Genomic DNA, 115343 nt, shown 5'->3' on the forward strand with positions numbered 1-115343 from the left:
GTTCGACAGTTCGAGATCCAGACAGCCCTGCCAGGCGTCAGATACGCAGACGAGTCAGAACCCCGCGACACACCAAGGCAATCACCGATACGCCCTCTGCGAGGGCTACTCGATCAGCATGACTAGCACGCCGGTCGAGCAGCGGCCTTCATGCTGGTCGAGTAGCCGCGAAGCGGCGTATCGAGACCCACCCGCCAGAACCCGCACCCCCGAGAGGAGCCCCGATGATCCGCCTCCTCCTCCTCCGCCTCGGCGGCGCGCTCGTGGTGCTCTGGGCGGTCGCGACGGCCGTGTTCTTCCTCATCCGCCTCATCCCCGGCGACCCGGCGCAGGCGATCCTCGGCGGCCCCGGCTCGCAGGCGTCGCCGGAGGCGCTCGCCGCGGTCCGCGAGCAGTACGGCCTCGACCAGCCGCTGCTCGTGCAGTACCTCACCCAGCTCGGCCGCCTCGCCCGCGGCGACCTCGGCACCTCGTACTCCCTGCGCACCCCCGTCGCCGACCTGCTCGCCCAGCAGCTGCCCGGCACCCTCCTGCTCGCCGCACTCGCGCTCACCCTCGCCTGGATCCTCGCCCTCGCCACCGCGCTCTGGTCCACCCGCGGCGGCCGGGTCGCCGCCGCGATCGGCTCCGGCCTCGAGCTGACCGCCGCCGCCCTCCCGCACTTCTGGCTCGCGACCGTGCTGATCGCCGTCTTCGCGACCGCGCTGCGCTGGTTCCCGCCGGTCAGCACCGGCTCCGCGAACGGACTCGTGCTGCCCGCGCTGACCCTCGCGATCCCGCTCGCCGGCTTCCTCGGCCAGGTGATGCGCCGCTCCCTCCTCGACGCGCTGGAGTCGCCGTTCGTGCTCGCGGCCCGCGCCCGAGGCGAGGGCGAGCTCGGCATCCGGCTCCGGCACGCGCTCCGGCACGCGGTGCTGCCGGGCGTCTCGCTCTCGGGCTGGGCGTTCGGCTACCTGATCGGCGGTGCGGTGGTGGTCGAGACGATCTTCGCCCGGCCCGGCCTCGGCCGGACGCTGCTGGCCGCGGTGACCGTCCGCGACGTGCCCGTCGTCACCGGCGTGGTGCTCGTCACCGCCCTCGCCTACATCGTCGTCACCCTCGCCACGGACCTCGTCGCCCGCCTCGTCGACCCGCGCCTCGCCGCCGCCCGCCCGCAGGAGGCCCGCGCATGAGCGAGCTCGAGCTGCGCGCCGCACGCCCTGCGCGCCGGGCCGCCGGCCGCCTCCGCGTCGGCGAGCTGCTCGCCCTCGCCTTCGTCGTCCTCCTGCTGCTCGCGGCCGTCGCCCCCGGCGTCCTCGCCCCCTTCGACCCGCTCGCCATCGCCCCGCGCGACGCGTTCGACCCGCCCTCCGCCGTGCACCTCCTCGGCACCGACGAGTCCGGTCGCGACGTCCTGAGCCGCCTGATCTCCGGCGCCGGAGCCTCCCTCCTGATCGGCGTCAGCGCCACCGCCATCGGTCTCGTGCTCGGCGCCGTGCTGGGCGTCGCCGCGGCGTTCGGCGGCCGCTTCGTCGACGGAGTGATCGGCCGGGTCCTCGAGGTGCTCTTCGCCTTCCCGGCACTGCTGCTCGCGCTGCTGGTCATCGTGGTCACCGGCCCCGGAGTCGTCCCCGCGACGGTCGCGGTCGGCCTCTCGACCGCGCCCGGCTACGCGCGCATCCTGCGGACCCAGCTGCTCGGCATCCGCGACTCCGGCTACGTCGAGGCGGCGCGGGTGCTCGGCCACTCCGCGCCGCGGATCCTGCTCGCGCACGTCCTGCCGAACACCTTCGGCCCGCTCGCGGTGCTGGCGACGCTCGGCGTCGGCCAGGCGATCGTCTGGGCGTCGGCGCTGAGCTACCTGGGCCTTGGTGCCGAGCCGCCGGCGCCGGAGTGGGGCGCGATGCTCTCCGCGGGCCGCACCTACCTCTCGAGCGCCTGGTGGCTGACGGTGTTCCCGGGCCTCGCGATCGTGCTGACCACGCTCGCGACGACGGTGCTCGGCGGCCGACTGCGGGGTGCACGATGAGCGCCGGGCTCGCGGGCAGTGCCGCCGTGGTGGAGGACCTCCGCGTCGCCTTCGACGGCGTCGAGGCCGTGCACGGGGTGTCCTTCCGGATCGAGCCGGGGGAGTGCGTCGCGATCGTCGGCGAGTCCGGCTCGGGCAAGAGCGTCACCGCGCGGGCGCTCCTGGGTCTGAGCGGGGGAGCGGCGACCGGCAGCGTCCGGGTCGGCGACCAGGAGGTGATCGGCGCGGGCGCGCGGACGCTGCGCCGCCTCCGCGGTGCCGGCGTCGGCTTCGTGCCGCAGGACGCACTGCTCTCCCTCGATCCGCTGCGCCCGATCGGCCGCGAGATCGGCGACGTGCTGCGCCTGCACTCCCGGCTGTCCGCGGCGGAGGCGTCGGCGCGGGTGGCCGAGGTGCTCGCGAGCGTCGGCATGCCCGACCCGGAGGAGCGGATGCGCGACCGCTCCGGCGAGCTCTCCGGCGGACTCCGCCAGCGCGCACTGCTGGCCGCCGCGATCGCGCTCGACCCGCCGCTGCTGGTGGCCGACGAGCCGACCACCGCCCTCGACGTCACCGTGCAGGCGCGGGTGCTCGAGCTGTTCGCCGAGCAGAAGGCGCGCGGCCGGGCGCTGCTGCTGGTCTCCCACGACCTCGCCGTCGTCGCCGGGCTCGCCGACCGGATCCTGGTGCTCGCGGACGGCCGGGTGGTCGAGGACGGCCCGGCGAAGCGGGTGCTGCGCGCGCCGGAGTCGGTCCAGGCGCGGACGCTCGTCGCCGCGGTCCCGGCCGGGCGGCCGCGCGGCTCGCGGCTGACCGACCCCGAGGCACCCGTCGTCCCGCCCGCGCCGCCCGGCGAGCTGCTGCTGCGGGCGACAGACCTCGTCACCCGCTTCCCCCGTCCCGGCGGCGGCACCCGCACCGCCGTCGACGGCGTCGGCCTCGAGCTGCGCCGCGGCGAGACGCTCGGGCTCGTCGGCGAGTCCGGCTCGGGCAAGAGCACGGTCGCCCGGCTGCTGCTCGCGTTGCGCCGCCCGGATGTCGGTTCGGTCGAGTTCGACGGCGGCCCGTGGTCGGCGGCGACCGAGCGGGCGCGGCGACCGCTCCGCCCGCGGATCGGCGCGATCTACCAGGACAGCCTGTCGTCCTTCGACCCGCGCTGGAGCGTCGGCAGGCTGCTGCGCGACGCGGGCGCGGAGTCGGTGCCGGCCCTGCTCGAGAGCGTCGGCCTCGCCGCGTCGCTGGAACGGCGCTCCCCGCGCACCCTCTCCGGCGGCCAGCGCCAGCGCGTCTCGATCGCGCGCGCCCTGGCCACCCGCCCCGATGTCCTGATCTGCGACGAGCCGGTCTCGGCCCTCGACGTCTCGGTCCAGGCGCAGATCCTCGACCTGCTCGACGACCTCCAGCGCCGCCACGGCCTCGCCCTGCTGCTGATCTCGCACGACCTCGGCGTCATCGCGCACATGAGCGACCGCATCGCCGTCATGCGCGACGGCCGCCTCGTCGAGTCCGGCCCGGCCGCCGCCGTCCTCGGCGCCCCGCGCGAGGACTACACCCGCCGCCTCCTGGCCGCCGCCCCCCGCCTCGACCGCGGCTGACCCCTTCGCCCGCGCACGACGTCGGCCCGTGCATGCTGGTCGAGTAGCCCCGCAGGGGCGTATCGAGACCCGCGCACCCCAAGGACGTCGGCCTCTTCCCCGCCCTGCGATGGCGCCGGAGGCGCCCCCTCCGCTCGATAGGGCCCGCTCCGCGGGCTGCTCGATCAGCAGAGAGGCGGTCGAACGGTGGGGAGCGCTCGGGCGCTGCAGAACATCAGCTGAGAAGGGGTGGCCTCCGCTGTCAGGGGAGGGACCCTGCTCTCAGCTGATGTTGTGCGCACCGACTGCCGGTCGAGGAGCCCGCAGGGGCGCAGCGCGACCCGCCGTCACCAGCGGAGTGGGTCTGCGTGCTGGAGTTCTGCCGACGGTGGGTCTGCTTGGAAGAGACGCCCGCACACATGCTGGTCGAGTAGCCCCGCAGGGGCGTATCGAGACCCACGTCCTCCGGCAGTGGTGCTGCATGCGGGCGGATCTCGATACGCCCGCTGCGCGGGCTACTCGATCAGCATGGGTCGCCCGCCCGCCGCTCCCCAGGTCGCCTCCGCCGCCCCCGCCCGCCGCACCGGTGCCCCCGCAGGGCATCCCTCCCCAGGCCCCGGCGCCGTAGCGTGACTGGCATGACGAACGACCCCGAGGCGCGCGACTTCCTGACCTCCCGCCGGGCCCGGCTGACCCCCGAGCAGGTCGAGCTGCCCGCCGGCGGCAACCGCCGCGTGCCGGGCCTGCGCCGCAGCGAGGTGGCCCAGCTGGCCGGCGTGAGCATCGAGTACTACTCGAGGCTCGAGCGCGGCGACCTCCGCGGCGCGTCCGAGTCGGTGCTGACGGCGCTCGCCGACGCCCTGCGCCTCGACCGCGCCGAGCGCGAGCACCTCTTCGATCTCGCCCGCACCGCCGAGCGCTCGCCGCTGCGCTCCCGCCGGCGCGCGCCCGCCGCCGTCCGGCCGAGCATGCGGCTCGCGGTCGAGTCGATCACCTCGGCCCCCGCCTTCGTCCGCAACGGCCGGCTCGACGTCCTGGTCGAGAACGACCTGTTCCGCGCGCTCTACGCCGACCTCTACGCGCTCCCGGAGCGCCCGGTCAACCTCGCCCGCTTCGCTTTCCTGCAGCGCGAGCTGGCGGAGGCGTTCTACCCGGTCTGGAGCACCGCCGCCGACATCACCGTCGGCATCCTCCGCACCGAGGCCGGCCGCGCCCCGCACGACGCCGACCTCCAGGCCCTCGTCGGCGAGCTCTCCACGCGGAGCGACGAGTTCCGCACCCGCTGGGGCGCCCACGAGGTGCGCCACCACGCCAGCGGCAGCAAGTTCTTCCACCACCCGATCGTCGGCGACCTGCACCTCAGCTACGAGGCGTTCGAGCCGCTCGGCGACCCCGGCCTCGACTTCCTCATCTACAGCGCCGAGCCGGGCTCGCCGAGCGACGACGCCCTGAAGCTGCTCGCGAGCTGGTCCGCGACCCAGGCCGCAGACACCCCCGCCGCGCACCCCGCCCCCGCCGACAGGACCGCCCCCGCCGACAGGACCGCCCCCGCCGACAGGACCGCCGAGTGAACCGCCGCACCACCCTCCTCTTCGCGATCGCGGGCGGCGTCGCCGTCGGCAACCTCTACTGGGCCCAGCCGCTGCTCGACTTCCTCGCCACCGACCTCGGCACGAGCACCGGATCCGCGGGCTGGCTCGTCACCGCGACGCAGCTCGGCTACGCCCTCGGCGTGCTCCTCTTCGTCCCGCTCGGCGACGTGCTCGACCGCCGCGTCCTCGTCCCCGCCGCGATGCTCTGCGCCTCCCTCGCCCTGCTCGCCTGCGCACTCGCCCCGACCTTCGCCGTGCTCGTCGCCACCCTCGCGCTCGTCGGCCTGACCACCGTCGCCGGCCAGATCCTCGCCCCGCTCGCGGGCGACCTCGCCGACGACGCCACCCGCGGCAGGGTCGTCGGCACCGTCGTCTCGGGCATCCTGACCGGCATCCTCGTCTCACGCACGATCAGCGGCCTCATCGCCCAGGCCGCCGGCTGGCGCACCGTCTACGTGGTCGCGGCGGTCGCGGGCGTCGTGCTCGCGGTCCTGCTCGCCCGGGCGATCCCGTCGCTCCCGCCGCGCACCCGCCTGCGCTACCCGGCCCTGATCGCCTCTGTCTTCGCGATCGTCCGCCGCGAGCGCTCGGTGCGCTGGAGCCTCGCCCTCGGCGGCACGTCCTTCGCCGTCTTCACGATGTTCTGGACGTCCCTGACCTTCCTGCTCAGCGCCCCGCCGTTCTCCTTCGACGTCGGCACGATCGGCCTCTTCGGCCTGATCGGCCTCGCCGGCGCGATCGCCGCGCAGCGCGCCGGGCACCTGCACGACCGCGGCCTGGCGCTCCCGGCGATCGGCGTCGCCTGGGCGGCGGTGCTGCTGTCCTTCGTGATCGCGGGCGTCGGAGGCGGCTCGATCGTGGCCGTGATCGTCGCGATCCTGGTGCTCGACATCGCGATCCAGGGCCACAACATCCTGGTCCAGTCGCGGATGTTCCAGGTCGACCCGTCGGCGCGCAGCCGGCTGAACACCGCGTTCGTCACGACCAACTTCGTCTGCGGCGCGCTCGGCTCGGCCCTCGCGTCCTTCCTCTGGACCCACGGCGGCTGGGGCGCGGTCTGCATCGCCGGCGCCGTGCTGAGCGGCTTCGCGCTCACGGTCTGGCTGCTCGGCCGCCGCTCGGCCCTGGTGCTCCCCGCGGCGCAGCCGGCGGTCTGAGCGCGGCGGTCGGACCCTCGATCCCGTGGGCGTCTCAGCCCAGCCGGTACGCCTCGTCGTCTCCGCTCGTCGAGGTCGGACCGGCACCACCCGGCGAGCGGCCGGCGCGCGAGCGAGGCCCTGCCGGAACGTGTACCGCCAGGGCCTGTCCCGCGCGCCGACCCCGGCCTAGCGTGGCGACGGAGGCGGACGCCCGGCCCGCCGCCACCGCGGAAGAAGGACCCTCATGAACATCGAACCGACGACCCCCACCGTCAAGAACCCGCCCGAGCAGTTCGCCGGCGACGTCTGGCTCGACACCATCGTCGTGCCGCACGACGCCGACCAGCGCACCACGATGGCCCGGGTGCGCTTCGCCCCCGGCGCCCGCACCGCCTGGCACTCGCACGCCCGCGGCCAGTACCTGCACGTGACCTCGGGCGTCGCCCGCTTCGGCGGCCGCGACGGCACGATCCTCGAGGTGCACGCCGGCCAGACCCTCTACACCCCGCCCGGCGAGGAGCACTGGCACGCCTCCGCGCCCGGCGTCTTCATGGAGCACCTCGCCGTGCTCGAGGCCGCCGACGACCCGGCCACGACGACGGCCTGGGCCGAGCACATCACCGACGCTGACTACGACGGCAGCGCAGCCGAGGGGCGCTGACGCCCGCAGAACCTCAGCTGAGACGCCTCTTCATCGCCCATCGGCGATGAGCCGCACGCTCAGCCGATGCTCTGCAGCGGCAGGCCCCGGGGTGCTACTCGTAGCGCAGCGACTGCACCGGATCCGCCCGTGCCGCCCGCGCGGCCGGCAGCGTCCCCGCCACGAACGCGATCAGCATCACCACGAGCACCACCGTCAGGATCGACACCGGGTCGAACGCGATCAGGGTCAGCCCGGGCAGGTCCGAGAGCAGCGAGCCCGAGAGCACCCCGCTCAGCCCGGTCCCCGCCACCACCGCCAGCAGCGCGCCGATCGCGCTGCCGAGGAAGCCGATGAACGCCGCCTCGATGCTGAAGAGCGCGAACACCCGCCCGCTGCCCATCCCCATCGCCTTCATCAGACCGATCTCGCGGGTCCGCTCCTGCACGCTCATCAGCAGCGTGTTGACGATGCCGAAGCTCGCCGCCAGCAGCGCGATCACCGCGAAGGCGTTGAGCACCAGCACGATCCCGTCGACGACGGCCTTGATCGTGCCCAGCTGGTCCGCGACCGTGGTGCCGGTGTAGCCGGCGTCCGCGAGGCGGTCCTTGAGCGCGGTGACCTGCTCGTCGTCCGCCGCCGCGTCGAAGCGCACGCTCGCCTGGGCGAAGCGGTCGACCTGATCCGCCGGCACGCCGACGCTCTGCGTCGTGAACAGCGCGTCGGTGAGCGCGTCGTTCGTGACGAGGCCCCCGCCCGCTCCCGCGATGCTCTCCTCCGCGACGCCGACGATCGTCGCCTCGACCACGTGCGGCGTCCGCTGCGCGTCGGTGATGCCGATCGACAGCGTCGTCCCGACGGCCGCCGCGTCGTCCGCGAAGCCGAGCGGCTCGACGTACGACACCGGCAGCACCGCCTGGAGCTGCGTCGACGCGTCGTCGAGGGCGGCCCCCGCGGCGAGCTGGACGGTCTGCCCCTCCACGAGGCTGCCGATCCCGATCACGTACTTCGCGCCGTCGTCGCCGGCCGCCACGTAGTCGGCCGAGATCGACTTCACCGCCTGCACGTCGAGCACGCCCTCGACTCCGGCGAGCGTGTCGAGGTCGGCCGGGGTCAGCGCGACGACGGTCTGCCCGGGAGGCCCCGCCGCCCCGCTCGCGACCGCGTCCGGGTCGTACTCGACCGGCCCGGAGCCGAGGCCCGTCGCCGACTCGGAGGTCTTCGACACGGTCATCACGTCCGAGGCGCCGACCCCGTCGACCGTGTCGTCGATGTAGGCGTTGATGCCGGTGCCGAGCCCGTTGGTGAGGGTCAGGGTGAACGCGCCGACGAAGATCGCGAGGATCGTCAGGAGCGTGCGCGTCCGGGAGCGGAAGGTGTTGGCGATCGCGGTCCCGATCAGGTCGACGGCCTTCATGCGGCCACCGCCGCGGAGTCCTCGACCAGCAGGCCGTCGCGGATCATCAGGCGCCGGTCGCAGCGCGCGGCCAGCTCCTCGTCGTGGGTGACCACGATCAGGGTGATGCCGTTCTCGCGGTTGAGCGCGAAGAGGATGTCCTCGACCACCCCGCCGGTCGTCGTGTCCAGATTGCCGGTCGGCTCGTCCGCGAACAGGATGCGCGGGTTGTTGACGAGCGCGCGGGCGATGACCGTCCGCTGCTTCTGCCCGCCGGAGAGGTCGACGGCCCTGCTGCCGGCCTTGTCGTCGAGCTCGAGCTGGGCCAGCGCGGCGAGGCCGCGGCGCTTGCGCTCCGCCCGGCCGATCCCGGCGATCTTCATCGGCAGCACCACGTTGTCGAGCACCGACGCGTTCGGCGTGAGGAAGAACTGCTGGAACACGAAGCCGAAGGTGCGGTTGCGGGTGACGTCGAGCCGGCGCCCCTTGAGCGTGCTCGTGTCCACTCCCTCGAGCTCGACCACGCCGGTGCTGGGGGCGTCGAGCAGCGCGAGCAGGTGCATCAGGGTCGACTTGCCCGAGCCGCTCTTGCCGACGATGGCGACGCTCTCGCCCTCCTGGATGTCGAAGCTCACGCCCTTCAGCGCCTCGAAGCGGTTCTGGCCTCGGCCGTACGACCTGCGGACGTCTCTCACCGAGATGATGGGCGTGCTCATGGGACTCCCTCCGCCGCCCGGCGGGTTCCGGAGCGGCCCCTCCAGCCTGAGCGGCGCCGCCCGATCGCGCGTCCCTCGCAGGGTGTCCCCGCCGTACCGCGGTCGCAGTAGGCGGAGCACCGCAGCGGGGTGACGCCGCCGCGCGCGCACTCCGCCAGGATGTGGGGATGACGCCGCGGATGCAGGCCCACCCGCGGCTGCGGTCCCGGCTCGGCGACGCCCTCGCGGCCGCGATCATCGTCGCCGCGGCGTTCGCGCCGTTCCAGGGGTCCGCTCAGCGGCCCTCGGGCCTGCTCGAGTTCGCGATCGTGCTCGCGCCGGCGGTCCTGCTGCCGCTGCGGCGGCGCCGGCCGATCCCGGTGCTCGCGGCGATCGTCGTGCTGTCCGCCGCCGCGGCGGTCCTCGGCCTGCTCGCGCCGGGCGTCGTCCTCGCGACGGCGATCGCGATGTTCGCGGTGACGAACCGCAGCTCCCGCCGGGTCGGTCTCGTCGTGACCGGGGTCACGGTGGTCGCGGTGGTGCTCCTGAGCGTCGTCGGCGCGGCGGTGAGCCCGCTCGACGCCCGGGCGGTGCAGTACGCCGTCACGGTGCTCTTCGCGGCGGCCGCCGGCGACGCGACGCGCTCGCGCCGGGAGTACATCGTCGCGGTGACGGAGCGGGCGGAGCGGGCCGAGCAGACCCGGGAGTCGGAGGCGCGGCGCCGCGTCAGCGAGGAGCGGCTGCGCATCGCCCGCGACCTGCACGACGCCGTCGCGCATCAGATCTCGGTGATCAGCCTCAACGCCGGGGTCGCGAGCTCCGCCCTCGACTCCCGGCCCGAGAAGGCGCGCGAGGCGCTCAGCACCATCCGCAGCGCGGCCCGCTCGGTCCTCGGCGAGATCGGCGACCTCCTCGAGGTCCTCCGCACCGACGAGGCGGCCGGCACGGCGCCGCAGCCCGGCCTCGACCGGCTCGACGAGCTCGTCCGCCGCTTCGGCGAGGACGGTCTGCAGGTCACCGTCCGCACCGAGGGCGCGCTCGACCGAGTCCAGGGGGCGGTCGATCTCGTCGCCTACCGCGTGGTTCAGGAGGGACTCACCAACGCCCACAAGCACGGCGCCGAGCACCGCGCGCACGTCCTCGTCGCGGTGTCGGACGAGCGCGTCGAGATCGTCGTGGCGAACCCGGTCGCGGCCGTCGCGGGTCCGGACCCCGAGCGCGGCAGCGGGCACGGACTGCTCGGACTCCGGGAGCGCGTGGCCTCCGTCCGCGGCACGGTGGTGACGGGAGCGACACCGGGCGGCTACCGGGTGGCGGCGTCGCTGCCGCTGCCGCAGTCCGCGGTCGTTCCGTCGGCGTCGCTCCCGCAGTCACCTTCGACCCCGCCGACGCCGACCCCGCCGACGTCGACCCCAGGGGAGGCCCCGCGATGACCACCGTCCTCGTCGTCGACGACCAGCCCCTGATCCGCCAGGCCGTCACCGACATCCTGAGCAGCGAGAGCGGCATCGAGGTCGTCGGCGAGGCGCGCACCGGCCGCGAGGCGGTCGAGCTGGCGACCCGCCTGCGCCCGGACGTCGTCCTGATGGACATCCGCATGCCCGAGCTCGACGGCATCGGCGCCACCGCCCTGATCTGCGCCGACCCGGAGCTCGCGGCGACGAAGGTCCTGATCCTCACGACCTTCGAGGAGGACGAGTACCTGATCGCCGCCCTGCGCGCGGGTGCCGGCGGCTTCCTCGGCAAGGGCGCCGAGCCGGAGGAGATCGCCGCCGCCGTCCGCGCCGTGCACGCGGGCGACAGCCTCCTCTCGCCCGCTGCGACCCGCAGCCTGATCACCCGCTACGTCCTCGCGCCCCAGGCGTCGCCGCCGCTCGTCGAGCCGCCGGAGTTCGCCCAGCTGACCGACCGCGAGCGCGAGGTCCTGCTGCTCGTCGCGCGCGGCCGCTCCAACCAGGAGATCGCGGACGACCTCGTCATCTCCCCGCACACCGCCAAGACCCACGTCAACCGCATCATGACCAAGCTCTCGGCCCACGACCGCGCCCAGCTCGTGATCGCCGCCTACGAGAGCGGCCTGCTGACCCCCGGCGCCTGAGGCGCCCGCCGAGGCGTCCTCGAACCGTCGAGGCGTCCCGCAGCACCGGGACGCCTCGACGGGAGCGGGACGTCTCGCGCGCGCGTCACGCCGGAGGCGGCACGCTCACGATGCGGTCGTCCGCCTCGCCCGGCGACCCGCGGCCGTCCGTGTTGCTCGTCACGAACCACAGGTCGCCGTCCGGAGCCGCCACAGCGTCGCGCAGCCGGCCGTACTCGCCGACGGCGTAGTCGGTCGAGACCGACGGATCCGCGACCGGCACCGCGCGCAGCACCTCGCCGCGCAGGTTCGCCAGATAGAGCACGCCGTCCAGCTCGGTCATCCCGCTCGGGCTGGCCGCGCCCGGCTCCCACTGCTGCACCGGATCGACGAAGCCGTCCTCGCCGGCGATCCCCTCGACCTCGGGCCAGCCGTAGTTCGCGCCGGGCTCGATCACGTTCAGCTCGTCCCAGGTGTCCTGCCCGAACTCGCTCGCGAAGAGCGTGCCGTCCTCCGCCCAGGTGAGGCCCTGCGGATTGCGGTGGCCGCTGCTCCAGACCAGCGACCCTGGGTGCGGGTTGTCGTCGGGCACGGCGCCGTCGAGCGTCATCCGGAGGATCTTCCCGGAGAGCTGGCCGAGGTCCTGCGCCGCCTCGCGCCGCCCGGCGTCGCCGACGGTCGCGTAGAGCATCCCGTCGGGGCCGATCGCGATCCGCCCGCCGTCGTGGGTGCGCGCGGCCGGGATCCCGTCGAGGATCGTCTCCGGCTCGCCGAGCGCGTACGACCCGGCCTCGCCCTCGAGCGCGAACCGCTGGATCCGGTTGCCGTCGGCCGCGGTCGAGTAGGCGAACAGCGTCCGTCCGTCGACGGCCAGCCCGAGCAGCCCGCTCTCGCCCTCGGCGACCACGCCGTCGACGACGCCCACCTCGCGCGCCTCGCCGTCGTCCGCCAGCTCGAGCACCCGTCCGCTGTCCCGCTCGCTGACGAGCGCCGTGCCGTCGTCGACGAAGGCGACCGACCACGGCGCCTCGAGCCCCTCCGCGACACTGCTCGCGCCGACGAGCTCGCGCGCCTCGGGGCCGGGAGCGGCCGGAGTCGTGCTGCAGGAGGCGAGCCCCACGCCGAGCGCGAGCGTCGCGCCGACGAGGGCCGAGCGGAGGACGGTACCGGTCATCCCCCCAGGCTGCCCGCCCAACCTTCGAGAGTTCTCACTTTCCTGCTGGTCGATCAGCCCCGAAGGGGCGTATCGAGACCCGCGCTCCGCCGGACGGTGGCCGCATGATCGCCCCGATCCACCGCCACCGCTAGCACCCCGACGGATCCCGCGCACCCCCACCGCATGTCGGACCCGCGGCGTAGCGTTGCAGAGGTGATGCGCCCCCAGATCAGCACCCTCGGCCAGCTGCGCGCCTCCGGGCACGCGCAGAAGACCCTCCGCACCGAGATCCGCGACAACCTCCTCGACGCCCTCCGCGAGGGCCGCGACCCCTGGCCCGGCCTGCACGGCTTCCAGGACACCGTCATCCCCCAGGTCGAGCGGGCGGTGATCGCCGGGCACGACATCGTGCTCCTCGGCGAGCGCGGCCAGGGCAAGACCCGCCTCCTCCGCACGCTCAACGGCCTGCTCGACGAGTGGACCCCCGTCATCGACGGCTCCGAGCTCGGCGAGCACCCGTACGAGCCGATCACCTCGATCAGCAGGCGTCGGGCGGAGGAGCTCGGCGACGAGCTGCCCGTCGCCTGGCGCAGCCGCGAGGAGCGCTACGTCGAGAAGCTGGCCACGCCGGACACGAGCGTCGCCGACCTCATCGGCGACGTCGACCCGATGAAGGTGGCCGAGGGCCGCAGCCTCGGCGACCCGGAGACCATCCACTTCGGCCTCATCCCGCGCAGCCACCGCGGCATCGTCGCGATCAACGAGCTGCCCGACCTCGCCGAGCGCATCCAGGTCGCGATGCTCAACGTGATGGAGGAGCGCGACATCCAGATCCGCGGCTACGTCCTGCGGCTCCCGCTCGACGTCCTCGTCGTCGCCAGCGCCAACCCCGAGGACTACACGAACCGCGGCCGGATCATCACCCCGCTGAAGGACCGCTTCGGCGCCGAGATCCGCACCCACTACCCGACCGCGCTCGTCGACGAGATCGCCGTGATCCGCCAGGAGGCCGACCTCGTCGCCACCGTCCCGGACGCGCTGATCGAGATCCTCGCCCGCTTCACCCGGGCGCTGCGCGAGTCGTCCTCGGTCGACCAGCGCAGCGGAGTGAGCGCCCGCTTCGCCATCGCCGGCGCCGAGACCATCGCCGCCGCCGCACTGCACCGGGCCACGCGCCGCGGTGAGGAGGAGGCTGTCGCGCGCCCGATCGACCTCGAGACCGCGGTCGACGTCCTCGGCGGCAAGATCGAGTTCGAGTCGGGCGAGGAGGGCCGCGAGGACGAGATCCTCGACCACCTCCTCCGCCAGGCCACCGCCGAGACGGTCCGCGCGCACCTCCGCGGACTCGACCTCACCCCGCTCGTCACCGCAGTGGAGAACGGTGCGATGATCACCACCGGCGAGCAGGTGACGGCCGAGGAGTTCCTCGCGGCCCTGCCCGTCCTCGGCGAGTCGACCCTCTACGACGACATCGCCGACCGCCTCGAGGCCGTCGGCGCGGGCCGCCGTGCGGGCGCCGTCGAGCTCGCCCTCGAGGGCCTCTACCTCTCCCGCAAGCTCAGCAAGGAGACGGGCGGGGGCGAGGCCGTCTATGGCTGAGCCGCTGGTCATCGGCCTCCCGCAGCCCGCCGGACGCCCGCTGACCGGAGGGCCCGCAGGTGCCTAGGGGCAACCGCCGGCTGGGGCGCGACGCCCGCTACTCCCGCTACGACGGCGGTCCCGACCCGCTCGCCCCGCCCGTCGACCTGGCCGAGGCGCTCGACGCCATCGGCGAGGACGTCATGGCGGGCACCTCGCCCGAGCGCGCGATGCGCGAGTTCCTCCGCCGCGGCGGTCGCGACGGCCAGGGTCTCGACGACCTCGCCGCCCGCGTCGCCGAGCGCCGGCGCGAGCTGACGCAGAAGCACGGACTCGACGGCACCCTCCGCGAGGTCCGCGAGCTGCTCGACCGCGCCGTCCTCGCCGAGCGCAAGCAGCTCGCCCGCGACACGCAGATGGACGACGGCGACCGCGCCCTCGCCGAGATCCAGCTCGACAGCCTGCCGCCCTCGCCCGCCGCCGCGGTGTCCGAGCTCTCGGACTACCGCTGGCAGAGCCCGGAGGCGCGCGCCGACTTCGAGAAGATCAAGGAGCTGCTCGGCGCCGAGATGCTCGAGCAGCGCTTCGAGGGCATGAAGCAGGCCCTGCAGAACGCGAGCGACGAGGATCGCGCGGCGATCGACGCGATGCTCCGCGACCTCAACCAGCTCCTCGAGGCGCACGCCCGCGGCGAGGACACCCCCGAGCAGTTCGACGCCTTCATGGCGCAGCACGGCGAGTACTTCCCCGAGCGGCCCGAGACCGTCGACGAGCTGATCGACGCCCTGGCGGCCCGCGCCGCTGCAGCCCAGCGGATGCGCAACTCGATGACGCAGCAGCAGCGCGACGAGCTCGACGCCCTCGCCCAGCAGGCCTTCGGCACCCCCGAGCTGATGCAGTCGCTCGGGCAGCTGGACGAGACCCTGCGGGGCCTGCGCCCCGGCGAGGACTGGGGCGGCTCCGAGCGGATGGACGGCGAGCAGGGCCTCGGCCTCGGCGACGGCACCGGAGTCTTCCAGGAGCTCGCCGACCTCGACGCGCTCGCCGACCAGCTCGCGCAGCCGCACGAGCGCTCGAACCTCGACGACCTCGACCTCGATCTGCTGGCCCGCCGCCTCGGCGACGACGCGGCGGTCGACGCGCAGACCCTCAAGCGCCTCGAGAAGGCGCTGCGCGACTCCGGCACCCTGCGCCGCGGCTCGGACGGCGCCCTCACCCTCACTCCGAAGGCCATGCGCCAGCTCGGCAAGGCCCTGCTGCGCGACATCGCCGACACGATCTCCGGCCGGCAGGGCGCGCGCGACGTGCGCCGTGCGGGCGCCGCGGGCGAGCGCTCCGGCGCGACCCGGCAGTGGGAGTTCGGCGACACCGAGGCCTGGGACGTCACCCGCACCCTCACCAACGCGCTCACCCGCACCGCGGGCGACGGCCGGGAGACCGGCTCCGGCGTCCGGATCGAGATCGGCGACGTCGAGGTGCAGGAGACGGAGGCGCGGACCCAGGCCTGCGTCGCCCTCCTCGTCGACACCTCGTTCTCGATGGCGATGGACGGCCGCTGGGTGCCGATGAAGCGCACCGCGCTCGCCCTGCACACCCTGATCTCGAGCCGGTTCCGCGGCGACGAGCTGCAGCTGATCGCGTTCGGCCGCCAGGCCGAGGTGATGGAGGTCGAGCAGCTCGTCGGCCTCGACGCGGAGTGGGAGAAGGGCACCAACCTGCACCACGCCCTGCTGCTGGCCAACCGGCACTTCCGCAAGCACCCGAGTGCGCAGCCGGTCCTGCTGATCGTCACCGACGGCGAGCCGACCGCGCACCTCGAGCCGGACGGGCAGATCTACTTCGACTACCCGCCGGACCCGGTGACCGTCGCCGTCTCCGTCCGCGAGCTCGACGCCTCCACCCGCCTCGGCGCGCACACCACGTTCTTCCGGCTCGGCGACGACCCGGGGCTCGCCCGCTTCATCGACTCGCTGGCCCGCCGCGTCGGCGGCTCGGTCGTGAACCCCGAGGCGGACGACCTCGGTGCGGCCGTCGTGTCGTCGTACCTCGGTGCGCGCGGGGCGGCTCCCGGCGGGCGACCGCCCGGCGACGAGCTGTTCGGCCGCGGCTGGGGCTTCTAGAGCGTCGGGTGTCCGGTCGCCCGGTGCTCCCGAGCGCCCGGATCGCCGTCCGCGGCTAGAACAGCGGCCACGGCACGGCGGGCATGCTGCCGCGCGGTGCCGGGAAGCGGCCGGAGGAGCGGAGCCGGTCGCAGCGCTTGGCGAACGTCGCGATCTCCTCGTCCAGCAGCAGCTCGGACAGCGCCGCGCCGAGCGGCCCGTCGATCGCCGAGCGCAGCCGCTTCAGCGCCGAGAGCTCGTCGCCGGTCAGCGGCTCGCCGACCCAGCCCCAGAGCACCGTCCGCAGCTTGTGCTCCACGTGGAAGGTCAGCCCGTGGTCGACGCCGTAGCGGTGGCCGCCCGGCATCTCGAGCACGTGACCGCCCTTGCGGTCCGCGTTGTTGACCACGACGTCGAAGACGGCCATCCGCCGCAGCGCCGCCGAGTCCTCGTGCACGAGCGAGATGTCGCGGTCCTCGGCGTCGCTGCCGTCGAGGACGTGCCGCCAGCCCTCGGGCACCGCGTCCGCCGGCACCAGGTCGACGGCGTCCTGCTCCGGATCGATGTCCTGCCAGAGCTGCACCATGCCGACGCCCAGCGGACCCTCGCGGAGCCAGGTGCGCGGCACGACGTTCCAGCCCAGCGCCTCCGAGGCGAGGTAGGCCGAGACCTCGCGGCCCGCGAGCTGCCCGTCCGGGAAGTCCCAGAGCGGCTTCTCGCCGGCGACCGGCTTGTAGACGACGGAGGTGCCGCCGATGCTGCCGAGGAACGTCGCGTTCGAGGCGACCGTGATCCGGCCGGTGAGCTCCAGCTCGCCGCTCTGCAGCTCGGAGTCGGCGGGCAGCTCGATGCCGGGCTGCTCCGCGCCGGGCAGCTCGTGCTCGGCGGCCGGCTCGGACGCGTCGGTCATGTGAGCGGGCAGTCGTGCCCGTCGGGGTCCATCGGCTCGCCGCAGCGCGGGCAGAGCGGACGGCCGGCGCCGACGATCTCGAGCGTGCGCTTGGCGAAGGCGCGGGCGGTGCCGACCGGGATGCGCACCTGCAGCATCTCGTCGGGCAGCGTGGGGGAGTCGTCGATGCTGAGGTCGTCCTCGTCGTCGCCCTCGACCACCGGGTACGCCTCGATGACGACCTGCGCCGTCGACGGGTCCCAGCCGAGGCTGAGGCTGCCGACGCGGAACTCGGCCGCGACCGGCTGGTCGAGCGGCTCGTTGTCGACGAGCTCGGGAGGCGTGCCGGGCGGCACGCTCGCCGGGTTGCCCTCGGCGGACATCAGCTGGTCGAGGATCTCGTCGATCTTCTCCGCGAGCAGCGCCGACTGCTGCTTCTCCAGCCCGACGCTGACGACGCGCGGCCCGGTCCGGGCCTGCAGGTAGAAGGAGCGGGAGCCGGGGGAGCCGATCGTCCCCACGACGACGCGGTCCGGCCAGTCGAATCCGTGCACGATGGGCATGCCCCCAGTCTACGAGCGCCCGCCTGACCCACCCCTGCACGCCGCCGCAGCCGCCCTTGCGGGCGCCGCCCCTTCCACTGACCGAGCATCGGCCGCGTCTGCAGGTGGTCGGTCTCGATACGGCGCTCCGCGCCTACTCGACCCCCATGTGCCCGCAGCGGGCGCCTTTCATGCTGATCGAGTAGCCCGCGCAGCGGGCGTATCGAGATCCACCCCGCACAACATCAGCTGAGAGCGGTGTCCCTCCCCCCACAGCCGAGGCCCACCCCTCTCAGCTGATGTTCTGCGCCGCTACTCGTGCCCCGCCCCGCCCCCGACCGGCGCCTCGGCCTCGGCCGGCGCCGGCGCCCGCAGCCAGCCCAGGTCGCCGGCCTCCGTGTTCATCGCGATCACGTCCGGCCGCCCCGCGCCGTAGCGGATGATCGACACCGACGCCGGCCCGACCGACAGCCGCTGGAAGAGATCGAGGTGCATGCCGAGCGCGTCGGCCAGCACCGCCTTGATGATGTCGCCGTGGCTGACCGCCGCCCACACCGCGTTCGCCCCGTGCTCCGCCGCGACCGCCGCGTCGTGCCGTCGGATCGCCGCGACCGAGCGCGCCTGCATCCCTGCGAGCCCCTCACCCCCCGGGAACACCGCCGCCGACGGCTGGTTCTGCACGACCGCCCACATCGGCTCCTTGGCGAGGTCCCGGAGCGAGCGCCCCTGCCACTCGCCGTAGTCGCACTCGGTGATCCCCTTCTCGATCGGCGTCGCGGGCGAGCCGTCCTGCCGTTCGAGCAGGTACCGCGCCGTCTGCCGGCAGCGCTCGAGCGGACTCGACACGACCGCGGCGAGCGGGACCGCGGCCAGCCGTTCCCCGGTGCGCGCGGCCTGCGTGCGCCCGACGTCGTCGAGCCGGACCCCGGCGGTGCGTCCGGCGAGGATCCCGGCGGTGTTGGCCGTGGTGCGCCCGTGACGGACGAGAAGGAGCGTGGGCATGCGGCTCAGCCTAGACACGCCCCCTCTGCGCCTCCTCAGGAGCCCGACCCACCTCCGGCTCGCTGTCCCACCTCCGGCTCGCCGACTCCGCCGATTCCCGCGAGCCGAGCGCGTTCCGACGAGCCGAAGGCCCCCGCGAACCACCTCCGGCTCGTGATCCGTCTCCGGCTCGCAGATTCGGCTCATCCCCGCGAGCCGGAGTCGTACCGACGAGCCGGAGGTGCCGAGCCCTGACCTACGGCTCGCGGTTCCACCCCCGGCTCGCGGAACCCGCCGGTTCGAGCGAGCCGAGCGCGGTTCGACGAGCCCGACACACCCGGAGTCACCTCCGGCTCGCGATCACCGCTTCGGCTCGCCGTATCCGCCGATTCCAGCGAGCCCGGCGGGTACCTACGAGCCGAAGGTCCTCCGCCCGGCTGCCGGCCACTCCTCCCCGCGATTGATGCCGCGCAATCGGACCCTCGCTACCGTTGAGGAGCGGCCGCCCACCGCGGCCCCGTGAACACAGGCACCGAAGGGACTCCCATGGACGGGACGAACGGCACGACGCCCATTGGCACCCCGCAGCACGCGACCGGCACCCCGCAGCACGCGACCGACTCCCCGCAGGACGGCGTCGATCGGCACGACGCGACCGCGGCCGTCGCGAGCCCGAGCACCGCGACCCCGAGCACCGCGACCCCCGCCCCCGCCTGGGCGGCCCCCGATGCCACCGGCCGCCAGGACGAGATCGCCCTCCGCATCCGCGGCCTCCGCAAGCGCTTCGGCGACAAGGAGGCCGTCGCCGGCATCGACCTCGACGTGCCGGCCGGCTCCTTCTTCGGCCTCGTCGGCCCCAACGGCGCAGGCAAGACGACCACCCTCTCGATGGCGACCGCCCTGCTCCGCCCCGACGCGGGCACCGTCACCATCCACGACGTCGACGTCTGGCAGGACACCCTCGAGGCCAAGCGGCTGATCGGCGTGCTCGCCGACGGCGTCAAGCTCTTCGACCGCCTCACCGGCCTGCAGCTGATCACCTACTACGGCCTGCTCTGCGGCATCGACCGCCCGACCGTCCTCGAGCGCGCCGACGACCTGCTCGCCCTGCTCGGCCTCGACCCCGCCGACCGCACCCTCGTCGTCGACTACTCCGCCGGAATGACCAAGAAGATCGCGCTCGCCTGCGCCCTCGTCCGCGCCCCGCGGCTGCTGGTGCTCGACGAGCCCTTCGAGTCCGTCGACCCGGTCTCCGCCGCGAACATCCGCGACATCCTCACCGGCTACGTCGCCTCCGGCGGCACCGTCATCGTCTCCAGCCACTCGATGGACCTCGTCGAGCGGATGTGCGACCGCGTCGCGGTCATCGCCGACGGCCGGGTCCTCGCCGCCGGAACGCTGGAGGAGGTCCGCGCCGGCTCCAGCCTCGAGGAGCGCTTCGTCGACCTCGTCGGCGGCCGCACCCACCAGGAGGGCCCGGCATGGTTGCGCATCTCCTGAGGCTGCGCCTGCTGCTGCTGCGCAATACGCTCACCCGCAACGTCTGGCAGCTGATCGGTGTGATCTTCGGCGGGCTCTACGCGGTCGGCGTGCTCGGCGTCGTGGTCGTCGGGCTGATCGCGCTCGGCGCCTCCGACCCGGCGTTCGCGAACGTCGCCCTGATCCTCGGCGGCTCCGCGCTGCTGCTGGGCTGGGTCCTCGGTCCGATCTTCGTCTCCGGCTCGGACCAGAGCCTGGATCTGCCGACCCTGGCGACCTTCCCGATCCCGCTCCGGACGCTGATGCTCGGCCTCGCCGCCGCGGGCCTCGCGGGCTTCCCCGGGATCGTCACCTCGCTGGCCGCGCTCGCCTCCGCGGCGGCCTGGTGGAGCAACCCCGTCGGCATCCTCCCCGGCCTCGTCTCGGCGGTCGTCGGCGTCGCCACCTGCGTCGTCGCCTCGCGCCTCATCGGCGCGCTGACCACCGGCCTCGGCTCGAGCCGCCGCTACCGCGAGGTGATCGGCGGCGTCGTCCTGGTCGTCGTGATCCTGCTCGGACCGCTGTTCATCGGACTGACGAACGTGATCAGCGACGGCCTCGACACGCTCCCCGTCGTCGCCTCGGCCCTCGGCTGGTCGCCGCTCGGGGCGATCTGGGGCGTCCCCGGCGCGATCGTCGCGGGGGAGTGGGCGGTCGCCGTCGGCCGCTTCGCGATCGGAGTCGCCACCCTCGCCGCCGTGGTCTGGCTCTGGGCCCGGGCACTGCGGCACGCACTGGCCGAGCCGGCCGCGTCCTCCTCCCAGGCCGCCTCGGGCGCGCAGGGCATCGGTCTCCTCGGCCGCTTCCCCGGCACCCCGACCGGCGCGATCGCCGCGCGGGCCCTCGGCTACTGGTGGCGCGACCCGCGCTACAGCCGCGGCCTGCTGGTGATCCCCGCGGTCGTCGTGCTGGCCGTCTTCTACAGCGCGCTGCAGGGCGGCGGCTCGATGCTGGTCGTCCTCTCCTCCCTCTTCATCGCGCTGATCTTCGGCGTGACCCTCTGCGCCGACGTCTCCTACGACGGCACCGCCTGGGCCGCGCACGTCAGCTCCGGAGTCGCCGGCTCGGCCGACCGCGCCGGCCGCGTCATCGCCGCCGGCCTCATCGGCGTGCCGGCCGTGCTGATCGTCACCGTCGGCACCTGCCTCTACGCCGGGCGGGCGGAGTCGATCCCCGCGGTCCTCGGGATGTCGCTCGCGCTGGTGCTCAGCGGCTTCGGCGTCTCGAGCGTCGCGTCCGCGCTGGTCGTCTACCCCGTGCCGGCCCCCGGCGACAGCCCGCTGAAGACGCCGCCCGGCTCCGGGATGATCTCGAGCGTCGTGATGCTCGGCAGCATGGGTGCGACCGCCCTGCTCTCGCTGCCCTCGCTGATCCTCGGCACGATCTCGCTGGTCGGCGGCAGCCTCGGCTTCGGTCTCGGCGCGCTCGCCGCCGCCGTGGTCCTCGGCGCCGTGCTCGCCCTGGTCGGCGTCCGCGTCGGCGGCCGCATCCTCGACCGTCGCGCCCCGGAACTGCTGTCCGCCCTGGTGACCATCGGCTGACCCGGGCGCCCCGCCCCCGCCCCGTCCCCACCCCTCTCCACAAGTTGCGGTAGTCGCGCCCCACTACCGCAACTTCTGGGGAGTCGCGCGGCCTCCGCGCTCCGGCCCGGGCGGGGACGTGTCGACTACGCGAAAGTTGCGGTAGCCGCCGTCGACTACTGCAACTTCTGGAGGGTCGCGCAGCCGCGCGGGCACGGACCACCCCTCTCACCTCTCCCGCCCTCCAGAAGTTGTCGTACTCGCGCGCCCAGTACGACGACTTCCGAGCACCCGCCGACCTTCCGTGGCCCGCGCGCTGTGTATTCGGTCGAGTACGCGAAAGTTGCGGTACTCGGCGTCGACTACCTCAACTTCCGGAGGGTCGCGCGTCCGCGGGCACGGACGGACGGCCGCGGCCCTCCCGCCCTCCAGAAGTTGTCGTACTCGCGCGCCCAGTACGACGACTTCTGCGCACTCGCCGACCTCCCGAGGCCCGCGCGCTGCGAGTCGGTCGAGTACGCGAAAGTTGCGGTACTCGCCGTCGACTACCGCAACTTGTGGAGGGGCGCGAAGCCGGGCGGGCGCCCGGGACCATGGAGACGCGTCGAGTACGCAGTAGTTGCGGTAGTCGCCGTCGACCACCGCAACTTCTGGAGGGTCGCGCGGTCGCGCGGGCGCGGACCGGGCGAGCGGCCGAGAGCGGCCCGGCCGGCGCGGCAGGATGGGGGCATGCGCAGCCTCGAAGTCCTCCTCGACCCGGAGTCGGAGGCCCGGATCCGCGGCCAGTGGGAGGCGCTCGAGGCGGCCGGCATCCCGAGCCTCGCGCTGCACACGTCCGCCAGCAACCGCCCGCACCTCACCCTCCTCGCCGGCCCCGAGCTGGCACCGCCGCCGCCCGGCGCGCTCGGCGAGCTCCCGGCGACCGTCGAGCTCGGCGCCGTGCTGCTGTTCCCGCACGCCGACCGCTTCGTGCTGGCCTGGGGAGCCGTCCGCTCGCCCGCCTTCGACGCCCTGCACGCCCGCGCGACCGAGCTGATGCCCGGCGCCGTGCCCACCTCGCTGCCCGAGTCCTGGACCCCGCACATCAGCGTGTCCCGCCGCCTCCGCGCCGAGCAGCTCGGCCGGGCCGTCCCCCTCCTCGGCGAGCCCTTCCCCGTCGGCCTCGCGAGCATCCGCTTCTGGGACGGCGACACCAAGACCATCACCGACCTCTGACCCCGCCGGTCTCCCGCCGACCCCTAGCCCCGCCCGCCCGCTTCCCGTCGATCTCCGGCTCGCGATTCGACCTCCGGCTCGTGGGATCGACCGGTTCCTGCGTGCCGAAGGTGCTTCCGCGTGCCGAAGCCGCGTACCGCCCATCTCCGGCTCGTGATTCCACCTCCGGCTCGTGGAATCGACCGGTTCCTGCGTGCCGAAGGTGCTTCCGCGTGCCGAAGCCGCGTACCGCCGACCTCCGGCTCGTGATTCCACCTCCGGCTCGTGGAATCGACCGGTTCCTGCGTGCCGAAGGTGCTTCCGCGTGCCGAAGCCGAGTACCGCCCATCTCCGGCTCGTGATTCCACCTCCGGCTCGTGGAATCGACCGATTCCCGCGTGCCCGAGGCCGTTCCGCGAGCCGAAGGCACCCCGGCGCCCGCCATTCCGCTCGCCCGTCCCTCCTCCCCAGCCCCGCACCTGCCGCGACCCTCCCCAGAACGCCGCTCGCCCGGGGCCGCGTCGGAGGCGGCGGGTAGAGTTCCACGGGTGACTGAGCCGACCGCGACCGCCCTCTCGACCGCCGAGCGCCCCACCGCGGACGCCCCGGAAGGCTCCTCCGCCGCGGCCCAGGAGATCCTCGAGCGGGTCTTCGGCTACGGCTCGTTCCGCGGCGAGCAGCAGGCCATCGTCGAGCAGGTCATCGGCGGCGGCGACGCGGTCGTGCTGATGCCCACGGGCGGCGGCAAGTCGCTCTGTTACCAGATCCCCTCGATCGTCCGGCCCGGCACCGGCGTCGTCGTCTCGCCGCTGATCGCCCTGATGCAGGATCAGGTCGACGCCCTGCGCGCGAACGGCGTCCGCGCCGAGTTCCTCAACTCCACCCAGGACATGGGCGAGCGCCAGCGCGTCGAGCGCGCCTACCTCGACGGCGAGCTCGACCTCCTCTACGTCGCCCCCGAGCGCCTCGGCAACGAGGGCACCAAGCAGTTCCTCGCCCGCGGCCGCATCGCCCTGTTCGCGATCGACGAGGCGCACTGCGTGAGCCAGTGGGGCCACGACTTCCGCCCCGACTACCTCGCCCTCGGCGAGCTGGCCGAGCGCTGGCCCGACGTCCCGCGCATCGCCCTCACCGCGACCGCCACCGAGGCGACCCACCGCGAGATCACCACCCGCCTGCACCTCGGCGCGGCCCGCCACTTCATCTCCAGCTTCGACCGCCCCAACATCCAGTACCGGATCGTCAACAAGGTCGAGCCGCGCAAGCAGCTGATCGACTTCCTCAAGCGCGAGCACGCCGACGACGCGGGCATCGTCTACGCGCTCTCCCGCAAGAGCGTGGAGGCGACGGCCGAGGCCCTGCGCGCGGCCGGCTTCGACGCGGTCGCGTACCACGCGGGTCTCGACGCCCGGGTCCGGGCCGCCGCGCAGTCGCGCTTCCTCCGCGAGGAGGGCGTCATCGTCTGCGCCACCATCGCCTTCGGCATGGGCATCGACAAGCCCGACGTCCGCTTCGTGGCGCACATCGACCTGCCGAAGTCGGTCGAGGGCTACTACCAGGAGACGGGTCGCGCCGGTCGCGACGGCCTGCCCTCCACCGCCTGGCTCGCCTACGGCCTGCAGGACGTCGTCCAGCAGCGCCGGATGATCGACGAGTCCCCGGGCGACCTCGCGCACCGTCGGCGGATGTCCGCGCACCTCGACGCGATGCTCGCCCTCTCCGAGACGGTGCAGTGCCGCCGGGTGAACCTCCTCGCCTACTTCGGCCAGGAGAGCACCCCCTGCGGCAACTGCGACACCTGCCTCGAGCCGCCGGCCTCGTGGGACGGCACTGTCGCCGCGCAGAAGTTCCTCTCGACGGTGGTGCGGCTCAAGCGCGAGCGCAACCAGCAGTTCGGCGCCGGCCACATCATCGACATCCTCCGCGGCAAGACCACTCCGCGGACGACCCAGCACAAGCACGACTCCATCGCCACCTGGGGGATCGGCACCGATCTCAGCGACACCCAGTGGCGCGGAGTCGCCCGCCAGCTCCTCGCGCAGAGCCTGCTCGGCGTGAACGACGACGGCTTCGGGACGCTCGTGCTGACCCCCGAGTCGGCGTCGGTGCTGAGCGGCGAGCGCAAGGTCGAGCTGCGGCAGGAGCCGGAGCGCCCCGCGCGCTCGAGCGGCTCGTCGCGCTCCGGCCGCTCCACCGTGTCCGACCTCTCTGCCGAGGCGCAGCCCCTGTTCGAGCGGCTCCGGGAGTGGCGCGTCGCCCAGGCCCGCGCGCAGTCGGTCCCGGCCTACGTCGTCTTCAACGATGCGACCCTCCGCGAGATCGCGACGGTCGAGCCGACCACGATCGACGCCCTCAGCGTCATCGGCGGCGTCGGCCAGAAGAAGCTGATCACCTACGGTGCGGCGGTGCTCGCCGTCGTCGCCGGCGAGACTCCGGAGATCGCGGAGCCCGACGCGAACCAGGAGGCTGCCCCGGCGAGGCGCCAGCCCGCAGCGCGGTCGACGGCCGGCCGGTCGTCCGGCGCCCGCCCGTCCTTCGGCGGCGAGCGGTCCGGCCCGCCCGTGTCCTCCGCCCCGCCGGAGGACGACTGGGTCCCGCCGGAGGAGCCCGACGAGGACCCCGGCTGGGACACCTACTGAGCCCACCGCGGAGCTGAGCCCACCGCGGAGCTGAGCCCACCGCGGAGCTGAGCCCACCGCGGAGCTGAGCCCGCGGCGCAGCTGAGCCGGCGGCGGCGCGGGGCCGCGGTCGGCCTGAGTCCGGCTGCTCAGCTCCCCGAGCCGACCGTCGCCATCCAGCCGCCGACCACGGTGCAGCCGAACGACAGCGCGAGCCCCGCGATCGGCACCCAGAACGCGATCCGCCGCCGCACCAGCAGCACGATGGAGACTGCGACAGCCGCGAGGAACGGCACCCACACCCCGCCGGCCGCGACGAGCACGCCCCAGCCGATCAGGTCGCCGTCGCAGTCGTTCGAGCCCCCGCAGGCGTCGCTCGCCATCGCGAAGAACAGTCCGAAGTAGGACAGCAGAAGCGTCGCCCCGAGCGCGCACAGGATCAGCACCATCGTCAGCACGAGGTCCCAGACCCGCACCGGGCGCCGCTGCCGGGCCGCAGTCCACGGTGTGCCGGGCCCCGAGGGCCGCGCCGACTCCAGTGCCTGCACCGCCTCCATCGAGGTGGGCGGCCGCCAGTCCGGCCGGCTCTCGCGACGGGGCGGCGGGGGCGGAGGCAGCTGCGGCTCGCTCATGCCCCGAGCCTAGCCACGCCCCACCCGCCAACCCCAGGGCTCCGACATGCTGGTCGAGTAGCCGCCGCAGGCGGCGTATCGAGACCCACCCTCCTCAGCAGGCCGGGTCTGCAAGCCAGCCGTTCGACGATGGTGGATCTCGATACGCCCGCTCCGCGGGCTACTCGATCAGCACGTCTCGGCGCATGTGTCCGCTTCCATGCTGGTCGAGCAGCCCCGCAGGGCGTATCGAGACCCGCCCTCCCAGGCACGACGCGTCCGCAGACCCGAGCCTCACCACCGGCGGATCCGCCTCCCGCCCCGCTGGCCGGTTCCGACAACCCGCCCCCACCCGCTCCCGCCGCCCTTTGTGGCCGCGCGACGGAACGTTTCCGCGATCCGCCGACCCGACCTAGCGTGCAGGAGCACCGCCTCCCGACGCACTGCAGCGGCGGGATCGACCGCTCGATCCTCCGCTCCGGCGGATCGCGAGCGGTCCGAGCCGAAGACGGTCGAAGGGATCCTCCTCATGAGCACCACAGCGCCCCGCCCCCACTCCGCCGCCGACGCTGCCGACCGCGCCGGATCGCGCTCCCGGGTCCGCCGCTCCCGCTCCGGCCCGATCACCCCGCCGCCGCCCGTCGACGTGCTCGGCAGCGAGGTCGACGCCCGGCTCGACGAGGACGGCGCCCCCGGCGTCGACGTCGCGGCCCTCGGCGAGCTGCTGCTCGGCGAGTGGCGCGAGCAGCGCCTCGCCACCCGCGCCCTCACCTCCCGCCCCGAGCTGCACCGGACCGACGGCCTGCCGATGGCCGAGCACCGCGCCCGGGTCACGCAGCAGATGAGCATCCTCGCGGCGGAGGGCGGCGTGCACCGCGCCTTCCCGGTCGCGCTCGGCGGCGACGCCGATCACGGCGGCAACATCGCCGGCTTCGAGGAGCTGGTCACCGCCGACCCGTCGCTGCAGATCAAGTCGGGCGTGCAGTGGGGGCTCTTCGGCGCCGCCGTCCTGCACCTCGGCACGCAGCCGCACCACGAGAAGTGGCTGCCGGGCATCATGAGCCTCGAGATCCCCGGCGCCTTCGCGATGACCGAGACCGGGCACGGCTCCGACGTCGCCTCGATCGCGACCTCGGCGACCTTCGACGAGGAGGCCGGCGACTTCGTCCTGACCACCCCGTTCCGCGCCGCATGGAAGGACTACCTCGGAAACGCCGCCGTCGACGGCCGGGCCGCCGTCGTCTTCGCGCAGCTCGTCACCCGCGGCGTGAACCACGGTGTGCACGCGTTCTACGTGCCGATCCGCGACGAGGAGGGCGCGTTCCTCCCCGGCGTCGGTGGCGAGGACGACGGCCTCAAGGGCGGGCTGAACGGCATCGACAACGGCCGCCTGCACTTCGACCACGTCCGCGTGCCGCGCGAGAACCTGCTCAACCGCTACGGCGACGTCGCGGCCGACGGCAGCTACTCCTCGCCGATCGCGAGCCCGGGCCGCCGCTTCTTCACCATGCTCGGCACGCTCGTCCAGGGCCGCGTCTCGCTCGACGGCGCCTCGGTCGCCGCGTCGAAGATCGCGCTGACGATCGCGATCACCTACGGCGACCAGCGCCGCCAGTTCACCGGCGGCGGCGACCGCGAGGAGGTGCTGCTCGACTACCAGCGGCACCAGCGCCGCCTGCTGCCGCGCCTGGCGACGACCTACGCGGCGGGCTTCGCGCACGACAGGCTGCTGCGCGCCTTCGACGACGTCTTCTCCGGCAGGAATGACACCGACGAGTCGCGCCAGGATCTCGAGACGCTCGCCGCGGGTCTCAAGGCGCTGTCCACCTGGCACGCCCTCGACACCCTGCAGGAGGCGCGCGAGGCCTGCGGCGGCGCCGGCTTCCTCGCCGAGAACCGGCTCACTCAGCTGCGTGCCGACCTCGACGTCTACGCGACGTTCGAGGGCGACAACACCGTGCTGCTGCAGCTCGTCGCCAAGCGACTGCTGACCGACGTCGGGCGCCGGTTCAAGAACGCGCAGCCGGGGGAGCTGGCGCGCTACGCGGTCGGCCAGGTCGCCGGAGCGACGGTCAACAACTCCGGACTGCGGCGGCTCGCGCAGGTCGTCGCCGACCGCGGCTCGACCGCCCGGTCCGTCGGCCAGCTCCGCGACGAGCAGCGCGAGCTGCTGACGGACCGCGTCGAGAGCATGGTCTCGGGAGTCGCGTCCCACCTGCGCTCGGCGTCGAAGCTGCCCGCCGACGAGGCCGCCCGCCTCTTCAACGCGCACCAGAGCGAGCTGATCGAGGCCGCTCGCGCGCACGCCGAGCTTCTGCAGTGGGAGGCGTTCACCGAGGCGCTCGCCACGATCGAGGACGACGGGACGCGCACGGTGCTGACCTGGCTCCGCGACCTCTTCGGCCTCGAGCTGATCGAGAAGCACCTCGCCTGGTACCTGCTGCACGGCCGGCTCTCGTCGCAGCGGGCGCTCGCGGTGACCTCCTACATCGACCGCCTGCTCGCGCGCCTGCGCCCGCACGCCGGCGATCTGGTCGCCGCGTTCGGCTACCGCCCCGAGCACATCCGCGCGTCGATCGCGAGCGGCGCCGAGGCCACCCGCCAGGAGGAGGCGCACGCCTGGTACGAGGCCGCCCGCGCGGACGGCACCCTCCCCACCCCCGAGAAGTCGCCCAAGCGCTGACCCCCTCCGCGAGATGCCACTTGTGCACGCGACACGCCGTGAGAAGCGTGCACAAGTGGCATCTCGCGGCCTGCGTCAGCGCTCGAGGAAGGCCAGGGCGGCGTCGCGCTCGGCGCGGAGCTCGAGGACGGACTCGTCGATCTTGGCGCGCGAGTGAGTGTCGATCTCCAGGCCCGGGATGATGCGCCACTCGCCGTCGACCGAGCGGACGGGGAACGAGGAGATCAGGCCCTCCTCCACACCGTAGGAGCCGTCCGACTCGACCGCCGCGGAGGTCCACTCGGTGCCGGTGACCCAGTCGTGCACGTGGTCGATCGCGGCGGACGCGGCCGAGGCGGCGGAGGAGGCTCCGCGCACCTCGATGATCTCGGCGCCGCGCTTGGCGACCCGCGGCTCGAACTCCTCGTGCAGCCAGGCGGTGTCGACGAGGTCGGCGACGGGCCGGCCGTCGACGACCGCGTGGCTGACGTCCGGATACTGCGAGGCGGAGTGATTGCCCCAGATCGTGACGCCGGAGATCGCGTCGACCGGAGCATCGAGCTTCGCGGCGAGCTGCGCGACGGCGCGGTTGTGGTCGAGGCGGGTCATCGCGGTGAAGCGCCCGGCCGGGATGTCCGGGGCGCTCGCGCGGGCGATCCAGGCGTTGGTGTTGGCCGGGTTGCCGACCACGAGCACACGGATGTCGTCGGCGGCGTGCTCGTTCAGCGCGGCGCCCTGCGGACCGAAGATGCCGGCGTTCGCCGCGAGGAGGTCGGCGCGCTCCATGCCTGCCGAGCGCGGGCGGGCGCCGACGAGCAGGGCGACGCTCGCGCCGTCGAACGCGGCGGCCGGGTCGTCGGTGACCTCGATGCCGCGCAGCAGCCCGAACGCGCCGTCCTGGAGCTCGAGCGCGGTGCCGGCCGCGGAGCGCAGGCCGGCGGGGATCTCGAGGAGGCTCAGCCGGACCGGGACGTCGGGCCCGAGGAGCTGCCCGGAGGCGATGCGGAACAGGAGCGCGTAGCCGATCGCGCCTCCCGCTCCCGTGACGGCGACGGTGACGGGGGTGCGCTGCATGCTCATGCGGCCGACGCTAGTCCGGCCGCCTGCGCGCCGCATCGGAAGCGGGGTCCCGAGACGCGCTGCGCGTTGCTCGACCCGCGCAAGGAGCGGCTGTCGCCGCGCTCTCCTCTCGTGCCCGCGCATGCTGTCGCTCTCCCTCGCCGGCGCGCTCCTACGCATGCTGTCGCTCTCCCTCGCCGCCGCGCTCCCATGCATACTGGTCGAGTAGCCGCGGCCTGCGGCGTATCGAGACCCCACCCCTTCGATCCTTGACCGTTAGACCTCTAACCATTAGAGTTCTGAGCATGCAGGAACCCCGCGACCGCCCCACCTCCGGACTCGAGCTCGTCCGCTGGCTGGCGTGGGCGCAGCGCAAGGCCGGCGAGGACTGGATCCGCGCCCGCGAGCTCAGTCACGAGCAGGCCTTCGTCCTCGGCTACCTCGCGCAGACGCCCGGCGTCATCCAGCGCGAGATCGCCGAGGTCAGCCGGACGAGTCCCGCGAGCGTCACGAGCCTCCTGCAGGGGCTCGAGCGACGCGGCCTCGTCGAGCGGCGCACCGAGGGTGGCGACGACCGCCGCAAGCGCGTCTACGCGACTCCCGCGGGCGCCGAGCTCATCGCCGGGTTCGAGGACGCCATGCTCGCGGCCGACGAGACCCTCCTCGCACCCCTCGACCCCGGGGAGCGCGCCACCCTGCAGGCGCTCCTGACCAAGATCACCGCGGTCCTCCCGCCCCCCACCCGCTAGGCGATCGGGCGCTCCGCCCCCGCCTCCCGTTCCGCCCTTCCTCGCGCGCCGCTCCCTCGCGCGCCTCCTCACCGCGCCCTCCGCGGTGCCCCGACCGCGCCCTCCTCGGCGCGCCCTCCCTCCTCGCGCCGTGCCGGCGACCCTCGGCGCGCGCTCGACCCTGCCCGGAAGAAGCCCACCCATGTCCAGCACCGACACCCCCACCGACACCACCCCCACCGACACCACGCCCACCGACACCACGCCCACCACCACCCCCGCCCCCCGCCCCGCCGCCCCCGGCACCGACCGCTGGTACCTCTCCTCCGCCCCGATCGTCCGCGCCCTCGTGCACCTCTGCGTGCCGATGGCCGCCGCGATGATCGTCTCCGCCGTCTACAGCGTCATCAACGCCGGCGTCGTCGGCTCGCTGCACGATGCGACCCTGCTCGCCGCGATCACCCTCGGCTCCCCGCTGCTCGGGCTGGTGATGGCCGTCGGCGGAGTCTTCGGCGTCGGCGGCAGCGCGCTCATCTCGCGCCTGCTCGGCGCCTCCGAGCGCGACCCCGAGAAGGCGGGCGAGATCAAGCACGTCGCCTCCTTCGCGCTCTGGGGCTCGATCCTCACCGGCGCCGTCCTCGGCGGCCTCGGCCTGCTCCTGCTCGGCCCGCTGGTCGCGCTCCTCGGCGGCGACCCGACCACGGCGGCCGCGACCGGCGCCTTCACCGCGGTCACCCTCGCCTTCGTGCCCGTGCTCGCCGCCTCCTTCTGCCTCGAGCAGCTGGTGCGGGCGGAGGGCGCGGCCCGCCAGGTCATGATCGGCCTGCTCCTCTCGACCGTCGCGAACCTCCTCCTCGACGTCCTCTTCATCCTGGTGCTGCACCTCGGCGTCGCCGGGGCGGCGCTCGCCGTGGGCCTCGCCAACCTGCTCGTCGTCGGCTACTTCGCCCTCTGGCTCCAGCGCCGGAGCGAGCACATCGACCTCTCGCCGCGCTGGTTCACCCTGCGCGGGAGCGTGCTGAAGCCCGTCTTCGGCGTCGGCGCCGGCGAGCTGCTGCAGTCGGGCTTCCTGATCGTGACCGCGCTCGTGCTCAACAACCTCGCCGCGGCCTACGGAGACGGACCGCTCGCAGCCATGGGCGTCGCGGTCCGCATCGCCCAGGTCCCCGAGTTCCTGGTGATGGGCATCACCCTCGGCGTGCTGCCGCTGCTCGCCTACTCCTACGGCAAGGGCGACCGCGAGCGCCTGCGCGCGGCGGTCCGCGGGGCCGCCGTCGCGGTCGGGACGATCACCGTGCTCGCGGCCGCCGCTCTCTGGCTGCTGCACGAGCCGGTGCTCGCGGTCTTCGCCGACGACCCCGCCGTGCTGACCCTCGGCGCCGTGGTGCTCGCGGCGCAGCTGGTGGCGATGATCGCGAACGGCTTCGCGGGCCTGCTCACCTCGCTGTTCCAAGCCACCGGCCGCGCGCTCGCCGCGACCACCATGTCTCTCACCCAGGGCGTCCTCTTCGTCCCGGTCGTGCTGCTCGGGAACCTCTGGTTCGGTCTCGGCGGCATCATCTGGGCGCTGACCGCCACCGAGGTGCTCGTCCTCGTCGCCGGAGCCGTGCTCTGGCTCGCCTCCCGCCGCGCCATCGCCCGCGGCCTGGCCGAGGGCGACGCCGAGCGCGCCGAGGCGGTGCTCGAGCAGGCCTGACGCCGCCCCGGATGCGCAACCCCTGGGCGCATCCGGGGCCGGGCCGCGTGAAATCGCCTCCCCCGACCCTGATCGTCAGTAGTGTGCGGCCCATGCGCACTCTGTACCCCGAGATCGAGCCCTTCCACACCGGGATGCTCGACGTCGGCGACGGCCACGAGATCTACTGGGAGGCCTCGGGCAACCCCGAGGGCAAGCCCGTCGTCTTCCTGCACGGCGGACCGGGCGCCGGCGCCTCGGCCACCCACCGCCGCCTGTTCGACCCGGAGAAGTACCGGATCGTGCTCCTCGACCAGCGGATGTGCGGCCGTTCCACCCCGCACGCGAGCGAGCCGGACGCCGACCTCTCCACCAACACCACCTGGTACCTCGTCTCCGATCTCGAGAAGCTCCGCGAGCACCTCGACATCGAGCGCTGGCAGGTCTTCGGCGGCTCCTGGGGCTCCACGCTGGCCCTCGCCTACGCCGAGTCGCACCCCGAGCGCGTCACCGAGATCGTCCTCCGCGGGATCTTCACCCTCCGCCGGGCCGAACTCGAGTGGTTCTACGAGGGCGGCGCCGCCGCGGTCTACCCGGACCTCTGGGAGGGCTACACCTCGGTGATCCCGGCGGGCACGAGCGGCAGTCTGATCGAGGCCTACTACCGGCTGCTGCACGACGCCGACCCGGCCGTGCACGGCCCCGCCGGCGTCGCCTGGACCACCTGGGAGTCCTCGACCATCACGCTCCTGCAGAAGCCGGAGATGATCGAGGCCTGGTCCGACCCCGCCTTCGCCCTGGCCTTCGCGCGGATCGAGAACCACTACTTCGTGCACAAGGGCTGGCTGGAGGAGGGGCAGTTGATCCGCGACGTCGGCGTGCTGCGCGGCATCCCGGCCGTCATCGTCCAGGGCCGCTACGACATGTGCACGCCCGCGTTCACCGCGTGGGACCTGCACCGGGCCTGGCCCGAGGCGGACTTCCACCTGATCCCGGACGCCGGCCACGCGTTCGACGAGCCGGGCATCCTCGACGCCCTGATCGAGGCGACCGACCGCTTCGCCTCCTGAGGCGATCAGCGGCTCCGTCCCGCCCGGCCGGCGGGGCGGACTAGCCTGGGCGGATGCGCGCGGACGACGACAAGGGGATGGACGGCTGGCCCACCGGCCGCCTCCTCGCCACGGCGTCCCGGATGGTCGAGCACGCCTGGCACGGCGCGCTCGCCGAGATCGGCCTCACCCACGCGGGCCTCGTCGTGCTGCACCTGCTGCAAGCAGGGCCGGCCGCGCAGAAGGAGCTGGCCGCCTCCGCCCACGTCGAGGTGCAGACCATGTCGCGCACGATCGAGCGCCTCGAGCGCGAGGGGCACGTCTCCCGCGTGAGCGACTCCGCCGACCGCCGTCGGCAGCTGGTGTCGCTGACGGACAAGGGCCGCGAGGCCTGGCAGCGCGCGCACCGGCTCGAGGTCGACATGCTGCCCGGGACCCTCGATCACGGTCCGCTGCGCGAGGCGCTGCTCGACATCATCCGCGACGCCAGCGAGTCGCGCTGGGGCTGATCCGGTCGAGCCACGGGGGCCGTCCGCAACCCCGGGCAGCGTGTCCTCGGTCGGCGCTAGTTTGACCGCATGACCTTCAACGACGACTCCCAGCTCAGCGGCGGCAAGGTCCGCCGGCGCGGCCGCACCACCGGCATCGCGGTCGGCGGCGGCGCGGTGGGCGTCGTCGTCCTCGCCCTGCTCTCGCAGCTGCTCGGGGTCGACCTGTCCGGGCTCGGCGGTCTCGTCGGCGGTGGCGGCGGATCCTCGCCGGAGCAGATCACCAGCACGGCCGTCGCCTGCGACAGCGGCGCCGATGCCAACGCCGAGGTCGACTGCCGGCTCGAGGGCGCGGCGGAGTCGCTCGACCGCTACTGGGCCGGCGCGGCGGGCTCCGTCGGGGCGACCTACACGACGACCGGCGGAGTGATCGTCTTCGAGGACCAGACCAGCACCGGCTGCGGCAACGCCACCGCCGCGGTGGGCCCGTTCTACTGCCCGCCGGACCAGACGATCTACCTCGACACCGACTTCTTCGACGAGCTGCGCACCCGCTTCGACACCTCGGGCGGCTCGCTCGCGCAGATGTACATCCTGGCCCACGAGTGGGGCCACCACATCCAGAGCCTGACCGGCGCGATGGAGTCGGCCGACCGCAGCGGCACCGGCCCGGACTCCGACTCCGTGCGCCTCGAGCTGCAGGCCGACTGCTACGCCGGCGCCTGGGTCGGCGACGCCTCCACCGTGCCCGACGAGACCGGGACCCCCTATCTCAAGCCCGTGACGCAGGAGCAGTACCGGGACGCCCTGAGCGCCGCCGCGGCCGTCGGCGACGACCGCATCCAGGAGCAGGCGACCGGCACCGTCGACCCCGAGGGCTGGACCCACGGCTCCGCCGAGCAGCGCCAGCGCTGGTTCCAGGCCGGCTTCGACGCCGACGCCACCGCCTGCGACACCTTCGCCGTCGCGGGCTCCGCCCTCTGACCCCACCCCGGGGCGGCCCCGCGTTCACGCTGGTCGAGCGGCCCCGCAGCGGCCCCGCGTTCATGCTGGTCGAGTAGCCCCGGAGGGGCGTATCGAGACCCGCCGTCTCAGACACGGTGGATCTCGATACGGCCGCTCCGCGCCCTACTCGATCAGCAAGCAGCTCATGCTGGTCGAGCAGCCGCGCAGCGGCCCTTGCATGCTGGTCGAGTAGCCGCGCAGCGGCGTAGCGAGACCCACCCCCCTCAGCTCACCGAGTCGCTCGGCTCCTCCATGTACCACTCCGTGAAGGAGCACGCCCGCCCGTCCTCCGCGAAGCGGATCACCCACAGGTTCAGGTACGTGCGGTCCGACGGGTAGATGGTCCGCGCCTCCACCACCGCCGTGGTCTCCGTCAGCGCGACGAGCCCCCACGCGAACGTCGGGTCGTCCGGCTCGCTCTCCGCGACCCACCACTCCACGATCGCCTCCCGCGGGGTGATCGCCTCCGCGTACGGCGCCGTGAAGTACTCCGCGCCCTCGGTGAAGAGCGCCGCCACATCCGCGGGGTCGTCCGTCGCCCAGGCCTTCTCGTAGCCGGCGATCCAGCTCTCGATCTCGATCATGCGCCCATCCTCGTCCCGCCCGCGGCAGCCCGGTAGAGCGATCGGGAAGGTTTCCGAGCATCGGTCGGTTCGGCTCAGAGGCCCGGCGATGCAAAGCTGAGCAATACGACCCGCCCTGCAGGACGCCGGACCTCCGGCGTCCCGCTCCTGCACGCCGCCGACACGAAGGACCGCAGTGCCCGACTCCGACAGACGCTCGCTCACCCGCTCGCCCAGCCCCCGCCTGATCACCGCCGTCCTCGCCTTCGCGGGGATGAGCGCCTCGTTCATGCAGACGCTGGTCGTCCCGATCCAGTCGGAGCTGCCCACCCTGCTCGGCGCCGACCGGAGCGAGACCGCCTGGGTGATCACCGCGACCCTGCTCAGCGCCTGCATCCTCACCCCGGTCTCCGGGCGTCTCGGCGACCTCTACGGCAAGCGCCGGATGGCCCTCGCCGCGCTCGTCGTCCTCGTGCTCGGCTCGATCGTCTGCGCCTTCGCGGACGACGTCTGGACGCTCGTGGTCGGCCGCGCCCTCCAGGGTGCGGTGATGGGCGTCATCCCGCTCGGCATCTCGATCCTCCGCGACACCCTGCACCGCGACCGCCTGCCCGGCGCGATCGCCCTCGTCAGCGCCACGCTCGGCATCGGCGGCGCGCTCGGCCTGCCGCTCAGCGCCCTGGTCGCCGAGAACCTCGACTGGCACGTGCTGTTCTGGATGTCCGCCGGACTCGGCGTCCTCGACATCGTCCTCGTGCTCCTCGTCATCCCCGTCTCGACCCTGCGCTCGCCCGGCCGCTTCGACGTCGTCGGCACGATCGGCCTCGCCATCGGACTCAGCGGCATCCTGATCGCCGTCTCCCGCGGCAACGACGCGGGCTGGACGAGCCCCGGCATCCTCGGCTCCGGCCTCGGCGGCGTCGCGGTCCTGCTGATCTGGGGCTGGTACGAGCTGCGCCAGGAGAGCCCGCTCGTCGACCTCCGGGTCGCCGCCCGCCCCGCGGTGCTGTTCACCAACCTCGCCTCGGTGGCCGTCGGCTTCGCCTTCTTCGGCGCGCAGATCACCCTGCCGCAGCGCCTCGAGCTGCCGGCCGCGTCCGGAGTCGGCTTCGGCCTCAGCCTCATCGTGGCGAGCCTGGTCCTGGCGCCCTCGGGCCTGGCGATGATGGCGACCTCGCCGCTCGCCGCCCGGCTCTCGGCGCAGTCCGGGCCGCGCCTGGTGCTGGTCTCGGGAGCGGCGCTGATCGCTGTCTCGTACCTGCTGATCCTCCCGTTCGGCGCGGAGGTCTGGCAGATCCTCGTGATCAATGCGCTGATCGGCGTCGGCCTCGGCCTCGCCTACGCCGCGATGCCGACCCTGATCATGCACGCGGTGCCGGCCTCCGAGACCGCGGCGGCGAACGGCCTGAACTCGCTGATGCGCACCCTCGGCACGACGCTGTCCTCCGCGGTGACCGCGGCCGTGCTGGCGCAGCTGACCGTCTCGGTCGGCGCCGTCGACCTGCCGAGCTCGGAGGCGTTCGAGACGACGTTCGTCATCGGCGCGATCGGCGCGGTGGTCGCCGTGGTGCTCGGGCTGCTGATCCCGAAGGTGTCCCGCCCGGAGGTTCGTCCGGCGCTGCCCTGACCGGTGCTTCCGGCCGGCGCGCTCGCCCGAGCGCCGCGCGGCCCGCGCCGCTCACTCCTCGTCGAGGAGCAGGCGCTCGATCTGCAGCTCGCGCAGGCGCACGGTCGCCAGCTGGTTCTCGCGCGCGGCGATCGCGAGCCGGCAGAGCAGCACGGCGAGCACGAGCACGATCACGACGACCGCGATGGCCGCGACGATGTAGAGGATGCCGAGGACGTTCAGAGCGGAGAACATCCTCCGACGCTAGCCAGCGGGGGTCGCGCGGATCGTCCCCCGCAGGACGGAGCAGCGACTCCTCGGAACCCCGATGGCGCTTCACATCCGGGCCCGAGGTGCCCGCGCGTAGGGTGACTCCCCGTGGAACCCCGATCTCCCGACCGCGCGGCGCCCGCCGTCCCCCCGCTCAGCGACGAGGTCGCGCAGGCGCTCGACGCCGGCACGGTCGCCGAGATCCGCGCCCTCCGCGACGACTTCGCGCGGTTCATGCTGCAGTACAAGTTCGGCATGGACGAGATCGTCACGAAGGTGACGATCCTGCAGGAGGAGTTCCGCGAGATGCGGGAGTACAACCCGATCGAGCACGTGTCGAGCCGGCTGAAGTCGGCCGACAGCCTGATCGAGAAGATCGAGCGCAAGGGCTGCGACACCTCCTTCGAGGGCATCGCCGCCGCCGTCACCGACATCGCGGGCGTCCGGATCACCTGCAGCTTCGTCTCGGACGTCTACCGCGTCTTCGACATGCTCACCTCGCAGGCCGACGTCCGCGTCCTCGAGGTGAAGGACTACATCGCCACTCCGAAGGAGAACGGCTACAAGAGCCTGCACGCGATCGTCGAGGTGCCGGTGTTCCTCTCGGGAGGCTCGGTCGACGTCTGCGTCGAAGTCCAGTTCCGCACCATCGCGATGGACTTCTGGGCCAGCCTCGAGCACAAGATCTACTACAAGTACGACCGCCAGGTCCCGCAGCAGCTGCTCGACGGCCTGTCCGACGCCGCGCGCACCGCCGCCGCCCTCGACGCCGACATGGAGCGCCTGCACCGCCAGGTCCGCGGCGAGCTCCCCCTCGACCCGGTCCTCCGCATCCTCGACGTGTGACCCGATGCATGCCGATCGAGCAGCCCGCTCCGATCCCATGCTGATCGAGTAGCCCGCGCAGCGGGCGTATCGAGATCCACCGTCGCCAGCACGCCCGGTCTCGATACGCCGCTCCGCGGCTACTCGACCACCATGGAACTCATGCTGATCGAGTAGCCCGCGCAGCGGGCGCATCGAGATCCACCGTCCCCGGGACTACCCCAGCGCCGTCACCAGCACCAGCAGCAGCACCGCGGACCCGTTCAGCGTCGCGTGCGACACGATCGCCGCGCCGAGCCGCCCGGTCACCGTCGAGATCCAGCCGTGCGCCAGCCCGGCGATCACCGTCGTCGTCCCCAGCGTGACCACCGTCGCGGGGTTCACCATCTGGTGCCCGTGCAGCAGAGCGAAGACCAGCGTCGACGCGATCACGCTGAACACCGCCGCCCAGACGCGCCGTCCGCGGGTCGGCGGCGCGGCGTCGCCCTTCGTCCGCAGCATCCGGTTGCGGACCGCCCGCATGACGACCCCGCGGCAGAGGATCTCCTCGACGATCGGAGCGACCAGCACCGGGATCATCACGGAGCTCAGCACGAACCACAGCGGGTCGGGGTCGAGCTCGAGGTTGCTCTCCGCCTCGCCCAGCAGCGGCGAGAACACGATCAGCACGGCGACGATCGCGATCCGCACGCCGATCCCCAGCCCGATGCCGATCGGCACGTCGATCCAGCGGAACCGCAGCCCGTAGTCCGCGGCGAGCGACCCCAGCCCGCGGAGCCTCGACGCCGCGAACGGGATGACGAGCGCGACCAGGTAGCTGGCGAACGATCCCGCGAACACGAGCCCGGGGGAGTAGGGCAGCACCCCGAAGCCGAACAGCACGATCAGCAGCGCGAGCGGCAGCACGATTCCGGCGATCGTCAGCGCCGCCGTCGGCAGCCCCCAGCGCACCCGCGGATCCGGCAGATAGAGGAGAGAGGAGTACGGAGCGACGACCGACGGCTGCGGCTCGGGCGGCGGCGCCCAGGCGAAGGCGGGCCCACCCTGCGGCGGCGCGGCGGCGACGGCAGGCTGCTCAGGGGCGACGGTCGACGGATCGGGCGGCGGAAAGGCGGCGGGATTCATGGCCCGCCCAGGCTACGCAGCCCAGCTGAGCGCCCGGAGCGCACCTCGGGCTCGCAGAACCACGTCCGGCACGCCGGTTCGCGCCGTTCTCGCGAGCCGAGGTCGATCCGACGAGCCGAGGATTCCGTAGGGGCGGGGATGCGCGAGAGCATCGGTGCCGCACGAGGACGAACCTCTCGGTCCCTCGGAAATGTTCGATTCTTTCGTTTCTCCCGAGTATCATCGACGCCATGAGCACGTCCACCGATCGACCGCGCGGTGCCCGCAAGGCCCAGACGTACCTCCCCGAGGCCGCCGCCCGGGACGAAATTCTCGACTTCGCCGCGCTGATGCGAGAGCTCGAGATCTTCCTCGCGCAGAACTCGTCGAAGGCGGCGCTCGTCGACCCCCAGGGCAGGGCCCGCCCCATCCCCGATGGGATCTTCCGCATCCTCGATCAGGTGACGAACTCCCTCGCCGCGGGCGAGGGCATCACGGTCGTCCCGCAGGGGACGACGATGACGACGCAGCAGGCCGCGGACTTCCTCGGGATCAGTCGCCCGACGCTGGTCCGCCTGCTGGAAGCGGGCGACATCGCTCATGACAAGCCCGGTCGTCACCGTCGGGTCCGGTTGGAGGACCTGGTCGCCTACCAGGCGGACTTCCGCGCCGAACGCCGCGCCGCGCTGCGCGAGCTGCGGCAGGCGAGTCTGAGCGCGAAGGTCCAGGTGGGCGATCCTGCCGCGGTGAAGCGGCGTGCGGAGCTCGACGCTGAGTGAGATTCCCGGCCTTCTTCGACACCAACGTCCTCTACGGCGCTCTGCTCAACGACTTCGTCCTCGAACTCGCTGATCGCGGGCTCTACCGGCCGCTGTGGTCGAAGGACGTCCTGTTCGAGCTCGCGAAGAACCTGGTGAAGAACGGGGAGGATCCGCTTCTCGTCGAGAAGCGCGTCGGGACGATGGAGCGCTACTTCGCCGACGCCATGGTCTCCGGCTACGACGACCTGGTACCGACGATGGCGAACGACGAGAAGGATCGGCACGTCCTCGCGGCCGCCGTCCGTGGCGGTGCAGAGGTGCTGGTGACGTTCAACACGAAGGACTTCCCGCCGGCGTCCGTCGAGCCGTTCGACCTCGAGATCGTCCATCCCGACGCCTTCCTGCTGGACCAGCTCGACCTCTACCGCGCCGACGCTCCGCGCTCTTGTCGAACTCGTCGAGGGGTACGACTCTCCGGCGATGACCGTCGACGACTTCCTGCTCGCGCTCACCCGCGCCGGGGTGCCGGACTTCGTGGATGCCGTTCGGTCGAAGCTCTACTGACCCGTCCCGGAGGGGACCGAGGCAGGAGCGTCACGCGCCGGCGGCCGGACGGTGGCTCACGCGGCGATCGGGCCGACCAGTTAACGGAAGAAACCCCCGCCATGTAGAAGCTAGGCGAGGGTTTCCGTGGCTCCGACGGGCGTCGATCCCGTGACCTCACGATTTTCAGTCGTGCGCTCTACCAACTGAGCTACAGAGCCGTTGCAGCCGAGGATGCCCGAGGACATCGATGCCGCGAGGAGACGAACGAGTCGTCTCCTGGAAAAGGCCCTTCCTCTCGGAAGGGCCTCTCTGCGACCCTGACGGGACTTGAACCCGCGACCTCCGCCGTGACAGGGCGGCACGCTAACCAGCTGCGCTACAGGGCCTCGTTGCGAAGACAAGCATACTGCCTTCGAGGCTGTTCGATTTTCACATCCCGTCCGTCTCCGGCCGTTCTGCGGTGGTGCACTTCTCTTGCGGTGGTAGTCCTCATCCGTGACCCCAACGGGATTCGAACCCGTGCTGCCGCCGTGAAAGGGCGGTGTCCTAGGCCACTAAACGATGGGGCCGGAAGCTCGCCGGGGCGACCCTGCGGCCGACCCACCATGACTACCGACACGCAAGCATAGGGACAGCCGGCCGGATATGCAAAATCGACCCTCGAGCGGCGTGGATCGCGGGTCGGACGCCGCCCGTCGAAGCGCGCCTGTGCCCCGGACGGGCGACGCCGATCCCTAGGCGTACGGGGAGGGCTTGACTAGTGTGGGTCGGAATCGCCACTTCCTCGCGACGGAGCCGCACCGCCGCCGAGGGAGTAGTCCGTCTCCAGCACCGAGGTCCCATGATCCACTCTTCGCGCCGAAACCGCCCCGCACGCCGCTCCGGCGCGCCGCGGATCGGCCGTCTCCGCGGCACCGCCCTCGTCTCGGCCGCGGTGGCCCTGGTCGCGGGACTGCTGGTCGCCACTCCCGCCCAGGCGGTCGAGTACCCCAGCTGGGCCGACGTCGAGGCGGCGAAGGGCAACACCCAGGCGGCGGCCGCGCAGGTGGACAGCATCCTCTCGCTGATCGACGGCCTGCAGAGCGAGGTCGCGGCGGCGCAGCAGGTCGCCGAGCAGCGCGGCGAGGAGTACTTCGCGGCGCAGCAGGACTTCGACGACGCCTCCGATCGGGCGAGCGAGCTCGAGGCCAAGGCCACCGCCAGTGCCGATCAGGCCGACGCCGCGACGCAGCAGGCGGGCCTCCTGGCCGCTCAGCTCTACCGCACCACCGGCACCGACCTCTCGGTCAACATCTTCCTCGACGGCGAGGGCGGCAAGGCCGACGACCTCCTCGGCCGCATCGGCAACATGACCAAGCTCGTCGAGCGCTCCAACGCCATCTACGAGCAGGCCAGCACCACCAAGAACACCGCCGAGTCGCTCGGCGACCAGGCGAAGGTCGCGCAGGCCGAGCGGGAGAAGCTCCGCGTCGCCGCCGAGTCGAAGCTCGCCGAGGCCACGGCCGCGCAGGCCGCCTCGGAGGCCGCGCTCACCGAGCAGCAGAACCAGAGCATCGTGCTCGAGCAGCAGCTGGCCGCCCTCCGCGACACGGAGTCGACGACCGTCGCCGACTACGAGGCCGGCGTCGCCGCCCGCGAGGCCGAGCGCCAGCGCATCCTCGCCGAGCAGGAGGCCGCCCGTCAGGCGCAGGCCGAGCTCGCCCGCCAGCGGGCCGCAGCAGCCCGAGAGGCCGCGGCGGCGGCAGCAGCAGCGGCTCCCTCCCGCGGATCCGGCGGCGGCGGTGGCTACAGCGCCCCGGTCGCCCCGTCTCCGGGTGGCGGCTCGACCGCGGTCAGCGACTCCGGCTGGGTGCTCCCCGCCTCGGGCCGCATCACCGGCACCTTCGGCCCCCGCGGCAGCCTCTCCACCGGCGGCGGCTCGACCAGCTCGTACCACCGCGGCACCGACATCGCCGGCGGCTGCGGCATCCCGATCTTCGCCGCCCACAGCGGAACGGTGACCTACGCCGGCTGGTTCGGCACCTACGGCAACTGGATCGAGATCAGCAACGGCGACGGCATCAGCACCGGCTACGCGCACATCATGCCCGGCGGCATCTACGTCAGCGTCGGCCAGCGGGTCGAGGCGGGCCAGCAGATCGCCGCCGTCGGCACCACCGGCGCCTCGACCGGCTGCCACCTGCACTACGAGACCCGCGTCAACGGCACCGCCGTCGACGCTCAGCCCTTCATGGCCGCACGAGGAGTCACACTTGGTTGACGCGCAGAAGACCGCCCGCAGCTTCACCCCCGCCCCGCGTGAGCGGGCCTGGAAGGGCCGTCTTCCGCTGGCGGTCTCGGCCGCCTTCGCGGTGACCGCCGTCACGGCGTCGCTCGGCATCGTGCCGGCCCAGGCGGACGACCCGTCGTACCCCTCGTGGGACGACGTGCAGAACGCGAAGACCGACGAGGCCAGCAAGCAGGCTGAGATCGACTCGATCACCGCGCTGATCGGCGGGCTGCAGACCTCGGTCGACGACGCGTCGCTCGTCGCAATGAAGAAGGCGGAGGCCTGGCGTCAGGCCCAGGAGGCGCTCGACGCCGCGGCCGCCGCCGTCACCGAGCTCGAGGACCGCGCGAACGCGGCGGCGTCGACGGCGCACACGTCGCAGATGCGTGCCGGCCTCCTCGCCGCGCACCTCTCCCGCTCCGCCGGCGGCGACCTCTCGATGAGCCTCGTCGCGAAGGGCCAGGACGCGGGCGACCTGCTGTACCAGCTCGGCGCCATGTCGCAGCTCTCCGAGCAGTCGCAGCGCGTCTACGCCGACGCTCTCGCCGACAAGCAGACCGCGGAGTCGCTCGCCGAGCAGGCCGACGTCGCCGTCGTGGAGCACCAGAAGCTGTCCGACGCCGCGGACGAGGCCCGCACGGGCGCAGACGCCGCTGCCGCCTCCGCTCGGAGCGCCCTCGCCGCGCAGGAGGCGAAGTCGGAGGAGCTCATCGCGCAGCTCGCCCTGCTCAAGGACTCGACCGTCGAGATCGAGACCGCGTTCCTCGCCGGCGAGCAGGAGCGCAAGGCCGCTGCGGCCGCTGCCGCCGCCGCCGCGAAGGCCGAGGCCGACGCTGCGGCCGCCCCGCCCGCCGCGAGCGCTCCCGTCGCGGCTCAGCCCTCGTCGGGCTCGTCGTCCGGCTCCTCGTCGTCCGGCTCCCGCCCCGCCGCGCCGGCCGCGAACCAGCCCTCGGCCCCGATCGCACAGCAGCCGGTCGCCCCCCAGCCCGAGGCGCCGCAGCAGCAGCCGGCTCCGCAGCAGCCCGCTGCGCCGGCGGCCCCCGCGCAGCAGCCCGCCGTCCAGCTCCCGCAGCCGGCCGCGCCGCAGCCCGCTCCGGTCCCGGTGGCGAACCCGGAGCCGCAGGTCGACCAGGTCGAGACCGCGATCTCCTACGCGATGGCGCAGCTCGGCGAGCACTACGTGCTCGGCGGCATGGGCCCGGACGTCTGGGACTGCTCGGGTCTCACCAAGCAGTCGTACGCGAGCGCCGGCGAGTACATCGGCACGCACTCCGCGACGAACCAGTACAACACCATGGCGAACGAGGGCAAGCTCGTCCCCTACAGCCAGCGTCAGCGCGGCGACCTGCTCTTCTGGTCGGACTCGCCCGGCGACTACTACCACGTGGCGATCTACCTCGGAGACGGCCAGATGATCGAGGCGCCGAACCCCAACTCGCCGGTGCGCGTGCACTCGATCTGGGGCACCCCGACCGGCATGGTCGGCCGCCCGACGGCGTAGCGCCGCCCGCGCGGCTCCGCCCGGGCAGCACCGCCCGAAGACACGAGAACCCGCCCCCTCGAGGCGCCGGCAGCAGCCGGTCGACTCGACGGGGCGGGTTCCGTCGTGAGAAGACCCGTGAGGGTCAGTGGCCCTCTTCGGCCAGCTTCTTGATGCCGTCCTGGACGATCTGCTCGGCCTCGGCCGCGTCGCCCCAGGCCTCGACCTTGACCCACTTGTTGGGCTCGAGGTCCTTGTAGCGCTCGAAGAAGTGCTTGATCTCGTTCTTGGTCTGCTCCGGGACGTCCGAGATGTCCTGGATGTGCTGCCAGCGCGGGTCCTTCGCGGGGACCACGATCACCTTGGCGTCGGAGCCGGCCTCGTCGCTCATGTTGAGCACGCCGACCGGGCGGACGGAGACGCCCACGCCCGGGAAGACGGGGTACTCGAGCAGCACCAGCGCATCGACGGGGTCGCCGTCGAGGCCGAGGGTGTTCTCGAAGTAGCCGTAGTCCGTCGGGTAGACGAAGGAGGTGAAGAGCACGCGGTCGAGGTAGACGCGACCGGTCTCGTGATCGACCTCGTACTTGTTGCGGCTGCCCTTGGGGATCTCTACGACGACGTCGTATGCGGCCATGTTCGCTCCTTGAGTCGGTGGCGCCGCGGGCGGCGCATCGGCGGGTCGGACCGGCCGGGGGAGTGCGCGCGGACACGCGCGCTCGCAGGCCGGATCGCTGGCCTAACGTTACTTGATGTGCCCGATCGCCCCCGCCTGACTCCCGCCGTCGCCGACATCCGGCGCGCGGTGCGCGCGAGCCTCGACGAGCTCGAATCCGGAGCCCTGGTGCTCGTCGCGCTGAGCGGGGGAGCCGACTCGCTGGCCCTCGCCGCCGCGGTCGCCTTCGAGGCCGAGCGCGGCGGCCGGCGGGCCGGCGCCGTGATCGTCGACCACGGTCTCCAGGACGGATCGGCGGAGGTCGCGCGACGCGCATCGGAGCAGGCGCACGCCCTCGGCCTCGCCCCCGTGCTGCGCGAGGTCGTGTCCGTGCTGCCGGACGGAGACGGGCCGGAGGCGGCGGCGCGCACGGCGAGGTACCGCGCCTTCGACGACGCGGTCGAGGCGACGGGCGCCGCGGCGGTCCTCCTCGCCCACACGCTCGACGACCAGGCCGAGACGGTGCTGCTCGGGCTGGCCCGGGGCGCGGGCGCCGCGAGTCTGCACGGCATGGCGGCGGTGAGCGGGATGCTGCGGCGCCCTCTGCTCGGCATCCGGCGCTCGAGCACCGTGGCCGCCTGCGCGGACGCCGGGCTGGAGCCCTGGAACGATCCGCACAACGACGACCCGCGCTACACCCGTGTCCGCGTCCGCCGCTCGGTGCTGCCGGTGCTCGAGGACGAGCTCGGCCCGGGAGTCGCCGAGGCGCTCGCCCGCACGGCCGACCAGCTCCGCGAGGACGGCGACGCGCTCGACGCGATGGCGCTCGACTGGGCGCTCGAGCTCGTCGGCCAGAACGACGACGGCCACGTCACGGTCGACGCGCGCGGCCTCGCCGCCGACCCGCCGGCGCTGCGCCAGCGGATCATCCGCCTCGTCGTGCAGAACGAGTTCGGCGTCGCCCTCTCCCGCGCCCAGACCCTCGCCGTCGCCGCCCTCGTCACCGACTGGCACGGCCAGAAGGGCGTCGACCTCCCCGGAGTCCGCGCCACCCGGGTCTCCGCAACTCTCGTCTTCGCCCCCGTGTGATCTCCCCGCCGCGAGATGCCACTTGTGCACGCGACACGCCGTGGAAGGCGTGCACAAGTGGCATCTCGCAGAGGGGAGCAGGGCGTCCCCGCCCGTAGAGTGGCCGGGTGGAAGCAGCCGACATCGCCGACGACATCACCGAGGTCCTCTTCACCGAGGCCGAGATCCACGAGCGGATCCGCGACCTGGCCCGCGCCATCGAGCGCGACTACGCCGGCGAGAACCTGCTCATCGTGGGGGTGCTCCGCGGCGCCGTCATGGTGATGGCGGACCTCGCCCGCGAGCTCAAGCTCGACATCGTGATGGACTGGATGGCCGTCTCCTCCTACGGCAGCAGCACGAAGTCCTCCGGCGTGGTGCGGATCCTCAAGGATCTCGACACCGACATCACCGACCGCAAGGTGCTGATCGTCGAGGACATCATCGACTCCGGCCTCACGCTCTCCTGGCTGCAGGGCAACCTGCGCAGCCGCGGCGCGGAGTCCGTCGAGATCTGCGCGCTCTTCCGCAAGCCCCGCGCCGCCAAGGTCGAGGTCGACGTCGCCTACGTGGGCTTCGACATCCCGAACGACTTCGTCATCGGCTACGGCCTCGACTACGCCGAGCGCTACCGCAACCTCCGCGATGTCGCGATCCTCGCTCCCCACGTCTACGCCTGACCGGCCCGGGGCCGACGCCCGCGCGGACGCGGCGCAGTCGAGCCTCGAGCGGCTCTTCGCGGTGCCGGTGCTCGGCTACCACGTGAGCTATCCGACGTCGCTGCGCGCGGATCTCGAGTTCGACTACTGGTGGCTCGCGCACGCGATCGACGCCGCCGTCGACGCGTTCGAGCGCACCGGAGACGCCGAGCACCTCGAGCGCGCTTCGCGGATCCACCGCGCCGTCCGGCTCCGCAACGGCGGACGGCTGGTCAACGGCTACTTCGACGACATGATGTGGCTCGGCGGCGCACTGGCCCGCCTCGGCGAGGCGACGGGGGAGGGCCGCTGGCTCGACCGCGCGGACCGGCTCTGGCGCTTCGCGGTCGCGCGCGGCTGGAACCTCCGGCACGGCGCGAGCCTCGCCTGGCGCCGCCGCCAGCTCGACTACAAGAACGCGCCGGCGAACGGGCCGTTCGCGATCCTCGGTGCCCGGCTGGAGCGGCTCCGCCCCGACGGCCGCGAGGAGCTGGCCCGCGCCGCCTTCGACTGGCTGCACGTGCGCCTGCGCGACGACGACACCGGCTTCGTCGCCGACGGCATCGGCCGCGAGGGCGGCTCGGCCCGCGACGACTGGGCGTTCAGCTACAACCACGGCGTCTACATCGGCGCGGCGCTGGCGCTGCACCGGCTGCGTCCGGATGAACGGCTGCTCGCGCACGCCTCCCGCACCGCCGACGACCTGCTCACGCGCCTCGCACCCGACGGCGTCTTCGTCGACCAGGGTGCGGGCGACGGCGCGCTCTTCGGCGGGATCGCCTACCGGCACCTGGTCGACCTCGCGACGGCGGACGGGGTCGACGCCGCGTCCGCCACGCGGATCCGCCGCTTCGTCACCGGCAGCGTCGACGCCCTCTGGCGCTCGAGCGAGCGCGGCGGGATCCTGCTCGCCGGGCCGCGCTGGGACGCCCCGCCGACCCTGCCCGCGACGCTCTCGGCCGAGATCGGCGCGGTCCTCGCGACGGAGGCGGCGGCGACCCTCGAGCGGCGCACGGTGCGGGAGCCGGCGCCCGGCACAGCAGACTGAGAGCGTGAGAGCCCCTTCCGCGAGATCCACGGCCGCGCGACCCGTGTTCGCCGTCGTCATCAATCCGAGCAAGTTCGACGACGTCGGCGCCGCGCAGGACGTGGTCGCCACGGTCGCCCGCCGCGCCGGCTGGCGCGAGCCGCTCTGGTTCGAGACCAGCGTCGACGACTCCGGAGCCGGAGCCGCGCGGGCCGCGCTGGAGTCGGGCGCCGACCTCGTCTGCGCGATGGGCGGCGACGGCACCGTGCGCGCTGTCGCCTCGGTGCTGCGCGGCACGTCCGTCCCCTACGGACTGCTGCCCAGCGGCACCGGCAACCTGCTCGCCCGGAACCTCGGGATCCCGCTCGGCGCGCTCGCCGACGCGGTCGAGATCGCGCTGCTCGGGCAGGACCGGGCGATCGACGTCGGCACGGCGACCTTCGACGACGGCGAGGAGCGCGTCTTCATGGTGATGGGCGGCGTGGGCCTGGACGCGGAGATCATGGACAAGACCGACGACGAGCTGAAGAAGCGCGTCGGCTGGGGCGCCTACGTCGCGGCGGGCGCCGAGGTGATGTTCAAGGCCGGCTTCGAGGTGACGCTGACGATCGACGGCAAGCCGGAGCCGCCGACCCGCACCCTGATGGTGCTGGCCTGCAACTGCAGCTCGGTCGTGGCGAACATCGAGCTCGCCGCCGGCGCGGTCCTCGACGACGGCGACCTCGAGCTGGTGCTGCTGCGCCGCCGCTTCGGCCTCGCCCTCGACGTCGCGACCGGCAACCGCAACGGCCTCGCGTCCCTGCACCAGTGGCCGGGGCGCGAGTTCTCCTTCTCGCTCGACCAGCCCGTGCTCGCCGAGCTCGACGGCGACCCGATCGGCCGCACCACGAGCGGCCGCTTCAGCGTCGACCCCGGCGCGCTGCTCGTCCGCCTGCCCGTGCCGACCCCGAAGAGCCCGGGCCTCACCCCGCACGACACCCTCGTGATCGACACCACCGAGATCGCGACGATCCTCGCCGCCGAGCCCGACGGAGCGGCACCGACCACCTGACGCTCCGAGCGCCACCATGCTGGTCGAGTAGCGCCGCAGGGGCGTATCGAGACCCGCCGTCATCAGCAGGGAGGTCTGCAGACTCGACGTCCGGTGACGGTGGATCTCGAGACGCCCGCTGCGCGGGCTACTCGATCAGCATGCAACGAGAGTGCTGCTGTCTCCCCCTCATGCTGGTCGAGTAGCCCCGGAGGGGCGTATCGAGACCCGGCGTCGTCAGCAGGAAGGTCTGCGGACTTCCCTCTTGGCCACGGTGGATCTCGATACGCCCGCTGCGCGGGCTACTCGATCAGCATGCAACGGGAGTGCTGCTGTCTCCCTCTCATGCTGGTCGAGTAGCCCCGGAGGGGCGTATCGAGACCCGCCGTCATCAGCAGGGAGGTCTGCGGACTTCTTGGCCACGGTGGATCTCGATACGCCCGCTGCGCGGGCTACTCGATCAGCATGAGAGCGACACGGCTGCTCGCTCAACGGGGGGCTTCCTCCCGCTCCTTTACGGATGTAATGTATGTTACGAACGTAAAGGAGGCACCATGGCCGACCCCCGCCTCGCCCGCTCGCGCGAGCAGCTGATCGCCGCGATCACGGTCGCGCTCGACCACCCCGGCGACGACCAGCCGTCGATCACCGACCTCTGCTCGGCCGCCCGCGTCAGCCGGCCGACGTTCTACCAGCACTTCGGCGACGTGCCCTCGCTGGTCGAGGCCGCCGCGCTCGAGCGCATGCACGCGCTGTTCGCCGCCGTCGTGCCGCCCTCGCCGCAGGACGACTGGGAGACCGCGGTGCCGCGCGTCGTCCGCGGCCTGCTCTCGGGGCTGCTCGAGCACGCCGACTTCTACCGCCGCGCGCTGAGCGGTGGCACCGCCCGCTCCGTCCAGGAGTCGGTCGTCGCCTTCCTCGCCCAGCGGCTGCTCGCCTTCTCGCCGCTGGCCGCGCAGGAGGCGGGCGACCGCGCCCGGGTCGAGCGCTTCGCCGTCTTCCTCGCCGCCGGGACCGTCTGGCTCGTCGTCGGCTGGCTGCTCGACGGCGACGACCGCCGCCCGGTCGCCGCCGCCTCGGCCGAGATCGCCGAGCTCCTCGTCACCGGAGTCGCATCGCCGCGGCTCACCGCCCCCGCCACCGACTCCTCGAAGTAGAAGGACCATGCCCGCCTCCGCCGCCCGCCGCTCACCCCGGCTCCTCCACCGTCTGCGCTCCGTCTCCCCGCGCCTCGTCGTCGTCTTCTCCGCGATCGCGCTCATCCCGCTGATCTACGCGGGCCTGCTGACCTCGGCGAACCTCGACCCGACCCACCACCTCGACACCGTCCCCGCGGCGATCGTGAACGAGGACACCGGCGCGACCGCCGCCGACGGCTCGGCCCTCGCGCTCGGCGACGCGCTGACCGACGAGCTGACGACGAGCACCTCCGCCTCGAACTTCGACTGGACGCGGACCGACGCCGACGAGGCCGCGAGCGAGCTCGCCTCCGGCGCCGTCTACGCAGTGCTGACCGTTCCGGCCGGCTTCTCGGCCGACGTGGCCTCGGTCGGCGGGGACGACCCGTCGGCGGCGACCGCGGCCCGGCTGTCGATCGCGACGAACGACGGCGCCAACCTGATCGTCGGCAACATCGCCGCGACGATCGGCAGCACGGTCACGAAGACCCTCGAGAAGCAGGTCGGCGAGGAGTACCTGAAGAACGTCTACGTCGGCTTCACGGACGTGCACGACAGCCTCGAGCAGGCCGCCGACGGCGCGACGCAGCTCGCCGACGGCGCGGCCACCGCGTCGAGCGGCTCGGACGAGCTCGTCGTCGGCCTCGAGCAGCTGCAGGACGGCACCGCGCAGCTCGCCACCGGGGCGGACTCGCTCCGCGCCGGGGCCGACTCCGCTGCGGACGGAGCGGCGACTCTCTCCACCGGGCTTCAGCAGCTCGCCGACGGGACGGCCGCGCTGCCGTCGTCCGCCGCCGCGCTGAACGCCGGTGCGCAGTCGGTCGCCACGGGTGCGCAGTCGCTCGACGGTGGAGCCGCGGACCTGGCGACCGGAGCGGCGACCCTCGCCGACGGCACCGCCGCCCTGTCCTCCGGAGCGGCGACAGCCGCGACCGGCGCGCAGTCCCTCGCCGAGGGCGCCTCCTCCGTCTCCGACGGCGCGACGGCGGCACTCGCCGGTGCCGGGACGCTGCGCGACGGCTCGGCGGCGCTGGCCGCGAGCACTCCCGCCCTGGCCACCGGAGCGGCGACGGTCGACACCGGCCTCCGGTCGCTGATCGCGGGCTACGGCACCCTCACCGACACCGAGCGCCTCGCCCTCCTCACGCAGCTCGAGTCGGGAGCTGCCGGAGTCTCGGCCGGAGCGACCGCCGCGGACCAGGGCGCGCAGACCCTCGCCGCCGGGTCCTCGGCGCTCGTCGGCGACTCCTCGGGCGGGCTGACCGCACTCGCCGCGGGCGCCGCCTCCGTGTCCTCCGGAGCCGCCGACCTCACCACCGGCGTGCAGTCGCTCGCCGCCGGAGCCGCGTCCGCCGACTCCGGCGCGCAGTCGCTCAGCACCGGGGCGCAGTCCCTCGCGACCGGCGCCGCCTCCCTCGACTCCGGAGCGGCGCAGGTCGCCGCCGGCACCGGCACCCTCGCCGGCAGCGTCGGCCCGCTGACGACCGGCCTCGACTCCGCCGCGAGCGGGGCCGGAGCGCTCGCCTCGGGCACTGCCTCCCTCGCCTCCGGTTCCGACGCCCTCGCCACCGGTGCCGACTCCGCCGCGCAGGGCAGCGCGGACGCCGCGACCGGCGCGGGCAGCCTCGCCTCAGGGGTCGACTCCCTCGCCACCGGCTCCGAGACCCTGTCCGGGAAGCTGGCCGACGGCGCCGCCGACGTCCCCTCCTACACGTCGGACCAGGCGGACGCGCTCAGCGCCGTCGCCGCGGCCCCCGTCGCGCTCGACACCGAGCGCCTGAACCGCGTGCCCGAGTACGGTTCCGGACTCGCGCCCTACTTCATGGCCCTCGCGCTCTGGGTCGGCGCCCTCGCCTTCTACCTGATGAGCGCGCCGCTGAGCGAGCGCCTGCTCGCCGCCCGCCGGCCCGCCTGGGTGGTCGCGCTGCGCAGCTACCTCCCCGGCGCGCTGATGGCGGTGGCGCAGGGCGTGCTCGCCGCGCTGGTGATCCGCTTCGGCGTCGGCGTCGACATGGCGCAGCTCCCGGCGCTGATGGGGATCGCGGTCCTCACCAGCCTGACCTTCGTCGCGATCAACCAGGCGCTGATCGCCCTGCTCGACGCACCCGGTCGCTTCCTCGCGCTGCTGCTGATCGTGCTCCAGCTCTCCTCGGCGGGCGGCACCTACCCCATCGAGACGGCGCCCGCCTTCTTCCAGGCCGTGCACGGGGTGCTGCCGCTGACCTACACGGTCGAGGCGTTCCGCTCCCTGATCGCGGGCGGCAGCATCGGCGTCGCGAACGCCGTGCTGGTGCTTTCGCTCTGGCTGCTCGGCGCCCTCGCCGTCACCGTGCTGGCCGCCGACCGCCGCCGCCGCGGCCTGACGCCGGCCCTGCGCGACCCGGAGCCCCTGCTCGAGACGGCGTGACCGGAGCGGTCCAGCATGCTGGTCGACGGCTCGACCGGAGGACGCCTGCGGCGGTGGCGCCCAGCATGCTGGTCGAGTAGCCGCGCAGCGGCGTATCGAGACCCGCCGTCATCAGCAGGACGGGTCTGCAGACTCGTCTTCTGACGCTGGTGGATCTCGATACGCCCGCTGCGCGGGCTACTCGATCAGCATGGACCCCGCTGCGCGGGCTACTCGATCAGCATGGGGCGGACCCGCTGCGCGGGCTACTCGATCAGCATGGAGGCAGCGTGCCGGAGTCGGTCCCGCGCGCCGCACACCCACCGCCCCGCGCCCAGCCCGCGCTTCCTCCGCCCAGGGCGAACGCGTGGCGCGCGCTCAGAGAGCGGGAGGTAGCCTGACACTCACATTTCCTCGTCAGAAAGGTGCCGGGCCTGCGCCCGCAACATTCATGAACGTCAAGCGCATCTTCCGGGGTCCCATTCTCTACGTCGTCCTCGCGATCGTGGCGGTCTGGATCGGCTCCTCGCTGATCACGATGTCGGGCTTCCGGCAGATCAGCACGCAGGAGGGGCTCCAGCTCCTCTCCGACGGCAAGGTCGACTCCGCGAAGATCGTCGACGGCGAGCAGCGCGTCGACCTGACCCTCGCGCAGGACGACGGCGACAACGGCAAGCAGGTGCAGTTCTACTACGTGGCACCGCGCGGCGCCGAGGTCGTGGACGCGGTCACCACCGCTGCTCCGTCCGACGGCTACGACGACGAGGTCCCGCAGACCAACTGGTTCCTCTCCGCTCTCGGCTTCCTCCTCCCGATCCTCCTGATCGGCGCGTTCTTCTGGCTGATGCTCTCGGGCATGCAGGGCGGCGGCAACCGCGTCATGCAGTTCGGCAAGTCGAAGGCGAAGCTGGTCTCGAAGGAGTCGCCCAAGGTCACGTTCGGCGACGTCGCCGGCGCCGACGAGGCGATCGAGGAGCTGCACGAGATCAAGGAGTTCCTCAAGGAGCCCGCCAAGTTCCAGGCCGTCGGCGCGCGGATCCCGAAGGGCGTCCTGCTCTACGGACCTCCCGGCACCGGCAAGACCCTGCTGGCCCGCGCCGTCGCGGGTGAGGCGGGCGTCCCCTTCTACTCGATCTCCGGCTCCGACTTCGTCGAGATGTTCGTCGGCGTCGGCGCGAGCCGCGTCCGCGACCTGTTCCAGCAGGCCAAGGAGAACTCGCCGGCCATCATCTTCGTCGACGAGATCGACGCCGTCGGCCGCCACCGCGGCGCCGGCATGGGTGGCGGGCACGACGAGCGCGAGCAGACCCTCAACCAGCTGCTGGTCGAGATGGACGGCTTCGACGTCAAGACCAACGTCATCCTGATCGCGGCGACCAACCGCCCCGACATCCTCGACCCCGCGCTGCTGCGCCCGGGCCGCTTCGACCGCCAGATCGGCGTCGACGCCCCGGACATGCTCGGCCGCAAGAAGATCCTCGAGGTGCACGGCCGCGGCAAGCCCCTGGCGGGCGGAGTCGACCTCGAGGTCGTCGCCCGCAAGACCCCGGGCTTCACCGGCGCCGACCTCGCGAACGTCCTCAACGAGGCCGCGCTGCTCACGGCCCGCTCGAACGCGCAGCTGATCGACAACCGCGCGCTCGACGAGGCGATCGACCGCGTCATCGCCGGTCCGCAGCGCCGCACGCGCGTCATGCGCGACAAGGAGAAGCTGATCACGGCGTACCACGAGGGCGGCCACGCCCTCGCCGCCGCGGCGATGCGCCACACCGACCCCGTCACGAAGGTCACGATCCTCCCGCGCGGCCGAGCCCTCGGCTACACGATGGTCCTGCCGCTCGAGGACAAGTACTCGACCACCCGCAACGAGCTGCTCGACCAGCTCGCCTACGCGATGGGCGGCCGTGTCGCGGAGGAGATCGTCTTCCACGACCCGACCACCGGCGCCTCGAACGACATCGAGAAGGCGACCTCGATCGCCCGCAAGATGGTCACCGAGTTCGGCATGTCCTCGAACGTGGGCGCGGTGAAGCTCGGCTCCTCCTCGGGCGAGATGTTCCTCGGCCGCGACATGGGCCACCAGCGCGACTACTCCGAGCAGGTCGCCGAGCGCGTCGACCTCGAGACCCGGCAGCTGATCGAGCAGGCGCACGACGAGGCCTGGCAGGTCATCAACGCCAACCGCGACATCCTCGACCGCCTCGCCGCCGACCTCCTCGAGAAGGAGACCCTCGACCACGACCAGCTGGCCGAGATCTTCAAGGACGTCCGCAAGATCGACGAGCGCCCGCAGTGGCTCTCGAGCGACAAGCGCCCGCTCTCCGACCTCCCGCCGATCGCCATGCCGCCCGCCAAGGCGCCGATCGACGCCGGCGCCACCGACGGCGCGGTCGTCTCGGAGAGCTCCGAGCCCGCCGCCCCGCAGCGGCCGCCGCTGATCAACCCGCGCCCGACGACGGCGTAGCAGCACCGTGCCGGTCGACAGGGCGCGCATCGAGGCCGCCGTCGCCGAGCTCCTCGCGGCCATCGGGGAGGACCCGGGCCGCGAGGGGCTCTCGACGACCCCGCAGCGCTTCGCCGACTCCTACGAGGAGTTCTTCGGCGAGTTCGACCTCGACCCGGCCTCGCACCTCGCCGAGACCTTCGCGGTCGTCGAGGAGGGGGAGCAGCCGCCGGCGACCCAGACGGTCGTCGTCCGCGACCTGGCCTTCCGCTCCGTCTGCGAGCACCACCTGCTGCCGTTCGCCGGCGTCGCGCACATCGCCTACCGCGCGGGCGAGCGCGTCGTCGGCCTCGGCAAGCTCCCGCGGGTCGTCGAGACAGTCGCGTCCAGGCCGCAGCTGCAGGAGCGGCTGACCGAGCAGATCGCGGACGTCCTCGACGCCGGTCTCTCGCCCGAGGGCGTCCTGGTCGTCGTCGACGCCGAGCACGGCTGCGTCCGGCTGCGCGGCGCGCGCCAGAGGGCCAGCTCGACCGTCACCGTCGCCGCCCGCGGCACCCTCGCCGACCCCGCCGCGCGCGCCGAGATCATCGCGCTGATCGGCGCCGCCCGGGAGGCCTGACGTGGGCCTCGCCGTCACCGATCTCGCGCCCGGCCATCGCGCCGCGCTCCTCGGGATCCTCAACGTCACCCCCGACTCCTTCAGCGACGGCGGTCGCTGGCTGTCCGTCGACGACGCGGTCGAGCACGGACTCACGATGACCCGCTCCTCCGGCGACGGCCCGGCGTCCTTCGGCGCCGACCTCGTCGATGTCGGCGGGGAGTCGACCCGCCCCGGCGCCGCGCGCGTCGACGCCGCGGCCGAGCAGGGGCGCGTGCTGCCGGTGGTCCGCGCGCTCGCGGCCGAGGGCGTCCGGGTCAGCATCGACACCATGAGCGCCGCGACCGCGGAGGCCGCTCTGGACGCGGGCGCGGTCGTCGTCAACGACGTCTCCGGCGGACTCGCCGACCCGGCGATGCTCCCGCTCGTCGCCGAGCGCGGCGCGGTCTACATCGCCATGCACTGGCGCGGTCACAGCGCCGGCATGACGGAGCTCGCCTCCTACGCCGACGTGGTCGCCGAGGTGCGCTCCGAGCTGGAGCGCCGCGTGGACGCCGCCCGTGCGGCGGGCATCCGCGACGAGCACCTGATCCTCGATCCCGGACTCGGCTTCGCGAAGGACGGCGGCCACGACTGGGCGCTGCTCGCGCACCTCGACGCGATCGTCTCGCTGGGCCTGCCCGTGCTGGTCGGCCACTCCCGCAAGCGCTTCCTCGCCCCCTTCGCTCCGGCCGGCTCGACCGCGGCGGAGCGCGACGACGTGACGGCGCTGCTGAGCCTCGCCGCCGTCGACCGCGGCGCCTGGGGCGTCCGGGTGCACGACGTCCGCTCGAGCGCCCGCGCCCTCGCGCTCGGCGCCCGCCTCCAGGAGGAGCTCCCGTGACCGACCCCGCCCGCTCCGCCGCGACGCCGCCGGCCCTCGACGCCGCCGCGCTCGCGCTGCGCGACTCGATCACCCTCACGGGTCTGCGGGTGCGCGCGCACCACGGGGTCTTCGACTTCGAGCGCGAGAACGGCCAGGACTTCGTGATCGACGCCACGGTCTGGCTCGACCTCGCTCCCGCGGCGAGCGGCGACGCGCTGGCCGAGACGGTGCACTACGGCGAGCTGGCGATCGCCCTCGCCGACGCCGTCACCCGCGACCCGGTCGACCTGATCGAGACCGTCGCGGAGCGCCTGGCCGCGGTCGCGCTGAGCTTCGCCGCCGCCGAGGTGGTGCGGATCACCGTGCACAAGCCCGACGCGCCCATCCCGCTGCCGTTCGACGACGTCGCGGTGCAGATCACCCGGGTCCGCCCGTGAGGCCGCGGCAGCAGCGACTGCTGCCCGAGCGTCGGGTCGTCCTCGCACTCGGCAGCAACCTGGGCGACCGGCTCGCGCACCTGGAGGCCGCCGTCCGCGCGCTCGCGACGACGCCCGGGCTCCGCCTGGACGGGGTGTCGAAGGTGGTCGAGTCGCCGGCCTGGAAGCTCGACGGCGCCGACGAGGCCGCGCCCGCCTACTTCAACGCGGTCGTGATCGGCTCGACGACGCTCGAGCCCGACGACCTGCTCGCCGCGACGGCCTCGATCGAGCGCGCGGGCGGCCGGATCCGCGGCGACGGCGAGGAGCGCTGGGGCGACCGCACGCTCGACATCGACCTGATCGCGGTCGGCGGCGTCGTCCGTGACGACCCGCACCTCACCCTCCCGCACCCGCGTGCCGGTGAGCGCGCCTTCGTGCTCGAGCCGTGGCTCGACGTGGAGCCACACGCCGTCCTGGCGGGGCGCGGCCCGGTCGCCGAGCTGCGCGCCCGCGCGACGGACCGGGTGACCGACCGGCCCGAGGCGATAGCGTGGCGGCGCCCGCGAACCTCCGAGACCGCCCCCGCCCCCGGCCGCACCGACCCCGAGAGCAGCACTCCGTGAAGCGCACCCGCATCAGCTCCCTGCTCGGCCTGGCCCTCGTCGGCGCCGTCGCCGGCTTCCTGATCGACCTGGCCATCGCCTCTGCGGGGCGCCCGGTGCTGATCCCGCCGCTCACCGTCCCGCTGACGCTCGTGGTGGTCGCGGCGCTCGTGATCGGCTTCGCGATCCCGATCCACCGCGCGACCAAGGGGACGCTCCGCCGCCCCATCGACCCGTTCCGCGCGATGCGCGTCGTCGTGCTGGCGAAGGCGTCGAGTCTCGTCGGCGCTCTGCTCCTCGGGGCCTCCGGCGGGGTGCTCGTCTACCTGCTGAGCCGGCCCGTGGTGCCTTCGCTAGGCTCCGTGTGGCAGGACGTGGCCGCCATCGTCGGCGCGATCGTCCTGCTGGTGGCCGGTCTGGTCGCCGAGCACCTGTGCACCATCCCGCCGACCGACGACGACGACCCCGCTGTCGGCGAGGTGAACCACGCCTGACGCCGACGCCCGCTCGGACGCAGGCAGGGAGGACGTCATCATGGCCGACGACCAGGAGGCGACCCCCGCAGCCGTTCCGGAGCCGCTGAGCCCGGAGCCGCTGAGCCGGCGTGAGGCGCGGAGCCGCGAGGCGGCGCTCGAGCAGGAGCGCGAGTCGGTCCGGCCCGTGCGGGACGCGGTTCAGCCGGAGCCTGACGCGAGTCAGCCGGGGCGTGACGCGGTCCACCCGGAGGGCGTCGGGCTCGACTCCGCCGGTCCCGAGCGCCCGACCGGTGGCCGCCTCGACCTGGCCGGTCCGTGGCGGCGCGTCTCGCCGAAGTACGTGGCCGTCGAGGTCGTCTCGGCCGTCGTCTCCAGCGTGGTGCTCCTCGCCGTGCCGACCTTCCTGCTGCTGATCGGCGTCGACTGGGCCTGGATCCTCGTCCTCGCAGCGGCGATCCTCGCCGTCACGCTGCTGATCGTCGCCCCCCGCCGCGCTCGCGCGTACGGCTACCGGCTGCGCGAGGACGACCTGCTCTTCCGCCGCGGCATCATGTTCCAGCGCTTCGTCTCGGTGCCCTACGGCCGCATGCAGCTGATCGACGTCAACCGCGGCCCGCTCGCGCGCGCCCTCGGCCTGGCCGATCTGCGCTTCGTGACCGCCGCCGCGGCGACCGGTGTCAGCATCCCCGGGCTCGTCGACGGCGACGCCGAGGAGCTGCGCGATCGGCTCGTCGAACTGGCGGAGTCGCGCCGGGCCGGCCTGTGAGCGAGGCTCCTGCGGCCGTCCGCGGCATCGAGACCGACCTCGCCGACGGCGAGTGGCACCGCCTGCACCCCGCGACACCGGTGCTCAAGGGCGGGATCGGCCTGCTGGTGGTCCTCGGCATCCTGATCACCAACCTCCGCGAGCGCCTGCTCGAGCTCTTCCTCCCCGGCCCCGGCGATTACGAGAGCGGCGACCCGGTCGACGCCTTGATCGACCGCGGGCTGATCGGCTGGGCGCTGCTCGCTGTCGTCGCCGGTCTGGCCGTCGCCGTGTTCGCCTTCTGGCTGTCCTGGCGGATGCACACCTTCCGCATCACCGACGAGATCGTCGAGGTGCGCTCGGGAGTGCTCTTCCGCACCAACCGGCGCGCGCGGCTCGACCGCATCCAGGGCATCGCCGTGCAGCGCCCGCTGTTCGCCCGGCTGTTCGGCGCGGCCAAGCTCGAGGTCAGCGTCGCCGGGCAGGACGCGAACGTGCAGCTCTCCTACCTCGGCTCGCGGCTGGTGGACGCGCTGCGGCGTGACATCCTGCGGCTGGCGTCGGGGGTGCGCGAGCGGGAGGCGGTCGCGGGGGAGGCGCCGGCCGGCGGCTTCCTCGCGCGCCGGCTGGAGGAGTTCGCCGAGCCGGAGGAGCAGGCGCCGCCCGAGTCGGTCGTCTCCATCCCGCCCGGGCGGCTGCTCGGCTCCCTGGTGTTCAGCGGCTTCACGGTCTTCCTGGTGGTGGCGATCGTGGCCGTCGTCCTCACCTCGGTCTACGGCTCGCCCTACGTGCTGATCGCGATCCTGCCCGGCCTGATCGGCTCCGGCAGCTACTACATCCGCCAGTTCGTCCGCTCGCTGCGCTACTCGATCGCCGCGACGCAGGACGGCGTGCGCGTCGGCTACGGCGTGCTCTCGACCAGCAGCGACACCCTGCCGCCCGGCCGGATCCACGCGGTGGAGATCACCCAGCCGCTGCTCTGGCGGCCGTTCGGCTGGTGGCAGGTGAAGATCGACCGGGCCGGCCACGCGGCGTCCCGCGGTGCGAACGGCGAGCCGAACACCACGATCCTCCCGGTCGGCGACCTCGCCGCCGTCGAGCGCGTGCTCGCGCTGCTGCTGCCCGGCGACGACGAGGGCGCCGAGGCGACCCCCGTCGGCGACGCGCTGCGCCGCCGGGACGCCCCCGGCTTCACCAGCGCGCCCCGCTCGGCGATGCTGCTCCGGCCCTTCTCCTGGCGGCGCACCGGCTTCCGGCTGGCGGAGGACGTCGTGGTCCTGCGCAGCGGAGCCGTCTGGCGCCGCGTCACGGTCGTCCCGCTCGCGCGGATGCAGAGCGTCGGCGTGCAGCAGGGGCCGCTGCAGCGGATGCTCGGGCTGGCCTCGGCGCGCGTGCACACGGTCGCCGGCCCGGTCACGCCGCTGGTGCCGGTGATGAGCGTCGCCGACGGAGTCGCCTTCTTCGAGAGCGTGGGCCGGGCCGGGACCGCCGCGGCCGAGCGCGACGCCAGCCACCACTGGGGGCGGCGCGCCGCCGCCGCTCCGACGCCCCGCGACGCCTGGGCCGCACCCGAGGGGGACCCGTATGCCTGACGCCCGCCGCGACGGACGCCTCGGCGTCGGGATCATCGGCGCCGGACCCGTCGGCCCGGTGCTCGGTGCCGCGCTCGCCAACGCCGGGCACGCCGTGGTCGGCGTCGCCACGACGAGCGACGCCGGCCGCGAGCGCGTCGACGCCCTGCTGCCCGGCGCTCCGGTGCTCGCGATCCCCGATCTCGTCGAGCGGAGCGAGCTGGTGATCATCGCCGTCCCGGGCGCCGAGATCGCGGCGCTGGTGGCCGGCCTCGCCGCGACCGGGGCCTGGCAGCCCGGGCAGCTCGTGCTGCACACCGCGGCGGAGCACGGCTTCGGCGTGCTGGCGCCCGCCCTGGCCTCGGGCGTCATCCCGCTCGCCGTGCACCCGGCGATGACGTTCACCGGGACCAGCCTCGACCTGGCGCGCCTGGCGGAGACGTACTTCGCCGTGACCGCGCCCGGCCCGGTGCTGCCGATCGCGCAGGCCCTCGTCGTCGAGATGGGCGGCGAGCCGGTCACCGTCGCGGAGGCGGACCGCCCCGCCTACGCCGAGGCCGTCTCCACCGCGACCACGTTCTCCACCGCCATCGTCGAGCAGGCCGCCGGCCTCCTCGCCGGCATCGGCGTCGACAAGCCCGGCTTCTTCCTCTCCAGCCTCGTCCGCTCCTCCGTCGACGACGCCCTCCGCCGCGCGGCCGGCTGACGCCGCCCTCCGTGCCGGCGGGCGGCTGACGCCGCCCCGCCGGCCGAGGAGCGCCGCAGGCGCGCCCCATCCGCGCGGCCGGCTGACGGCGCCCCGCCGACGGAGGAGCGCCGGAGGCGCGCCCCATGCTGGTCGAGTAGCGCCGGAGGCGCGTATCGAGACCCGGCGTCGCCAGGACATCGGTCCTGCAGACCTCTGCTCTGACGCTGGTGGATCTCGATACGCCCGCTGCGCGGGCTACTCGATCAGCATGAAAGGCGCCCGCTGCGCGGGGTACTCGAGCAGCGCTGCAAGCGCCCCCCTCATGCTGGTCGAGTAGCGCCGGAGGCGCGTATCGAGACCCGGCGTCGCCAGGACATCGGTCCTGCAGACCTCTGCTCTGACGCTGGTGGATCTCGATACGCCCGCTGCGCGGGCTACTCGATCAGCAAGAAGGGTGCCCGCTGCGCGGGCTACTCGATCAGCAAGAAGGGTGCCCGCTGCGCGGGCTACTCGATCAGCAAGAAGGGTGCCCGCTGCGCGGGCTACTCGATCAGCATGGAGGGGAGGGTGACCGCGGCGCGGGCTCCTCGATCACCGGACTCCGCACCGCCGGTAGGGTTCTCGGGTGATCAGCACCATCGAACGCATCGGCGAGCTCCGGGAGACCCTGCAGGAGGCGCGGCGCGGCGGGGCGCGAATCGCCCTCGTGCCGACCATGGGCGCGCTGCACGACGGGCACCTCGCGCTCGTCGACCGGGCGCGGGAGATCGCGGACGTCGTCGTCGTGTCGATCTTCGTGAATCCGCTGCAGTTCGGCCCGGACGAGGACCTCGACCGCTATCCGCGCGACCTGGCGGCCGACGTCGCCCTGCTCGAGGAGCGCGGCGTCGCCCACGTCTTCGCGCCGAGCGTCGCCGAGATGTACCCGGACGGCCCCTCCTCCACCCGCGTCGTCGCCGGGAAGGTCGGCGCGCTCTACGAGGGCCGCTCGCGCCCCGGCCACTTCGACGGCATGCTGACCGTCGTCTCGAAGCTCCTGCACATCGTGCAGCCGGACGTCGCGATGTTCGGCCAGAAGGACGCGCAGCAGCTGTTCCTCGTCCGCCGGATGGTGCGCGACCTCGATCTGCCCGTCGCGATCGAGGGCGTGGACACCGTCCGTGAGGAGGACGGCCTCGCGCTCTCCAGCCGCAACCGCTACCTCGACGCCCGCGAGCGCCGGGCCGCCCGGACGATCCCGCTGCTGCTCGAGGCCGCCGCCTCCGCCGCGGACCGCGGCATCGACGCCGTGATCGCGGCCGCGCAGTCCGCCTCGATGGGCGAGCCGCTGGTTAAGCTGGACTACCTCGTCGTCACGAACCCGGCGACGCTCCTGCCGGTCGACGACGACCACCGCGGCCCGGCCCTCGTGCTCGTCGCCGCGGTCGTCGGCTCCACCCGGCTCCTCGACAACGGCCCGATCCTGCTCGCCTGATCGCGCCCGCCGCCTCCAACCGAAAGCACCCGCGTTCTGACATGGTCGACACTCCCGGCGCCCCCGTGCCCCCGTCCGAGCCCACGCCCGAGGAGGCCTCCGAGCAGAAGGCCGTCCGCCTGGCCAAGCGCGAGCGCCTGATCGAGCTGGCCGGCGACGACCTCGGCGGCGGCGCCTACCCGGTGTCCGTCGCGGTCACCGACACCATCGCGGCCGTCCGCGCGCGCCACGAGGGCATCGAGCCCGACGTCAAGACGGGCGAGCGGGTCGGCCTCGCCGGCCGCGTCGTCTTCCAGCGCAACACCGGCAAGCTCTGCTTCGCGACGCTGCAGGCCGGCGACGGCTCGCGGATCCAGGCGATGGTCTCGCTCGGCGACGTCGGCGAGGAGTCGCTGGCGAGCTGGAAGGAGCTCGTCGACCTCGGCGACCACCTCTTCGTCGCCGGCGAGGTGCTCTCCAGCAAGCGCGGCGAGCTCTCCGTCTGGGTGTCGGAGTGGAGCATCGCGGCCAAGGCGATCCTCCCGCTGCCGAACCTGCACAACGAGCTCGGCGACGAGACCCGGATGCGCCAGCGCTACCTCGACCTGATCGTGCGCCCGCAGGCCCGCGAGACCGTGATCGCCCGCTCCACCGTCAACGCCTCGCTCCGGAAGACGTTCGTCGACCACGGCTTCCTCGAGGTCGAGACCCCGATGCTCCAGGTGATGCACGGCGGCGCCTCGGCCCGCCCCTTCGCCACGCACTCGAACGCCTTCGACACCGAGCTCTACCTCCGCATCGCGCCGGAGCTCTACCTCAAGCGCGCCGTCGTCGGCGGCATCGAGCGCGTCTTCGAGATCAACCGCAACTTCCGCAACGAGGGTGCCGATTCGACGCACTCGCCCGAGTTCGCGATGCTCGAGGCGTACCAGGCCTACGGCGACTACTCGAGCATCGCCGACCTCACCCAGGAGCTGATCCAGAACGCGGCGCTCGCCGTGGCCGGCTCGCACGTGGTCACCTGGGCCGACGGCACCGAGTACGACCTCGGCGGCGAGTGGGACCGCCTCTCGATGTACGAGAGCCTCTCGCAGGCCGCCGGCATCGCGATCACCCCGCAGACCCCGCTGGTCGAGCTCGAGACGCTCGCCGCGCGCGAGGGCGTCGAGGTGCACGTGCCCACCCACGGCAAGTACGTCGAGGAGCTCTGGGAGCACTTCGTCAAGGGCGACCTCGTCCGGCCCACCTTCGTGATGGACTTCCCGGTCGACACCTCGCCGCTGGTGCGCGCGCACCGCAGCGTCCCGGGCGTCGTGGAGAAGTGGGACCTCTACGTCCGCGGCTTCGAGCTGGCCACCGGCTACTCCGAGCTGATCGACCCGGTCGTCCAGCGCGAGCGCTTCGTCGAGCAGGCGCTCCAGGCCGCGGCCGGCGACGACGAGGCGATGCGCCTCGATGAGGACTTCCTCCGCGCGCTCGAGCACGGCATGCCCCCGACCGGCGGCATGGGCATGGGCATCGACCGGCTGCTGATGGCCGTCACCGGTCTCGGGATCCGCGAGACCATCCTCTTCCCGCTGGTCAAGTAGGTTCGAGGCGTGGTCAGGGCATCCAGCATCGTCGCGACGGTCGTCGCCGGCGTCCTCACCCTCGCGCAGTTCGGCGTGGGCGCGGCGGTCGCCGGCTCGGTGCTCGTCGACTCCGCCGATGTCGGCCGTGCGCTGGCGGATCAGCGGGCGGCGGAGTCGTTCACTCCCGACGGCACGATCACCGGTTTCGCGGACCGCACCGCGATGTCCACTCGCGGCCGCGCCCTCTACTACGCCTCGAACCCCTCGGTCGAGCCGACGGCCGGCTTCAACGCGCTCTGCGGCTACGGCGCCTCGGACGAGATCGTGCTCGGCTGCTACACCGGCAGCGACATCTACATCTCGGACGTCGAGAACCCCGACCTCGACGGGATCCGCGACGTGACCGCCGCGCACGAGATGCTGCACGCCGCGTGGGTCCGGATGGACGCCGCCGAGCAGGCCGAGGTCGGTGCGCAGCTCGAGGCGGCCTACGCCGCCCTGCCGCAGGACGGCCCGATCGCCGAGCGCCTGGAGCTCTACCGCACCGGTGGCCTCGGCGAGCGCGTCAACGAGCTGCACTCGATCCTCGGCACCGAGGTCGCCGACCTGCCGCCCGCGCTCGAGGCGCACTACGCCGAGTACTTCGCCGACCGCTCGGTCGTGGTCGGCCTGAACGCCCAGTACGAGGCGGTCTTCACCGACCTCGAGGACCGCATCACCGAGCTGGTCGCCCGCATCGACGCGATGTACGCGGACCTCACCGCGCGCATCGACGCCAACAACGCCGAGTACGACGCGCTGAACGCCGAGATCGACTCCTTCAACGCCCGGGCGGACAGCGGCGACTTCGCCTCGGACGCCGCCTTCGACGCCGAGCGGGCCGACCTGCTCGCGCGGGGAGCGGCGATCGACGCCACCCGGGCCGCGATCGACACCGACGTCGCGGTCTACGACGGCCTGCGCGCGGAGCTCGAGGGGCTGAACGCCGATGCGTCGGCGCTCAACCAGTCGATCGAGAGCAGCTGAGCCGCACCGGGCCGCCGGGGGACCGGTCCGTCCGGCCCGTTCGCTGAGCGGCCGCTCCGGGCCCGCTCCCGGCCGGGCCGGGTAGGATCGCCCCCATGGACTGGGAGCTGTGGAATCAAGGACTGTGGGCACTCGTGCCGACCGTCACCATCGGACTCCTCTTCTGGTTCATCATGCGCGCGCTGATCCGCTCGGACCGCAACGAGCGCCGCGCCTACGACCGCATCGAGGCGCAGGAGCGGGCCCGCCGCGGTCTGCCCCCGCGCGACGCGGCGTAGAGCCCGCGTGAACACTCCCGACTGGTCGCTGGTCCTCGCGGTCGGCGCGATCGTCGTGGAGCTCGTCGTCCGCGTGATCGCGGTCATCGTCGTCCCGCGCAACCGCCGCCCGACCACCGGCCTCGCCTGGCTGATGGCGATCTTCCTGATCCCCTACGTCGGCATCCTGCTCTTCCTCTTCATCGGCAGCTACCGGCTGCCGCGCAAGCGCCGGCGCAAGCAGGAGGAGATCAACCGCTTCATCCTCGAGTCGACCGAGGGCATCGACCGGGTCGCCCGCGACCACCCCTGGCCGCTCTGGCTCGAGTCCGTCGTCACCCTCAACCGCAACCTCGGCGCGATGCCTCTCGTCGGCGGCAACGACGCCCGCCTGCAGGGCGGCTACGAGCAGACCATCCGCGCGATGGCCGACGAGATCGACCGCGCCCGCCGCTACGTGCACTGCGAGTTCTACATCCTCGCCGCCGACGCGACGACCGCCCCGTTCTTCGACGCGCTCGACCGCGCCGTCGCCCGCGGCGTGACGGTGCGGATCCTGCTGGACCACATCGCGTCGATCCGCGTCCCCGGCTACTACACCGGGACGCACCGCCGCCTGAGGGCGCTGGAGCGGGCCGGTGCGCGCTGGTCGTACATGCTCCCCGTCCGCCCGTGGCTCGGCCAGTACCAGCGCCCGGACCTCCGCAACCACCGCAAGCTGCTGATCGTGGACGGCAACGCGGCGTTCATGGGCTCGCAGAACGTCGTCGACTCGAGCTACAACAAGCGCGGCAACATCCGCCGCGGCCTGCACTGGCACGACCTGATGGTGCGCCTCGAGGGCCCGGTGGTGCAGGGCATCAACGCGATCTTCATCACCGACTGGTACAGCGAGACGGACGAGCTGCTCCTGCGGGAGTCCGAGCCGATGGAGGCGCTGCAGCAGCGCGACACCATCGACTGCCAGGTGGTGCCGAGCGGTCCGGGCTTCGACGGCGAGAACAACCTCCGGCTCTTCCTCGCGCTGCTCTACTCGGCGCAGAAGTCGATCATCATCACGAGCCCCTACTTCGTCCCCGACGAGGCGATGCTCTACGCGATCACGACCGCGACCCGCCGCGGCGTGCACGTCGAGCTCTTCGTCTCCGAGATCGGCGACCAGGCCGTCGTCTACCACGCGCAGCGCTCCTACTACGAGACTCTGCTCACCGCCGGCGTGCGGATCTGGATGTACCGCAAGCCCACGATCCTGCACGCGAAGCACTTCACCATCGACGACGACGTCGCCGTGATCGGCTCGAGCAACATGGACATGCGCTCCTTCACGCTCAACCTCGAGGTGTCGCTGATGGTGCGCGGCTCCGACTTCGTCGAGGACCTGCGCGAGGTGCAGCAGGACTACCGGGAGCACTCCCGCGAGCTGACACTGCGCGAGTGGCGCCAGCAGCCGCTGCGCTCGACGATCCTCGACAATCTGGCAAGGCTCACCTCGGCCCTCCAATAGGGAGGCTCGAGCTTCGCTCAGGAATGGCGAGACTCTCTCACTTCTTGTTACGCTCCGAAGGCGAACGTTCCTCGACGTCCGCTCCTCTTCGATCGGAGTCGCCCTCGTGATCCCTCGTCCCTCCCATCTGAATCCGCTCTGCGTCCCGCTGAGTGCCGGAGCCCGCGCCGTGCGGCTCCGGGGCTCAGCGGGCGCCGTGGCACTGCGCCGCACGGTGGACGTCTCCGTGCCGACGTCGTCCGGCTTCCGGATGGACCTCGCCATCGCCGCGACCGAGCGCGTCCGCGTGGTCCACGTCGTCTCGACGCCGTTCGCCGTCCGCTGGCCCGGAGCGAGCGCCGTCGACGGCTCCTCGGTCTTCCTCCTGCCGATGGACGGCGTCCTGGCCGTCGACACGTCGTCCGGCCTGCTCGAGGTCGAGGAGGGCGGGCTCGCCCTCTCCTCGGAGGATCCGGTCGTCGTCCGCACGTCCCGTCCGGCCCGCTTCCTCGTGCTCTGCGCCGACAACGGCGTCTCCGAGCGCCGCCGCGCCGATCCGGTGCGGCTCGTCCCCGCCACCTCGACGACGAACACCGCGCGGACGATGCTGCGGGCCTTCCTCGCCGAGCTCGACCCCGAGAACCCGGTGCAGGCCGAGTACCTCGAGGGCACCGTCCTGCGCCTCGCCCGGCTGCTCGGCTCGGAGCGGGAGGAGGGCTCGCGCGAGCGCCTCGGTCTGCACGAGATGGTCGAGGCCGCCCTGCAGGTCATCCAGGCCGACTACAGCGACCCGACGCTCGACCCGAGCACGGTGGCGCGGCGCTGCCGGGTCAGCCTGCGCACACTGCAGCGCGCGGTGGCCGACGAGCGCGGCTCGACCCTGCGCAGGCTCATCTCCGACGTCCGCACCGAGAACGCCCTGCGCCTGGTCGGCACGCCGGAGTCGAGCATCCTCCCGCTCAGCGACATCGCCCGGCGCTCCGGCTTCTCGTCGCCCGAGCGGCTGCGGCGCGCGATCGCGACCGAGACGGGACTCTCCCCGAGCGAGTACCGCCGCCGTCTGAACGGGGAGGACCTCGCCGCGGGCTGAGCCGGCCCTCGCCCGCGGTTCCGCCGATCCTCGCCCGCCGTCGTCGCTTGCGGGTGACGGCGACTCGCGCAAGGCCCTGTGCTGCCCGAGGCGCCCGGCGTAGCGTCGGAGCGTCCTCAGCACGGTGGGCCGTCGGTCCTTCCGGGGCCGGCACTTCAGAAGGGAACGTCATGGCGGCGAGCAGAACGACGCGCATCCTCATCCTCGGCGGCGGCTACGTCGGCCTCTACACGGCCTGGGGCCTCGAGAAGCTCCGCGGGGCGACGCCGATCGACGTCACCGTCGTCGAGCCGAACCCCTACATGACCTACCAGCCGCTCCTCCCCGAGGTGGCCGGCGGGCACGTCCAGCCGCGCCACGTCACGGTCCCGCTGGTGCAGGCACTGAAGCGCACCCGCATCGTCCGCGGCGCGATCACCGGCGTGAGCCTGGCCGAGCGCTCGGCCACCGTCGCGGCGATGGACGGCACCAGCCGCACGCTGCCCTTCGACCACGTCGTCTTCGCCCTCGGCGCGGTGACCCGCACCTTCCCGACGCCCGGTCTCGCCGAGCACGCCATCGGCTTCAAGACGGTCGAGGAGGCGGCGCACCTGCGCGACCGCGTCATCGAGAACATCGCGAAGGCCGCGCTGACCACCGATCCGACCGAGCGCCGGCGTCTGCTCACCTTCGTCTTCGTCGGCGGCGGCTACACCGGGGTCGAGGCGCTCAGCGAGCTGCTCGACCTCAGCCGCCGCACCCTCGCCGCGCAGCCGTCGCTCTCGATGGGCGACGTCACCTGGCACCTCGTCGAGGCGCTCGACCGGGTCGCGCCCGAGGTCGGCCCGGAGCTCTCGGTCTGGACGCTCGACCACCTCCGCGAGCGCGGCGTGCACGTGCACCTGAAGACGACGATGCCCTCCTGCGAGGACGGCGTGGTCGAGCTCTCCAGCGGCGAGCGGATCCCCGCCGCGACGATCGTCTGGACCGCGGGCGTGAAGCCCAACCCGACCCTCGATGCGACCGACGCGCCGCGCGGACCGAAGGGGCACGTGATGGCCGACGCGCGCCTCCGGGTGATCACCGAGGACGGCGAGCCCGTCGGCTCGGCCTGGGCGGCCGGCGACGGCGCACAGGTGCCCGACCTCACCGCCGCGAAGCAGCCCGCGTACTACCCGCCGAACGCCCAGAACGCCGTCCGCCAGGCCAAGCTGCTGGCGCGCAACATCATCGCCGACATCACCGGCGGCCCGGTCGAGGAGTACCGGCACGTGTCCGTCGGCACGGTCGCCGAGTACGGGATCGGCAAGGGCGCGGGGGTCATCAAGGGCGTGAAGCTCCGCGGAGTGCCCGCCTGGCTCGCGCACCGGGCCTACCACGGGGCGGCCGTGCCGACGTTCGACCGCAAGTGGCGCATCATCGCCGGCTGGGTCGTCGACGCGGTCTCGCGCCGCGACCTGTCGCCGATGAGCGCGCTGCAGGATCCGCGCCGCGCGTTCCGCGAGACCGCCGAGGCGACCGACCGCGAGGCGGCGGAGAAGCGCGCGGCGAAGGAGAAGGCGGCCGGAGCCTCCTGAGCCGGTCCTCCTGAGCCGGACCGGCGCCGGCGCGCTCAGGCGCGTCGGCGCGGCTTCAGCCGGACGGTCGGCAGGGTCGGCGCCGGCAGTGCCCGGCCGGGGTAGCCCGCGACCCGGCCGAACGGCCCGTCCGCGTCGCCGCCCGCGATGACGTCGCTCTGCCAGCGCTCGCGCGCGGCGGCGACGTCGTCGTGGCTGCGGCCGACGAAGTTCCACCACATCACCAGCTGGTCCGGGAACGGCTCGCCGCCGATCAGCACGACCCGGGCGCCCGCGTCCCCGGCCGTCAGCACCAGCACGTCGCGACCCGGCGCGAGGTAGGCGAGGTCGGAGCGGGGGACGTCGACGCCGTCCACCTCGAGCGGGCCGGCGTCGACCAGCACTCCGTGCTCCCACGCGGTCTCGAGCGGGATCTCGACGCGGGCGCCCGGCTCGAGGTCGAGCTGCGCGGCGACGAGCGGGGTGAACACGCTCGCGGGCACGGAGGCGCCGAGCAGCTCGCCGACGAAGACCTGCGCCGTCGCACCGGGCAGCTCCACCCGCACGCCGCGGTGGTGCTCGAAGAACGGCTCGCCCAGGCGCGCCTCCTCGGGCAGCGCCACCCAGAGCTGCACGCCGTGCAGAACCGGCTCGGCGCCGGTGGAGACCTCGGAGTGCGAGATGCCGCGCCCGGCGGTCATCAGATTGAGCTCGCCCGGGCGCACCAGCTGGTGGCTCCCGACGCTGTCGCGGTGGTCGATCTCGCCCTCGAAGAGCCAGCTGACCGTCTGCAGTCCGGTGTGCGGGTGCGGCGGGACGTCCATCCCCGCCTCCTCGCCGAGGTGCACCGGACCGTAGTGGTCCGCGAAGCACCAGGCGCCGATCGTGGAGCGCGAGCGCTGGGGGAGGGTGCGCCGCACCTCGATGGCGCGGGCTCCGCCGAGCGGCACGAGTCGCGCCTCGAGGATCTCGACGGGAGACGCGGCGGCCGGCTCGGACGCGACCGCGTGCTCGTCCGGATGCTCCTCCAGATTGCTCATAGCGGAAGTCTATGTCTGTGCATGGAAATCGGTCCTCACGCCCAGGGCGAACAGGGGGTCCGACCGGGGGGAGCGCTGGCTACAGTCGAGCTATCGGAGCCCACCCCTGCGGGTTCTGTAGGGAGTGACAGCATGTTCGAGAGATTCACCGATCGCGCACGGCGCGTCGTCGTCCTGGCCCAAGAAGAGGCCAAGATGCTCAATCACAACTACATCGGGACCGAGCACATCCTGCTCGGCCTGATCCACGAGGGCGAGGGAGTGGCCGCCAAGGCGCTCGAATCCCTCGGCATCTCGCTCGACGCGGTGCGCGAGCAGGTCCAGGACATCATCGGCCAGGGGCAGCAGCAGCCCACCGGCCACATCCCCTTCACGCCGCGTGCGAAGAAGGTCCTCGAGCTGTCCCTGCGCGAAGCGCTGCAGCTCGGCCACAACTACATCGGGACCGAGCACATCCTGCTCGGCCTCATCCGCGAGGGCGAGGGCGTCGCCGCACAGGTGCTCGTCAAGCTGGGCGCCGACCTCAACCGGGTGCGCCAGCAGGTCATCCAGCTCCTCTCGGGCTACCAGGGCAAGGAGCAGGTCGCCGTGGGCGGTGAGCAGCAGCAGCCTCAGGGCGGCTCGCAGATCCTCGACCAGTTCGGACGCAACCTCACGCAGGCGGCGCGCGACAACAAGCTCGACCCGGTCATCGGGCGCGAGAAGGAGATCGAGCGGGTCATGCAGATCCTCTCCCGCCGCTCCAAGAACAACCCCGTCCTGATCGGCGAGCCCGGCGTCGGCAAGACCGCCGTCGTCGAGGGCCTCGCCCAGGCGATCGTGCGCGGCGACGTGCCCGAGACGCTCAAGGACAAGCAGCTCTACACGCTCGACCTCGGCTCGCTCATCGCCGGCTCCCGCTATCGCGGAGACTTCGAGGAGCGCCTCAAGAAGGTGACGAAGGAGATCCGCACCCGCGGCGACATCATCACCTTCATCGACGAGATCCACACCCTCGTCGGCGCAGGGGCCGCGGAGGGCGCGATCGACGCCGCCTCGATCCTCAAGCCGCTGCTCGCCCGCGGCGAGCTGCAGACCATCGGCGCGACCACGCTCGACGAGTACCGCAAGCACTTCGAGAAGGACGCCGCGCTCGAGCGCCGCTTCCAGCCGATCCAGGTCGCGGAGCCGTCGCTGCCCCACACCATCAACATCCTCAAGGGCCTGCGCGACCGCTACGAGGCGCACCACAAGGTGTCCATCACCGACGGTGCCATCGTCTCGGCCGCCAACCTCGCGGACCGCTACATCAGCGACCGCTTCCTCCCCGACAAGGCCATCGACCTGATCGACGAGGCCGGAGCCCGCCTGCGCCTCTCGATCCTCTCGGCCCCGCCGGAGCTGCGCGAGTTCGACGACAAGATCGCCGTCGTCCGCACCGCGAAGGAGGCCGCGATCGAGGACCAGGACTTCGAGAAGGCCGCGTCGCTCCGCGACGAGGAGAAGCAGCTGCTCGGAGAGCGCCTGCGCCTGGAGAAGAAGTGGAAGTCGGGCGACGTCAAGGCGACCGGTGTCGTCGACGAGGGCCTGATCGCCGAGGTCCTCGCGCAGGCGACGGGCATCCCGGTCTTCAAGCTGACCGAGGAGGAGTCCTCGCGGCTCGTCTTCATGGAGAAGGCGCTGCACCAGCGGGTCATCGGCCAGGAGGAGGCCATCGCGGCCCTCTCGCGGACCATCCGCCGCACCCGCGCCGGGCTCAAGGACCCCAAGCGCCCCTCGGGATCGTTCATCTTCGCCGGCCCCACCGGCGTCGGAAAGACCGAGCTCGCCAAGGCGCTCGCCGAGTTCCTCTTCGACGACGAGAACGCGATGATCTCGCTCGATATGTCGGAGTACGGCGAGAAGCACACCGTCTCGCGGCTGTTCGGTGCCCCTCCCGGGTTCGTCGGCTTCGAGGAGGGCGGCCAGCTCACCGAGAAGGTCCGCCGCAAGCCGTTCAGCGTGGTCCTCTTCGACGAGATCGAGAAGGCCCACCCCGACATCTTCAACTCGCTCCTCCAGATCCTCGAGGAGGGTCGTCTGACCGACGGCCAGGGGCGCGTCGTCGACTTCAAGAACACCGTCATCATCATGACCACCAACCTCGGTGCGCGTGACATCGCCGGTGGTCCCGTCGGGTTCCAGATCGAGGGCGAGAACGCCACCGGCTACGACCGCATGCGCGGCAAGGTCAACGAGGAGCTGAAGAAGCACTTCAAGCCCGAGTTCCTCAACCGCGTGGACGACGTCATCGTCTTCCCGCAGCTGTCGAAGCCCGAGCTGCTCCAGATCGTCGACCTGTTCATCGGCCGCCTCGGGGACCGCCTGCTCGACCGCGACATGACGGTGGAGCTGACGCAGTCGGCCAAGGAGCGGCTGATCGAGGTCGGGTTCGACCCGGCCCTCGGCGCCCGCCCGCTGCGCCGCGCGATCCAGCGCGAGATCGAGGACCAGCTGTCCGAGCAGATCCTGCACGGCCAGCTCGGTGCCGGAGACCACGTGCACGTGGACTTCGCGGAGGGCAAGTTCGTCTTCACGACGACGCCGCGCCTGATCTCGATCAGCGCCGGTGCGACGGCGGGAGCGGCGACCGCCGGCCCGGCGACGCCCGACCTGATGGCGTAGCACCCGCACAGCACGACAGCGAGCCCGTTCCTCCTCGCGGAGGGACGGGCTCGTCGTCGTTCGGCCGTACGCTTGTCGGATGGCCGATTGGAAGTACCCGGTGCGCCGCGCGCGCACGAGCGACGTCCCCTTCATCCAGGAGCTCAGCGAGCCGCTCGTCAACGAGCGCATCCTCCTCGGCAAGGACCGCGTGGTGCTCTACGGCGCCGTGCAGGAGTTCCGGATCGCGGAGTCCGGTGACGGCACCGCCATCGGCTGCGGCGCGCTGCACGTGATGTGGGACGACATCGCGGAGGTGCGCACGCTCGCCGTCGCGAAGGACTGGCTCGGCCGGGGCGTCGGCCACCACATCCTGGAGCGCCTGGAGAACGACGCGCGGGAGCTCGGGCTCAAGCGCCTGTTCTGCCTGACCTTCGAGGTCGGCTTCTTCGAGCGCCACGGCTACGCGCCGATCGGCGAGAAGGTCGTCGACCCCGAGGTGTACGCCGAGCTGCTGCGCTCGCCCGACGAGGGTGTGGCCGAGTTCCTCGACCTCGCCCGGGTGAAGCCGAACACGCTCGGCAACACCCGCATGCTCAAGACGCTCTGAACGCTCGCGCGTCGTAGCCTGTGTCGGTGACTCCGCCTCCCCGCCGCCTGCCCTCCCGGGTCTACCGGCGGCGCAGGGCCGGCCTGATCCTCGCGCTCCTGGTGATCATCGCCGGGATCGCCGCGCTGGTCTCGCTGCAGCCGTGGGCGGGCGCGCGCGGAGCCGCTGAGAGCGCGAGCCCGACGGCCTCGTCGCTACCGACGCTCTACCCCTCGACGGCGCCGGAGGGCTCGCCGCCCGCCGACGCCGCCGCCTGCACCGCCGACACCGTCGCGGTCACGGCCGTCACCGACGCGACGAGCTACGGGCCGGACGAGGCGCCGCAGCTCTCGCTGTCGCTCGCGAACATCTCGAGCACCGACTGCGTGATCGACGCCGGGACGAGCGGACAGGTCTTCACGATCACCAGCGGGTCCGACCCGGTCTGGACCTCGACCGACTGCCAGACGGGTGCGTCGTCCCTGGAGATCCTGCTCCCGGCCGGCACCTCGGTGACGGGCAGCTCGATCACCTGGGACCGCACCCGCTCCTCGCCGGACACCTGCTCCGGCGGGCGCGAGGCTGTCGAGGGGGGCGGCGCGGCGTACAACCTGTCGGTCTCGGTCGCGGGGATCCCGTCGGGGTCGACGACGCAGTTCCTGCTGCAGTAGTCCGTCCCGCCTGTCGCCCTTCAGGGGGAGGTGGCGCGGAACACGCGCGCGTACGCTCACGGACATGATGAGGACGCTCCGCCGGCTCCTGTCCGCGATCACGCCGAGGGGGCGGGGCTCCGGAGCGCGCGGACCCGGGCTGTCCGCGGGAGCGGCGGGGATGCTGCTCGCGGCCGCGCTGGCGGGGGCGCCCACGGCGGCGGCCGGGCCACTGCGGGCGGTCCACGTGGGTGAGCCGGTCGCCGCCGCTGCCGTCGGCGCCGCCGCCATCGGCGCCGCTGCCGTCGGCGGACCAGCACGCGGCGTCGACGACTTCCGCTTCTCCCGCTACGCCGTCGACTACGACCTCGGCCGCGACGCCGAGGGGCGCTCGACGCTGACGACGGTCGAGACGTTCGTCGCGGAGTTCCCCGAGGACCAGAACCGCGGGATGCAGCGGGCGATCCCGCTCGAGTACCAGGGCTACCCGACCGGCGTCGACCTGGTGTCGGTGACGGACGAGACGGGACGGGCTCGGCCCGTCGACACCGAGACCGAGGACGGGATCCTCCTCGTGACGAGTGCCGCGGACGGCTTCGTCAGCGGCAGCCAGACCTACGTCTTCACCTACACGCAGCACGACGTGACGCTGCCCGGCTCCGGAACGAGGAGCGGCGAGGACGAGTTCTACTGGGACGCGAACGGCACGCAGTGGCGGCAGCCCTTCGACCGCTACGACGTCCGGATCCGGCTCACCGGCGGCCTGGCCGAGGCGGCGACCGGGACCGCGTCCTGCTACCGCGGCGCGGCCGGCTCCACCGACGGTTGCTCGATCGGCCGCGACGGCGCCGTGGTGACCGCGAGCGGGACCGACCTGGCGGCGTACGAGAACGTGACGGTCGCGGTCGGCTTCGCGCCGGGGACCTTCACGCCGCGCGACGACGGCTACTTCGCCTCGGGCTGGGCCTGGGCGCAGCTGGCGTCGATGCTCGTGCTGCTCGGCGTGCTCGTCGCGGCGATCCGTCGGCGTGCGACCGTGCTGCGCGATGCTCCAGGGCGCCCGACGGTGATCGCCGAGTACGAGCCGCCCGCGCAGGGGCTCTTCCTCTCCGCGGCGCTGCGCGGGCGGTCCTCGCGCGCACCGGCCGCGGCGCTGCTCGACGCGGCGGTCCGCGGGCTGGTCCGGGTCGAGGAGAAGGACTCGGGGAGGAAGCCGGGCTTCCTGCTCCGCGTGCTCGATCCGGCGACGGCCGCACCGCGACGGGCCGGCCGACCGCGGGTCGTCCCTCCCGTCGACCGGGAGTTCTTCGACATCGCGTTCGGAGCGTCGCCCACGCCGGGCGCCGTCCGTGATCTGAGCGGGAAGGACAAGGAGTTCGGGAAGGCGGTGTCGTCCTTCCAGACGGTGATGTCCGCGCGGGTCGTGGAGGAGGGACTGCGGCGCTCCGGGACGGTGCGCGGCTCCGTGCTGCTGATCGTGCTCGCGGTGGTCGCCATCGTCGGCGTCGTGCTGTCCGGGGCGCTCCTGCTCGGGGCGGCGCTCGGCGGGGCGCTGCCGATCGTGCTGCTCCTCTCGGCGCTGGTCGTGGGGGCGCTGGTCTGCGTCCTGCTCGCGAAGGTGCCGCTGACCGCGGCCGGCGCGGAGCTGCGCGACCACCTGAAGGGTCTCGAGCTGTACCTGCGGCTGGCGGAGGCGGACCGGTTCGCGATGCTGCAGTCGCCCCGCGGTGCCGACCGGCGCAGCGTCGGTCCGGTCGAGGTCGTCGAGGTGACCGAGCGGCTGCTGCCGTGGGCGGTGCTCCTCGGGCTGGAGAAGGAGTGGTCGGCGGCGCTCGCGACCGCCTACGAGCAGACGGGCGAGAGTCCGGTCTGGTACTCGGGGTCGACGGGGTTCCACGCCGCGGCGTTCGCGGGGAGCATCTCCTCGTTCTCCTCGACCGCGTCGAGCTTCGTCGGCTCCTCGTCGAGCTCGTCGAGCGGCGGCGCCGGTGGTGGCGGCAGCTCCGGCGGTGGCGGGGGCGGCGGCGGAGGCGGCGGGGTCTAGCCCGTCCGGCCGCGAGCAGCCCGTCTCGATCTGCTCTCGGCGCGGCGGTCGGCGCGGAGCCGGCTCTTCGCGGCCGCGTAGTCGCGGGAGCTGCGGCTCGAGAGGGCGAGCAGCACGAGGATGTCGAAGGCGACGCTGCCGAGGTTGGTCTGCAGGCTGATCGCCGCGCCGCCCTGGAGCACCGCGGCGAAGGCGGTGATCGTGCTGAGCAGGCTGGAGGAGAGGGCGAGCAGGCGGGCCGTGCCGGAGCCGCGGAGCACGAGTGCGCCGAGGAGCAGCCAGAGGAGCGTCGCCGCCCCGAGGAGGGCTGCGGCGATCGGCCGGGTGGAGGCCTCGTCGAGCGTGGAGCCGCCCGCGGTGGCGGTGCCGCCGTCGAGCCAGGTCAGGTCGTCGAGCGAGGCGGCGCCGGCGAGCAGCAGCACGGCCTGGAGCGCGTACGCGAGGCCGCGGGCGACGAGCATCAGGGCGCCGACGTGCGTGGTGACGGGCCGGCGGAGGACCGTCGCGGACGAGGTGCCGAGTGCACCGGCGAGCTCGGTGGCGGCGACGGGGGCGATCGCGTCGCGCCCGGCGGCCCCGGACGGCAGGGGGATCGCGCGGAGGTCGACGACCGGCAGGTCGCCGTCGGTGACGATGGAGTCGCCGCCGCCGTTGCGGGAGTGGTAGCCGGTGGAGAAGTCCTGGATGACGTCGACCGTCGCCTCGGGGTGGTGCTCGCGGAGGCTCGCCACGATGTGGTCGCGCTCCTGGTCGGTGTCGGGGGAGATCTTGTGCGTGACCTGGAGCGTGAAGAGCGACAGTCCGACGCTGCGGTCGAAGGTGCCGGCGGCGACCCACTCGACGGGAAATCCGCCGGGCAGGAACCAGTTCTCGGGGCAGCGCCAGAAGCGCACGTGGTGGCGCTTGCCAGGGTTGCCGGCGACCTCCTGCTGGAACGCGACGTCCTGCTGCCGCCCGAACACGAAGAGCGGCGAGACGGGGGCGCGGTGGTAGCTGCGGCGGGTGAGCGTGGCGGTGATGATCCGCCGGCTGCTGCGCACCGTGACCTCGTCGGCGCGGGTCCAGCCGGAGGAGGTCATCGCGTGGACCAGCTGCGCGTCGCTGCCCTGGAAGGCGAGGTTGACCGGGTCGCCGAGCAGGCCGTCGCTGGTGCGCGCGCGGCCGATGAAGTAGTCGGGCACGTAGAGGCGGGTGAGGATCCGGTGCAGCCGCGGCAGCACGAGGTAGGCGACGAGGACCCAGACGGCGACGTAGAAGCCGATCTGGGCCCAGCCGGAGCGGACGCCGTCGGTGACGAGGACGACGGCCAGCAGCGTCGCCGCGACGCCGCCGAGGACGAAGAAGGCCTGGTCGAGCAGCGCGGGGATCGGGAAGCGGCGGCGGCGGACCGCCGGTGCGGAGGTGGGGGCGGAGTCTCCGTCCGTGGCGGGACGGTCCTGGTCGGTGCCGGCCCGCTCGGTGTCGCTGCTCACGGCGTCAGCCTAGGGCGGCGGTCCGGCGCGGGGGCCGTCAGCCGACGGGGATGCGGGTGGGCACCGGCACGAGGGCGTGGGTGATCGCGCTCGAGAGGGTGAAGGCGCTGGAATCCAGGTGGGAGGGGTGGCCGAGCCGGGTGGCCTCGTTGGCGCGCTGCTTCGCGCCGGATGCCGGACGGATGTCGCCGGAGAGGCTGATCTCGCCGAAGGCCGCGATGCCGGGGCGCAGCGGCGTGTAGGCGTGGGCCGAGGCGATCGCGACGGCGATGGCGAGGTCGGCGGCCGGCTCCATCAGCTTCACGCCGCCGACGGTCGAGACGTAGACGTCGCAGCGGCGGAGCGGGATGCCCGCCTGGCGCTCGAGCACCGCGAGGATCATCGCGACGCGGGAGGCGTCCACGCCGTTGGTGACCCGGCGCGGGTGGTCGCCGTCGTTCGCGATGACGAGGGCCTGGATCTCGACGGGCAGGGCGCGGCGCCCCTCCATCGCGACGGTGACGCAGATGCCCGGAGTGGGGAAGCGGGTGCGGCTGAGGAAGAGGCCGCTGGGGTCGGGGATCTCGGCGATGCCCTCGGCGGTCATCTCGAAGCAGCCGACCTCGTCGGTCGGGCCGAAGCGGTTCTTGAGGGAGCGGACGAAGCGCAGCGCCGTCTGGCGGTCGCCCTCGAAGTGGCAGACGACGTCGACGAGGTGCTCGAGCAGGCGCGGGCCGGCGATCGAGCCGTCCTTGGTGACGTGGCCGACGAGCACGAGGGGCAGCGCGCGCTCCTTGCAGACCCGGATCAGCGTCGCGGCGACCTCGCGGACCTGGCTCGGACCGCCGGGCAGGCCGTCCACGGTGTCGCTCGCGACGGTCTGCACCGAGTCGACGATCAGGAGGTCCGGGCGGACCTCGTCGATCTGGCCGAGGACGGTGGCGAGGTCGGTCTCGGCGGCGAGGAAGAGGCTGTCGTGCATGGCGCCGGTGCGCTCGGCGCGCATCCGCACCTGGGCGGCGGACTCCTCCGCGCTGACGTAGAGGACGCGCTGGCCCTCGGCGGCGGCGCGCGAGGCGACCTCGAGCAGCAGCGTCGACTTGCCGACGCCGGGCTCGCCGGAGAGGAGGACGACGGCGCCGTTGACGATGCCGCCGCCGAGCACCCGGTCGAGCTCGCCGACGCCCGTGGGGCGGTGCGCCGCGGAGGTGGTCTCGATCTGCGTGATCGGCTTGGCGAGCCGCGCCGCCGTGGGGGCGACGGCGGCGACCGCGCGGACGAGGCCGGTGCGCTCTGTGCTCTCGATCACCGAGCCCCACTGCTGGCACTCGCCGCAGCGGCCGACCCACTTCGCGGTCGTCCAGCCGCACTCGGAGCAGCGGTAGGCGGCGGTGCGCGTCTTCGAGGAGGCCATGGGGTCCTTCCGGGCCGGGGGAGTGCGGGGCTGTGGTGGAGTGCGGGGCAGTGGTGGAGCGAGGGAGCACCGGCGACGCTAGGGCCGGCCTCCGACATCGGAGCGCTCCTTCGAACGTGTCTTCGACACTAGCGGGCACCGCCGACATGCGAACGCGCCGCGCCCGGTCGGTGGACAGCCGGGCGGACGTCCCGGTGGGGAGGAGTCCCGGCGGCACCAGAGCGGCGCACGGGCGGTGTCGGTCGTCTGCGGGAGACTGGGCCCATGACCTCGACGGTGCACACGCTCAAGTCCGGCCGCGCGCTCGGAGTCGCCTGGTCCGGCCCGGAGGACGCCGAGCACGTCGTCGTGCTCGCGCACCCCGCACCCGGCGCCGCCGGTCTCGACCCCGAACCCGCGGCCACCGCCCGCCACGGCGTGCGGCTGCTCTCGTTCGACCGCCCCGGCTACGGTGCCTCGGAGCTGCTGACCGACGTCGATCCCGCCGGCGCCGGTGCCGGGGCGAGCCCGGAGCAGGCCGCCGCCGACATCGCCGAGTACCTGGCCACCGCGGGCATCGCCTCGGTCACCGCGGCCGGCTGGTCGGCGGGCGGCCGCGTCGCCCTCGCCCTCTCGGCCAACTACCCGGGCCTGGTCGGGCGCGTCGCCGTCCTCGGCACTCCCGCGCCCGACGACGCCGTGCCGTGGGTCGGCGAGCAGAACCGGGCGATGCTCGAGCAGCTGCGCGAGCTGCCGGTGGACGAGGCCGTCCGCTCCCTCGCCGCCGCTCTCGACAGCGCGTTCGGGCCGTCGCCCACCCCCGAGTCGCTTCTCGGCGTGCTCGGAGGGGACGCCGCCGACGAGGACGTGCTCGAGGCGCCCGGCGTCCGCGAGCGGCTCCTGGCGATGCTCGAGCGCGCCGTCACCCAGGGCAATCTCGGCCAGGCCGCGGACATCGTCGGCTACACCCTCCAGGAGTGGGGCTTCGCGGTCGAGACGGTCGACGCCCCGGCGCTCCTCCTCTACGGCGGCGAGGACGCGACCGTCGGCCGCCAGCACGGCGAGTGGTACGCCGCCCGCCTGCCCGACTCGCGCCTCGAGGTCGTGCCCGGCCGAGGCCATCTCCTCGCCGTCTCCGAGTGGGACCGGGTGCTCGCCTTCCTCCTGCCCGAGCCCGCCTGACGCCCCGGCGACGGCCGCAAGCCCGCGCTAGGCCGCGGTTCCCGCGCCGATTGGCGGGATTCCGGAGCCTCGCGTACACTCGTCCTCGGTACCGTGTCCGAGCGGCCGAAGGAGCATGTCTCGAAAACATGTGTGGGCTTGCGTCCACCGTGGGTTCAAATCCCACCGGTACCGCCAGTCAGAACCCCCGAGTCAGCGAGAGCCGACCGGGGGTTCTGTCGTTCCCGGACCGCGCGACACCGTCGGCGGAGGCGGATGGTGACAGCTGTCAAGCTCTCGAGGACGGGGCCGGTCACGTGGAGCGACAGAGGAAACGCGCCTCTCGTACCCCCGGTGCAGAAGCTGCCTAGGCTCTCGGTCGATGACATGGCGAGAGCTCCTTCTCGCCCGGCGGAGGACGTAGGTTTGCCAGATGACACCGACAGCTCGAGCAGCGATGAGGGGCCTGGCCCATGGAGCATTCGTGGGAATGACGGGCGACAGACGGCGCCTGGGCGAGATGAAGAAGGTGCTTGGTCACCCGACGCCGACCGAGGTCTCATCCATGGAACGCTCGACGCCGAAATCGAAGAAGAATCTGAGCGCTCCGGCACGGTAGAGGCGATCGCTCGAAGCCGATCGTTTCGAGGTCCTCTCCCTCCGGTCGCGATGATCGAGGGATACGAGCGCGTCGTCCCGGGCAGTGCCGAGAAGATCGTCGATGCGCATGTCGCGAATGAACATGCTCGCGCGGGAGCGCTGACTCGGCTCACGAGGGCGGAATCCGTCGGTGTGATCGTCGGAGCGATCGGGTCGCAGCTCCTCGCTGTCGGAGGCCTCGCGGCCGGTGTCGTGCTCATCGTGCAGGGCTTCCCAGCGGAGTCATTGCTCGGCTTCGTCCCTGCGGTGATCAGCTCTGGTGCGCTCGTCGTCTCAGCGGTGAGGGGCGGCAAGGTCGATGAGACCGGTGACCTGAGCCGGCATGCACCGCGGCGGGCCCGATCGGTACCGCCAGTCAGAACCCCCGAGTCAGCGAGAGCCGACCGGGGGTTCTGTCGTTCCCGGGTGCGTCGCTCCTGGTGCTCGGGGACGACGATCCTCCCGTGGACGTGAGTGACCCCCGTCCGAGGCTCCTGACCATCGTGGCGCGCATCGTGCTGGCGATGGTTGCGCTGCCATGATACGTTCACCGAAGCGATGTTGACGTGGACATCCGCGCAGTGGAGACGCCGATCGAGCGCCGCTGCACGAGCACCACAGGTACAAGGAGGTACCCATGAAGATGGACAGGAGAGGGCTTCTCGCCCTCGCAGGCACGGCAGCGCTCGCGGGCGCGGTCACGGCGGTGGCCGGGCCGGGCGCCGCACCCGCGCACGCCGCCACCGGCACGGCCGTCGTCGACCCCGGGCAGCGCGGACCCGTGTGGGAGGGCTTCGGCACGGCGCTCTGCTGGTTCGCGCACCGCATCGGCGGCACGGCGGCCGTGCGCGACACCTACGCCGATCTGCTCTTCGACCGCGACAAGGGTCTCGGGCTGAACATCGTCCGCTACAACATCGGCGGCGGCGAGAACCCGGCCTACCCCGGGCACATGGACCTGCGCGCCCGCATCCCCGGCTACCTCGCCTCCGCCACGGCGGCCTACGACTGGTCGGCCGACCCGAACCAGCGCTGGTTCCTCCAGGCCGCCAAGTCGCGGATTCCGGCGAGTGAGTTCCTCGCGGAGTCGTTCGCCAACTCGCCGCCCTGGTGGATGACGATCTCGGGCAGCGTCACCGGCGGCAGGAACGCCGCCGAGAACCTGCGCCCCGACAGCTACGAGGCCTTCGCCCGGTACCTCGTGACGGTCAACGAGCGCTTCCGCACGACCTGGGGTGTGCCCTTCCGCACGCTGTCGCCGGTGAACGAGCCGAGCGCCGCCTACTGGACCTTCGGCAACCGGCAGGAGGGCAACCGGATGCTCCCGGCGAACCAGGCGATCATGCTCAAGGCGCTGGCGGACGAGCTCGCGCGGCAGGGGTCGCCGACGCGGATCGCGGCGTCGGACGAGACGAGCATCGACGTCGGCCGGGACACGGTGGACAGCTGGTCCGCGCAGACCCGCGCGCTCGTCGGGCAGTACAACGTGCACAGCTACGAGGGCTCCGACCGGACCGGCTTCAAGACCGCCGCGCGCGGCACGCGGATCTGGGACTCCGAGCACGGCAACGGCGACGCGAGCGGCACGACCCTCTCGCAGAACATCCTCTGGGACGTGAAGTGGCTCGGCGCGAGCGCGTTCGCCTACTGGCAGGCGGTCGACTCCGGTGGCTGGGGGATGCTCGACACCGACCTCAACAACGCCTCCGCGGACCTGTCGAGCTACACCCGGAACAAGAAGTTCTGGGCGATGGCGCAGTGGAGCCGCTACATCCGCCGCGGCTACCGGGTGATCGGCGTGAGCGACAACGACACCGTCGCCTTCCACGACGAGGCCGGCAGGCGCGTCGTCCTCGTCACGGTCAACACCACCTCGACGGCCGCGACGGTCACCTACGACCTCACCCGATTCGCTCCCGCCACCGCGACCGTCTCCGGGGTGCGCACCAGCGGCTCCCAGGACCTCGCGGCGCTGCCCTCGGCCGCGCTCGCCGGCAACCGGTTCACGGCATCCGCTCCCGCGATGTCGACCACCACGTGGGTCGTCCCCTCGATGACCCTCAACTAGAAGGAGAGTTTCAATGACGAAACGACGAGGACGGATCAGGCTGGCGCTCATGGCGCTCGCCACGGCGGCGCTGGTCGCGGTCACGGGCCTGGCGCCCGCGACGGCGGCGCCGCAGACCGTCACGAACGGCACGCAGTTCCTCACCACCCAGGGCCAGCCGATCCACGGGCACGGCGCCGGGCTGCTCAAGGTGGGGCAGTACTACTACTGGGTCGGTCAGAGCACCGACGCGGACAACCGGTTCATCTCGGTCCCGCTGTACCGCTCCACCGACTTCAAGAACTGGGAGTTCCGCGGCGACATCCTCACCAAGAACTCGGCGCCGGAGCTGAACGTCTCCACGATCGAGCGGCCGAAGCTGGTCTACAACGCCGCGACCCAGAAGTACGTGCTCTGGATGCACTGGGAGAACGGGCAGAACTACTGGGAGGGCCGGGTCGCGGTCGCGACCTCGAGCACGATCGACGGCTCCTACGCCTACCAGGGCAGCTTCCGGCCGCAGGGCTACGAGTCGCGCGACATGACGGTGTACCAGGACGACGACGGGTCGGCGTACCTCTTCTCGTCGACGGCCATCCCCACGACGAACGCGTCGACGGCGATCTTCAAGCTCAACGCGTCGTACACGAACGTCGAGTCGTTCCAGGGCCTGCACTGGGAGAACCAGTCGCGTGAGGCGCCGACGATCTTCAAGCGCAACGGCGTCTACTTCGCGCTCTCGTCCGGGACCACCGGCTGGAGCCCGAACCAGAACAAGTACTCCACGGCCACGAAGATCACCGGGCCGTGGTCGACGCCGACCGACTTCGGCGGGCCGACCGGCAACCGCTCGCAGCCGACCTACGTCGCGACCATCAGCGGCACCGCCGGCACGTCCTACCTCTACATGGGCGACCGCTGGGCGGGCGCGAACAACGGAGCGGTCAACGACTCCAGCTACGTCTGGCAGCCGCTGCAGTTCCCGTCGAACACCTCGGTCGCCATGCCCGAGGTGGACGGGGTCGTCATCGACACGGCGGGAACGGTGAACGCCGCCCCGGCGCTGCCCCGGTCGACGATCAAGTCGGCCTCGAGCGGACTCTGCGTGAACGTCGCGGACGACTCGACCGCGACCGGCTCGAAGGTGGTCCAGTGGACCTGCGGCAACGGGTCGAACGCAGTCTTCGCCCGCGCGTCGGCCGGTGGCTACGTGCAGTTCCAGACGCAGCACAGCGGGCTCTGCCTCGCGCAGTCGGGGAGCTCGGGTTCCGGTGGCGCGCTGGTGCAGGCGCCCTGCACGTCCGGACAGACGTCGCAGTGGCAGCTGAGCGGTCAGACCATCGTCAACCGTGCGAGCGGCGCCTGCCTCGACGTGCCCGACGAGAGCACGACCGCGGGTCGTCAGCTCGGGACCTGGTCCTGCAACGGAGGCAACCACCAGAAGTGGAGCTTCGTCGCCTAGCTGAGGCGTGAGGGCCGCGCGGTGGGGGGAAACCGCCGCGCGACTCCGCGCCTCGTGCGGGGGCGGGCGGGCCCATCGGGTCCGGCGCCCGCCGACCCCCGCCAGTGGAACCCCCGGTCAGCGCGAGCCGACCGGGGGTTCCGTCGTGCCCGGGTGAGGGGCGATCGGGCTCCTCACCCGCATCCGGATCGGACGGAGGAGCGAGCGGTCATTCCTCCGCAGCGTTCTCGACCACGCGGCCCGCGTCCCCGGCCGGACGCCAGACATAGCTCTTGCTCCGCCGGGAGCGCACGAACAGGCCCGCTTCCTCGAGGCCGAGGAGGTCGACTCGAGCGGTCTCTCCGGAGACGCGGTGAGTGGTGGCATGGCCGTGCACGGTGAACTCCGACTGCGGATCGCGGAGTGCCGACTCCAGTGCGGCGAGCTGCCGAGGATTGAGGTCGTTCGATCGGCGATCGAGCAGGGCTCTCATGTCCCGCAGTTCAGCGCTCTTGCGCTGGAGGTGTCTCTGCAGGTCGTCGAGCGCCCGCGTGTAGACGTCGACGTGGTGAGTGAGGAAGTACGTGAGATCACCGTCGTCGTCCTCGGTGAGCAGGTACGCGCCCGCATACCTGGCCGGAGCGTTCTTGAGGATCCGAGAGACGGTGAGGTACTCCGTCACCCAGTACCCCTGCCGGAGCATGCTCCAGTAGAAGAGGATCCGCGCGGTCCGGCCGTTGCCGTCGGCGAAGTAAGGGTCGTAGCCGATCATGAAGTGCAGGACGATCGAGCGGAGCGGAGCGGGGAGATAGGCGGTGTCGCCGTCCTCGCCGTTCGCGAAACGGCAGAGTGCCTCGAGCCGATCGGCGAGCTCGGCGGCCGGCGGCGGCACGTGCAGGATCTGGTCGTCGTCTCCGAAGATGCGGACGCGCTCGTCGCTCTCCTGCTGGGGGCGTCCGGCGTCCTCGGGATCGTCGAGCGTGCCATCGGTCACGATGCGGTGCAGCTCGAGGACGAGCTCCGGGGTGAGCCGCTCCTCGGTCACCTCTCGGATGCGCTCCATCGCGCGGTAGTTGTTCAGGATCATGCGCTCGCTCCTCGTTACGGGGCGGCGACCGGAGACGAGCATCTCCTTGGCCACGCGGCGCGAGGTGGAGGCGCCCTCCAGTTGACTGGAGGTGATCGCCTCTTCGATGAGCGAGCTGACGACGTACCGGTCTCGGTCCCCCTGAGAGACGGCGAGCTCGGGCATCGAGATCGTGCCGCTCGCGCGGGCCGCGATCTCCTCGCACCTCCGGAGGAGGTGATCGGTGAGCGTGTACGAGAAGGCCTTGCCTTCCTTCGAGAGGAGGGAGACCGTGCGCAGCCCGGACTGACGACGGAGCTTGAGGGCCGCCCAGAGTTCCTGGACGGTGAGGCCGGCGGGAGGAGTCCGGTAGCGGATCTTGTCCCAGGGCAGGTAGGCGCTGTCGTCGAGATCGGCGCCGACCATCGCCGAGACGATCCGATCTCGGCCTTCGCCGTGCAGGACCGCGGCCCAGTCGGGGGGCGGCATGGGGACCTTCACCGTCGCACCCGCCTCTCGTTGCTCCAGATTCTGTCACGATCTGGAGCAGATCTGGAGGTGGATGACGTGCTCTGCACGCGCGTCGTCGGTCAGCGGGTGGCGGCGGTTCCGCTGTGCGTGCGGGAGGCGATCGCGTGGGACAGCAGGGTGGCGGCCACGCCGACGGCGACGCCGATCGCGGTCTCGAGGGCGCGGTCGCGCAGGAGGACGAACTCGTCAGTGTGGTGGGCGAGCTCGACCATCAGGATCGCGAGCGGGGTGATCAGGGCGAGGGTCAGGCCGTAGTTGCGGCCGACGACGAGCTCGGCGAGCATCTGCAGCAGCACGACGACGCCGATCGTGGCGAGCGGGGACAGCGGCAGGGCGAGCAGCGCGGCGGCGATCGCGACGCCGATGACGGTGCCGAGCATCCGGTGGCCGGCGCGGACGAGGCGGGCGGTCGCGTCGGCGCCCGAGACCGCCGCGACGGCGGAGACCATCGCCCAGTAGGGGTGGCCGAGGCCGGTCGCGGTGGGGATCGCTCCGGCGATCAGCACGACGGCGCCGAAGCGGAGCATCCCGGCGCGGGTCGTGGAGCGGACGGCGGCGGCGCGGAAGGAGGGGCGCCAGGGCGTCGCGGGCAGCAGCCGGGCGCGCGGGGCGGCGATCCCGCTCACTCCGATGAGCAGCGAGAAGGCGGCGGAGGCGGCGGCGAGGGCGAACGCCTCCGGGATCCGCGTCGCCGCGACGGGCACCGAGGCGCAGGCGGTGACGGCGAACACCGGGAAGAGCGGGCCGGGCGGGTGCCAGTGCAGCGCGTCGCTGAGGTAGGCGGCGCCGACGGCGGCGAGCGTCACCACCGGGATGATCAGCCAGTCGCGCTGCGGCGACAGGGCGACGGCGGTGCCGATCGTCACCATCGCCACGAGGTAGGCGGCGGCCGAGGCCTGCATCAGCAGGCGCGGGCGGTGGGTGTGCCGGCGTCCGTACAGCGCGGTGAAGGCGCCGAAGGTGGCGTAGAGGGCGAGGTCGGTTCGGCCGAAGACCCAGAGGAGGAGGAGCGGCACCGCCATCGAGATCCCGGCGCGCAGGGCGACGCGGTGGGCGCCGTCGTGCGGGCCGAAGGCGACCAGCTCGCGGGGGTGCGGCAGCGCGCTGCGGAGGGAGGGGGTGGCGGGCATCGGAGTCCTCGGGTCGGCGGGCGGGTCCGAGCGGCACCGGCCGGAGAGGTCGTTCACGGGTGAACCAGATATACTTTACTCGTGAATCATCTTTTGTCGAGCGACTCGTCGCGTCCGGACCCCGGCGCGTCTCCGGACGCCGTCGATGAGATCCGTGCGGGCTGGCGTCGGCTGCGGCCCGAGCTGGACACCTCGGCGGTGGACGTCGCGGGTCGCCTGATCCGCGCCTCCGCCCTGCTGGTGCGCGCGACCGAGGAGCGGCTCGCCGCCTTCGAGCTGACCCGCGGCGAGTTCGACGTGCTGACGACGCTGCGCCGGCTCGCCGCACCGCAGTCGCCGACGACGCTGCGGACGATCGGCCTCGCCTCCGCCCCGGCCGTGACGAAGCGGCTGCACGCGCTCGAGCGCCGCGGGCTGGTGCTGCGGACCGCGAACCCGGCGGACGGGCGCGGCGCGCTGATCGCGCTGACCGCCGAGGGGACCGCGCTGGTCGACGCCGCCTTCCCCGAGGTGCTCGAGGTGGAGCGGGAACTGCTCGCCGCGGTGCCCGACGCGCTCCGCGACGACGCCGCCCGCGGCCTGCGGGCGGTGCTCGCGAGCATCGAGGCGGCGCCGAGGCCGTGACCGCGCCCGCACGCCGCGGCTACCGTGGAGCCATGCGCCTCACGTCCAGCTTCACCGTGGACACGCGGCCGCCGGTGCTGCAGCTGGTCAAGACGGCGGCGGCGACCGTCGTCACCTGGATCATCGCCGCGCTGATCTTCCCCGGGACGCTGCCCGTCTTCGGCGCCATCGCGGCGCTGCTGGTGGTCGCGCCCAGCGTGAACCAGTCGTTCTCCAAGGCGCTCGAGCGCAGCGTCGGCGTGATCATCGGCGTCGTCGTCGGGTCGCTGATCGGGACGCTCTTCGGCGACGACAGTGCGATCGTCCTCGGCGCGATCGTCGCCGCGATCGCCGTGGGCTGGGCGGTCCGGCTGACACCCGCCTCCGCGGTGCAGATCCCGATCAGCGCGATGCTCGTGCTCTCGGTCGGCTCGGTGACGCCGAACTACGCCGTGGACCGGATCCTCGAGACGCTGATCGGCGCGGCCGTCGGGATCGTCGTCAACGCGCTGATCGTCCCGCCGATCACCCTCGCACCGGCGGAGCGGGCCGTCGGCGACCTCACCGCGCAGCTCGCCGCGGCGCTCGACGACCTGGCCGACGTGCTCGAGACGAGGGTCGGCCGGGAGCGCCTCAGCGAGCTGCTGATCAACGCGCGGCTGCTGCAGACCATGCAGACCAAGGCGGAGGAGGCGATCGCGACCGGTGAGGAGTCGCTGCGGCTCAACCCGCGCCGCTCCGCGCACCGCGACCGGCTGCTGGCGCTGGACTCCGTCACTCCGCGGCTCGCCCGCATCGTGACGCGCGTGCGCGGGATGACCCGCACGGTGCACGACCTCTACGACCAGGAGCTGGTGGGCGAGCCGACGATCGGGGACATCGCGGTGCAGCTGCACCGGGCGGCGCACGACCTGCGGCTGCTCGTGCAGTCCTCGGTCGCGGTGCCGGAGCCGGAGCCGATCACCGACGAGCTGCCGGCGCTCACCGCGCCGCTGGTGATCGTGACCCCGCACCCGGAGCACTGGATCCTGCTGGGGGCGCTCGCCGAGGACCTGCGGCGCATCCGCGAGGAGATCGTGGGCGAGGAGTCCTGAGCGGGCTCCGCGCTCAGCGTGCGGCGGGCGTGTCGAAGAGGCCGGGCCCGGAGTCGCCGTCTCCGGCATCGGTGTCGGACTCCTGCAGGGCGGCCGGGTCGGTCGCCTCCGCGTGCTGGGTCTTGCCCTCGGCGATCAGCGAGTCGTCGTCGACGAGGATGCCGGCGAGCTCGGTCACCCGGCCGTGGATCGCGCCCAGCGGGTCCTCGATCGGGGCGTCCTCCTGCGAGCGGTCGATCTCGTCGTCCGGGAAGCGGCGCAGCTCGGACTCGCCGCGGTCGGGCTGCGGCGCGCGGGCGTGCTCGACGCAGAGCCGGGCGACCTCCTCCGCGTGGGCGTGCATCACGGAGTGCGAGGCGTCCGGGATCTCCCAGGCGCGCGCGTGCGGGATCGACTCGGCGACCTCCTCGGCCCACTCCCGCGGGACGAGGCGGTCGTACTCGCCGCGGATGACCAGCGTGGAGGCGCGGATCCGGGGCAGGACGTCCTCGATCCGGTACTGCATCATCTCGGGCAGCACCCGCGAGAACCAGCGCGGGCCGCAGAGCAGGTACGCGGCGGCGGCGAGGACGGCGACCTGGACCGGCTCGCGGACGCTCGACTGGAGGAAGCGCCAGGCGGCGACGGGGATGCGGCGCTCGTGCGGGTTCATCACCGGGCCGAGCAGGACGATCGTGGTGAGCTCGGGGCGGCGCGCGGCGAGCTCGGCGACGACCTGCGTGCCCATCGAGTGGCCGAGGACGACCGGGTCGTCGAGGCCGAGGTCGTCGATGACCGCGCCGACGAGCTCGGCGTAGTCGCCGATGGTCATGTGCCGGGCGTTCGGCGGGTGCGGGACGCCGCCGAAGCCGGGCAGGTCGAGGGCGTGCACGGGGCCGAACTCGTTGAGCGCCGGGGCGAGCCGCTCGAAGTAGGTGGCGGCGACGCCGATGCCCGGGACGAGGACGAAGGTGCGCTCGCCGGTGTGGCCGACGGTGTTGACGCGGGCGTAGACGTCGCGGCGGTGGACGCGGAGGACGGAGACGTCGGTGTTCTTGTAGCGGCGGCGCGGGTCGCGCCGGCGGGAGCGCGTGGTGGAGAAGACGTCGCGCAGGCCGTGGCGGACGCTCGAGGCGAGGGCGCGCAGGGGGCGGCCGGGGTAGGGCACGGGCGCCTCCTCGGGTGTCGCGGCGCAGCGGCCTGGCGGGAACGGGTCGGGGGAGAGCCTAGGCGCTGGCCGATCCGCTCAGATCAGCATGTCCTCGGAGCGGTGGAGGATCAGCCGGGCGGGCCCGATGTGGAGGACGCCGTTGGTGAGCGGAGCGCAGCGGACGCCGCCGCGGCGCCGCATCGCCTTGAAGGCGCCGGGCGCGAGCGAGACGTCCATCCAGGCGCAGGGGTTGGCCGGCCGGCCGCCCTGGAACTCGATCCGCTCGCCGCCCTGCTCCACCGCGAAGGTGCGGCCGGCGAGCGCGTCGATGTCGGCGCCGCGCACGATGATGTTGCGGCGGGTGTCGGCGGGGTCGAACGCGGCACGGCCGAGCTCCGCCGCGACGTGCTCGAGCGACTCGATCGCGAAGAGGGTGACCGCGGCCGTCCGGTGCGCGCGCTGGGCGAAGTAGCGGTCGCCGACGATGCCGAGTCCCGCGCGGATCTCGATCCGCTCGGGCTGCTCGTTGCCCTCGGAGGGGATCGGGCCGTCCGCCGGCCGCCCCTCGAACCGGTGCAGCGGCGAGACGACGAAGCGCACGAGCTCGATCGCGGCGGCCTCCATGCCTGCCACGGTACGCGGGCCCGGGCGGGCGCCCGCTCGATTCGCGGAGGGGCTCCCCGATGTGTATAGTCGTACCTCGTTGCGTGCGCCTCCCAAGGCCACGCGATGGACTGCGCCCGTAGCTCAACGGATAGAGCATCTGACTACGGATCAGAAGGTTGGGGGTTCGAATCCCTCCGGGCGCACTCTGGTTGAGACAGAACAGGACGGCCCGCTTCGGCGGGCCGTTCTTGGTTTAATGACTCGGTGAGCCGCTCGCGGCCGCGGCGCAGCGCCAGTGCAGGACGCCGAAGCGGTGTCAGCCGGTGTATCGCGCGAGTGGTCGACAGCCTCGGCAGAGCTGCCGCGGTCCGCGGTCGCGCTGAATCCGACGTCGGGGGCTGCTCGCGGGACGTCGCGCGCCAGCTCGGGTACGGGGCGGCGGCGGCGCGAGGGGGAGGGCTAGCGTCGTCGAAGCGGGATCTTGCGCAACTCGGGTTCCGGTCTCGTGCGGTGGACGGTTGCGGCGGGGCGGGCGGCCCTGCATACTCAAAACCACACGACGCAAGGTTTTGGGCACGACCGCTCGATTCTGCACACTCGATGACGAGAGGGAACGATCATGACGACGTCCAGCGGATCCGCGGCGGGGATGCCCTCGGGCATGACCACCGCGACGGCGACGGTGCGGGGGCACCACTCGTTCTCCGAGCCGACCGAGCCGGCGACGAAGGGCTACGTCTTCTGGCTGCTCGCGGCGCAGCTGATCTTCTTCATCGCCCTGCTCGGGCCGGCAGTCGTCGGCATCGGCCTCAAGATCCAGTCGCTCGTCGAGTCGGGCGAGATCGCGCAGGACGGCGCGACCGGCGCCGCGGCGGTGCTCGGCGGCTTCGGCGCCCTCTTCGCCACGATCGCGAACGTCGTCGTCGGCCGCCTCTCCGACCGCACGACGAGCCGCTTCGGCCGGCGCCGGATCTGGATCGTGACCGGCACAGTGCTGATGACGGTCGCCTTCGCGATCATGGCGCTCGCGCCCACCCTGCTCGTCGCCACCGTCGGCTGGTCGCTCGCCCAGCTCGGCGCGAACATGACGCTCGCCCCCTTCACCGCGACGCTCGCCGACCAGGTGCCGAAGTTCCAGCGCGGGAAGATCACCGCGGCGCTCGGCATCGCGCAGAACGTCGGCATCCTCGGCGGCACCTACGTCGCCCAGGCGTTCGCCGGCCAGCTGGTCGTGATGTTCGTCGCCCCGTCGATCCTCGCGATCGTCGCCATGGTCGTCTTCGCGGTCGTGCTGCCCGACAAGCGCCTGCCGCAGGCGCCGCCGCGCGCGACGCTGCGCGACTGGGCCGAGACCTTCTGGGTCAGCCCGGTGAAGAACCCCGACTACGCGCTGGCCTGGTGGTCGCGCTTCCTGATCATCTTCGCGAGCTTCGGCTTCACCACCTTCCGCTTCTTCTACCTCCTCAACCACATCGGCGTGGAGGAGGGGAGCATCCCGGCCGTGATCACCACCAGTGTGCTGATCTACACGGTGACCCTCGTCGGCGCGAGCTACTTCGCCGGCTGGCTCTCCGACCGGATCGGGCGCCGCAAGGTGTTCGTCTGGAGCTCGACCGCGCTCTTCGCGATCGGCACCTTCGCGCTGATCTTCGTGCAGGACATCGGCGCCTTCTACGTCCTCGAGGCGGTCCTCGGACTCGCCTACGGCATCTACGTCGGCGTGGACCTGGCGCTCGTCGTCGACGTGCTGCCGAACCCCGACGACTCCGGCAAGGACCTCGGCGTCTTCAACATCGCCAACGCGCTGCCGCAGACGCTCGCGCCGCTGGTCGGCGGCATCCTCGTCTACGTCAGCGACCCGACCGGCAACAACTACGGGCTGTGGTTCACGGTCTGCGCACTGGCCGCAGTGGTCGGCGCACTCGTCATCCTCCCCATCAAGAAAGTCCGATAGGCCTTTCTCGGACGTCCATAGGACAGGCTGGTCGGAGACGACAGTCCTGCCCGCACCACCATCACCAGTGAAAGCGACATCGATCATGACTCTGCCCCTGGCCTCCATCCAGCTCTACACGCTGGCCAAGGAGTTCTCCGAGGACCCGAACGGCTCGCTCGAGAAGCTCGCGGCGATCGGACTGAAGAACGTCGAGGCGTTCGACTTCGTCCGCCGTCCCGCCGAGATCCGCGCCGCGCTCGACGCGAGCGGTCTCGCCTCGCCGACCGGCCACGCTCCGCTGCTCTCCGACGAGCTGTGGACGCCGGACGGATCCATCCCGACCCCCGCCCCCGAGGTCGTCTTCGAGGCGGCCGCGCAGATCGGCATCCAGACCGTCATCGACCCCTTCGTCTCGGCCGAGCGCTGGCTGACCGAGGACGGCGTGGCGGACATCGCCGACCGCCTGAACAAGGCCGCCGAGGTCGCCGCGACCTTCGGCCTGAAGGTCGGCTACCACAATCACGCGCAGGAGTTCATCGCCTCCTTCGACGGCCGGACCGCCTACGAGCGCTTCGTCGCGACCACCGACGAGCGCGTCGAGATCGAGCTGGACCTGTTCTGGGCGCTGACCGGCGGCCAGGACGGCCCCGCGCTGGTGTCGAAGCTGGGCTCGCGCCTGGTCGCGGTGCACGTCAAGGACGGCATCGCGCCGGCAGAGAACCCGTTCGCCCCCGGCGCCGCGGCCTTCGGCTCGGACACCCTCGACCAGCGCCGCCCGGGCGAGGGCGACGTGCCGCTCGTCGAGGCGCTGAAGGCCGGCGAGGGCGCGATCAAGTACGCCGTCATCGAGTACGACAACGCCCCCGGCGACGTCTTCGCGGACATCCAGGCCAGCTATGACTTCCTCGTGAAGGGCGGGTACGCGGCATGAGCGGGCCCATCGGGATCGGCGTCATCGGCGTCGGCGTCATCAGCGACACCTACCTCGAGAACCTCGCGTCCTTCCCGGACGTCGAGGTCCTGATCGTCGGCGACCTGCTGCTCGACCGGGCGAAGAGCCAGGCCGAGAAGCACGGCGTCCCCGCCTGGGGCTCCGCCGAGGACGTCCTCGCGCACGCCGGCGTGCAGGTCGTCGTCAACCTGACCATCCCGGCCGCGCACGTCGAGGTCTCGGCCGCGGCGATCGCCGCGGGCAAGCACGTCTGGAGCGAGAAGCCGCTGGGCCTGGACCGCGCCGGCACCGCGCAGCTGCTGCAGGACGCCGCCGCCAAGGGGCTGCGCGTCGGCTCGGCGCCGGACACGCTGCTCGGCCCGGGCTTCCAGACCGCGAAGCGCGCGATCGCGGACGGCGTGATCGGCGAGCCGATGTTCGCGTCCACCGTCTTCCAGACGGTCGGACCGGACCTCTGGCACCCGAGCCCGGCCTTCCTCTTCGCGGAGGGCGCGGGACCGCTCCTGGACATGGGTCCGTATTACTTCACCGGACTCGTCAGCCTGTTCGGACCGGTCGCGCGGGTCGCCGCGCTCGGCCGCAAGAAGCTCGAGGAGCGGGTCATCCGCTCCGGCCCCGACGCGGGGACGACGTTCCCGGTGGAGGTGCCGACGTCGCTGCAGGTGCTGACCTCGTTCGCGGCCGGGCCGCAGGCGTCGAGCCTGCTCAGCTTCGACTCCGCGCTCGAGCGCCACGGCGTCTTCGAGATCCACGGCACGGAGGGGTCGATCGTGATCCCCGACCCGAACCAGTTCGAGGGGCGCACCGCCTACGTGAAGGCACGCACCTCGATCGCCGACGGCCAGTGGGGCGAGCAGGAGTGGACCGAGATCGAGCAGAAGGGCACGGTCGTCGGCCGCGGCCTCGGCCTGCTCGACATGGTCCGCGCGATCGCCGAGGACCGCCCGCACGTCGCGACCGGCGAGCTCGGCTTCCACGTGCTCGACGTGATGCTGTCGGCGCAGGAGTCGGCCGAGAGCGGCGAGTTCGTCGCGATCGACAGCACGCTGTCCGCGCCGGTGCCCGCGGTGCCGGTGGACTTCGACCCGTTCGCGCAGACGCTCTGACGCGCTGACGGTCTCGCAGTGGCCCCCGCTCTCCACTTTCGGAGGGCGGGGGCTTCGGCGTGTGTGGTCTCGATACGCCGCTGCGCGGGTGCTCGACCAGCATGCAAGGGTGCTGCGCGGGTGCTCGAGCAGCAGGGGTGGGGCCGTTGCGCGGCCGCGGCGGCAGAACATCGGCTGGAGGCGCGTGTCATCGCTGATGGGCGATGAGACGGGCTCCTGGCTGATGTTCTGCGTCCGCGTCGGGCGATGACGACGTCGGAGGGGACGCTGCAGGGCCGCCGTGCTGAGGATGTGGGTCTCGATACGCCGCTGCGCGGCTACTCGACCAGCATGCAGGGGCCGCTGCGCGGGTGCTCGGCCAGCATGGAGGGCCGCTGTGCGGGTGATTGACCAGCATGGAGGGGCGCTGCGCGGGTGCTCGACCCGCATGCAGGGGCGCTGCGCGGGTGCTCGACCGGCGTGCAGTGCGGGTCAGGGGGACGGGGGCGTCAGCTCGCGGCGGAGGCGGGCGAGGGTGTCGCGGAGGCGGGTCTTGACGGTGCCGATCGGCAGGCCGAGCTCGGTGGCGATCTCGGCGTGGGTCAGGCCGCGGACGTAGGCGAGGAAGAGCAGGTCGCGGTGCTTCGGGGCGAGGCGGCGGATCTCGGCCGCGGCACGGCGGAACTCGCCGGCGATCTCGCCGTGCGACTCCGCCTCGTCGATCTCGCGGAGGTAGCTGTGGATCGCGTAGCGGTGGTCGCGCTCGCGGGAGGACTGCGCGGCGCGGACCCGGTCGATGGCGCGGCGGCGGGCGATGACGGCGACGAGGTGCTGCTGCTCCTCGAGGACCGCGTGCCGGCCGGCGGAGCGCCAGAGCTCGAAGTAGGTCTCCTGCGCGACCTCCTCGGCCTGCGCGTGGTCCTGCAGGATGCCGACGGTGATCGAGCGGACGCGGCGGACGGTGCGCTCGTAGAGCCGGCGGAACGCGGCGTGGTCGCCGTCGGCGAGCGTCGGGACGAGGTCGTCCTGCGCGGACGGGGCGCCGTCCGTCACGGTGCGCCCGGGTGCGGAGGCGTCAACCGAGCCGCGCCTCGGGAGTGTGGCCGACGTCCTGGGCCAGGCGCTCGAACGCGGCGACGGCCTCGTCGTTGCTGACCCGCCCGGCGTCGACGCCGTCCGCGATCCGGAGGATCTCGAGCTTGCGGTCGGCGCGAGCGGCCGTGTCCAGCGTCGACGTGCTGAGTGCTGCGGTGGCCTGGACCCGCGCCACGATGGTGCGGACCTGCCAGCGGCGGCTGTTGAACGACATCCCGCACTACCTCCTCGATCGGCCCCGTGCATCATTCGGAGCCGCGGCTCTGTCCGATGGGTGTCGGGGAGGAGGGGAGGAGTCAGGGCAGCTGGTCCTCGAGGTGGAAGACCTCGGTCAGCTGCAGGAAGCCGGTGTCGGGAGCGCCGTCGAGCTCGACGAAGAACTCGGCCATCTCGGCCTGCCAGCGGGCGTTGACCTCGGTGGCGGCCATCCCGGCGCGGGCGGCCTCGAGCGACGGGGTCTCGAAGTAGCCGATCAGCAGACCGTCGGGGCGGAGGAAGAGGGAGTAGTTGTTCCAGCCGGTGGCCTTCAGGGCGGCGGCCATGTCGGGCCAGATCGCGGCGTGCCGGCGGGTGTACTCGGGGATGCGCTCGGGTCGCACCTGGAGCTGGAAGCAGACGCGCTGCATGGGGTGGGGCCTCTCGGTGGGGGATCTCGATACGCGCCCTGCGGGCGCTACTCGATCAGCATGAACAGGGTCGCCCTGCAGGCGGCTGATTCACAAGCATGCCGCGCAGGCGCCGTTCGATCGGCGTGACTTCATGCTGGTCGAGTAGCCGCGGAGCGGCGTATCGAGACCCACCGTTTCATGGACGGTGGATCTCGATACGCGCCCTGTGGGCGCTACTCGATCAGCATGCCTGCGGAACGGGTCAGAAGTCGAAGTCGGCGATGTTGTCGGCGGTGAAGGTGAAGGGGTCGCCGAGCAGGACGGTGCCGTCGGCGTCGACCGTGAAGGAGCCCAGGTCGCCAGCCTCGAAGGTGTCGCCCTCGGCGCCGGTGATGTCGCCGTCGATCAGGGCCTTCGAGGCATAGGCGGCGAGGTAGCCGAGGTCTCCCGGGTTCCACAGCGCGAACGCGGTGACGGTGCCGTCCTCGACGAACTCGCGCATCTGGTTCGGCGTGCCGAGACCGGTCAGCGCGACCTTGCCCTTGAAGTCCGAGGTGGAGAGGTAGCGGGCGGCGGCGGCGATGCCGACCGTCGTGGGCGAGATGATGCCCTTGAGGTCGGGGTGGGTCTGCAGGAGGGCCGCGGTCTTGTCGAACGAGGTCTGGTCGTCGTCGTCGCCGTAGACGGTGTCGACGAGCGTCACGTCCGGGTGGTTCGCGGTGAGCTCCTCCTCCATCAGCTCGATCCAGGCGTTCTGGTTCGTGGCGTTCGCGGAGGCGGAGAGGATCGCGACCTCGCCGCTGTCGCCGATCTGCTCGGTGATCAGGTCGACCTGCGCCTTGGCGATGCCCTCGGCGGTGGCCTGGTTGATGTAGAGGTCGCGGCAGTCGGCGTTGGTGTCGGAGTCGAAGGTGACGACCTTGGTGCCGTTGTCGCGCGCCTCGTTCAGCGCGTCGCAGATCGCCTTCGGGTCGTTCGCCGAGACGACGATCGCTCCGGCGCCCTGCTGGGTGAGCGTGTTGATGTAGGAGACCTGCGCGTCGGGGGAGGCCTCGGCGGGCCCGACCTCGGCGTAGGTGCCGCCGAACTCCTCGATGGCCTTCTCGCCGCCGGCGTCGGAGGTGTCGAAGTACGCGTTGCCGAGGTTCTTCGGCAGGAAGGTGATCGAGTAGTCGCCGGAGCCGGCGTCGCCACCGGAGTCGCCGCCGGCGTCGCCGTCGGAGGCGGAGCAGCCGGTCGCGACGAGCGCGACCGAGACGGCCAGTGCGGTGAGGGTGCCGAGGCGGCGCCCACGGGAGGAGAACATCATCGTCTGCCTTTCGTCGAGGTGCTGTGGGGGTGGTGCGGGGTGGTGCGGGTGCTGTGCCGGTGATGCGGGATCAGGGGCGTCTCCTGCCCGAGCGCCGCAGTCGCGACAGCCAGGCCAGGAAGCTGGTGGACACCACCGAGAGCACGAGCAGCACTCCGGTGATGATGTTGATGACGTCGGAGGTGACGTTCGCGAGGCGCAGGGCCGAGGCGATCACTCCGATCAGGATCACGCCGGCGATCACGCCGTGCAGGGCGCCGCGGCCGCCGAAGATCGAGACGCCGCCCAGCAGGACGGCCGCGATCACCTGCAGCTCGAGGCCGGTCGCGTTGTCGCCGCGGGCGGAGCCGTAGCGGAGCGTGTAGTAGATGCCGGCCAGCGCGGAGACGGCCCCGGAGACCACGAAGAGGATGAACTTGGTGCGGTTCACGTTCACGCCGGAGAAGATCGCCGCCTCGTCGTTCAGGCCGATGGCGAAGACGCCGCGGCCGAAGCGGGTGGAGTGCAGCACGACCGCGAAGACGATCGCCAGGATCGCGAACGGCAGCACCACGAGCGGCACCGGGCCGACGAGCTTCGCCTTCGCGAGGTCGGTCCAGAACTCGGGGAAGTCGGTGACCGCGGTGGTGCCGAGCAGTCCGACCGCGAGCCCGCGGTAGAGCGCGAGCGTGCCGATCGTGACGGCGAGCGAGGGCAGCCCGACCACCGTGACGAGGAAGCCGTTCAGCGCTCCGCCGACCGCGCCGGCCACGATCGCGATCAGCGCGGCGACCTCGAACGGCACTCCGGCCTGGTGCAGCGTCCCGGTGAGCACGCTCGCGAGGCCCACCGTGGAGGCGACCGACAGGTCGATCTCGCCGGTGATGATGATCAGCGTCATCGGCAGCGCGATCAGCAGCGTCGGCGCGATGTCGAGGAAGAGGTAGGTGATGGTGATCGGCTTGTCGAAGCTCTTCACCGAGGCGGAGGCGACGACGATCACGAGGATCAGCAGCACGACGATCGCGGTCTCGCGGCTGAAGAGGATCCGCTGCCAGGCCGGCCGGGCGTAGTCGCGGTACTCGCGCGCGGTGCGCACGGCGGTGGTGTCGGTGACGAGGCTCATCAGGAGTCGTCCCTCTCTTCGAGGAGCTTGCGGGACTGTCGGAGGGAGAGCACGCGGTCGAGCACGATCGCGCCGATGATCAGCACGCCGACGACCGCACGCTGCCAGAAGTCGGGCACGCCCAGGATCGGCAGGGCCCGGTTGATGGTGAGCAGCAGCACCGCGCCGATCGCCGCGCCCCAGACCGTGCCGGAGCCGCCGAAGATCGCGACGCCGCCGATCACCGCGGCGCCGACCGCGTCGAGCTCGTAGCCGGAGCCGGCCTGCGAGTTGACGGTGCCGTAGCGCGCGGCGTAGAGCACGCCGGCCAGGCCGGTCAGCGCGCCGGAGACGACGAAGGCGACCAGGATGCGCCGGGTGACGGGCAGGCCGTAGAGCCGCGCCGCGTCCGGGTCGGAGCCGATCGCGTAGAACTCGCGGCCGGCGCGCTGGTTGCGCAGGTACCAGCCCGCGGCGACCAGCACGACGAGCGCGATGATCGTGAGGTACGGGATGGTGAGGAACTGCCCGGTGCCCAGCGCGAGGAAGTCCTTGGGCATGTCGGACGCGTTGATCCGGTCGCTGCCGGTCCAGGCGACATTGATGCCGCGGTAGGCGTAGAGCGTGCCGAGGGTGATCACCAGTGCCGGGACCTTCGCGAACGCGACGAGCGCGCCGTTGATCAGCCCGAGCAGTCCGCCGAAGACGATGCCGGCGGCGAAGACCGCGAGGATCGGGATCCCCGGCACGTCGAGGAACAGCCGGCCGGTGAGGTAGGCGGTCAGCCCCAGGATCGAGCCGACCGAGAGGTCGACCGAGCGGGTGATGATCACGATGGCCTGGCCGACCGCGATCAGGATGAGGATCGACGGGGTCAGCAGCAGGTCGCGCCAGCCGTCGGGGGAGAAGAGGAAGGTCGGGTTCTTCGCGGTCGTCGCGATGACGACGAGGACCAGCGCGAGCAGGATGCCCGTCTCGCGGGCCCGGATGAAGGAGCCGAATCCGGAGGCGAAGGCGTTGGGCTTCGCGGCGGGCACGCGCTTCTGCGTCGGCGCCTGGGCGGTGCTCATGCTGCGGCCCCTCTCGTCGCGGCGAGCATCACGGTCTCGCTGGTGGCGTCGGCCCGGTCGAGCTCGGCGGTGATCCGCCCCTCGCGCATCACCAGGACGCGGTCGGCCATGCCGAGCACCTCGGGCAGCTCGGACGAGATCATCAGGATCCCCATCCCCTCCCCGGCGAGCTGCGAGAGCAGCCGGTGCACTTCGGACTTGGTGCCGACGTCGATGCCGCGGGTCGGCTCGTCGATGATCAGGACCCTCGGATTCGTGGCGAGCCACTTGCCCAGCACGACCTTCTGCTGGTTGCCGCCCGAGAGGGTGCCGGCGACGGTGTCGAGCGCGTCGGTCTTCACCTCGAGGCGCGCGGCCCAGTCGCGTGCGGCGGTGTTCTCGCGGCGGCCGGTGATCAGGCCGCCCTTGGAGAGCGACTTCTGGATCGCCATCGTGATGTTGCGCGAGACGGAGGAGTCGAGCACGAGGCCCTGCTTGCGGCGGTCCTCGGGGACGAGCGCGAGTCCGGCGCGCATCGCGGCCGAGGGGCTGCCCGCCGGGATCCGGCCGCCGACGAGGGTGACCGAGCCGGAGTCGTAGGGGTCGACGCCGAAGACGGCGCGCGCCACCTCGCTGCGGCCGGCGCCGACGAGGCCGGCCAGGCCGACGATCTCGCCGGCGCGGACGGTGAAGGAGATGTCGTGGAAGACGCCGGCCGAGGTGAGGCCGCTCACCTCGAGCAGGACGTCGGTGATCTCGGTCGCCTGCTTGGGGAAGAGCTCGGTGATGTCGCGGCCGACCATCTCGCGGACGATGCCGTCGACGGTGGCGTCCTCGGTGGCGGTGGTGGAGATGTAGGCGCCGTCGCGCATCACGGTGATGGTGTCGCAGAGCGAGAAGACCTCGTCGAAGCGGTGCGAGATGAAGATCAGCGCGCGGCCCTCGTCGCGGAGCGAGCGGGCGACGGTGAAGAGGCGCTCGACCTCGACGCCGGAGAGCGCGGCGGTCGGCTCGTCCATCACGAGGACCTTCGCGTCGAGCGAGATGGCCTTGGCGATCTCGATGATCTGCTGGTCGGCGATCGAGAGGCCCTCGGCGGGGCGGTCGGGGTCGATCCGGACGCCGAGGCGCTCGAAGAGGCCGACGACCTCGGTGCGCATCGACTTCCGGTCGATGCGGCCGAGGCGACCGCGGGGCTGCCGGCCCATGAAGATGTTCTCGGTGACGCTGAGATCGGGGAAGAGCGTCGGCTCCTGGTAGATCACGGCGATGCCCGCGGCCTTCGACTGCGCGGTCGAGGAGAAGTCGACCGGCTCGCCGTCGAGGAGGAACTCGCCCGCGTCGCGCTGGTGCACTCCGGCGATGATCTTGACGAGCGTCGACTTGCCGGCGCCGTTCTCGCCGACCAGCGCGTGGATCGACCCGCGGTGCACGGCGATGGTGCCCGAGCGCAGCGCGACGACGGCGCCGAACGCCTTGACCACGCGGGCGAGCTCGAGTGCGGGTGGCGGATCTGATGCCACGGGTGGTACCTCCTCATCGAGGGGAATCGCGGTCAGGTCCCGGCTTCGGATGAAGAGGACCTGAATCGATTCATCCAGCTTCATCGCTACTATAGGGACGCTGAGCCGGAGCGGTCAACGCGAGATGCGGCTCGGCGTCCCAGGGGAGGCGATGTGGCGCGAGTGAGCATCCGCGACGTCGCCCTGCGCGCCGGCGTCTCGGTCGGCACGGTCTCCAACGTGCTCAACCGGCCGGACGAGGTCTCCGACGACTCCCTCGCCCGGGTGAACGCCGCCGTCGAGTCGCTCGGCTACGTGCGGAACGACGCGGCGCGGAAGCTCCGCAACGGCGTGAGCTCGACCGTCGGCTTCGTGGTGCTCGACGGGCAGAACCCGTTCTTCAACGACGTGGTCCGCGGCGCGGAGGACGAGGCGTCGCGCCACCAGATCGCCGTGCTCTACGGCAACACCGACGAGGACCCGTCGCGCGAGCGGCAGTACCTGGACCTGTTCGAGGAGCAGCAGGTGCGCGGCGTGCTGATCGCGCCGTACGGCGACATCTCGCAGCGGCTGGAGAAGCTGCGCGGGCGCGGGGTGCCGGTCGTGCTGGTCGACCGCTTCAGCGGGGACGGCCGCTACAGCTCGGTCTCGGTCGACAGCGTGGCCGGCGGGCGGATGGCGGCCGAGCACCTGATCGCGACCGGGCGGCGCCGGCTCGCCTTCGTGGGCGGGCCGTTCGAGATCCGCCAGGTCACCGACCGGCTGGCGGGCGCTCGGGTCGCGGTGGAGAACAGCGATGCGTCGGTCGACCTCGAGGTCGTGGCGACCACGGCGCTGACCGTCGCGCAGGGGGTCGCCGCCGGGATGCGGATCCTGGCCCGGCCGCGGCGCGACCGCCCCGACGCGCTCTTCGCGGCCAACGACCTGGTCGCGCTCGGGCTGCTGCAGGCGCTCGCCGTGGACGGGCGGATGCTGGTGCCGGACGAGATCGCGCTGATCGGCTTCGACGACATCTCGTTCGCCGCGGCCGCCGCCGTGCCGCTGTCCTCGATGCGGCAGCCGAGCTCGGTGATCGGGCGGACGGCGCTGCGCGTGCTGCTCGAGGAGGCGGCGGACCCGGAGCTGATCCCGCGGCAGACGGTGTTCCTGCCGGAGCTGGTCGCGCGGGCGTCGACGCGGGCGCGGCGCTGAGGCGGCGGCCGCGGATCGGGCTCCCGCTAGCGTGGACGGGATCGTCGACCGGATCCGAAGGAGCATCTCGATGACCGCAGCACACCAGGACACCGTCAGCACCGCCTCTGTGCGGCACCTCCCGTGGGCCGCGCCCGCGCGGGAGCCCGCGATGAGCACCGCGGTCGACCGCCACGACCGGTGGCGGCTGACCAGCCGCTCGGTGCTGCGCGACGGCCGGCCCTTCATCCCGGTTTCCGGCGAGCTGCACTACAGCCGGGTGCCGCGGGCCCGGTGGGAGGAGCGGCTGCGGCTGATGCGCGCGAGCGGCGTGACCGTCGTGGCGTTCTACGTGATCTGGATCCACCACGAGGAGGTGCGCGGGGAGCGCCGCTTCGACGGCGACCTCGACGTCGGCGCGTTCGTGGACCTGTGCGCGGAGATCGGCCTGGACGTCGTGCTGCGGGTGGGGCCGTGGTGCCACGGCGAGGTCCGCAACGGCGGGTTCCCGGACTGGGTGCAGGCCGCCGAGGTGGAGCACCGGACCGACGACCCGGGCTACCTCGCGCTCGTCCGGGAGTGGTTCGGCGCGCTGGGTGGCGAGCTGGCGTCGCGGTGCGGACCGGGCAGCAACGTGGTGGCGATCCAGATCGAGAACGAGATCTACGACCAGCCCGAGCACATCCGGACCCTGAAGGGCCTGGTCCGGGAGGCGGGGCTGACGGCGCCGATCTGGACGTCGACGGGCTGGGGCGGCGCCGATCTGCCGCTGGACGAGGTGCTGCCGCTGTTCGGCGGCTACGCGGACGGCTTCTGGGTCGAGTCGGACTCGCCGTGGGACTCGACGTTCCGCGACCACTTCTTCTTCAGCCACACGTGGGACGACCCGGGCATCGGCGCCGACGTCCGCGGCGCGACGACGGACGCGGTGACGCCCCGCGCCCCCTCGCTCGACTACCCGCCGGCGACCTGCGAGCTCGGCGGCGGCATGGCCACCGCCTACCACCGGCGCCCGGCCGTGCAGCCGCTCGACATCGCGGCGGTCGCGCACACCAAGATCGGCAACGGCTCGGCCTGGCAGGGCTACTACATGTACGCCGGCGGGACGAACCCGCGCGGCGCCGTCGCCGACGGGCTGCAGGAGTCGCAGGCGACCGGCTACCCGAACGACCTGCCGCGGTTCGACTACGACTTCCGCGCGCCGATCGGAGCGAGCGGGCGGCCGTCGCCGACGCTCGCGCTGCTGCGGCGCCAGCACGCCTTCCTCGAGGCGTTCGGCGAGCGGCTCGCGCAGATGCCGTCGACGCTGCCGGACGAGCTGCCGTCGAGCCAGCAGGACACCGAGACGCTCCGCTGGGCGCTGCGGAGCGACGGGGCGAGCGGCTTCGTCTTCGTCACCTGGCACCAGCCGCACGAGCCGCTGCCGGAGCACCCGGGCGTGGTGCTCGAGATCGGTCTCGACGACGAGGTCGTGCGGTTCCCCTCGGTGAGCACGCCCGTGCCGGCCGGGACGCTGGCGGTCTGGCCGGTGCGCCTGACGGTCGGCGGGATCCGGCTGGACTGGGCGACCGCGACGCCGCTGACGCTCCTCGACGGGGCGGAGCCGACGCTGGTCCTGGTGGCGGCCGCGGGCGTCGTCGCCGAGCTCGCCTTCGCCGAGGGCACGCGGCTGGAGGTGGACGGGGAGCGGCGGGACGGCGCGCTCCTCCGCCTCGATGTCGAGGAGCCGGTACTGGTGCGGGCGCAGGGCGACGGCGGAGCGTGCTCGGTGCTGGTCCTGTCCGCGGAGGCGGGTGAGGAGGCGTCGGTGCTCGCCGCCGCCGGCTCGGGGGAGCGCCGCCTCGTGCTGTCGGAGGACCCGGTCTGGCTCGACGGAGCGGGGCGGATCGCGGGGGACGTCCGGGCGGGGAGCCGCCTGCCGCGCGCCTTCGACCCGGAAGGGCAGCGCTTCGTCCCGGTCGCCGGATCGGCGGCGTCGATGCGGCCGGAGACGGAGGCGGTCGAGGCGCCCCTGCTCCGCGCGAGCGACGCCGTGCCGGTGTCCTACGGCGAGTCCGCGGGGCGCGCCTCCGCACCCCGGGACGCCGACTTCGCCGCCGCGGCCGCGCACCGGCTCGAGCTGCCGGAAACCGATCCGGCGGCGCAGCGCCGCGAGCTCGAGATCCGCTGGGCCGGCGACGTCGCCCGGATCCTCGTCGGCGGCGTGGTCGTCGCCGATCAGTTCTGGGACGGTGGGCCGTGGGTGCTCGACCTGGACGCGCTGAACGCGGGCTCCGGGGACGTCGTCCTGGAGATCCTGCCGATGTCGCCCGACGCGCGGATCGGCTTGACCGGGAGCGCCGAGGAGCGCCGGCGACGGGACGCATCTCCTCTTCTCGAGCTCGGCCCGGTCGTCGTGGCGCACTGGTACCGCTGGACCGAGGACTGACGAGCGTCCAGGTGGCGTGCACGCCCGGAATCTAGGGTGGGCGGATGACCTCCTGGAGCGCCGCAGACATCCCCGACCAGACCGGCAGGACGTTCGTCGTCACCGGCGCGAACAGCGGACTGGGGGAGGCGACCGCGCGAGCGCTCGCCCAGCGCGGCGCCCGCGTCGTGCTGGCCTGCCGGACCGTCGAGAAGGGCGAGCGGGCGGCGGAGCGGATGGGCGGCGACGTCGTCGTCCGGCGCCTCGACCTCGCCGACCTCTCCTCGGTGCGCGAGTTCGCCGAGGCGACCGGGCCGATCGACGTGCTGGTCAACAACGCCGGCATCATGGCGGTCCCGGAGGGGCGCACCGCGGACGGCTTCGAGCTGCAGTTCGGCACGAACTTCCTCGGGCCGTTCGCGCTGACCGGGCTGCTGCTGCCGCGGATCGCCGACCGCGTGGTGTCGCTCTCGAGCCTCGCCCACCGCTTCGGCACGCTCGACTTCGACGACCTGAACTGGGAGCGCCGCCGCTACAGCCCGTGGCCGGCCTACGGACAGTCCAAGCTGGCCGACCTGGTCTTCGCGTTCGAGCTGCACCGGCGCCTCCGCCGGGCCGGCTCGAGCGTCGGCTCGATGGCCGCGCACCCCGGCATGTCGGTCACCGAGCTGCACACGCACACCGGCGACGGGCAGGGCGCGATCATGGGCGCGCTGATGCGCACGGTCGGGCAGAGCGGTGACGACGGCGCCCTGCCGACGCTGCTCGCGGCGACCTCGCCCGACGCGCGCTCCGGCGCCTACTACGGACCGGGCGGCCTCGGTGAGGTCCGCGGGGCGCCGCGCCAGGTGAACCCGAACCGCGCCGCCCGCGACCGGGCCGCCGCGCGCCGGCTCTGGGACCGCGCCGTCGAGCTGACCGGGGTGTCGCCGCTCGACGCGGGCTGAGCGAAGCGCCCTTCCGCGGACACCCGCCTCCTCCGCGTCCCGGCTCCTCCGTACACTGGCGAGCGCGCGGGAAGCCGCCGCCGGACCCCGAGGAGCACCGTGGCAGCACGACGAACGACCGCCGCCGCGACGCTGCACGACGTCGCCCGGGCGGCGGGGGTGTCCCTGGCCACCGCCTCGCGGGTGCTCAACGGCAGCGCGCGCAAGGTGCAGGGCGAGTACCGCGAGCGGGTCGAGGCGGCCGCGGCCGAGCTGGGCTACTCCGCGAATCCGGCGGCGCAGGCCGTCGCGCGCGGGACCACCTCGACGATCGCGCTGCTCGTCAGCGACATCACCGACCCCTACTTCTCGGGCATCGCCTCCGGCGTGATCGGCGCGGCCGACGCGTCGCGGCTGGACGTGCGGATCGCCGTCACCGACCGCGACCCGGACAAGGAGCTCGGCCTTGTCCGCTCGCTGCGCGGCGGCCGGCCGCGGGCGATCGTCCTGGCCGGCAGCCGCTTCGCCGCCGACCGGCACCGCGACGCGCTGATCGCCGAGCTGCAGGCCTACGAGGCGTCCGGCGGGCGGGTCGCCATGATCAGCCAGGGCGGGCTGCCGTTCCCCTCGGTGCAGGTGGACAACCGCGCCGGAGCGCGTGCGCTCGCGGCGGCGCTCGCCGAGGCCGGCTACCGGCGCTGCGCGATCGTGCGCGGTCCGGAGGCGGTGCTGACGTCGTCCGACCGGGTCGCGGGGTTCCTCGAGGGGCTGTCCGCGGCGGGGGTGAGCGTCGATCCGGATCTGATCGTCGAGGCGCCGCTCACCCGGGACGGCGCGTTCGACGCGGCGGCCGCGCTGCTGGCCGGGCGCTCCACCGACATCGACCTGGTCTTCGCGGTGACCGACCTGATGGCGGTCGGCGTCGCCTCCGCGATGCGCGCGGCCGGAGTCGAGCCCGGCACGGGCATGGGCGTCGCGGGCTTCGACGACGCGCCCATCGCGGAGGACGTGCACCCGGGGCTGACCACGGTCGCCGTGCCGCTGGCCGCGCTCGGCGAGCGCGCCGTCGCCGCGGCCCTCGGCGACGAGGCCGACGGGGCCTCGGTCGAGCTGCCCACGCGCGTCGTCCTGCGCGCGAGCACCCCGCCGCGAGCCGCGCCGCCCGCGTAGCGCGCGCCGTGCTGGTCGAGTAGCCCTGCAGGGGCGTATCGAGACCCGCCGTCCCCCGAAGGGCAGGTCTGCAGACGCCTGTTCTGACGGTGGTGGATCTCGATACGCCCGCTGCGCGGGCTACTCGATCAGCATGGAACACGTGCAAGCGCGTCGGCGCGGGTCCGCACTTGCTGGTCGAGTAGCGCGCAGCGCGTATCGAGACCCGCTCACCACCGTTCCTCCGCTGGATGGGAAAGCGCTTGCCCACGGGACCGGTCCGCGGCTAGCATCAGGAAAACGCTTCCCACTCCTCGAAAGGCGCACCGTGTCAGAGCCGACCACCCCCACCCTCGGGATCATCCTGAACGGCGCCTCCGGCCGGATGGGCTACCGCCAGCACCTCGTCCGCTCGATCCTGGCGATCCGCGAGCAGGGCGGCGTGCTGCTCTCCGACGGCACCCGCGTGCAGGTCGAGCCGCTGCTGGTCGGCCGCTCCGAGGCGAAGCTCGCCGAGCTCGCCGGCAAGCACGGCCTGACGAACTGGACTACCGACCTCGACGCCGCGCTCGCCGACCCGAAGTGGCAGGTCTACGCCGACTTCCTCGTGACGAAGGCGCGCGTCCCCGCGATCAAGAAGGCGATCGCCGCCGGCAAGCACATCTACACCGAGAAGCCCACCGCGGAGTCGTACGCCGAGGCGCTCGAGATCGCCGAGCTGGCCAAGGAGGCCGGCATCAAGAACGGCGTCGTGCACGACAAGCTCTACCTGCCGGGCCTCCAGAAGCTCAAGCGCCTGATCGACTCCGGCTTCTTCGGCCGCATCCTCAGCGTCCGCGGCGAGTTCGGCTACTGGGTGTTCGAGGGCGACTGGCAGGCCGCGCAGCGCCCGAGCTGGAACTACCGCAGCGAGGACGGCGGCGGCATCATCGTCGACATGTTCCCGCACTGGAACTACGTGCTCGAGAACCTCTTCGGACCGATCGAGGGCGTCTACGCCAAGGCGACCACCCACATCGAGACCCGGGTCGACGAGAACGGCGCGCCCTACACGGCGACGGCCGACGACGCGGCCTACGCGATCTTCGATCTCGCCGGCGGCATCACCGCGCAGCTCAACTCCTCCTGGGCCGTGCGGGTCGACCGCAAGGAGCTCGTCGAGTTCCAGGTCGACGGCACGCTCGGCTCGGCCGTGGTCGGCCTGTTCGGCGCCAAGATCCAGCCGCGCGTCGCGACCCCCAAGCCCACCTGGAACCCGGACCTGCCCGAGACGCACGACTACGCCGAGGACTGGCAGGAGCTGCCCGTCAACGACGTGTTCGAGAACGGCTTCAAGACCCAGTGGGAGCAGTTCATCCGCCACGTGGTCGAGGACGCTCCGCACGAGTACGACTTCTTCGCCGGTGCGCGTGGCGTGCGGCTCGCCGAGCTGGGCCTGGAGTCCTCGCGCGAGGGCCGCCGGATCGACGTCGCCGCGCTCGACGCCGCCGCCGACGCCGAGGTGCTCGTGCAGGCGGGCGCCGTCCAGTGAGCGGGCTGACCCTCCTCGGCGCCGACGGCGCGACCCGCTCGATCGAGCTGCTCCCGGCGCCCGCGCACGCGAGGCCCGCCGCGCCGCTGCGCTCGCGCACCGCCTACGCGGCCGCGCACGTCGTGCCGCTGGTGCACGGCGAGAACCGGCCCGGCCACCCGGCCCAGATCGACTGGGACGCGACGCTCGGCTTCCGCCACCACGTCTGGTCCTGGGGCCTGGGCGTCGCCGACGCGATGGACACCGCGCAGCGCAACATGGGCCTGGACTGGACTGCGACCCAGGAGCTGATCCGCCGCAGCGCCGCCGAGGCCGCGTCGGTCGGCGGGGCGCTCGTGGTCGGGATCAACACCGACCAGCTCACCGACGACGTGGTCCCGCTGGACACCGTCATCGACGCCTACGTCGAGCAGCTCGCCTTCGCCGAGGACGCGGGGGCGGAGGTCGTGCTGATGGCCAGCCGTCACCTCGCCCGCGCCGCGGAGACCGCCGCCGACTACGAGCGCGTCTACGCCGCCGTGCTCGCCCGCGCCACGAAGCCGGTCGTCCTGCACTGGCTCGGCACCGCCTTCGACGGCGTGCTCGAGGGCTACTTCGGCGCGGCCGACCCGGTCGACGCCTTCCCGGTCGTGCAGCGGATCATCGAGGACAACCTCGACTCGGTGCGCGGCATCAAGATGTCGCTGCTGGACGCGGACGCCGAGATCGCGCTGCGCTCGCGGCTGCCCGAGGGCGCGACCCTCTTCACCGGCGACGACTTCAACTACGTCGGCCTGATCGAGGGCGCCCCCGACGCCGACGGCACGCCGCGCTGGTCGGACGCGCTGCTCGGCGCCTTCGCCGCGCTGGCGCCGAGCGCCTCCGCTGCGATCCAGGCGCTGGACGCGGGCGACACCGCCGAGTACCGCCGCGTGCTGGGCCCGACCGAGGCGCTCTCGCGCCAGGTCTTCGCCGCGCCGACGCAGTACTACAAGACCGGCGTCGCGTTCCTCTCCTGGCTGAACGGCCACCAGCCGGCCTTCTCGATGGTGGGCGGGCTGCACTCCGCGCGCTCGCTGCCGCACCTGTCCGAGATCGTCCGGCTCGCGAACGCGTCCGGCGCGCTGGAGCGGCCGGAGCTCGCGGCCGACCGCTGGACCGGGCTGCTCGCGCTGAACGGGATCGACGTGACCCGCTCCGTCGAGGGGCTGCACCTGGTCGAGGCGGTGCCCGCATGAGCGCCGACCCGCGCCTGTCGCTGAATCAGGCCACGATCAAGCACGCGTCGCTCGCCGAGGCGCTCGACACCACGGCCGCGGCAGGGATGTCCGCGATCGGCCTCTGGCGCGAGCCGGTCGCCGAGGTCGGGCTGGCGGAGGCCGTGCGCCTCGTCGCCGACTCCGGTCTGCGCGTCTCCTCGCTCTGCCGCGGCGGCTTCTTCACCGCGCCCGAGGGGCCGGAGCGGCGCGCGGCGATCGACGAGAACCGCCGCGCGATCGAGGAGACCGCCGCGCTCGGCGCCCCCGCGCTCGTGCTCGTCGCCGGCGGTCTGCCGGCCGGCTCGCGCGATGTGGTCGGCGCCCGGGCCCGCGTGCAGGACGCGCTGGCAGAGCTGGCCGACGACGCCGCGGCGGCGAAAGTGCAGCTCGCGATCGAGCCGCTGCACCCGATGTACGCCTCCGACCGCGCCGTCGTCTCGACGCTCGGCCAGGCCCTCGACCTCGCCGCGCCGTTCGACGCGGCCGCGGTCGGCGTGGTCGTCGACACCTTCCACATCTGGTGGGACCCGCAGGTGCTCGCGCAGATCGCCCGCGCCGGAGCGGAGGGCCGGATCGCGAGCTACCAGGTCTGCGACTGGGCGACCCCGCTGCCGGCCGACGTGCTGCTCGCCCGCCGCTACCCGGGCGAGGGCGTCATCGACTTCGAATCGCTCACCCGCGCGGTCGTCGAGGCGGGCTACGCCGGCGACGTCGAGGTCGAGATCTTCCACCAGGAGGTCTGGGACACGGCGTACCCCGAGGTGGCGGAGCGCGTCGTCGCGGCCTTCGCCGAGACGGTGTCGCCGCACCTCTGAGAGGCGCACCCCTGAACTCCCGGTCCGCCGTCGCTGGAGGGTGAGCGGCGGACCGGGCTCCTTCTTCTCGAGGAGCCCTCTAGAGGAGCGACGCGCTCAGCTCCACGGCAGATCCAGCGCGTCGAACGTCGTCTCGCGGCGCAGCGCCTCCTGCAGTGCGTGCTCGACGCCGTCGACCACGCGGTGGCGCCCCTCGACGTCCTGCACCTCGCGCCAGGCGTCCGCGGGCAGCGCGCGCGGCGACGGAGCCGCCATCACCGCCTCGAGAAGGCGGAGGAAGCCGCCGGTGCGCTCGATCCCGGCGTGCAGCGGCGTGCCCAGCTCTCGGGCGGCGAGCAGCCCCTCGAACGGCGTGATCCGGTCGTACTGCAGCGTGCGCGGCGGCAGGCCCTCGCGCACGAGCTGCACCACGTCGAGCGTGTAGTAGAACCGCAGCGTCCCGCGGGTGCCGACGATCTCGACGGAGGGCTCCTCCGGCCGCGCGGCGCAGAGGGTGACCGCGGTCGTGACCCGCAGGCCGTCGGCCAGGGTCAGCACGGCGACCGAGGTGTCGTCCGCCTCGATGTCGTTCGCGCGGCGCAGGTCCAGCCGCACGTCGACGACGTCCTCGAGCCGGTCGGCGCCGGCGATCGCGAGGGCGGTGGCGGTCGCGTGCGAGAAGGGGTTGGTCAGGACGCCGTCGGCGACGACCGCGCCGTCGAGCATGCGGCGGCCGGCCCAGGGGGAGCGCGACCAGTAGCGGTCGTCGCGGACCCAGACTCCCGAGGCGCCGTAGCGCACGACGTCGCCGATCTCACCGTCGGCCAGGGCTGCGCGGATCGCCGGGATCGCGGAGGAGCCGAGGCTCTGGAAGCCGACCTGCACGAGCGAGCCGGTCGCCGCGGCGCGCTCCGTGATGGCGGTGAACTCGGCGAGCGAGGCGGCGGGCGGCTTCTCCAGCAGGACGTCGTTGCCGTGGTCCATCGCCGCGAGGGCGATCGCCGCGTGGGTGTGGATCGGGGTGCTGATGATGACGACGTCGGTGCCGCCGGCGGCGAAGAGGCCGGTCGCGTCGGGGTGGTGCGCGACGCCGTCGGGGAGCAGCCCCTCGACCGGCGGTCGGGGGTCGGCGACGCCGACGAGCCGGACGCGGCCGTCGCGGTGCGCCGTGAGGACGGCGCCGAGGTGCGAGGCGCCGTAGCCGCCGATGCCGACGAGCCCGATCCGCGGGATCACGGTCGGACTCCGGAGAGCGGGCGGCTGCGGTCGTCTCGTCTGCGCTGCATGATCCGGCCAGCGTATCGGAAAGCGATTACCGGCGACCAGTGGGGTCGATGATCGTCATGCCCGCGGGGTTCGAGCGGTCGAAGACGGGGAGCAGCTCGGCCGCCTCCTCGAGTCCGATGGTGCGCTCGATCAGGCGCTGCGGGGCGAGGACGCCCTGCTCGATCAGCCGGAGCATCCCCGGGTAGTCGCGCGCCGCCATCCCGTGGCTGCCGAGGACGTCGAGCTCCCAGGCGATCACGCGCGCCATCGGCACGCGCGGGTGGCCCTCGACCGGCGGCAGCAGGCCGATCTGCACGTGCCGGCCGCGGCGGCGCAGGCTGAGGAGGGCGTCGGCGCAGGTCTGCTCGCTGCCGACGGCGTCGACGGCGACGTGACTCCCGCCGCCGGTGAGCGCGTGCACGGCGGCCGGCAGATCGCGGCCGTCGGCGAGGAGGACGTGCTCGGCTCCGACACTCGCGGCGACCTCGAGGGCCGCGGCGTTCCGGTCCACGGCGATGACGCGGGCGCCGAGCGCGTGCGCGACCATGACGGCGCTGAGGCCGACGCCGCCCGCTCCGATCACCGTCACCCACTCGCCGGGCTGCACCCGGGCCCGCCCGACGAGCGCGCGGTAGGCCGTGGCGAAGCGGCAGCCGAGGCTCGCGGCGGTCGCGAAGTCGACGCCCTCCGGGATCGCGACGAGATTGGTGTCGGCCGCGTGCAGCGCGACGAGCTCGGCGAACGAGCCCCAATGGGTGAAGCCGGGCTGCTCCTGGTCCGGGCAGACCTGGGCGTCGCCCTGCAGGCACCACTCGCAGCGGCCGCAGCCGCAGACGAACGGCACGGTCACCCGGTCGCCGACCGCCCAGTTCCGGACCTCGGGCCCGACCTCGGCGATCACGCCGGCGAGCTCGTGCCCCGGGACGTGCGGGAACGCGATGTCGTCGTGCCCGGCCCAGGCGTGCCAGTCGCTCCGGCACAGCCCGGTGGCCAGCACCCGCACGACGACGCCGTCGGCCGGGGCGACCGGCGTCGGGACGTCGCGGACCTCCGGCTCGCCGCGGACGGAGTCGAGGACGAGAGCGCGCATGCCCTCATCCTGGCAGCGAGTCAGCAGTCGTCGGCGCCGAAGCGGAGGTCGGTGAGCGACACGAAGTGCCAGCCCTGGCGGCCGTCGTGCTGGGTGTAGGTGAGGGTGCTGCCCGAGGGGAAGACGCCGAAGCGGAAGGTGTCGGAGCGGGTGACGCCGTCCGTCGTGTACTCGTTCCCGGTCGCGCGGCGGAAGGGGTCGGCGAGGGTGCCGGCGCCGGCGCCGGGGTGCGAGCCGGACGTGGCGATCGAGGTCGGCTCGGTGCTGAAGCCGACGGCGTCCCAGTAGGTCGGCACCCACGAGTTGGCGTCGGTGTTCGAGGTGATGTCGAAGATCGTCAGCTGGAAGTCGACCGGGTCGAAGAGCGCGCCGTCGGCGTCGCGGAACTCGAAGGTCAGGGTCTGCGCGTCGGATCCGGGGGTGGGCAGGACGGCGAGGTCGCCCTCGCGACGCTGATTGAGCACGAGCGCTCCCGCCGGACCGAAGCCGGCGAAGGAGTACTCGGAGGGGACGCCGCCGGGAGCGTTCCCGGCCCAGCCGGAGCCGTTCTGGCTCATGTTGTAGCGCGTGCCGCCGGAGAGGTCGGTCGTGCCGGCGGCGAGGGTCGAGGTGATGCGGATCGTCGAGGTGCGGCCGGACGCGGAGGTCGCGCCGAGGACGGCGGGGTTGCCGCTCGCGTTCGTCGCGGCGAACTGCGTGACGCTCGTGCAGGGGGTGGTCGACGCGGCGGCGAGGGGCGCGCCCGTGGCGACGGCGACGACGGGGACGGTCCAGAGGGCGGTGGTGGTGAGCGAGCGGCGGGAGAGTCCGGGCGCGGGGGTGCTGGTCATGGCGGGATCCGTTCGGGTGCGGAGGGGAGCGGGCGAGGCGGAGCAGGGCGGAGCGGTGCGGGTGCAGAGCAGGGACTCAGCGGCCGGCGTTGTAGTGGTTCTGGATCTGGGTCGCGGTGAGCGCGGTCGAGTAGACGGCGGCGTAGCGCAGGCTGCCGGAGAAGGAGGCGGGGCCGACGTTCGTCCAGGAGCCGCCGAGGGTGTCGTAGCCGATCTTCCAGTAGCCGGTGGTGTTCTCCGCGCTGCGGAAGGCGGTGTTGCCGGCGACCTTCACGCCGTCGAGCCAGAGGCTCGTCCCGGCGGTCGGCGAGAGGGTGGAGACGACGTGGTGCCAGGCTCCGTCGTTGACCGGGTTCGGGCTGGTGATCGACTGGACGCCGTTGTTGTAGATGCCGAAGACGAGGCGGCCGTCCGCGCCGATGTAGGTGTGCCGGTCGTACTGGCTGCCGGCGGTGTCGCGGCTGCTGTTGAAGCTGAAGAGCTTGCCGCCCGCGACGGTGGTCTTGAACCAGATCTCCGTGCTGAAGGTGGTCGGGTTGGCCAGCTGCAGCGGCGTGCTGAGGTAGCCGTTCGTCCCGTTCAGCAGCCAGGAGCCGCCGGCGTCGCGCGGGCAGGCCTTCGGGGTGGTCGCGGAGCTGGTCATCGCCGGACGGTAGGTGCCGGGGTAGGCGCCGGAGTCGGTGTCGACGGCGGTCGTCGCTCCGGTGGCCTGCGCGAGCGTGTAGGAGAACAGTGCGTCGCCCCTGTCGGCGGCGAGCGCCGAGTCGCAGGTGAAGAAGGCCGCCGCGCTGCCGACGGTGTTGTTCGAGTTGCGGATGGAGGCGACGTAGGCGCCGGAGGTGGCGGGGGCGAGGAACAGCACGGCCGAGAGGGCGGCGACGAGCAGCGCGGCGAGGGTGGTGCGCGGGGTCCGCGGCGCCGCGGAGCGGAGGCGGGCCAGGAGGCCGGAGCGGGTGCGGCGGTGGCGGCTCATCGGGTGGCCGACTCGGTCTCGGCGGTCTCGGCGGTCTCGGCGGTCTCGGCGGCGCGGGCCCGGCGGCCGTGCTCGCCGCGCGGCTCGGCCTCGGAGGGGAGTCCGACCAGCATCGTCCAGAGCACGGGGGTGGCGCAGACCGCGCCGAAGAGGATCCAGCCCCAGAGCGGCAGGTGCAGCGCCGAGGACACGTTGTAGAAGTCCTCGCCGTTGGCCGGCACCTGGATGCTGCCGACCTGGCCGGAGACGAGGTCGGCGTGGGTGCCGCCGACGGCCGTCACGCGGATCGGCAGCATGCCGACCGAGACGAGCGAGGCGTCCGTCTGCCCGTTCTCCACGGTCGCCTCGAGGACGACGATGCCGACGAACGGGCGGAGCACGAAGACCGTGAAGGAGGCGACGAGCGAGATCCCCAGCACCCGCATCGCGGCGCGGTGGGTGGGGGAGGAGAGCAGGCGGGTGAGCAGCAGGACGAGGACGGTGCCGGCGAGGAGCATCGGCAGGCCCTTCGCGAGCCAGCCGGCGCCGGGGAGCGCGACGACGACCTTGCCGATCAGCTGCTCGGCGCCGGTCGCCCACGGGTCGGTCGCGCCGTTGATGTCGCCGCGGGTGACCAGGGTGCCGTCGTCGGCGAGGTCGACCACGCGGTGCGTGTAGGTCTCGTCGGGGGTGGTGGTGGGGTGGAAGCTGACGACGTCGCCGACCCGGATGTCCTCGAGGGGCGTCGGGGCGGTGAGGACCAGGGTGCCGACGGGAGCGGCGGTGCCCATCGACGGCGTCTGGACGATGAACCAGCGTCCGCCGGAGGCGTGGAAGAGGAAGGCGGCGACGACCAGGGCGGCGACGAGGGCGGTGACGGTCCAGGTCGCGACGGTGCGCAGGCGGGAGCGGGGGGAGCGGGGCTCGGGGGTGGAGACGGTGGTGGCGGGGGTGAGGGGGGAGGCGGTGCCGGTGGGGACGGCGGTGGATCCGGGGAGCGCGGGGGCGGGGCGGGTCTGCAGCGTGGTCACGGGTCCACCTCCTCGGCGGGGTGGGGGCCGCCTGGGCGGCGGCCCCCGGGGTGCGGGTGTCGGGTGTTGCGGGGGCGTTTCTCGGGGTGGGGCGGTGCTTCGGGGGAAGCGGTCTTCGGTGGTGGATCTCGATACGCCCGCTCTGCGGGCTACTCGATCAGCATGAGCTGATCAGGTGACGATCGAGGGTTCCTCGCTCGGCGTGAGCCGGGGAGGCTCGATCAGCTGGCGAAGGTCCAGGTGAGGGGGAGCGAGGCGGACAGGCCCTGGTAGGTGTTGCCGGCCGAGGAGTCGAGCGTGACGGCGATGGTGAAGGGGGTGCTGGTGCCGGCGGTGACGGGGG

The 115343-nt window shown here is 72.9% G+C and carries 100 protein-coding genes and 5 tRNA genes (1 of these 105 running past the window's edge); 69 read left to right on the forward strand and 36 right to left on the reverse strand.

Annotated features, from left to right (window positions below; genetic code table 11):
• Positions 1-224: 224 nt before the first annotated feature.
• The 6 genes from EDF45_RS13320 (at position 225) to EDF45_RS13345 (ending at position 6953) form a co-directional block, all read left to right on the forward strand.
• The gene (locus tag EDF45_RS13320) at positions 225-1172 is read left to right on the forward strand and encodes an ABC transporter permease (RefSeq protein WP_123736581.1); all 948 of its coding nucleotides are present in this window, start codon (positions 225-227) and stop codon (positions 1170-1172) included.
• Positions 1169-2008: an ABC transporter permease gene (locus EDF45_RS13325; protein WP_123736582.1), complete on the forward strand. Its 840-nt coding sequence runs from the start codon at positions 1169-1171 to the stop codon at positions 2006-2008. Before EDF45_RS13320 ends, EDF45_RS13325 begins: the two co-directional genes overlap by 4 nt.
• Entirely contained in the window at positions 2005-3582 is a 1578-nt protein-coding gene (locus EDF45_RS13330) for an ABC transporter ATP-binding protein (protein WP_123736583.1), read from the forward strand. Before EDF45_RS13325 ends, EDF45_RS13330 begins: the two co-directional genes overlap by 4 nt.
• 617 nt (positions 3583-4199) lie before the next feature.
• Entirely contained in the window at positions 4200-5132 is a 933-nt protein-coding gene (locus EDF45_RS13335) for a helix-turn-helix transcriptional regulator (RefSeq protein WP_123736584.1), read from the forward strand.
• Positions 5129-6310 (forward strand): MFS transporter, encoded by a 1182-nt coding sequence (locus tag EDF45_RS13340; protein WP_123736585.1) that lies wholly within the window; start codon positions 5129-5131, stop codon positions 6308-6310. Before EDF45_RS13335 ends, EDF45_RS13340 begins: the two co-directional genes overlap by 4 nt.
• A gap of 226 nt (positions 6311-6536) precedes the next feature.
• Complete coding sequence (locus EDF45_RS13345) at positions 6537-6953, forward strand: cupin domain-containing protein (protein WP_123736586.1); 417 nt, start codon at positions 6537-6539, stop codon at positions 6951-6953.
• A 94-nt stretch (positions 6954-7047) separates the two neighbouring features.
• On the opposite strand, the gene EDF45_RS13350 is transcribed toward EDF45_RS13345, so the two are convergent.
• Together EDF45_RS13350 and EDF45_RS13355 are read right to left on the reverse strand one after the other, a co-directional pair.
• Positions 7048-8349, reverse strand: a complete 1302-nt coding sequence (locus EDF45_RS13350) for an ABC transporter permease (protein ID WP_123736587.1) — start codon at positions 8347-8349, stop codon at positions 7048-7050.
• Complete coding sequence (locus EDF45_RS13355; RefSeq protein ID WP_123446839.1) at positions 8346-9044, reverse strand: ABC transporter ATP-binding protein; 699 nt, start codon at positions 9042-9044, stop codon at positions 8346-8348. Before EDF45_RS13355 ends, EDF45_RS13350 begins: the two co-directional genes overlap by 4 nt.
• Positions 9045-9211: 167 nt before the next feature.
• Between EDF45_RS13355 and EDF45_RS13360 the strand changes: the two genes are divergently transcribed.
• Both EDF45_RS13360 and EDF45_RS13365 read left to right on the forward strand, forming a co-directional pair.
• Complete coding sequence (locus EDF45_RS13360) at positions 9212-10456, forward strand: sensor histidine kinase (RefSeq protein WP_123736588.1); 1245 nt, start codon at positions 9212-9214, stop codon at positions 10454-10456.
• Positions 10453-11121 (forward strand): response regulator transcription factor, encoded by a 669-nt coding sequence (locus EDF45_RS13365; protein ID WP_123736589.1) that lies wholly within the window; start codon positions 10453-10455, stop codon positions 11119-11121. The genes EDF45_RS13360 and EDF45_RS13365 overlap by 4 nt, the downstream gene beginning before the upstream one ends.
• Before the next feature lie 85 nt (positions 11122-11206).
• On the opposite strand, the gene EDF45_RS13370 is transcribed toward EDF45_RS13365, so the two are convergent.
• Positions 11207-12274, reverse strand: coding sequence for a sorbosone dehydrogenase family protein (locus tag EDF45_RS13370; protein WP_123736590.1), 1068 nt, complete (start codon positions 12272-12274; stop codon positions 11207-11209).
• Between the two features lie 198 nt (positions 12275-12472).
• On the opposite strand from EDF45_RS13370, the gene EDF45_RS13375 reads away from it, so the two are divergent.
• Entirely contained in the window at positions 12473-13855 is a 1383-nt protein-coding gene (locus EDF45_RS13375; protein ID WP_123736591.1) for a magnesium chelatase, read from the forward strand.
• A gap of 59 nt (positions 13856-13914) precedes the next feature.
• Positions 13915-15954 carry a VWA domain-containing protein gene (locus EDF45_RS13380; protein WP_123736592.1) on the forward strand — a complete coding sequence of 680 codons (2040 nt, stop codon included), beginning with the start codon at positions 13915-13917 and terminating at the stop codon, positions 15952-15954.
• 55 nt (positions 15955-16009) lie between these two features.
• Here EDF45_RS13380 and EDF45_RS13385 read toward each other — a convergent pair whose 3' ends face one another.
• From EDF45_RS13385 to EDF45_RS13395, 3 genes are all read right to left on the reverse strand, one after another.
• Positions 16010-16777, reverse strand: a complete 768-nt coding sequence (locus tag EDF45_RS13385) for an SCO1664 family protein (RefSeq protein WP_221180947.1) — start codon at positions 16775-16777, stop codon at positions 16010-16012.
• A 62-nt stretch (positions 16778-16839) separates the two neighbouring features.
• Entirely contained in the window at positions 16840-17385 is a 546-nt protein-coding gene (locus tag EDF45_RS13390; RefSeq protein ID WP_123732666.1) for a DUF3090 domain-containing protein, read from the reverse strand.
• A 291-nt stretch (positions 17386-17676) separates the two neighbouring features.
• On the reverse strand, positions 17677-18366 hold the full coding sequence (locus tag EDF45_RS13395; protein ID WP_123736594.1) for a histidine phosphatase family protein: 690 nt from the start codon (positions 18364-18366) through the stop codon (positions 17677-17679).
• A 525-nt stretch (positions 18367-18891) separates the two neighbouring features.
• Between EDF45_RS13395 and EDF45_RS13400 the strand changes: the two genes are divergently transcribed.
• From EDF45_RS13400 to recQ, 4 genes are all read left to right on the forward strand, one after another.
• Positions 18892-19845: an ABC transporter ATP-binding protein gene (locus tag EDF45_RS13400; protein ID WP_123736595.1), complete on the forward strand. Its 954-nt coding sequence runs from the start codon at positions 18892-18894 to the stop codon at positions 19843-19845.
• The gene (locus EDF45_RS13405; protein ID WP_123736596.1) at positions 19827-21404 is read left to right on the forward strand and encodes a transporter; all 1578 of its coding nucleotides are present in this window, start codon (positions 19827-19829) and stop codon (positions 21402-21404) included. The genes EDF45_RS13400 and EDF45_RS13405 overlap by 19 nt, the downstream gene beginning before the upstream one ends.
• A 708-nt stretch (positions 21405-22112) precedes the next feature.
• The gene (locus EDF45_RS13410; protein ID WP_123736597.1) at positions 22113-22598 is read left to right on the forward strand and encodes a 2'-5' RNA ligase family protein; all 486 of its coding nucleotides are present in this window, start codon (positions 22113-22115) and stop codon (positions 22596-22598) included.
• Positions 22599-23125: 527 nt separating this feature from the next.
• Positions 23126-25216 (forward strand): DNA helicase RecQ, encoded by a 2091-nt coding sequence (gene recQ / locus EDF45_RS13415; protein WP_185020187.1) that lies wholly within the window; start codon positions 23126-23128, stop codon positions 25214-25216.
• 128 nt (positions 25217-25344) lie between these two features.
• On the opposite strand, the gene EDF45_RS13420 is transcribed toward recQ, so the two are convergent.
• Complete coding sequence (locus EDF45_RS13420) at positions 25345-25827, reverse strand: DUF6264 family protein (RefSeq protein ID WP_148060286.1); 483 nt, start codon at positions 25825-25827, stop codon at positions 25345-25347.
• Between the two features lie 508 nt (positions 25828-26335).
• Between EDF45_RS13420 and EDF45_RS13425 the strand changes: the two genes are divergently transcribed.
• Positions 26336-28489, forward strand: coding sequence for an acyl-CoA dehydrogenase (locus EDF45_RS13425; RefSeq protein WP_123736599.1), 2154 nt, complete (start codon positions 26336-26338; stop codon positions 28487-28489).
• A 75-nt stretch (positions 28490-28564) separates the two neighbouring features.
• Here the strand turns inward: EDF45_RS13425 and EDF45_RS13430 are convergent, their stop codons facing one another.
• Positions 28565-29542 carry a malate dehydrogenase gene (locus EDF45_RS13430; RefSeq protein WP_123736803.1) on the reverse strand — a complete coding sequence of 326 codons (978 nt, stop codon included), beginning with the start codon at positions 29540-29542 and terminating at the stop codon, positions 28565-28567.
• Positions 29543-29832: 290 nt separating this feature from the next.
• Between EDF45_RS13430 and EDF45_RS13435 the strand changes: the two genes are divergently transcribed.
• From EDF45_RS13435 to EDF45_RS13455, 5 genes are all read left to right on the forward strand, one after another.
• Complete coding sequence (locus EDF45_RS13435; RefSeq protein ID WP_123705544.1) at positions 29833-30276, forward strand: MarR family winged helix-turn-helix transcriptional regulator; 444 nt, start codon at positions 29833-29835, stop codon at positions 30274-30276.
• A gap of 181 nt (positions 30277-30457) precedes the next feature.
• Positions 30458-31951: an MATE family efflux transporter gene (locus tag EDF45_RS13440; protein WP_123736600.1), complete on the forward strand. Its 1494-nt coding sequence runs from the start codon at positions 30458-30460 to the stop codon at positions 31949-31951.
• 92 nt (positions 31952-32043) lie between these two features.
• A complete protein-coding gene (pip, locus tag EDF45_RS13445) occupies positions 32044-33000 on the forward strand; it encodes a prolyl aminopeptidase (RefSeq protein WP_123732675.1) in 957 nt (318 codons plus the stop codon).
• Between the two features lie 53 nt (positions 33001-33053).
• The gene (locus EDF45_RS13450; RefSeq protein ID WP_123732676.1) at positions 33054-33488 is read left to right on the forward strand and encodes a MarR family winged helix-turn-helix transcriptional regulator; all 435 of its coding nucleotides are present in this window, start codon (positions 33054-33056) and stop codon (positions 33486-33488) included.
• Positions 33489-33557: 69 nt separating this feature from the next.
• Complete coding sequence (locus EDF45_RS13455; protein WP_123736601.1) at positions 33558-34451, forward strand: neutral zinc metallopeptidase; 894 nt, start codon at positions 33558-33560, stop codon at positions 34449-34451.
• Between the two features lie 245 nt (positions 34452-34696).
• On the opposite strand, the gene EDF45_RS13460 is transcribed toward EDF45_RS13455, so the two are convergent.
• Positions 34697-35056 carry a nuclear transport factor 2 family protein gene (locus EDF45_RS13460; RefSeq protein WP_123446815.1) on the reverse strand — a complete coding sequence of 120 codons (360 nt, stop codon included), beginning with the start codon at positions 35054-35056 and terminating at the stop codon, positions 34697-34699.
• Between the two features lie 175 nt (positions 35057-35231).
• Here EDF45_RS13460 and EDF45_RS13465 point away from each other — a divergent pair, with 175 nt between their 5' ends.
• On the forward strand, positions 35232-36662 hold the full coding sequence (locus EDF45_RS13465; protein ID WP_243581140.1) for an MFS transporter: 1431 nt from the start codon (positions 35232-35234) through the stop codon (positions 36660-36662).
• Between the two features lie 51 nt (positions 36663-36713).
• Here EDF45_RS13465 and EDF45_RS13470 read toward each other — a convergent pair whose 3' ends face one another.
• A complete protein-coding gene (locus EDF45_RS13470; protein ID WP_123736602.1) occupies positions 36714-36896 on the reverse strand; it encodes a hypothetical protein in 183 nt (60 codons plus the stop codon).
• Positions 36897-37145: 249 nt separating this feature from the next.
• Between EDF45_RS13470 and EDF45_RS13475 the strand changes: the two genes are divergently transcribed.
• Positions 37146-37757 carry a GTP pyrophosphokinase family protein gene (locus EDF45_RS13475; protein ID WP_123732880.1) on the forward strand — a complete coding sequence of 204 codons (612 nt, stop codon included), beginning with the start codon at positions 37146-37148 and terminating at the stop codon, positions 37755-37757.
• A 195-nt stretch (positions 37758-37952) separates the two neighbouring features.
• Here EDF45_RS13475 and EDF45_RS13480 read toward each other — a convergent pair whose 3' ends face one another.
• Positions 37953-38861, reverse strand: a complete 909-nt coding sequence (locus tag EDF45_RS13480; RefSeq protein ID WP_123736603.1) for a type II CAAX endopeptidase family protein — start codon at positions 38859-38861, stop codon at positions 37953-37955.
• A gap of 230 nt (positions 38862-39091) precedes the next feature.
• Between EDF45_RS13480 and EDF45_RS13485 the strand changes: the two genes are divergently transcribed.
• Positions 39092-39619 carry a helix-turn-helix domain-containing protein gene (locus EDF45_RS13485; protein ID WP_123736604.1) on the forward strand — a complete coding sequence of 176 codons (528 nt, stop codon included), beginning with the start codon at positions 39092-39094 and terminating at the stop codon, positions 39617-39619.
• Positions 39616-40272 carry a putative toxin-antitoxin system toxin component, PIN family gene (locus EDF45_RS13490; RefSeq protein WP_123736605.1) on the forward strand — a complete coding sequence of 219 codons (657 nt, stop codon included), beginning with the start codon at positions 39616-39618 and terminating at the stop codon, positions 40270-40272. Before EDF45_RS13485 ends, EDF45_RS13490 begins: the two co-directional genes overlap by 4 nt.
• Before the next feature lie 20 nt (positions 40273-40292).
• On the opposite strand, the gene EDF45_RS13495 is transcribed toward EDF45_RS13490, so the two are convergent.
• From EDF45_RS13495 to EDF45_RS13505, 3 genes are all read right to left on the reverse strand, one after another.
• Positions 40293-40365: transfer RNA gene (locus EDF45_RS13495), tRNA-Phe, on the reverse strand.
• 94 nt (positions 40366-40459) lie between these two features.
• A tRNA-Asp gene (locus EDF45_RS13500) sits at positions 40460-40533 on the reverse strand.
• A gap of 110 nt (positions 40534-40643) precedes the next feature.
• Positions 40644-40716, reverse strand: a tRNA-Glu gene (locus EDF45_RS13505).
• A 272-nt stretch (positions 40717-40988) separates the two neighbouring features.
• Here EDF45_RS13505 and EDF45_RS13510 point away from each other — a divergent pair.
• Positions 40989-42407 carry a M23 family metallopeptidase gene (locus EDF45_RS13510; RefSeq protein ID WP_243581142.1) on the forward strand — a complete coding sequence of 473 codons (1419 nt, stop codon included), beginning with the start codon at positions 40989-40991 and terminating at the stop codon, positions 42405-42407.
• On the forward strand, positions 42400-43917 hold the full coding sequence (locus EDF45_RS13515; protein ID WP_123736606.1) for an NlpC/P60 family protein: 1518 nt from the start codon (positions 42400-42402) through the stop codon (positions 43915-43917). Before EDF45_RS13510 ends, EDF45_RS13515 begins: the two co-directional genes overlap by 8 nt.
• A 124-nt stretch (positions 43918-44041) precedes the next feature.
• On the opposite strand, the gene ppa is transcribed toward EDF45_RS13515, so the two are convergent.
• A complete protein-coding gene (ppa, locus tag EDF45_RS13520; RefSeq protein WP_123446811.1) occupies positions 44042-44533 on the reverse strand; it encodes an inorganic diphosphatase in 492 nt (163 codons plus the stop codon).
• Between the two features lie 117 nt (positions 44534-44650).
• Between ppa and tilS the strand changes: the two genes are divergently transcribed.
• The 22 genes from tilS to EDF45_RS13630 all read left to right on the forward strand — a co-directional run bounded on the left by tilS (position 44651) and on the right by EDF45_RS13630 (position 68781).
• Positions 44651-45640 (forward strand): tRNA lysidine(34) synthetase TilS, encoded by a 990-nt coding sequence (gene tilS / locus EDF45_RS13525; RefSeq protein ID WP_123736607.1) that lies wholly within the window; start codon positions 44651-44653, stop codon positions 45638-45640.
• Between the two features lie 107 nt (positions 45641-45747).
• Positions 45748-46299, forward strand: a complete 552-nt coding sequence (hpt, locus tag EDF45_RS13530; protein ID WP_123446809.1) for a hypoxanthine phosphoribosyltransferase — start codon at positions 45748-45750, stop codon at positions 46297-46299.
• Complete coding sequence (locus EDF45_RS13535; protein WP_123736608.1) at positions 46265-47365, forward strand: glycoside hydrolase family 76 protein; 1101 nt, start codon at positions 46265-46267, stop codon at positions 47363-47365. The genes hpt and EDF45_RS13535 overlap by 35 nt, the downstream gene beginning before the upstream one ends.
• A 4-nt stretch (positions 47366-47369) precedes the next feature.
• Positions 47370-48395, forward strand: a complete 1026-nt coding sequence (locus EDF45_RS13540; protein ID WP_123736609.1) for a diacylglycerol kinase family protein — start codon at positions 47370-47372, stop codon at positions 48393-48395.
• A 533-nt stretch (positions 48396-48928) separates the two neighbouring features.
• Positions 48929-49531, forward strand: coding sequence for a TetR/AcrR family transcriptional regulator (locus tag EDF45_RS13545; RefSeq protein ID WP_123736610.1), 603 nt, complete (start codon positions 48929-48931; stop codon positions 49529-49531).
• Positions 49532-49538: 7 nt separating this feature from the next.
• The gene (locus EDF45_RS13550) at positions 49539-51959 is read left to right on the forward strand and encodes a YhgE/Pip domain-containing protein (RefSeq protein ID WP_123736611.1); all 2421 of its coding nucleotides are present in this window, start codon (positions 49539-49541) and stop codon (positions 51957-51959) included.
• 430 nt (positions 51960-52389) lie between these two features.
• Positions 52390-54402 (forward strand): ATP-dependent zinc metalloprotease FtsH, encoded by a 2013-nt coding sequence (gene ftsH / locus EDF45_RS13555; RefSeq protein WP_123705529.1) that lies wholly within the window; start codon positions 52390-52392, stop codon positions 54400-54402.
• 7 nt (positions 54403-54409) lie between these two features.
• Entirely contained in the window at positions 54410-55000 is a 591-nt protein-coding gene (folE, locus tag EDF45_RS13560) for a GTP cyclohydrolase I (protein WP_123446802.1), read from the forward strand.
• Between the two features lies 1 nt (position 55001).
• Entirely contained in the window at positions 55002-55862 is an 861-nt protein-coding gene (gene folP, locus EDF45_RS13565; RefSeq protein WP_123705528.1) for a dihydropteroate synthase, read from the forward strand.
• Positions 55859-56281: a dihydroneopterin aldolase gene (gene folB, locus EDF45_RS13570; RefSeq protein WP_185020188.1), complete on the forward strand. Its 423-nt coding sequence runs from the start codon at positions 55859-55861 to the stop codon at positions 56279-56281. Before folP ends, folB begins: the two co-directional genes overlap by 4 nt.
• Positions 56278-56886 carry a 2-amino-4-hydroxy-6-hydroxymethyldihydropteridine diphosphokinase gene (gene folK / locus EDF45_RS13575; RefSeq protein ID WP_123736612.1) on the forward strand — a complete coding sequence of 203 codons (609 nt, stop codon included), beginning with the start codon at positions 56278-56280 and terminating at the stop codon, positions 56884-56886. The genes folB and folK overlap by 4 nt, the downstream gene beginning before the upstream one ends.
• Positions 56883-57359 carry a DUF3180 domain-containing protein gene (locus EDF45_RS13580; protein WP_123446799.1) on the forward strand — a complete coding sequence of 159 codons (477 nt, stop codon included), beginning with the start codon at positions 56883-56885 and terminating at the stop codon, positions 57357-57359. The genes folK and EDF45_RS13580 overlap by 4 nt, the downstream gene beginning before the upstream one ends.
• 286 nt (positions 57360-57645) lie before the next feature.
• The gene (locus EDF45_RS13585; RefSeq protein ID WP_374204632.1) at positions 57646-58107 is read left to right on the forward strand and encodes a PH domain-containing protein; all 462 of its coding nucleotides are present in this window, start codon (positions 57646-57648) and stop codon (positions 58105-58107) included.
• Positions 58104-59678, forward strand: coding sequence for a PH domain-containing protein (locus EDF45_RS13590; RefSeq protein ID WP_123736614.1), 1575 nt, complete (start codon positions 58104-58106; stop codon positions 59676-59678). Before EDF45_RS13585 ends, EDF45_RS13590 begins: the two co-directional genes overlap by 4 nt.
• Positions 59671-60363 carry a Rossmann-like and DUF2520 domain-containing protein gene (locus tag EDF45_RS13595; RefSeq protein ID WP_123705524.1) on the forward strand — a complete coding sequence of 231 codons (693 nt, stop codon included), beginning with the start codon at positions 59671-59673 and terminating at the stop codon, positions 60361-60363. The genes EDF45_RS13590 and EDF45_RS13595 overlap by 8 nt, the downstream gene beginning before the upstream one ends.
• Before the next feature lie 607 nt (positions 60364-60970).
• Complete coding sequence (panC, locus tag EDF45_RS13600) at positions 60971-61819, forward strand: pantoate--beta-alanine ligase (RefSeq protein WP_123736615.1); 849 nt, start codon at positions 60971-60973, stop codon at positions 61817-61819.
• 41 nt (positions 61820-61860) lie between these two features.
• A complete protein-coding gene (gene lysS / locus EDF45_RS13605) occupies positions 61861-63387 on the forward strand; it encodes a lysine--tRNA ligase (RefSeq protein ID WP_123736616.1) in 1527 nt (508 codons plus the stop codon).
• A gap of 9 nt (positions 63388-63396) precedes the next feature.
• Positions 63397-64395 carry a hypothetical protein gene (locus tag EDF45_RS13610; protein ID WP_123736617.1) on the forward strand — a complete coding sequence of 333 codons (999 nt, stop codon included), beginning with the start codon at positions 63397-63399 and terminating at the stop codon, positions 64393-64395.
• A 95-nt stretch (positions 64396-64490) separates the two neighbouring features.
• Positions 64491-64673 carry a hypothetical protein gene (locus EDF45_RS13615; RefSeq protein WP_123446793.1) on the forward strand — a complete coding sequence of 61 codons (183 nt, stop codon included), beginning with the start codon at positions 64491-64493 and terminating at the stop codon, positions 64671-64673.
• 7 nt (positions 64674-64680) lie between these two features.
• Positions 64681-66156 (forward strand): cardiolipin synthase, encoded by a 1476-nt coding sequence (gene cls, locus EDF45_RS13620; RefSeq protein WP_123736618.1) that lies wholly within the window; start codon positions 64681-64683, stop codon positions 66154-66156.
• 196 nt (positions 66157-66352) lie between these two features.
• A complete protein-coding gene (locus EDF45_RS13625) occupies positions 66353-67225 on the forward strand; it encodes a helix-turn-helix domain-containing protein (RefSeq protein ID WP_123736619.1) in 873 nt (290 codons plus the stop codon).
• A gap of 170 nt (positions 67226-67395) precedes the next feature.
• Complete coding sequence (locus EDF45_RS13630) at positions 67396-68781, forward strand: NAD(P)/FAD-dependent oxidoreductase (protein WP_123736620.1); 1386 nt, start codon at positions 67396-67398, stop codon at positions 68779-68781.
• 35 nt (positions 68782-68816) lie between these two features.
• Here the strand turns inward: EDF45_RS13630 and EDF45_RS13635 are convergent, their stop codons facing one another.
• Positions 68817-69800: a pirin family protein gene (locus EDF45_RS13635; RefSeq protein WP_123736621.1), complete on the reverse strand. Its 984-nt coding sequence runs from the start codon at positions 69798-69800 to the stop codon at positions 68817-68819.
• Positions 69801-69932: 132 nt separating this feature from the next.
• On the opposite strand from EDF45_RS13635, the gene EDF45_RS13640 reads away from it, so the two are divergent.
• The 4 genes from EDF45_RS13640 (at position 69933) to EDF45_RS13655 (ending at position 75705) form a co-directional block, all read left to right on the forward strand.
• Positions 69933-72443, forward strand: coding sequence for an ATP-dependent Clp protease ATP-binding subunit (locus EDF45_RS13640; protein ID WP_123446787.1), 2511 nt, complete (start codon positions 69933-69935; stop codon positions 72441-72443).
• A gap of 79 nt (positions 72444-72522) precedes the next feature.
• Complete coding sequence (locus tag EDF45_RS13645) at positions 72523-73032, forward strand: amino-acid N-acetyltransferase (protein ID WP_123446786.1); 510 nt, start codon at positions 72523-72525, stop codon at positions 73030-73032.
• 26 nt (positions 73033-73058) lie between these two features.
• Complete coding sequence (locus EDF45_RS13650; RefSeq protein WP_243581157.1) at positions 73059-73682, forward strand: hypothetical protein; 624 nt, start codon at positions 73059-73061, stop codon at positions 73680-73682.
• Between the two features lie 64 nt (positions 73683-73746).
• On the forward strand, positions 73747-75705 hold the full coding sequence (locus tag EDF45_RS13655; RefSeq protein WP_148060287.1) for a DUF2207 domain-containing protein: 1959 nt from the start codon (positions 73747-73749) through the stop codon (positions 75703-75705).
• Here the strand turns inward: EDF45_RS13655 and EDF45_RS13660 are convergent.
• Positions 75702-77177, reverse strand: coding sequence for an LssY C-terminal domain-containing protein (locus tag EDF45_RS13660; protein ID WP_123736623.1), 1476 nt, complete (start codon positions 77175-77177; stop codon positions 75702-75704). The genes EDF45_RS13655 and EDF45_RS13660 overlap by 4 nt on opposite strands.
• Positions 77178-77214: 37 nt before the next feature.
• Positions 77215-78570 carry a DNA repair protein RadA gene (gene radA, locus EDF45_RS13665; RefSeq protein WP_123736624.1) on the reverse strand — a complete coding sequence of 452 codons (1356 nt, stop codon included), beginning with the start codon at positions 78568-78570 and terminating at the stop codon, positions 77215-77217.
• Between the two features lie 264 nt (positions 78571-78834).
• Between radA and EDF45_RS13670 the strand changes: the two genes are divergently transcribed.
• Complete coding sequence (locus tag EDF45_RS13670; RefSeq protein ID WP_123736625.1) at positions 78835-79731, forward strand: alpha/beta fold hydrolase; 897 nt, start codon at positions 78835-78837, stop codon at positions 79729-79731.
• A gap of 87 nt (positions 79732-79818) precedes the next feature.
• Positions 79819-79908, forward strand: a tRNA-Ser gene (locus EDF45_RS13675).
• Positions 79909-80247: 339 nt separating this feature from the next.
• Here the strand turns inward: EDF45_RS13675 and EDF45_RS13680 are convergent.
• Entirely contained in the window at positions 80248-80439 is a 192-nt protein-coding gene (locus EDF45_RS13680) for a hypothetical protein (protein WP_148060002.1), read from the reverse strand.
• 547 nt (positions 80440-80986) lie between these two features.
• On the opposite strand from EDF45_RS13680, the gene EDF45_RS13685 reads away from it, so the two are divergent.
• Entirely contained in the window at positions 80987-82417 is a 1431-nt protein-coding gene (locus EDF45_RS13685) for a glycoside hydrolase (RefSeq protein ID WP_123736626.1), read from the forward strand.
• Between the two features lie 13 nt (positions 82418-82430).
• The gene (locus EDF45_RS13690) at positions 82431-83858 is read left to right on the forward strand and encodes an RICIN domain-containing protein (protein ID WP_221181128.1); all 1428 of its coding nucleotides are present in this window, start codon (positions 82431-82433) and stop codon (positions 83856-83858) included.
• A gap of 208 nt (positions 83859-84066) precedes the next feature.
• On the opposite strand, the gene EDF45_RS13695 is transcribed toward EDF45_RS13690, so the two are convergent.
• Together EDF45_RS13695 and EDF45_RS13700 are read right to left on the reverse strand one after the other, a co-directional pair.
• The gene (locus EDF45_RS13695) at positions 84067-85392 is read right to left on the reverse strand and encodes a Fic family protein (RefSeq protein WP_260312203.1); all 1326 of its coding nucleotides are present in this window, start codon (positions 85390-85392) and stop codon (positions 84067-84069) included.
• Positions 85393-85493: 101 nt separating this feature from the next.
• Positions 85494-86564, reverse strand: coding sequence for an FUSC family protein (locus EDF45_RS13700; RefSeq protein WP_148060288.1), 1071 nt, complete (start codon positions 86562-86564; stop codon positions 85494-85496).
• 81 nt (positions 86565-86645) lie between these two features.
• On the opposite strand from EDF45_RS13700, the gene EDF45_RS13705 reads away from it, so the two are divergent.
• Positions 86646-87188: a MarR family winged helix-turn-helix transcriptional regulator gene (locus EDF45_RS13705; RefSeq protein ID WP_123736630.1), complete on the forward strand. Its 543-nt coding sequence runs from the start codon at positions 86646-86648 to the stop codon at positions 87186-87188.
• 32 nt (positions 87189-87220) lie between these two features.
• Entirely contained in the window at positions 87221-88261 is a 1041-nt protein-coding gene (locus EDF45_RS13710; protein WP_123736631.1) for an aromatic acid exporter family protein, read from the forward strand.
• A gap of 13 nt (positions 88262-88274) precedes the next feature.
• Here the strand turns inward: EDF45_RS13710 and EDF45_RS13715 are convergent, their stop codons facing one another.
• Both EDF45_RS13715 and EDF45_RS13720 read right to left on the reverse strand, forming a co-directional pair.
• Positions 88275-89408, reverse strand: coding sequence for an alpha/beta fold hydrolase (locus EDF45_RS13715; RefSeq protein ID WP_260312204.1), 1134 nt, complete (start codon positions 89406-89408; stop codon positions 88275-88277).
• Between the two features lie 78 nt (positions 89409-89486).
• On the reverse strand, positions 89487-90014 hold the full coding sequence (locus tag EDF45_RS13720) for an MOSC domain-containing protein (RefSeq protein ID WP_123736632.1): 528 nt from the start codon (positions 90012-90014) through the stop codon (positions 89487-89489).
• 112 nt (positions 90015-90126) lie between these two features.
• Here EDF45_RS13720 and EDF45_RS13725 point away from each other — a divergent pair.
• From EDF45_RS13725 to EDF45_RS13740, 4 genes are all read left to right on the forward strand, one after another.
• A tRNA-Arg gene (locus tag EDF45_RS13725) sits at positions 90127-90199 on the forward strand.
• Between the two features lie 416 nt (positions 90200-90615).
• Positions 90616-91950 carry an MFS transporter gene (locus EDF45_RS13730; RefSeq protein ID WP_221181129.1) on the forward strand — a complete coding sequence of 445 codons (1335 nt, stop codon included), beginning with the start codon at positions 90616-90618 and terminating at the stop codon, positions 91948-91950.
• 85 nt (positions 91951-92035) lie between these two features.
• Positions 92036-92863, forward strand: coding sequence for a sugar phosphate isomerase/epimerase (locus EDF45_RS13735; protein WP_123446773.1), 828 nt, complete (start codon positions 92036-92038; stop codon positions 92861-92863).
• Positions 92860-93990, forward strand: coding sequence for a Gfo/Idh/MocA family protein (locus tag EDF45_RS13740; RefSeq protein WP_123736633.1), 1131 nt, complete (start codon positions 92860-92862; stop codon positions 93988-93990). The genes EDF45_RS13735 and EDF45_RS13740 overlap by 4 nt, the downstream gene beginning before the upstream one ends.
• Positions 93991-94461: 471 nt before the next feature.
• Here the strand turns inward: EDF45_RS13740 and EDF45_RS13745 are convergent, their stop codons facing one another.
• The 7 genes from EDF45_RS13745 to EDF45_RS13770 all read right to left on the reverse strand — a co-directional run bounded on the left by EDF45_RS13745 (position 94462) and on the right by EDF45_RS13770 (position 100637).
• Positions 94462-95022, reverse strand: coding sequence for a sigma-70 family RNA polymerase sigma factor (locus tag EDF45_RS13745; RefSeq protein WP_132437981.1), 561 nt, complete (start codon positions 95020-95022; stop codon positions 94462-94464).
• 22 nt (positions 95023-95044) lie between these two features.
• A complete protein-coding gene (locus EDF45_RS21300; RefSeq protein ID WP_165909178.1) occupies positions 95045-95278 on the reverse strand; it encodes a hypothetical protein in 234 nt (77 codons plus the stop codon).
• Positions 95279-95360: 82 nt separating this feature from the next.
• Positions 95361-95690, reverse strand: coding sequence for an L-rhamnose mutarotase (locus tag EDF45_RS13750; protein ID WP_123705497.1), 330 nt, complete (start codon positions 95688-95690; stop codon positions 95361-95363).
• A 244-nt stretch (positions 95691-95934) separates the two neighbouring features.
• Positions 95935-96981, reverse strand: coding sequence for a rhamnose ABC transporter substrate-binding protein (gene rhaS / locus EDF45_RS13755; protein ID WP_123736635.1), 1047 nt, complete (start codon positions 96979-96981; stop codon positions 95935-95937).
• Positions 96982-97051: 70 nt separating this feature from the next.
• Positions 97052-98086, reverse strand: a complete 1035-nt coding sequence (locus tag EDF45_RS13760; RefSeq protein ID WP_123736636.1) for an ABC transporter permease — start codon at positions 98084-98086, stop codon at positions 97052-97054.
• On the reverse strand, positions 98086-99135 hold the full coding sequence (locus tag EDF45_RS13765) for an ABC transporter permease (protein ID WP_123736637.1): 1050 nt from the start codon (positions 99133-99135) through the stop codon (positions 98086-98088). Before EDF45_RS13765 ends, EDF45_RS13760 begins: the two co-directional genes overlap by 1 nt.
• Positions 99132-100637 carry a sugar ABC transporter ATP-binding protein gene (locus EDF45_RS13770; protein ID WP_260312205.1) on the reverse strand — a complete coding sequence of 502 codons (1506 nt, stop codon included), beginning with the start codon at positions 100635-100637 and terminating at the stop codon, positions 99132-99134. Before EDF45_RS13770 ends, EDF45_RS13765 begins: the two co-directional genes overlap by 4 nt.
• Positions 100638-100790: 153 nt before the next feature.
• Here EDF45_RS13770 and EDF45_RS13775 point away from each other — a divergent pair, with 153 nt between their 5' ends.
• From EDF45_RS13775 to EDF45_RS13805, 7 genes are all read left to right on the forward strand, one after another.
• A complete protein-coding gene (locus EDF45_RS13775; RefSeq protein WP_123705492.1) occupies positions 100791-101807 on the forward strand; it encodes a LacI family DNA-binding transcriptional regulator in 1017 nt (338 codons plus the stop codon).
• A 70-nt stretch (positions 101808-101877) separates the two neighbouring features.
• Positions 101878-104214, forward strand: a complete 2337-nt coding sequence (locus EDF45_RS13780) for a beta-galactosidase (protein ID WP_123736808.1) — start codon at positions 101878-101880, stop codon at positions 104212-104214.
• 44 nt (positions 104215-104258) lie between these two features.
• Positions 104259-105140: an oxidoreductase gene (locus EDF45_RS13785; RefSeq protein ID WP_123736639.1), complete on the forward strand. Its 882-nt coding sequence runs from the start codon at positions 104259-104261 to the stop codon at positions 105138-105140.
• Between the two features lie 99 nt (positions 105141-105239).
• Positions 105240-106289: a LacI family DNA-binding transcriptional regulator gene (locus EDF45_RS13790; RefSeq protein ID WP_123736640.1), complete on the forward strand. Its 1050-nt coding sequence runs from the start codon at positions 105240-105242 to the stop codon at positions 106287-106289.
• Between the two features lie 364 nt (positions 106290-106653).
• Positions 106654-107799 (forward strand): Gfo/Idh/MocA family protein, encoded by a 1146-nt coding sequence (locus tag EDF45_RS13795; protein WP_123447046.1) that lies wholly within the window; start codon positions 106654-106656, stop codon positions 107797-107799.
• A complete protein-coding gene (locus tag EDF45_RS13800) occupies positions 107796-109016 on the forward strand; it encodes a DUF993 family protein (protein WP_123736641.1) in 1221 nt (406 codons plus the stop codon). The genes EDF45_RS13795 and EDF45_RS13800 overlap by 4 nt, the downstream gene beginning before the upstream one ends.
• The gene (locus tag EDF45_RS13805; RefSeq protein ID WP_123736642.1) at positions 109013-109852 is read left to right on the forward strand and encodes a sugar phosphate isomerase/epimerase; all 840 of its coding nucleotides are present in this window, start codon (positions 109013-109015) and stop codon (positions 109850-109852) included. Before EDF45_RS13800 ends, EDF45_RS13805 begins: the two co-directional genes overlap by 4 nt.
• Positions 109853-109948: 96 nt before the next feature.
• Here EDF45_RS13805 and EDF45_RS13810 read toward each other — a convergent pair whose 3' ends face one another.
• The 6 genes from EDF45_RS13810 to EDF45_RS13835 all read right to left on the reverse strand — a co-directional run.
• The gene (locus tag EDF45_RS13810) at positions 109949-111067 is read right to left on the reverse strand and encodes a Gfo/Idh/MocA family protein (RefSeq protein WP_123736643.1); all 1119 of its coding nucleotides are present in this window, start codon (positions 111065-111067) and stop codon (positions 109949-109951) included.
• 76 nt (positions 111068-111143) lie between these two features.
• On the reverse strand, positions 111144-112187 hold the full coding sequence (locus tag EDF45_RS13815) for a zinc-dependent alcohol dehydrogenase family protein (RefSeq protein ID WP_123736644.1): 1044 nt from the start codon (positions 112185-112187) through the stop codon (positions 111144-111146).
• 20 nt (positions 112188-112207) lie between these two features.
• Positions 112208-113017, reverse strand: a complete 810-nt coding sequence (locus EDF45_RS13820) for a hypothetical protein (protein WP_123736645.1) — start codon at positions 113015-113017, stop codon at positions 112208-112210.
• Positions 113018-113093: 76 nt separating this feature from the next.
• Positions 113094-113990 carry a LamG domain-containing protein gene (locus EDF45_RS13825; RefSeq protein WP_123736646.1) on the reverse strand — a complete coding sequence of 299 codons (897 nt, stop codon included), beginning with the start codon at positions 113988-113990 and terminating at the stop codon, positions 113094-113096.
• Positions 113987-115000, reverse strand: a complete 1014-nt coding sequence (locus EDF45_RS21305; protein ID WP_185020189.1) for a signal peptidase I — start codon at positions 114998-115000, stop codon at positions 113987-113989. Before EDF45_RS21305 ends, EDF45_RS13825 begins: the two co-directional genes overlap by 4 nt.
• A gap of 221 nt (positions 115001-115221) precedes the next feature.
• On the reverse strand, positions 115222-115343 hold the 3' end of the coding sequence (locus tag EDF45_RS13835) for a hypothetical protein (RefSeq protein ID WP_123736647.1). Its footprint extends 532 nt past the window's final position; the window shows 122 of its 654 coding nt (coding positions 533-654); its start codon lies off the right edge, out of view; its stop codon occupies positions 115222-115224.

This window comes from Rathayibacter sp. PhB186 (genome assembly GCF_003751825.1).
In the GTDB taxonomy this organism is placed as follows: Bacteria; Actinomycetota; Actinomycetes; order Actinomycetales; family Microbacteriaceae; genus Rathayibacter; species Rathayibacter festucae.

Bases quoted from the DNA above. Each gene is read 5' to 3' on its own strand.
- EDF45_RS13680 (WP_148060002.1), bottom strand. From the start codon at position 80,439: ATGCGCATCGACGATCTTCTCGGCACTGCCCGGGACGACGCGCTCGTA.
- EDF45_RS13805 (WP_123736642.1), top strand. From the start codon at position 109,013: ATGAGCGCCGACCCGCGCCTGTCGCTGAATCAGGCCACGATCAAGCAC.
- EDF45_RS13320 (WP_123736581.1), top strand. From the start codon at position 225: ATGATCCGCCTCCTCCTCCTCCGCCTCGGCGGCGCGCTCGTGGTGCTC.
- EDF45_RS13485 (WP_123736604.1), top strand. From the start codon at position 39,092: ATGAGCACGTCCACCGATCGACCGCGCGGTGCCCGCAAGGCCCAGACG.
- EDF45_RS13670 (WP_123736625.1), top strand. From the start codon at position 78,835: ATGACCTCGACGGTGCACACGCTCAAGTCCGGCCGCGCGCTCGGAGTC.
- EDF45_RS13365 (WP_123736589.1), top strand. From the start codon at position 10,453: ATGACCACCGTCCTCGTCGTCGACGACCAGCCCCTGATCCGCCAGGCC.
- EDF45_RS13510 (WP_243581142.1), top strand. From the start codon at position 40,989: ATGATCCACTCTTCGCGCCGAAACCGCCCCGCACGCCGCTCCGGCGCG.
- EDF45_RS13360 (WP_123736588.1), top strand. From the start codon at position 9,212: ATGACGCCGCGGATGCAGGCCCACCCGCGGCTGCGGTCCCGGCTCGGC.
- EDF45_RS13780 (WP_123736808.1), top strand. From the start codon at position 101,878: ATGACCGCAGCACACCAGGACACCGTCAGCACCGCCTCTGTGCGGCAC.
- EDF45_RS13685 (WP_123736626.1), top strand. From the start codon at position 80,987: ATGAAGATGGACAGGAGAGGGCTTCTCGCCCTCGCAGGCACGGCAGCG.
- EDF45_RS13700 (WP_148060288.1), bottom strand. From the start codon at position 86,564: ATGCCCGCCACCCCCTCCCTCCGCAGCGCGCTGCCGCACCCCCGCGAG.
- EDF45_RS13405 (WP_123736596.1), top strand. From the start codon at position 19,827: ATGGTTGCGCATCTCCTGAGGCTGCGCCTGCTGCTGCTGCGCAATACG.
- radA (WP_123736624.1), bottom strand. From the start codon at position 78,570: ATGGCCTCCTCGAAGACGCGCACCGCCGCCTACCGCTGCTCCGAGTGC.
- EDF45_RS13325 (WP_123736582.1), top strand. From the start codon at position 1,169: ATGAGCGAGCTCGAGCTGCGCGCCGCACGCCCTGCGCGCCGGGCCGCC.
- EDF45_RS13760 (WP_123736636.1), bottom strand. From the start codon at position 98,086: ATGAGCCTCGTCACCGACACCACCGCCGTGCGCACCGCGCGCGAGTAC.
- EDF45_RS13410 (WP_123736597.1), top strand. From the start codon at position 22,113: ATGCGCAGCCTCGAAGTCCTCCTCGACCCGGAGTCGGAGGCCCGGATC.
- EDF45_RS13455 (WP_123736601.1), top strand. From the start codon at position 33,558: ATGACCTTCAACGACGACTCCCAGCTCAGCGGCGGCAAGGTCCGCCGG.
- EDF45_RS13690 (WP_221181128.1), top strand. From the start codon at position 82,431: ATGACGAAACGACGAGGACGGATCAGGCTGGCGCTCATGGCGCTCGCC.
- EDF45_RS13695 (WP_260312203.1), bottom strand. From the start codon at position 85,392: ATGCCGCCCCCCGACTGGGCCGCGGTCCTGCACGGCGAAGGCCGAGAT.
- EDF45_RS13740 (WP_123736633.1), top strand. From the start codon at position 92,860: ATGAGCGGGCCCATCGGGATCGGCGTCATCGGCGTCGGCGTCATCAGC.
- EDF45_RS13440 (WP_123736600.1), top strand. From the start codon at position 30,458: ATGTCCAGCACCGACACCCCCACCGACACCACCCCCACCGACACCACG.
- EDF45_RS13460 (WP_123446815.1), bottom strand. From the start codon at position 35,056: ATGATCGAGATCGAGAGCTGGATCGCCGGCTACGAGAAGGCCTGGGCG.
- EDF45_RS13400 (WP_123736595.1), top strand. From the start codon at position 18,892: ATGGACGGGACGAACGGCACGACGCCCATTGGCACCCCGCAGCACGCG.
- EDF45_RS13710 (WP_123736631.1), top strand. From the start codon at position 87,221: ATGCGCCTCACGTCCAGCTTCACCGTGGACACGCGGCCGCCGGTGCTG.
- EDF45_RS13345 (WP_123736586.1), top strand. From the start codon at position 6,537: ATGAACATCGAACCGACGACCCCCACCGTCAAGAACCCGCCCGAGCAG.
- EDF45_RS13430 (WP_123736803.1), bottom strand. From the start codon at position 29,542: ATGCAGCGCACCCCCGTCACCGTCGCCGTCACGGGAGCGGGAGGCGCG.
- EDF45_RS13645 (WP_123446786.1), top strand. From the start codon at position 72,523: ATGGCCGATTGGAAGTACCCGGTGCGCCGCGCGCGCACGAGCGACGTC.
- EDF45_RS13335 (WP_123736584.1), top strand. From the start codon at position 4,200: ATGACGAACGACCCCGAGGCGCGCGACTTCCTGACCTCCCGCCGGGCC.
- EDF45_RS13395 (WP_123736594.1), bottom strand. From the start codon at position 18,366: ATGCCCACGCTCCTTCTCGTCCGTCACGGGCGCACCACGGCCAACACC.
- EDF45_RS13425 (WP_123736599.1), top strand. From the start codon at position 26,336: ATGAGCACCACAGCGCCCCGCCCCCACTCCGCCGCCGACGCTGCCGAC.
- EDF45_RS13795 (WP_123447046.1), top strand. From the start codon at position 106,654: ATGGGCTACCGCCAGCACCTCGTCCGCTCGATCCTGGCGATCCGCGAG.
- EDF45_RS13765 (WP_123736637.1), bottom strand. From the start codon at position 99,135: ATGAGCACCGCCCAGGCGCCGACGCAGAAGCGCGTGCCCGCCGCGAAG.
- EDF45_RS13480 (WP_123736603.1), bottom strand. From the start codon at position 38,861: ATGAATCCCGCCGCCTTTCCGCCGCCCGATCCGTCGACCGTCGCCCCT.
- EDF45_RS13720 (WP_123736632.1), bottom strand. From the start codon at position 90,014: ATGGAGGCCGCCGCGATCGAGCTCGTGCGCTTCGTCGTCTCGCCGCTG.
- EDF45_RS13550 (WP_123736611.1), top strand. From the start codon at position 49,539: ATGCCCGCCTCCGCCGCCCGCCGCTCACCCCGGCTCCTCCACCGTCTG.
- EDF45_RS13735 (WP_123446773.1), top strand. From the start codon at position 92,036: ATGACTCTGCCCCTGGCCTCCATCCAGCTCTACACGCTGGCCAAGGAG.
- pip (WP_123732675.1), top strand. From the start codon at position 32,044: ATGCGCACTCTGTACCCCGAGATCGAGCCCTTCCACACCGGGATGCTC.
- EDF45_RS13535 (WP_123736608.1), top strand. From the start codon at position 46,265: ATGTCGCGATCCTCGCTCCCCACGTCTACGCCTGACCGGCCCGGGGCC.
- EDF45_RS13640 (WP_123446787.1), top strand. From the start codon at position 69,933: ATGTTCGAGAGATTCACCGATCGCGCACGGCGCGTCGTCGTCCTGGCC.
- EDF45_RS13350 (WP_123736587.1), bottom strand. From the start codon at position 8,349: ATGAAGGCCGTCGACCTGATCGGGACCGCGATCGCCAACACCTTCCGC.
- EDF45_RS13450 (WP_123732676.1), top strand. From the start codon at position 33,054: ATGCGCGCGGACGACGACAAGGGGATGGACGGCTGGCCCACCGGCCGC.
- EDF45_RS13750 (WP_123705497.1), bottom strand. From the start codon at position 95,690: ATGCAGCGCGTCTGCTTCCAGCTCCAGGTGCGACCCGAGCGCATCCCC.
- EDF45_RS13825 (WP_123736646.1), bottom strand. From the start codon at position 113,990: ATGAGCCGCCACCGCCGCACCCGCTCCGGCCTCCTGGCCCGCCTCCGC.
- EDF45_RS13820 (WP_123736645.1), bottom strand. From the start codon at position 113,017: ATGACCAGCACCCCCGCGCCCGGACTCTCCCGCCGCTCGCTCACCACC.
- EDF45_RS13630 (WP_123736620.1), top strand. From the start codon at position 67,396: ATGGCGGCGAGCAGAACGACGCGCATCCTCATCCTCGGCGGCGGCTAC.
- EDF45_RS13355 (WP_123446839.1), bottom strand. From the start codon at position 9,044: ATGAGCACGCCCATCATCTCGGTGAGAGACGTCCGCAGGTCGTACGGC.
- EDF45_RS13475 (WP_123732880.1), top strand. From the start codon at position 37,146: ATGCTGCAGTACAAGTTCGGCATGGACGAGATCGTCACGAAGGTGACG.
- rhaS (WP_123736635.1), bottom strand. From the start codon at position 96,981: ATGATGTTCTCCTCCCGTGGGCGCCGCCTCGGCACCCTCACCGCACTG.
- EDF45_RS13595 (WP_123705524.1), top strand. From the start codon at position 59,671: ATGCCTGACGCCCGCCGCGACGGACGCCTCGGCGTCGGGATCATCGGC.
- EDF45_RS13635 (WP_123736621.1), bottom strand. From the start codon at position 69,800: ATGAGCAATCTGGAGGAGCATCCGGACGAGCACGCGGTCGCGTCCGAG.
- EDF45_RS13375 (WP_123736591.1), top strand. From the start codon at position 12,473: ATGCGCCCCCAGATCAGCACCCTCGGCCAGCTGCGCGCCTCCGGGCAC.
- lysS (WP_123736616.1), top strand. From the start codon at position 61,861: ATGGTCGACACTCCCGGCGCCCCCGTGCCCCCGTCCGAGCCCACGCCC.
- EDF45_RS13730 (WP_221181129.1), top strand. From the start codon at position 90,616: ATGACGACGTCCAGCGGATCCGCGGCGGGGATGCCCTCGGGCATGACC.
- EDF45_RS21300 (WP_165909178.1), bottom strand. From the start codon at position 95,278: ATGTCGTTCAACAGCCGCCGCTGGCAGGTCCGCACCATCGTGGCGCGG.
- EDF45_RS13655 (WP_148060287.1), top strand. From the start codon at position 73,747: ATGATGAGGACGCTCCGCCGGCTCCTGTCCGCGATCACGCCGAGGGGG.
- EDF45_RS13470 (WP_123736602.1), bottom strand. From the start codon at position 36,896: ATGTTCTCCGCTCTGAACGTCCTCGGCATCCTCTACATCGTCGCGGCC.
- EDF45_RS13390 (WP_123732666.1), bottom strand. From the start codon at position 17,385: ATGCCCATCGTGCACGGATTCGACTGGCCGGACCGCGTCGTCGTGGGG.
- ppa (WP_123446811.1), bottom strand. From the start codon at position 44,533: ATGGCCGCATACGACGTCGTCGTAGAGATCCCCAAGGGCAGCCGCAAC.
- EDF45_RS13545 (WP_123736610.1), top strand. From the start codon at position 48,929: ATGGCCGACCCCCGCCTCGCCCGCTCGCGCGAGCAGCTGATCGCCGCG.
- EDF45_RS13330 (WP_123736583.1), top strand. From the start codon at position 2,005: ATGAGCGCCGGGCTCGCGGGCAGTGCCGCCGTGGTGGAGGACCTCCGC.
- EDF45_RS13370 (WP_123736590.1), bottom strand. From the start codon at position 12,274: ATGACCGGTACCGTCCTCCGCTCGGCCCTCGTCGGCGCGACGCTCGCG.
- EDF45_RS13420 (WP_148060286.1), bottom strand. From the start codon at position 25,827: ATGAGCGAGCCGCAGCTGCCTCCGCCCCCGCCGCCCCGTCGCGAGAGC.
- EDF45_RS13785 (WP_123736639.1), top strand. From the start codon at position 104,259: ATGACCTCCTGGAGCGCCGCAGACATCCCCGACCAGACCGGCAGGACG.
- EDF45_RS13815 (WP_123736644.1), bottom strand. From the start codon at position 112,187: ATGCGCGCTCTCGTCCTCGACTCCGTCCGCGGCGAGCCGGAGGTCCGC.
- ftsH (WP_123705529.1), top strand. From the start codon at position 52,390: ATGAACGTCAAGCGCATCTTCCGGGGTCCCATTCTCTACGTCGTCCTC.
- EDF45_RS13615 (WP_123446793.1), top strand. From the start codon at position 64,491: ATGGACTGGGAGCTGTGGAATCAAGGACTGTGGGCACTCGTGCCGACC.
- EDF45_RS13435 (WP_123705544.1), top strand. From the start codon at position 29,833: ATGCAGGAACCCCGCGACCGCCCCACCTCCGGACTCGAGCTCGTCCGC.